This window comes from Nocardioides guangzhouensis, from assembly GCF_004519545.1.
Classification (GTDB): Bacteria; Actinomycetota; Actinomycetes; order Propionibacteriales; family Nocardioidaceae; genus Nocardioides; species Nocardioides guangzhouensis.
Genome location: NZ_SDKM01000004.1, coordinates 1 through 114,178, shown reverse-complemented (window position 1 = coordinate 114,178; position 114,178 = coordinate 1). Strand labels below are relative to the sequence as shown.

The window sequence follows — 114,178 nt, the reverse complement described above, 5'->3', positions numbered from 1 at the left end:
TCAACGACGCCGACGAGGCTCTCACCAAGATCGCCGCCGGGAACCTCGACTTCGACCTGTACTTCCCGAGCTACGACTCGCTGGGCCGTCTGGTGCAGGCCGACCTGCTGCGGCCGCTCAACCACGACTACCTGACCAATGCCGGCAACCTCTGGCCCGGCTTCCGCGACCCGTGGTACGACCGCGGGTCGCGCTACACCGTGCCGTACACGATCTACAGCACCGGCATCGGCTGGCGGACCGACAAGATCTCCGACGACATCGCGGCGCTCGACAACCCCTACGACTGCTTCTGGGACACGCAGTACGCCGGCAACCTGGCCATCCTCGACGACTGGCACACCGCCATGGCCATGGTGCTGCTGCGCAACGGCCAGACGAACATCAACAGCACCGACCCCGACGACATCGCGATGGTCCGCAAGCAGATGCTCGAGCTGCAGGACACGATGAACCCGAAGGTCACCATCAGCATGTACACCGAGCTGCCCGCCGGGCAGTACGGCCTGTGCCAGATGTGGTCCGGGGACGCGATCAACACGCAGTACTACCTGCCGAAGAGCAAGTCGATCGACATCATGCGCTACTGGTTCCCCGAGGACGGGGTCGGAGAGGTCGACAACGACCTGGTCGTCTGCCTGGCCCAGGGGAAGAACCCGGTCGCCGCGCACTTCTTCATCAACGACCTCCTGGACGAAAAGATCGCCGAGACCAACTTCGGCTTCACCGGCTACCAGCCGCCGCTGACCGCTTTCACTCCCGAGACCCTGGTGTCGAAGGGCTACGTGCCGGAGAACCTCGCCAGCGCCGTGGTGACCGAGAAGGCCTTCGACGTCGGCGTGCCCCTCCTGCAGCTGCCGGCGGCGGCGGACGCGGCGTACCACCAGATCTGGCAGGAGTTCAAGGCAGGTGGCTGAGCGGGGCGCGCGCGGTGGGACCCGCCTCCTCTGGCCGGCTCTTGCGATCCCCGGCATCGTCTGGCTCGGCCTGCTCCTGGTCGCGCCGTTCTACGTGGTGCTGGCGATCCTGTTCGGCGGCGTCGACCCGATCCTGCGCCAGCCGGTCCCGGTCTGGAACCCCGTCTACTGGGACTTCACCCAGTTCGAGTACGTCTGGCAGCACATCGTCGGCCAGGACGCCTTCTTCCGACCCGCCCTGCTGCGCACGGTCGTGTACGTCGGTGTGGCCAGCCTGCTCTGCCTCGTGATCGCCTACCCGGTCGCCTACTACACGGCCCGGTTCGCCGGCCGATGGAAGGGCGCGCTGCTCGCCGCCCTGATCGCGCCGTTCTGGATCAGCTACATGATGCGGATGCTGGCCTGGGTGAACCTGCTGCAGACCGACGGGCTGTTCAACAAGGCGCTCAGCCTCGGCGGGCTGCTCGACGTGCACGTGAACTGGCTGGGCGGCCAGCCCGAGACCGTGGTGATGGGGCTGGTCTACGGCTACGTGCCGTACATGATCCTGCCGCTGTTCGCGGGCCTGGACCGGATGCCCGCCGCCACCCTCGAGGCCGCGCGCGACCTCGGCGCCAGCCGGTGGGAGACGTTCCGCCGGGTCACCTGGCCGCTGAGCCGGCAGGCGGTCGTCGCCAGTGTCCTGGTGACCAGCGTGCCGATGCTCGGCGACTACTTCACCACCGACCTGCTCTCGGGCTCGCCGGAGACCTCGATGATCGGCAACCTGATCAACAACTCGGTGCTCACCCCCGGCCAGACCGGGCAGGCCGGTGCCTTCGTGCTGCTGATCCTGCTGGTCTCGATCCTGCCGATGGTGCTCTACGTCCGCTACACCCGCACCGCCGAGGACACGGCGTCATGATCACCCCACGCACGTGCGCGCTTCGCACCGCTGTGCGCAGAGACCCCGAATGAGCAGCCTCCGCTGGTACCGCAACCCGTGGCGCAGGCCCTACGGGCTGATGCTGATCACCTTCCTCTACCTGGTGTGGTCGCTGGTCCCGGTGCTGGTGGCGGTCCTGTTCTCCTTCAACGACGGCCGCTCACGCACCAACTGGCAGGGCTTCTCGATGCGGTGGTACTACGGCGACCCGCTCCGATCGGTGTGGCACGACGCCAGCCTGCACACCGCGCTCACCCACACACTTCTGCTCGGCCTGCTGGCCACGGCGATCACCGTCCCCCTCGGCGTCGCGATGGCGCTGGGCCTGGACCGGTGGCGGGGGCGCGTCCCGTCCGGCGCCGACGTGGTCGTGCTGATCTCGTTCGTGCTGCCCGAGATCCTGATCGCGGTGTCGCTGCTGTTCGTGGTGACCGTGGTGTCGACCCCGGTCGGGCTCGGCACCAGCGGACAGGTGATCGGCCTGGTCACCTACCAGCTGGCCTACCCGGTGGTGATCGTGCGGGCGCGTCTGCTCACCATCGGCAGCGACTACGAAGAGGCCGCGGTCGACCTCGGCGCCTCGCCCGGTGGCGCCGTACGCCGGGTGCTGATGCGGATGCTGGTGCCCGCGATCTTCGCCAGCGCGGTGCTGGTGTTCGCCGACGTGATCGACGACTTCGTGATCGTCCGCTACCTGTCCGGCGACTCCTCGACCGAGCCGGTGTCGGTCAAGGTCTACAACACCGCACGCGCCGCGCCGACGCCCGCGCTCAACGCGCTCACCACCCTGCTCCTGCTGGCCTCGGTGCTCGCCGTGGTGGGCGGCTACCTGCTCTACCGCTGGTTCACCCGCGGCGAGAAGGAGGCGGGGAGGCTCGACGTGTTCACCGGCGAGGCCTAGGCTTGAATGGCCGTTCAATGACAGAGGGAGACGCACATGCTGGTCACCGGAACCGTTCCCCCCGCACCGGTCGACGTCGAGCAGGTCCACCGCGCCCTGGCGCCGTTCGGCTCCAGCCGAATGTTGCCGCGCGGGTCCTACCTCGACGACGCGGTGCTGGCGTGGGAGCGCGAGCACGTCTTCGGTGGCTGGCAGTGCCTCGGCCGCTCCAGCGACATCGCGGCCGGCGGCATGAGCGCCGAGTCCGTCGGTGAGTACGGCGTGCTGCTGACCCGCGACGGGGACGGCGTGCTCCGTGGCTTCGAGAACGCCTGCCGGCACCGCGGCCACGAGCTGATGCCCTGCGGCGGGTCCCAGCAGACCAAGGCGATCGTCTGCCCCTACCACGCCTGGAGCTACCGCCTCGACGGCAGCCTGATCGGCGCGCCCGGGCACCGTGGCGCCGAGCTCGACAAGCCGGCGCTCGGCCTCAAGCCGGTCGAGGTGCGCGAGTGGCACGGCTGGGTGTTCGTCGACCGGACCGGTCGCGGCATCCCGTTCGAGGAGCACATCGGCGAGCTCGAGGCCGTGGTGGCGCCGTACGGCGCGGCCGGCTTCGTCACCCCCGTCTCGCACGAGTACGACGTGGCGGCCAACTGGAAGGTGATCATCGAGAACTACCAGGAGTGCTACCACTGCTCGATGATCCACCCGGAGCTGTGCCGGGTGAGCCCGCCCGAGAGCGGCGAGAACATCGAGAAGGACGGCAACTGGGTCGGCGGCTGGATGGACCTCCGCGCCGACGCCCAGACGATGTCGCTGGACGGCCGCAGCGGCGGCGTCGCGATCCAGAAGCTCTCCGAGCACGAGCAGCGCACGGTGATGTACGTCGCGGTGCTGCCGAACCTGCTGATCAGCCTGCACCCCGACTACGTGATGACCCACCTGCTCACGCCGCTCACGCCCGACCGGACCCGGATCCGCTGCTCGTGGGCGTTCCCGTCCGACGTCGCGAACGCCGAGGGGTTCGACCCGACGTACGCCGTGGACTTCTGGGACCTCACCAACCGTCAGGACTGGGCCGCGTGCGAGTCGGTGCAGCGCGGGATGAAGGCACCGCACTTCGAGCCCGGCCCGCTGGCGCCCAGCGAGGACGGGGTCTACCACTTCGTGAGCTACCTCGCGAAGGCCTACCTCGGCACCTGACACCACCGCTGGTTGAGGAGGTGCGGGCCGCGGTGTCCTGCGCTGGTTGAGGAGGTGCGGGCCGGGGCGTCTTCCGGTGGTTGAGGAGGTCGTTCTGCGACCGTCTCGAAACCACCGGAGGATCTCTCGGGCTTGGTTTCGAGACGCTCGCTGCGCTCGCTCCTCAACCAGCGGCGCGAACATCGGCGGGCTGTCACAGATCCGCCCCGCCCGGTGTCTGGTGGGTGAACGGGCCCGCACCGGGCCCCGCACCGCGAGGAGCACCACCGTGCCCAGCACCTTCCGGATCCCCAAGGCCGAGCTGACCGGGCCCTACGGCCGCCTGCTGGTGGCGTTCACGAGGCGCACGTTCGGCGAGGTCCCCGACGTCGCCTACACGCTGTTCCACCACAAGCCGATCCTCAAGGCCACGCTGGCGTTCGAGCGCAAGGCCGCCACCTGGGACCGGCTCGACCCGCACCTCAAGGCGTACGCCGTGATGACCGCCGCCGCGACCGTGGGCTGCGGCTGGTGCCTGGACTTCGGGTACTTCATGGCCCACCACGACGGGCTCGACCTGGAGAAGGTGCGCCAGGTCCCGACGTGGCGCGATGCGGAGGTGTTCACCGACCTCGAGCGCGACGTCATGGAGTACGCCGAGGCGATGAGCACCACGCCGCTCGGGGTCACCGACTGGATGGTCGACAAGCTCACCGACCAGCTGGGCGTCGAGGCCGTGGTCGAGCTGACCAAGATGGTCGCCGTCGAGAACGAGCGGGCCCGGATGAACGCGGCGCTCGGCCTGGCCAGCCAGGGCTACGCCGACTCCTGCTCGCTGGCACCCTTGGGCGCATGAACACCCCACGAAACCCTTCGCCTCCCCCGCTGCGCTCCGCCGGCGAAGGCTTCCGCGGGGACCCCGCATGAGCACCCCCGATCCCTGGGAGCAGCACCGCGCGCTGCTGTTCACCGTCGCCTACGAGCTGCTCGGGTCGGTGGCCGACGCCGAGGACGTGGTGCAGGAGACCTGGCTGCGCTGGTCGGAGGTGGACCGGTCGACGGTGCGCGACGAGCGCGCGTACCTCGCACGGATCGCCACCCGGCAGGCGCTCAACCGGCTGCGCACGCTCCAGCGCCGGCGCGAGACGTACGTCGGCCCGTGGCTGCCGGAGCCGCTGCTCACCGCCCCCGACGTCGCCGAGGACGTGGAGCTGACCGAGGCGGTGTCGATGGCGATGCTGCGGGTGCTCGACAGCCTGACCCCGACCGAGCGCGCGGTGTTCGTGCTCCGCGAGGTCTTCGGGTTCGGGTACGCCGACATCGCGGCCGCGGTCGACAAGTCCGAGCCGGCGGTCCGGCAGGTCGCGAGCCGGGCCCGCAGCCACGTGCAGGCCCGGCGACCCGGGCTCACCGCCCCCGACGAGGTGGGGCAGGTCGTCGAGCGGTTCATGGCGGCCGCGGCCGGTGGGGACCTGCAGGCCCTGATGGACCTGCTCGCCCCGGACTGCGTGCTGCTCACCGACGGCGGGGGCAAGGCGCAGGCGGCGCTCCGGCCGATCCAGGGCCGGGACAAGGTGGCCCGCTTCATCGGCGCCACCTCCGCACAAGGGATGGCGGCGATGACGGCGGCGGACTCGACGTACCTCAACGGCCTGCCAGCGCTGCGGATCTGGCTCCACGGCGAGCTCGCGGTCACCGTGCAGCTGCGCATCGACCACGGCCTGGTCACCGAGCTGTACTTCGTGCGGAACCCCGACAAGCTGACCCGGCTCGAGGGCGAGGCGCTCCCGATCTCGCGGTAGCCCGAGGTGCCCGGTCTTGATGGTCGAGGTGCCCGGTCTTGATGGTCGAGGTGCCCGGCCTTGACTCGTGTCGCAAGAAAGGGCGCCTCGGCGCGCAAGAACTCACACCTCGGCCCGCAATTCGGGGCACCTCGGCGGGGTTGTAGGTTGGGCACACGAGAGACAGGGGAGCCCTCCCGCGGTGTGGAGCCGGGGAGAGCTGAGAGTGCGGATCCGCCGCAGACCCTCAGGACCTGATCCGGTTAGCACCGGCGAAGGGAGTCGGAATGTTCCGCCGTGCCACGGCCACCACCATCAGCACGCTCGCGGCGCTCGCACTGACGTCGTGCACGCTCGCAACCGAGTCGTCGGACGAGAAGGCCGAGCGCACCGGCAGCACCAGCGACCGGGTCGTGCTGGTGACGCACGAGTCGTTCGCGCTGCCGAAGAAGCTGGAGAAACAGTTCGAGCAGGACACCGGGCTGACCCTCGACGTCCGGCCGTCCGGGGACGCGGGCGCGCTCACCAACAAGCTCGTGCTCACCCAGGACAACCCGATCGGTGACGTCGCGTTCGGGGTCGACAACACCTTCGCCTCCCGGGCGCTCGACGCGGACGTGTTCGCGAAGTACGACGCGCGGCTGCCGGCCGGAGCCGACGCCTACGCACTCGACGAGGGCAGCGACCGGCTGGCGCCGGTCGACCAGGCGTCGGTCTGCGTCAACGTCGACACCGCCTGGTACCAGGAGCACGACCAGGCCCCGCCGAAGACGCTCGACGACCTCGCGGACCCCGCGTACAAGGACCAGCTCGTGGTGCCCGGCGCCCCCACCAGCTCGCCCGGCATGGCGTTCCTGCTCGCCACCATCGCCCAGTACGGCGAGGACGGCTGGCAGGACTACTGGTCGCGGCTCATGGCCAACGGGGCCAAGCTCACCAGCGGCTGGAACGACGCCTACTTCGTCGACTTCACCGGCGGCGCCGAGAAGGGCACCCGTCCGATCGTGGTCTCCTACGACACCTCGCCGGCGTTCACGGTCGACAAGAAGACCGGCCGGTCGACGACCGCCGCGCTGCTCGACACCTGCTTCCGCCAGGTGGAGTACGCCGGGGTGCTCGAGAACGCGAAGAACCCCGAGGGCGCGCAGAAGGTCGTGGACTTCCTGCTCAGCGACGAGGTGCAGGCGGCGCTGCCCGACAGCATGTACGTCTTCCCGGTCGCCGACGGGGTCGTCCTCCCGAAGGACTGGGAGCGGTTCGCGGTCACCCCCGACCAGCCGTACGCCGTCGACCCGGCCGCGATCGCCGAGCACCGGCAGGACTGGCTGACCGAGTGGACCGACGTCACCAGCCGGTGAGCCCCCGGTGACCGGCGCAGTTGCCCCGGTCACCGCCGGGCACCCCACCGCACGCCGGCTGCTGGCCCTGCTGGGGCTGGCGGCCGGCCCGGTCGCGGTGCTCTGCGTCTTCTTCGTGCTGCCGGTCGCGGGCATGCTCGCGGAGGGGTTCTGGCCGGACGGCACGTTCGACCCGCAGGGCGTGCTCGAGGTGCTCGCGCGGCCGCGGGTGCACCGGGTCCTGTGGTTCACGCTGTGGTCCGCCGCCGCGGGCACCGTGCTCACCGTGCTGCTCGGCGTCCCCGCCGCGCACGTTCTCTACCGCCTGCGGTTCCCGGGCAGCCGCGTGCTCCGCGCCATGCTGCTGATGCCGTTCGTGCTGCCGACCGTCGTGGTCGGCGTCGCGTTCCGCCAGGTGCTCGGCGCCGGGGGGCCGCTGGCGTCCCTGGGCCTCGACGGCACGCCGGCCGCGATCATCGCCGCGCTGGTCTTCTTCAACCTCGCCGTGGTGGTGCGCACGGTCGGCACCGCGTGGGAGGGCCTCGACCCGCGGCCGGCGCAGGCCGCCGCCGCGCTCGGGGCCTCGCCGCGGCAGGTCTTCCTGACCGCGACCCTGCCCGCCCTGCGCGGTGCGATCGTCTCCGCCGCCAGCGTGGTCTTCCTCTTCTGCGCCACCGCGTTCGGCGTCGTCCTCGTCCTCGGGGGACTGCGCTACGCGACCGTCGAGACCGAGATCTACCTCCTCACCACCCAGCTGCTCGACCTCCAGGCCGCGGCCGCGCTCTCGCTGCTGCAGCTGGTCGTCGTCACGGTGCTGCTGTACGGCGCGGCCCGCACCCGCGCCCGGACCGCGGCGGTCGCGCGGCGCCGTACCCGTGCCCGCCGGCCCGGCCGAACCGACGTGCCTGCCGTGCTCGTGACCCTGGTCGCGCTGCTCCTGGTGGCGGTCCCGATCGTCACGCTCGTGGTCGGCTCGCTGCAGGTCGGCGACGGATGGGGCCTCGACAACTACCGCGCGCTCGACACCACCGGCACCGACCAGGTGGTGCTGGTGCCGGTCACCGAGGCGCTGGGCAACTCGCTGCGGATCGCCGTCGACGCGACCTGGATGTCGGTCGGGCTCGGGCTGCTGGTCTCGGTCGTGGTCACCCGGCGGTCGCACTCGACCGCCGAGCGGCGGGTCCGGGGTGGGCTCGACGGCTTCTTCATGCTGCCGCTCGGCGTCTCCGCGGTGACGCTGGGCTTCGGCTTCCTGATCACGCTCGACCAGCCGCCCCTCGACTTCCGGGACTCCCCGCTGCTGGTGCCGGTGGCGCAGGCGCTGGTGGCCCTGCCGCTCGTCGTACGCACGCTGGCGCCGGTGCTGGCCGGCATCGACGACCGGCAGCGGCAGGCCGCGACCTCGCTGGGCGCCTCGCCGCTGCGGGCCCTGGTCACCGTCGACCTCGCGCTGCTGCGCACCCCGCTGCTGGCCGCGGCCGGGTTCGCGTTCGCGGTGTCGCTGGGGGAGTTCGGCGCGACGTCGTTCCTCGCCCGCGACGACCGGCCGACGGTGCCGGTGGTGATCTTCAAGCTGCTCGGCCACCCCGGCTCGCAGAACTACGCCATGGCTCTGGCCGCCTCCGTGGTGCTGGCGGCCGCGACCGCCACCGTGATGTTCGTCGTCGAGCGGCTCCGGGTCCCTGGCGTGGGAGGGTTCTGAGGTGCCGACCCCGTCCGAGCAGGTCTTCGAGCAGGGGCTCGACGTCCGCGACCTCACCGTCCGGTACGGCGCGCTGGTGGCGGTCGACGACGTCTCGCTGGCGCTGCCGCGCGGCGAGGTGATGGCGGTGCTCGGCCCGTCCGGGTGCGGCAAGTCCACGCTGCTGCGGGCGGTCGCCGGCCTCGAACCGCCGGCTTCCGGGCGGATCCGCTTCGACGGCGCCGACCTCGCCGGCGTGCCGACGCACAAGCGGGGCTTCGCGCTGATGTTCCAGGACGGCCAGCTCTTCGACCACCGCAGCGTCGCGGCGAACGTGGCCTACCCGCTGCGGATCCGGCGCCGGCCGCGGGGCGAGGTCGGCGCGCGGGTCGCGGAGCTGCTCGAGCTGGTCGGCCTCGAGGGGTACGGCGACCGCGGCCCGGCCACGCTGTCGGGCGGCGAGCGGCAGCGCGTCGCCCTGGCCCGGGCCCTGGCCGTCGAGCCGCGCCTGCTGCTGCTCGACGAGCCGCTCTCGGCCCTCGACGCGGCGCTGCGTGAGCGGCTCGGCCACGACCTCCGCGCGATCCTCGCCGCGAGCCGCACCACCGCCCTGCTGGTGACCCACGACCACGAGGAGGCGTTCGCCGTCGCCGACCGGATGGCGCTGATGCGCGCCGGGCGCCTGGTCCAGTCGGGCACCCCGGCCGAGGTCTGGGCCGCGCCGGCCGACGCCGACGCCGCCGGGTTCCTCGGCTACGCGGCCGTGCTCGACGGGGAACCCGCCGAGGTGGTGCTGCGGGCGGCCGGACTCTCGTCGGCCGGGCAGGTGGCGCTGCGCCGGTCCGCCCTGCGGGTCGACGACGGGGGACCGCTGACGGGCCGGGTGGTCTCGGCCCGGGCCACCCCCGAGGCGACGCGGCTCGTGGTGATGGTCACAGGCGTGGGGGAGCTGGCCGCCGTGGCCCACCCCGGGACCCCCGCTCCAGGACCCGGAGAGGACGTCAAGCTTGCCGTCGACGGGTCCAGAGTGGCCGTCATCCCGTTTGGCTGAGCGCTGGCCTCCTTGCCTAGACTGCACGCGTGTATCGCCGGGCCTACGTACTCCTGATCGGAGTCGCAACACTGATGGGCTCGCTTGCCGTGCTCACGGCGATCAGCCTGGACAAGAACCTGGTCGACCCCGAGGGCTTCCTCGGGCCGTCGTGGCTGCGGCTGCCGATGCTGGTCTTCGGCGCGCTGCTGCTCGACATGCTGCCTCGCATCATCTGGTACGCCCGGCTCAAGCCGAAGGCCTCCGTGCAGGTCTTCAAGGACCGGTGGCACTCCCACTGGAACCGTGAGCGCATCACGCTCGTGGTGATGGGCCTGGTCTGCTTCTACATCACCTACGTGAGCTACCGGAACCTCAAGTCGTTCCTGCCCGAGGCGATGGGGCTGAAGAAGTACGACCGCCAGCTGCACATCCTCGACCAGGCGCTGTTCTTCGGCCACGAGCCGGCGCTGGTGCTGCACGACCTGCTCGGCACCGGCATCGTCGCCCATGTCCTGTCGACGATCTACCTGTGGTTCCTGCCGATGGTGCCGCTGGTGCTCACCGCCTGGCTGATCTGGTCGCGCAACATCAGCTTCGGCTACTGGTTCGCCACCTCCCAGTGCCTGGCCTGGAGCCTGGGCACCGCGTCGTACTACGCGCTGCCGACGCTCGGCCCCGGCTTCGAGTACACCTGGCTCTACCAGGACCTCGACAACACCGGCACCACCCAGCTCATGGACGCGCTCAACACCGGACGCGAGAACGTCTACTGGGGCGGGATCGAGGGCGCCGTGCAATCGGTGGCCGGTTTCGCGAGCCTGCACACCGCGATCACGCTGCTGGTGGCGCTGATGGCGCAGTACACCATCCGCATCCGCTGGGTGCACTGGGCGCTGTGGACCAACTTCGGGCTCACCATCATCGCCACCCTCTACTTCGGCTGGCACTACGTCGCCGACGACATCGCCGGCATCGCGATCGCCCTGATCTCCTTCTACCTCGGCGGCCTGGCCTCCGGGCAGAAGTTCGAGCGGCACGGTCTCTCCAGTCATCCGACGACGACCACCTCCCGGGTCCCGGTCGAGGAGAACCGCCCCCGCCCCACCAAGAAGTCCGGCGCCCCGGCCGCCTGACGCGCGCACCGTCAGAGTGGTGGGCGGAGCCGTGCGACAGGGCGGGGCCTTGGTTCGAGACGGTCGCTGCGCAACCTCCTCAACCAGCGGCCGGCGGCCGCTCCTCAACCAGCGGCGCCGTGACCCCGGTGGTTGAGGAGCGAGCGCCAGCGAGCCTCTCGAAACCACGGCCCAGAATTACATGTTTGTCATTCGTCAAGCCGACGCGCCGTTAAAGTTGAGAAAATTCGAGAAAACTGTTCCGCGTGTGACTTCTGAGCACTAGCGTGCTTCCCGTGCCTCGGGCGATGGGGAAGTCGCCCGAGGCCCTTCCACGACGACGAGACGGCAGGGGTTCGACCAGTGCGACGGAGCAGCACCGGGCAGGCCGGCACGACCCGACCCCGTCGGCGATCGCCGGGCAGGGGGTCGGTGGTGGCCCTGGTCGGTGCGCTGACCGCCGGTCTCCTGGTCGCCGGCGGGCTCGCCCCCGCGACCGCGGACCCCGATGACGGGGGCACGCCCTCCCGGGCCGAGGTCGAGGCGGCCCGGCAGGCCGCCGTCGGCAAGAAGCGTGACGTCGCCGCGGTCCAGGCCGACCTCGCGGCGGCCAACCAGCGCGTGCAGTCGGCCAGCATCGCCGCCGCGCAGGCGTCGGAGGCCTACAACGCAGCGCGCTGGAAGCTCCAGCAGGCCCGCAAGTCTGCCGCCGCCGCGTCGAAGCGCGCGACCGCGGCCCAGGGCGAGCTGACCGTCCACCAGAAGCAGTACGGCGACGTGATTGCGGCGACGTACGAGATGTCGCCCGGGATCACCACCCTCTCCGCCGTGGTCGGCGAGGACGGCATCGACGGGGTGGTCGAGCAGGCCAACACCATGTTCGAGATGACCGACTCGATGGACGACATGCAGCTCGAGCTCGAGGCCACGCAGCAGGTCGCCGACCTCACCCGCAAGGACGCCGACCGGGCCGCGAAGGCTGCCGCGAAGCTCGAGACCGAGGCCGCGAGCGCCAAGCAGGCAGCGGAGACCCAGGAGTCCGCCGCGCTGACGGAGGCCGAGACCGTCGCCCGGGAGAAGGACCAGCTCATCCACGAGCTCGCCGACCTCCAGGACATCTCCGTCGACCTCGCCACCCGCCGCCAGGCCGCGCTCGAGGACGCCGCCCGGCAGCAGGCCCAGGACGCCGCACAGACCCCGCAGCCGACCGAGACCAGCACCCCGCCGACCGCCGGGAACGGCGACGGCTCCGGGGACGGCTCCAGTGGCAGCACCGCCGGCGGTGGCAACGGTGGGGGCAGCAACGGTGGTGGCAACACCCCCGACCCCACGCCGCAGCCCGACCCGACCCCGGACCCGGCTCCCGAGCCCGACCCCGCGCCGGCCCCCGACCCGGCACCGCAGCCCGACCCGACGCCGCCTCCGCCGTCCCCGTCCGGCGCGCAGCGCGCGATCTCGTTCGCCCGGGCCCAGATCGGCGAGCCGTACCGCTGGGCCGCGGCCGGCCCGAACGCCTGGGACTGCTCGGGGCTGACCATGAAGTCGTGGCAGGCCGGCGGGAAGTACCTCCCGCACTACTCGGTCGGCCAGTACCAGTCGTCCACGCCGATCAGGTCCTCCCAGCTGCAGGCCGGCGACCTGGTCTTCTGGGGCTCGTCGTCGAGCCCGTCGTCGATCTACCACGTCGCGCTCTACATCGGCGGTGGCCAGATGATCCACGCGCCGCGCACCGGGCGGCCGGTGACCCAGGAGTCGATGTACTACTGGACGGCGCCGAACTTCTTCGCCCGCCCCTGACGCCGCGCCTCTGGCTCCGCCCCGACCCTCCCTCCGGTCTGGTCCGGGGTGGCAGAGTCTGGGCATGGCCTACGAGCAGCCCCACGTCGACGTCGCCGCGCTGACCGCGCTCCTGGACGGCAGGTACGCCGACGTGCGCGAGCTCGTCCGCACCAACTTGGTTAAGTACGCCGGCGTGCTGGAGGAGCAGGAGACCCTCTCCACCGACGAGTTCCGGGACCGGGTGCGGGACCTCGTCGTCGAGCTGGCGGCCACCGGGCAGACCGGGATGGGTTTCCCCGAGGAGTACGGCGGCGGTGGTGACATCGGCGCCTCGATCGCGGCGTTCGAGACGCTCGCGTTCGGCGACCTGTCGGTGCTGGTGAAAGTCGGCGTCCAGTTCGGGCTGTTCGGCGGCGCGATCCTCCAGCTCGGCACGAAGCGGCACCACGACGCGTACCTCGCCGACCTGGTCACCGGCCGGCTCATGGGCTGCTTCGCGATGACCGAGACCGGGCACGGCTCGAACGTGCAGGCCCTCGGCACCACCGCGACGTACGACGCGGGGGCCGGCGAGTTCGTGATCCACACGCCCGACGACAGCGCCCGCAAGGACTACATCGGCAACGCGGGCCGGCACGCCGACGTGGCCGTGGTGTTCGCACAGCTCGAGATAGGGGGCGAGTCCGAGGGCGTGCACGCGTTCGTGGTGCCGCTGCGTCGCGACGGCGCGGTGTTGCCCGGCGTAGGCATCGAGGACGACGGGCCGAAGATGGGCCTCAACGGCGTCGACAACGGCCGCATCTGGTTCGACCACGTGCGGGTGCCCCGGGAGGCGCTGCTCGACCGGTTCGCGTCGGTGTCGGAGGGCGGGGAGTACTCCTCGCCGATCGAGAGCCGCAACCGGCGCTTCTTCACGATGCTCGGCACGCTCGTCCAGGGGCGGGTGTGCGTCGGCGGCGCGTCGATCAACGCGGCGAAGGTGGCCCTGACGATCGCGCTGCGGTACGCCGTACGCCGGCGCCAGTTCGAGGCGACCGGGCCGGACGAGGAGCAGCTCCTGCTCGACTACGGGATGCACCAGCGGCGGCTGCTGCCGCTGCTCGCGCGCACCTACGCGCTGCACTTCGCGCAGGAGGTGGTGGCCTCCGACCTGCACACCGTCTTCAGCGGCGACGTGGACGACGAGCGGGCCCGACGTGCGCTGGAGTCGCGGGCCGCCGGCACCAAGGCGCTCGGCACCTGGCACGGGACGCGGACCATCCAGGAGTGCCGCGAGGCGTGCGGCGGCGCCGGCTACCTCGCGGTGAACCGGTTCGCCGCGCTCAAGGCCGACACCGACGTGTTCACCACCTTCGAGGGCGACAACCACGTGCTGCTGCAGCTGGTGGCGAAGGGGCTGCTCACCGACTACGCCGGCGAGTTCGAGGACATGGACCAGCTCGGCATGGCCCGGTTCGTGGCCGGCCTCGCCGTCGAGACCGTGGTCGAGCGGACCAGCGTGCACAAGCTCCTCGAGCGGCTGCGCGACGTCCTGCCGGGCGGCGACGAGTGGGACCAGGAGGCCGGGCTGCTCGACCCGAACTACCAGCTCGCGATGTACCGCTTCCGCGAGGAGCACATGATCGCCGGGGTCGCCCGGCGGCTCAAGCGCGGGATCGACGACGGCATGAACCCCGGCGAGGTGTTCTCACGCGTGCAGGACCACGTGATCGGCGCCGCCCGGGCCCACGTCGAGCGGCTGGTGCTCGAGGCGTTCGTCGACAAGCTCGCCGGGCTCGAGGACGGCGACCAGAAGGTGGCCCTCGGCCTGCTCTGCGACCTGCACGCCCTGCACGGCCTCGAGCAGGACCGGGCCTGGTTCATGGAGCACGGCCGGATGCCCTCCGCGCGAGCCAAGGCGATCACCCGTGAGGTCGCCGACCTGTGCCGGAAGCTGCGCCCGTTCGCCGTCGACCTCGCCGACGCGTTCGGCGTACCGGACGAGATGCTGCGGTCGCCCGACCTGGTGGGGTGAGGGCCGGGAGATTCCCCGGACGTCCGGGGAAATACTGCGCTGTCAGGGAATGCTTTCCCTGACAGCGCAGCAATTTCCCTGACCGTCAGCGGAAGGTCGGCGAGGGCGGCCCGGTCTTCGTCCACAGACCGCCATCGCCCGAGTGATTTCCACAGGTGCCCAGCGCGCGACCCGGGTGGACGGACGTCCGGTCGCAACCTGTGGCCATGAACCCAGACCACGCTGCCCGGACCGACCTGACGATGGGACTGTTCACTCGAGCGGACGTGCTCAGCGCCGGGAACGACGACAACTACATCGCACGGATGGTCAAGAGTGGCGCATGGCACCGTGTGCGGAACGGCGCGTTCATGGCGGCCAGCCAGTGGGGTGAGCTCGACGAAGCGGCCCGACACAGGGTGCTCGCGCGCGCCGTTCTGTCCAAGACGAAGTCCCGGGCAGTTCTCTCGCACGGGTCTGCGCTTCTCGAGTACGGCGTGCCGGCCTGGGATCTCCCCCTGACGGACGTCCACCTGACCCGGCTGGATCAGCGGGGAGGTCGACGCGAGGCGCGTGTGTGCCAGCACCGTGGCCGCCTGTTCGTCGGCGACGTGACGTACCGCAACGGACTGATGGTGACCTCACCCGTGCGAACAGCGCTGGACGTCATGGCGACCACGGACTCAGAGCACGGACTGGTGGTCGGATGCGGCCTGGTACGCGCTGGCGAGTGCACTGTGCCGCAGCTGGTCGGGGCGTACGAAGCCGTGGAGTCCCGACCGCACTCGCTGGCCACGCGCGTGGTGCTCTCCCTCATCGACCCGCGGCTCGAGTCCCTCGGCGAGATGCGAACGTACTTCCACCTCCGCTCCCAGGGCCTACCTACTCCGATCCCCCAGTTCGAGGTTCGTGACCGGGGCCGGCTGGTGGCCCGCCTCGACTTCGCGTGGCCCGCACAGAAGGTCTGGCTGGAGTTCGACGGCAAGAGCAAGTACGTCGACTTCTTGCGTGAAGGAGAAACCCCGGCTGACGCGGTCATGCGGGAGAAGTTCCGGGAGGACGAAGTGCGCCGACTCACCGGCTGGATCTGCATTCGGGTCACGTGGGCGGACCTCTACGACCCCGTGCGACTCGCGCGCAAGGTGCGACGGGCGTTCGCAGACCAGGCTGCGGCCTGACTGGTCAGGGAAATTGATGCCCTGTCAGGGGAAGCATTCCCTGACAGGGCATGGATTCCCCGGACGTCCGGGGAAATTTTGCGGCCTCAGTGGTGGCCGCCGGACTCCTGGAAGCGGTCGAACGAGGCGCGGACCTCGGCCTCGGCCTCGTCGCGGCCGACCCAGTTGGCGCCTTCGACGGACTTGCCGGGCTCGAGGTCCTTGTAGACCTCGAAGAAGTGCTGGATCTCGAGGCGGTCGAACTTCGACACGTGGTTGATGTCTCGCAGGTGCTCGAGACGCGGGTCGTGCGATGGGACGCAGAGGACCTTGTCGTCGCCGCCGGCCTCGTCGGTCATGCGGAACATGCCGATCGCGCGGCAGGCGATGAGGCAGCCGGGGAAGGTCGGCGCCTGGAGGATCACCAGGGCGTCCAGGGGGTCGCCGTCCTGGCCCAGGGTGTTCTCGATGTAGCCGTAGTCGGCCGGGTACGCCGTCGACGTGAACAGCATCCGGTCCAGGCGGAGCCGGCCGCTGGTGTGGTCGACCTCGTACTTGTTGCGCTCACCCTTGGGGATCTCGACCAGGACGTCGAACTCCAGCACTTCATCCTCCACATCGTCAGGCACCGGTCGGGCGGACGGGGGCCGCGGCCGCGGGGGCCGGCCTCCCGGACGTCGGTGTGACCCGGGCGCCGGGCCGGGGCCATCCTCCCGCACAATGGTTGCAATCGCGTACTCGGAAGGGAGATTTCGTGGGTCGTAGTGACGCACGCCACGACGGCCGACGGTTCTCCCGGCCGCTCTACCGGTGGCTGCCGGTCGCCCTGGTGCTGGCAGTGCTGGCGGGTGCGTTCGTCTCCTTCGAGTACGACCTCGGCGACAAGCTGGGCCTGTCCCGGGACGAGGCCGGCCCGGCGGGCGTCGAGCCGCCCGAGGGGCTCGAGCTGCCCGAGCTCCCGACCCCGGCGCCGGTCGCCGGCGAGCTGCCGGGTGGCAGCGTGCGTACGACGAAGGTCCGCGCCGCCCTGGCGCCATACCTGAAGGACAAGGACCTCGGCCCGCACGTCGTCGTCGCGGTGGCCCAACCCGGGCAGGACCCGGTGTTCGAGCAGGGCCGTGGCCCGGCCACGCCCGCCTCGACGATGAAGCTGCTGACCACGGTCGCCGCGCTCGAGTCGCTCGGCCCGGGCGCCACGTTCACCACCCGGGTGGTCGACGGCGCGAAGCCACGCGACATCGTGCTGGTCGGCGGCGGCGACCCCTACCTCGCCCGCAAGCCGGGCCGCTCGTCGTACCCCAGGGTCGCGGACGTCACCACGCTGGCCGGCAAGACCGCCGCGGCGCTGAAGGCGGCAGGGCGTACGACTGTCCGCGTGCAGTACGACGACCACCTCTTCACCGGTCCGAAGGCGAGCCCGACCTGGCCGCCGACGTACGCCGACGTGGCCGCGCCGATCTCGGCGCTCTGGGTGGACCAGGGCACCACGCCGGGCCAGTACGGCTTCGACCAGGACCCGGCCGCGGTCGCCGCCGACGCGTTCGTCGCCGGGCTGGAGAAGGCCGGGATCACCGTGGCCGGGACCCCGAAGCGCGTGAAGTCAGGGGAGTCGGCCGACGTCGCGTCTGTGCAGAGCCCACCTCTGTGGCAGATCGTCGAGAAGGTGCTCGCGACCAGCGACAACGAGGGCGCCGACGTGCTCTCCCACCAGGTCGGCCTCGCCGAGGGGACCGGAGGGTCCTTCGTGGGCGGGGCGCGCGCCGTACGCCAGGTACTGACCGGGATCGGCGTCGACCTCGACGGTGCCGTGATCCACGACGGCAGCGGGCTCTCGCGGAGCGACCGGCTGCAGCCGGCCACCCTCCTCGACGTGCTCGCGCACGCGGCCGACGCGGAGCGCCCCGAGCTGCGGGCGGCGATCACCGGCCTCCCGGTCGCGGGGTTCACCGGCTCGCTCGCGTTCCGCTTCGACAAGGGTGCCCCGGCCGGCCGCGGGCGCGTGCGCGCGAAGACCGGCACCCTCACCGGCGTGCACGGGCTGGCCGGCGTGACCACCGACCGCCAGGGCAACCTCATGTCGTTCGTGCTGATCGCGGACAAGGTGCGGCTCGAGGACACCCTCGACGCGCGGGCCACCCTCGACCAGATGGCCGCTGCGCTCGGCGCGTGCCGCTGCGGCTGACGCAAGACGGGGCACCTCGGAGCGCAAGACGGGGTACCTCGGCGCAAGCCCGGCAGCTGGTTGAGGAGCGAGCCCCAGCGAGCGTCTCGAAACCAAAGCGCGCGCCTTGTTGCACGGTTGGGCTCGCCATTTCGGACGGTTGAGGCCGGCACTTCGGACAGTCGGGCCCGCCACTTCGGACGGTCGGGCCCGCCATTTCGCACGGGTCGGCTGGGGCGAGGGCCGTAGAGTTCCGGGCATGAGCGAGCAGCCCGGTCAGAGCGCGCAGGGCCCGAGCGACCCGACGCCCCTGGTCGACTGGGAGTTCGCGGTCAAGGTGGGGTCGCGGTTCGCCGGCGAGGGGCCGGAGATCAGCCGCGCCGAGGCGGACGCGGTCGTCGCCGAGCTGCGTCACGACGCGCACAGGTCGACCGGGCTGGTCCGGGAGTACACCCGGCTCAGTGCCGCCACGGACACCGCGCCGGTGCTGGTCGTGGACCGCCCGGGCTGGGTGCGGGCGAACGCCGACGGGTTCGCGACCGTGCTCACCCCGCTGGTCGACAAGATGTCGTCGAAGAAGGGGGCCCCGGGGCCGATCAGCCAGGCCGTCGGCTCCCGGGTCACGGGCGCCGAGGTCGGGATGCTGCTCGGGTTCCTCGGCTCCAAGGTGCTCGGTCAGTTCGACCCGTTCCACGAGCCCGCCGGCCGGCTGCTGCTGGTCGCTCCGAACATCGTCCACGTGGAGCGCGAGCTCGACGTCGACACCACCGACTTCCGGCTCTGGGTCTGCCTGCACGAGGAGACCCACCGGGTGCAGTTCACCGCGGTTCCCTGGATGCGCGACCACCTGCGCGCGGAGATCATGAACCTCGCCGACAGCGTCGAGCCGGCCCGGATGCTCGAGGACGGGCTCAAGCGCGTCGGTGACGTGATCCGGGGCGAGGGCGGCAGCCTGGTGGAGGCGATGAGCTCGCCGGAGCAGCGGGTCGTCATCGACCGGATCACCGGGGTGATGTCGCTGCTCGAGGGTCACGCCGACGTGGTCATGGACGGCGTCGGCCCCGAGGTCATCCCCACCGTCGACACCATCCGGCGTCGGTTCACCAAGCGCCGCAAGGGCGCCTCCTCGCTGGACCGGCTCGTGCGCCGGCTGCTCGGGATGGAGGCCAAGATGGCGCAGTACCGCGACGGCGCCGTGTTCGTACGGGCGGTGGTCGACAAGGTCGGCATGGAGGACTTCAACGCGGTGTGGGCCGGTCCGGAGAACCTCCCGAGCAAGGCCGAGATCGAGGACCCGGCCGCCTGGGTGGCCCGGGTGCACGGCTAGGCCGGTCCGGTGCCCCTCGACCCGGCGGTCGCGGCGGTGCGCCTCGCCGTACGCCGCGACCTGGCCGCCGTCGGCCCCGCCGACGGTCCGGTGCTGGTCGGCTGCTCCGGTGGCGCCGACTCCCTCGCCCTGCTCGCCGCCGCCGTCTTCGAGGCGAGGTCGGCCGGCTGGCGGGTGATCGGCGTGACCGTCGACCACGACCTCCAGGAGGGGTCGTCGGAGCGGGCCGGCGCGGTCGTCGACCAGATGGCGGCGCTCGGCGCGCACGAGACGATGGCGGTCCGCGTGCACGTCGAGGCGCCCGGGATGGGGCCGGAGGCTGCCGCCCGCGAGGCGCGGTACGCCGCGCTCGGCCAGGCCGCAGCCAGCCTCGGCGCCGCCGCGGTGCTGCTCGGCCACACCCTGGACGACCAGGCCGAGACCGTGCTGATGGGGCTGACCCGTGGCTCCGGCGGCCGTTCCATCGCCGGGATGCGACGCTCCTTCGAGGTCTACCGCCGCCCCCTGCTCGACCTCACCCGGGCGCAGACCGAGGCGGCCTGCCGGGCCGAGGGCATGTCCTGGTGGTCCGACCCGCACAACGACGACCCTCGGTTCCTGCGGTCGCGGGTCCGGCACACCGTGCTGCCGCTGCTTGAGCAGGAGCTCGGGCCGGGGGTCGCCACCACACTGGCCCGGACCGCCGACCAGCTCCGAGTCGACATGGAGGCTCTCGACGACCTCGCGGACGCCGCGTTCGGGCAGCTGGCCGAGGGGGAGGGGACCGGCACCGCCCTCTCCCTGGCCGGGCTCGCGGCGCACCCGGCCGCCGTCGTCGGACGCGTCGTACGACGGGCCGCGCTGGCCGCGGGAGCCCCCGCCTCCGAGCTGTTCGCGGTCCACGTCGAGGGGCTGCTCTCGCTCGTGATCGGCACCGTCCGCGGAGAGGTCCAGCTGCCCGGCCGGGTCACGGCGTACGTCGACGGGCGGCCGGGGGACGGCCACCTGCGCTTCCGCCCCACTCCTGTGGCAGGCTGAGTCCCATGGAGTCCGCCCACATCGAGAGCGACCTGGTCAACATCCTGTTCACCGAGGAGGAGATCCAGGCCAAGCTCGCGGAGATGGCCAAGCTCATCGAGGCGGACTACGACGGCAAGGACCTGCTCATGGTCGGCGTCCTGCGCGGCGCCGTGATGGTGATGGCCGACCTGGCCCGCTGCCTGGACCGCCACCTCGAGATGGACTGGATGGCGGTCAGCTCCTACGGCTCCGGCACCAAGTCCAGCGGCGTGGTGCGGATCCTCAAGGACCTCGACACGGACATCACCGGTCGCCACGTGCTGGTGGTCGACGAGATCATCGACACCGGCCTGACCCTGAGCTGGCTCATCTCGAACCTCTCCAGCCGCAACGCCGCCAGTGTCGAGATCGCCACGCTGCTGCGCAAGCCGGAGGCGCTGGCCATGCCGGTCGAGCCGAAGTACGTCGGCTGGGACATCCCCAACGAGTTCGTGGTCGGCTACGGCCTCGACTACCAGGAGCGCTACCGCAACCTCCGGTGCATCGGCACCCTCGCGCCGCACGTCTACTCCTGATCCCGCCCCGCGCGGTTGCCGTCACCCTGTACCGTCACTGTTCACATAGGTCACTGCTCAGCCCTGTCCTGAGCTGTCCCGAGAGAAGTCTGTGAAGCGCATATTCAAGGGTCCCTGGCTGTGGATCGTCGTCGGTGTGGTGGGCGTGCTGCTCGCCCTGCAGTTCCTCGCGCCCGACGGGGGGTACGACGAGATCCCGACCTCCCAGATGCGGGAGTACATCTCCAGCGGTCAGGTCAAGGAGATCACGTTCATCGACAACGACCAGGAGATCCGGGCCACGCTCGACTCCGACGTCAACCGCGACGGCGGTGACAAGGTCGTCACGCACTGGATCAAGGGCGAGCAGGTCGGCCTGGTGGACTCGGTCGAGAAGCAGGTCCGGGCGGGTGAGATCGAGAAGTACAACTCCGAGAACCCCCAGCCCAGCCTGATCGGCTCGCTGCTCGCGACCCTGCTGCCCTTCGCGCTGATCGTGCTGCTGTTCATCTTCCTGATGAACCAGGTGCAGGGCGGCGGCGGCCGGGTCATGCAGTTCGCGAAGTCCCGCGCCAAGCTGATCACCAAGGACATGCCGAAGACCACGTTCGCCGACGTGGCCGGCTGCGACGAGGCGATCGAGGAGCTCTCCGAGATCAAGGAGTTCCTCCAGGAGCCCGCGAAGTTCCAGGCGGTGGGCGCCAAGATCCCCAAGGGCGTGCTGCTCTACGGCCAGCCCGGCACCGGCAAGACCCTGCTCGCCCGAGCGGTCGCGGGTGAGGCGGGCGTGCCGTTCTACTCCATCTCCGGCTCCGACTTCGTCGAGATGTTCGTCGGCGTCGGCGCCTCCCGGGTCCGCGACCTGTTCGAGCAGGCCAAGGAGAACGCCCCGGCGATCGTGTTCATCGACGAGATCGACGCCGTCGGCCGCCACCGGGGCGCCGGCATGGGCGGCGGCCACGACGAGCGTGAGCAGACCCTCAACCAGCTTCTGGTGGAGATGGACGGGTTCGACGTCCGCGGCGGCGTGATCCTGATCGCCGCGACCAACCGGCCCGACGTGCTCGACCCGGCGCTGCTGCGCCCCGGCCGCTTCGACCGGCAGATCCAGGTCGACGCTCCCGACCTGTCCGGCCGCGAGCAGATCCTCAAGGTGCACGCGCGCGGCAAGCCGATGGCGGCCGACGTCAACCTGCTCAGCATCGCCCGGCGCACCCCCGGCTTCTCCGGTGCAGACCTGGCCAACGTGCTCAACGAGGCCGCGCTGCTGACCGCCCGCGCCAACAAGAAGCTGATCGACGACGAGTCCCTCGACGAGGCGATCGACCGGGTCATCGCCGGCCCGCAGCGCCGGACCCGGCTGATGAGCGAGAAGGAGAAGCTGGTCACCGCCTACCACGAGGGCGGCCACGCCCTGGTGGCCGCGGCGCTGCCCGGCAGCGACCCGGTGCACAAGGTGACGATCCTGCCGCGGGGCCGCGCGCTGGGCTACACGATGGTGCTCCCCGACACCGACAAGTACTCCCAGACCCGCGCCGAGCTGCTCGACAAGCTCGCCTACATGATGGGCGGCCGGGCTGCGGAGGAGATGGTCTTCCACGACCCGACCACCGGCGCCGGCAACGACATCGAGAAGGCCACCAACCTGGCCCGCGCGATGGTCACCCAGTACGGCATGACCGAGCGCCTCGGCGCGGTCAAGCTCGGCGACTCCAACTCCGAGCCCTTCCTCGGGCGCGACATCGGCCACAGCCGCGACTACAGCGAGGACGTGGCCGCGATCGTCGACGAGGAGGTCAAGAAGTTCATCGCGATCGCCCACCAGGAGGCCTTCGACATCCTCGAGGAGAACCGCGACGTGCTCGACTCGCTCGTGGTCGCCCTGATGGAGCGGGAGACGCTGGACAAGGAGGAGGTCGCCGAGGTCTTCGCGCCGCTGCGCCGCCGTCCGGCGCGTCCGGCGTGGACCGGATCGCCGGACCGCGTCCCGTCGACGATCCCGCCGGTCGAGTACCGCCCGTCCCGCGCCGAGCGCGAGGCCGGCATCGAGCGGCCGGCGGAGCCCGAGCACCCGGTGCTCGGTGACCCCGACTCCGACGCCCCGATCCGTCCCGAGGCGGAGCCGCCCGGCGTCCCGGTGCCGGGCAGCCAGGGTGCGCCCCCGCCGTACGACCTGCCGCCGGGGGACCGCCCCGGGGGCGGCGGGTCGCGTCCGTGACCGACCCGATCGACCGCACCGTTCGCGACCCCGCGGACGTGCCGCCGTTCGACTACGCGCGCGCCGAGGCAGCGGTCCGCGAGCTCCTCGCCGCGATCGGCGAGGACCCCGGGCGGGAGGGCCTGCGGGAGACCCCGGCCCGGGTGGCGCGGGCGTACGCCGAGCTGACCCAGGGTCTGCACCAGTCGCCGGAGGACGTGCTCACCACGACCTTCGACCTCGGCCACGACGAGATGGTGCTGGTCCGCGACATCGAGCTCTGGTCGATGTGCGAGCACCACCTGGTGCCGTTCACCGGCGTCGCGCACGTCGGCTACATCCCCGCCGAGACCGGCAAGATCACCGGACTGTCCAAGCTGGCCCGACTGGTCGACGTCTACGCCAAGCGCCCGCAGGTGCAGGAGCGGCTGACCACGCAGGTCGCCGACGCGCTCATGGAGCTGCTCGAGGCCCGGGGCGTGATCGTGGTGATCGAGGCCGAGCACCTCTGCATGACGATGCGCGGCGTCCGCAAGGCCGGCGCCCGCACCATCACCTCAGCCGTGCGCGGGATCATGCACAACGCCGCAACCCGCTCCGAGGCGATGGCGCTCATCCACCGCAACCGGTGACCGACCAGCACCACTCGGCGTCCGGTTAGTCTGCTCGCCATGCGATACACCACGTTCCTCGCGCAGCTGCACGCCCTCCTCGAGCCGCGCGCGTACCTGGAGATCGGCATCCGCAACGGGATGTCGCTGTCCCTGGCGCGCTGTCCCGCGGTCGGTGTCGACCCTGCATATCGGGTGACCGCCGAGCTGTCCGGCGAGGTGCACCTGCATCGCACGACCAGCGACGAGTTCTTCGCGCGCGAGAAGCCGCTCGCGGCGCTGCGCGACCCGGTCGACCTCGCCTTCATCGACGGGCTCCACCTGTTCGAGTTCGCCCTGCGCGACCTCATCAACACCGAGCGTCACTGCAGCCCGGCCTCGGTGATCGTCTTCGACGACGTGCTGCCCCGCACCGTCGACGAGGCCGCACGCCAGCGTCACACCAGCGCATGGACCGGCGACGTCTACTCCGTCATCCCCACCCTGCAGCGCCACCGTCCGGACGTGACGACGGTCCTGGTCGACACCCAGCCGACGGGCCTCATGCTGGTGCTCGGCCTGGACCCCGCCGACTCCACGCTGGTGGACGAGTACGACGCGATCATGGCCGAGTTCCGCCGCCCCGACCCGCAGCCCGTCCCGAGGCAGATCCTCGAGCGGAGCGCCGTGCACGCTCCCGAGCGCATCCTCGAGGCGGGCTTCTGGTCGGTGCTGCGCGAGCAGCGGAACGCGCCCGCCCCGGACTTCCACCGCCGGCTGCGCGAGCAGCTGGCCGCCGACCTCGGCGAGGCCTATGCCCCGATGGACAACTGACGGCAGGTCACCTGTCGGGAACGGCCCGGCTAGCGACGCGTGACCTTCTTCAGCCGGCGCAGCACCGGGGCAAGACGCTGCCGCGACCAGCGCACCGGGTCGGTGCGGCCCGGAGCAGCCGGGGCAGCCGGGGCAGCCTGCTCGCCGCCTCCGCCCTTCCGTCGTACCGGCCGGACCCGCATCCCGCCCGTGCCGTCGATGACCAGCCGGGCGCCGGTCGGCGAGTAGCCGGACGACGAGAACTTGGTGAACAGCCGGGAGGAGCCCGGCAGCCCGCTGACCCAGGCGGTCAGGTCCGCGCCACCCCCGGCGGCTCCCTCCAGGTCGGCCAGCGCCTCGAAACGGCCGAGGCGCACGTGCCCACGGAGCCGGGCGCCCGGCTCCAGGTCCAGCTCGGGGACGTGGCAGGTCATCAGGCTGCCCCGCGCGCTCTCCTCGACCCGGCACTGGCCGGCGCGGATCCGGGGGACCAGGGGGTGGTCGCTCGCGCCGACATCGAGGCCGAGGCGTCCCCGCTCCGCGAACGTGACGACGGGGATTCCGTGATGGGTGCCGCCAGCGGCGCGGCGGCGACCGACCCGGACGAGCGAGACGCTCGCCGGTCGGCCCTCGTGGTGGACCCGGACCACCGGCCACCAGGTACCGGTGGGCAGGGGCTGACCCGCGGCCAGCGTGGCCGGGTCGACCGCGACCAGGAGGGACCGGACGTCGGTCCCGGACGTCGGCCCTGCCTCCACGGCCCGCTCGTCGACGGGCCAGTCGATGCCGACGACCGGCGAGAAGAGGGAGACCGTGACCCGGGCGTCGGCCCCGGTTGACGGCGGGAGCTCGAGGGCCAGGTGGAGGACACCGCCGGTCCACCGCACGTCCGTCGCACGGGGCGCCGTGTCCACGTCGGGCTCGTCACCCGGAACGGCCGACGAACCGTTCGGGCCGTCGAACAGCACGACGTCCGGCACCGTCTCCTCGACCTCGACCGGGTCGCCGCCTTCGAGCGTGCTGCGTCGCAGCAGCCGCCCCCAGGTGGCCGGTGCGCCGTCCGGGACGAGAGCGAGCCCTCGCGACGGACGCCCCACCTGTCCGGTGCAGGCGTCGGCGTTGCTGCGGTCAGCGGCGCGGACCAGGCAGTCCAGACCCGACCGGGTGACCCGGGACCCGGCCGGCAGCTCGAGCACGTAGTCGGCCGACGTCAGTTTCGCGAGGTGTTGTGCCGAGGGGGTGTCGCCGGCCGGTCCGGCCTGCGTCAGCCGGACGTTGGTGCGGTGGTGCACCGCGTCCACCAGTCGCCGGGTCAGGTCAGGATCGTCGCCGGAGTCGAGGAGCAGGACCTCGACGTCGCGGGGGGGCAACGACTGGCGGTCGAGTGAGGCGAGGCTGTCGACCCACCCCGGACCCGTGGACAGACCGACGGCAACTCGTGGCAACATGCGGCCATTCAACATGAGACGATGGGGGACAGCGACCTCCTCGACGCAACGTGGGAGAACCGTGCGATTTCGGGAAAGCAAACGGTCGAAGCAGCGTGCCGCTCGTCTCGAGGCACTCCAAAAGGCGGCGGACCGGCTCGGGTGGTCGACCGGACCGGACCGGAAGGGCCTGATCGGAGTCGTCGCCCGTCGGCTGCCAGAGAGGCGTGACCCGGTCGTCGCGGTCGTCTCGGACGACGCGGAGCCGGGCTTCGCCGAGGTCCTGCGGGTGGCCCTGCCGCGGGCTCGTGTCACGGTCCTGCTCCGTCGCGACGGGATCCGGGAGCTGCACCTGGCGCTGGCGGCGACCGGCCCTCAGGACCTCGTCGTCGACCTGTCGCGCCGTGGCGCCCACGACCGGCGCTTCTCCGTCCTGCTGCTCCACCTGTGTCGGGGCGGCACGCTCGTGTCCCGCCTCCCGCAGCGGCGCGGGCCGTTCCATGCGCTGCTCGGTGAGCTCCAGCGCCTGCGGCAGGACGGGCCGCCGCCTCCTCCACGCACCCCCCGGGAAGGGCGCGACGACCGCCCGTGGGCCGAACGCGACCTGGCGGCCCTCGTGAACTCGATCGACGAGCTCGTGGTGCGCCGCCGATGGGTGGTCGCGGTGATGGGTGTCACCACCTCGGCGGTGGTGCGCGAGGAGGAGATGGAGCGGTACCTCGAGCTGCGCGGTGGACCGGACCGGGTCCTCGCCACCATCCCCGGCAGGCCGTGGACCTCCCGGGCCCGCCTCCGCGCCAGCAGCAAGGAGGTCCTGGACGCGTTCTCGACGATGCACGACCCCGTCGACGTCTCCCTTCGCGTCCACCACGACGTTGTGTGCGGCCCGGAGCAGACCGCGGTCCGCGAGGACATCGTGCTGCCGGCCAGCTATCGGCACTTCCGCAAGCCCCGGCTCGCGAACCGGAGCCTGGTCGGATGGACCGCAGACTTCGTGCGGACGCCGTCCCTCGATGCGCCGAGGCTCCGTGGCCGGTGGTTCTACCTCGACAACCAGCACCGCGGGCACTTCGGTCACGCGATGACCGAGCAGATCTCCCTGCTGTGGGCGTGGCGCGAGGCGAAGGAGCGCCATCCGGACCTGCGCGCGCTGGTGTTCCTGAACCGCGGGCGCAGGTTGGCTGAGTGGGAGTACGAGCTGCTGGCAGCCGGCGGTGTCCCACGGGAGGACATCGTCATGGCCGAGCATCCCGTGCGCGTGGAGTCGCTGTTCACGGCAACCCCGATGTTCAGCATGTCCGCGCAGCTGCACCCCGAGATCGCGGCGACCTGGGCGACGATCGGCGAGACCCTGGCCGCGCGCGCCTCGGACCGCAGCTATCCCGACCGGGTCTTCTGCACGCGCCGCGTGGCCAAGCGGGCGTGCCACAACCTCGACGACGTGGAGGAGTTCTTCCGGGCCCGAGGCTTCGAGGTCGTCGTGCCGGAGGAGAACCCGCTCGCCGACCAGGTGCAGCTCTTCCGCCAGGCCTCCGTGATCGCCGGTTTCGCCGGCAGCGGGATGTTCCAGCTCGCCCTGACCGGTGGCCCACGGCACGCCATCCTGGTGAGCAGCGAGTCCTACACGGCCCGCAACGAGTACATGATCTCGTCCGTGCTCGGCCACCGCCACGACATCGCGGTCTGTCGGGCCGACACGCCGCACCCGCCCGGCCAGTGGTCCGCGGCCGCCTACACCTCCGACTTCACCTTCGACCCCGAGCGGGAGGGTCGGTTCGTCGACGAGGTCCTCGCCGGGCCTGCATGACGCGACCGACGGGTCCGCGCGCACGCGGCGCGGCGCCATCGGCGAGAATGACCAGGCGTCGCGACGAGTTGTCCTGAGAGGCCCGGTGAGTCCCGTGAATCCCCTCACTGTCCCGTGGACGCGCCCGCGGTTGATGGGCATCGTCAACGTCACGCCCGACTCGTTCTCGGACGGCGGCCGGTGGGCGACCACGGACGCCGCCATCGCGCACGGCCGCGAGCTGCTCGCCGACGGCGCCGACTTGGTCGACATCGGCGGCGAGTCGACCCGGCCCGGCGCCACGCGACCGCTGCTGGCCGAGGAGCTGGACCGGGTGGTCCCGGTGATCGCCGCCCTGGCCGCCGACGGTGCGTGCGTGTCGGTCGACACGATGCGCGCCGAGGTCGCCGACGCCGCGTGCCGGGCCGGGGCTCAGGTCGTCAACGACGTCTCCGGCGGCCTCGCCGACCCCGGGATCCTGGCCGTCGCGGCGTCGTACGGCGTCACGTACGTCGCGATGCACTGGCGCGCGCACAGCGACCGGATGCAGCAGCACGCCGTGTACGACGGACCCGGCGGCGTCGTGGGCGCCGTACGCTCCGAGCTGGCCGACCGGATGGCGGACGCCGCCGACGCCGGGATCGCCCCGGAGCGCCTCGTGCTGGACCCCGGGCTGGGCTTTGCCAAGACCGCGGCACAGAACTGGGAGCTGCTGCGCGGGCTGGACGAGATCGCCGGCCTGGGCCTGCCGCTGCTGGTCGGCGCCAGCCGCAAGTCGTTCCTGGGCAGCCTGCTGGCGGACGGGTCGGGTCCGCGGCCCGTCGACGGTCGCGAGCACGCCAACGTGGCGGTCACCACCTTGCTCGCCGAGTCCGGGGTGTGGGGTCTCCGGGTGCACGACGTGCGTGCCAGCATGGACGCGCTGCGGGTGGTGGCCCGCCTGCGGCCCGGACAGGAGTGAGATGACCGACCAGAGCCTCGACCCGACCCCGGACGAGATGGCCGTGACCGGCATCGTCTGCCACGGACACCACGGGGTCTTCGACTTCGAACGACGCGAGGGGCAGCCCTTCGTGGTGGACCTCGTGCTCGGCCTCGACACCCGTCCGGCGGCGTTGTCCGACGACTTGCGCGACACTGTCGACTACGGAAGTGTCGTCACTTCGGTGAAAGCCGCCGTGGAGACCGACCCGGTCGACCTGATCGAGACCCTGGCCCAGCGCATCGCGGACGTCTGCCTCTTGGACGGTCGTGTTGAATGGGCGCGGGTGACCGTTCACAAGCCGGATGCCCCCATCGACGCGACGTTCTCGGACGTTGCGCTGACGATCACCCGAAGAAGGACGTGAGGGCCGTGACCGAGACCCCCAATCCGCACATCATCGACGCCGACACGCTGACCGGAGAGATGCACCCGATCCGGCGGGCCGTGCTGGCGCTGGGATCCAACCTCGGGGAGCGGATGGCGAGCTTGCAGGGGGCGGTGGACGCGCTGGCCGACACTCCCGACGTCTGGGTGACGGCGGTGTCCTCGGTCTACGAGACCGACCCGGTGGACATGCCGGAGGACGCCAAGCAGTTCCTCAACGCTGTCGTGCTGATCGACACCACGCTGCCGGCCGCCACCCTGATGGACCGCGCGCTGGCCATCGAGGACGCCTTCCACCGCGAGCGCAACGGTGAGCGCAACGCGCCGCGCACGCTCGACGTGGACCTGATCGTGGTCGGCGACCGACGGTCCGACGAGGACTTCCTCAGGCTCCCGCACCCCCGTGCGGCCGAGCGTGCCTTCGTGCTCAAGCCGTGGCACGACCTCGAGCCCGACGCCGTGCTGCCGGACGCCGGTCCTGTCGCCGACCTCCTGGAGAGCGCCGACCAGAGCGGCATGAAGAAGCGCGAGGACCTCTCGCTCGACGTCCAGTGACAGCGCGGTGACCGAGGGGCCCCCGGAGGGCAGGCCCGAGCGCCGGCCGCCGCACGGCAGGGTCCGGCCCACGACGCCGGGCCTGCTGATCGGATGGGGGCTGGTGGGCCTGGTCGGAGGCTGGTTGCTGCGGCCGCTGACCGCCTGGCGCAACACCACCGCACCCGTGGTCACCTGGGGCCAGGTCCTGGCCCTGTTCCTGGTCGCCGGGATCCTCGGCCTGACCGCCTGGGCGACCTGGCGGACCCTGCACGTGCACGGCCACCGGCTCGAGCCGCACCGTGCGGTGAACCGCCTCGTGCTGGCCAAGGCCTGCGCCCTGGTCGGCGCCATCGCCGCCGGCGGGTACGCCGGCTACGCGCTGTCGTGGGTCGGCATGAGCGCCGAGCTGGCCGACCAGCGGATGGTACGGTCCGGAGTCGCGGCCCTGGCCGGCCTGCTGACCTGCGCGATGGCGCTGCTGCTCGAACGGGCCTGTCGGGTCCGCTCCGACGACGAGGACTCGAACGGCGACCGGCGACCTCGCTGAGGTCCCGGCACCCGGGCCGAGGGTTGTGACGGGAGTGACCGAGGTCGACTCGTGTGACGTGCGCGTGTCGTGGGGGTGACGGGGTGGTCGGGGACCTACCCTGACCGCATGGCTTCCCCCAACGCCCGCCGCCGGCAGCGCAGCATGCGCGTGACGGTCGCAGTTGCCCTCATCATGGTCGCCGCCCTGCTGGTCGCAGGCGCGGTGATCGGACAGTCCTTCCTGCTGACCGCCGTCGCTGCCGCCGGTGCCGTGCTGTTCGGTGCCGCCGCCACCAAGATCACCCACTCCGAGCTCATGCAGACCCGGGTCGATGCTGCCCGTGACCGCGCCGAGCAGGCGCAGGCCTACAAGAAGATGACCGCGGAGCGGACGCGTGAGAACGAGGCGTTCGCCCAGACCATGACCGAGCGCATCGCCGAGCGCCAGAAGCTCATCCACGAGCTCGAGGGCCAGCTCGCGCTGCAGCACCGCAAGGTCGCCGAGATCACCCTCAAGGTCGGCTCCGAGGCGCGCCGCGCCGACCACGCCGAGGCCCGGCTGGTCGAGCAGGGCTCGGTGCTCGAGGACGCCGAGCAGCGCGCCGCCGAGGCGATCGTCCTCGCGGCCGAGCTCGAGCAGGAGGTCGCCGACCTCAAGTCCGAGCTGGCCGCCTGGCAGGACGCGGCGAACATGCCGATGCGCAAGCACGCGTAACCACCTCGCACCTCCGCTCCGACCCGTCGTACCTTGGTCGCCTGTCGCGACGTACGACGGGTCGCGGCACGTCCGGCCCGAGGAGCACTCGTGTACGTCCCCCGCTTCAACGCCATGACCGACCGCGGGGAGGCGCTGGCCCTGGTCGCGGCCGTGGGTGCCGGCGAGCTCGTCACCACCGGCGCCGACGGCTACCCGTGGGCCACCCGCCTGCCGGTGGTGTGGGACGACGAGGGCAGCCGGCTCGTGCTGCACGCGGCTCGCGCGAACCCGCACTGGAAGGCCATCGAGGAGGTCGCGGGCGACGACGGTGCCCCCGCGCTCGTGGTGGTCACGGGGCCGGAGGCCTACGTGTCGCCGCGGTGGTACGCCACGAAGACCGAGCACGGCCGGGTGGTCCCGACCTGGAACTACTCCGCGGTGCACCTGCGCGGCCGGGTGCACGTGCACCACGAGTCCGCGTGGCTGCGGGACGCCGTGACGAGGCTCGCGGACCTCAACGAGCGCGGCGCGGTGCAGTGGGGCGAGCAGCCGTGGGCGGTCACCGATGCCCCCGAGACGTACGTCGCCGGGCAGCTGCGGGCGATCGTCGGGATCGAGGTCGTGGTCGAGGAGGTCGAGGGCAAGGCCAAGCTCAGCCAGAACCGCTCCGGGGCCGACCGGACCGGGGTGGTCGACGGGCTGCGGCACGAGGGCGGGGTCCGGGAGGGCCTGGTCGCGGACGCGATGGAGGCGCTGCCCGCCCACCCGGCCCGCTGACCCGGCACAGGATGTGCCGACTCGGCGGGGTTCGGGTCAGGAGGGCTGGGCGGCGACGGAGGCGCGCAGCGCCTTGTGCACGCCGTTGGGGGTGAGCACGCCGAGGAACTCGGCGCCCTGCCTGACCCCGACCATCGGCCGGTCTTCGCGCATCATCAGCGCCAGCGCGTCCTCGAGGGTGGCGTCCGCGTCGACCACGCCGCCGAGCTCGCCGGCGGTGACGCCGTTCATCGGCTCGAGGTGCTCGCGCCGGATCGGGGTGACCGCGAGCCGGCGCAGACCGCGCGAGGCACCGACGAACGACGCCACGAAGTCGTCGGCGGGGGCGCCCAGCACGGCCGCCGGCACGTCGTACTGCGCGAGCCGGCCGCCCTCGGCGAACACCGCCACCCGGTCGCCCATGCGGACCGCCTCGTCGATGTCGTGGGTGACCAGGATGACGGTCTTCTCGAGCTCGCGCTGCAGGCGCAGGAACTCCTCCTGGAGCCGGCCGCGGATCACCGGGTCGACCGCGCCGAACGGCTCGTCCATCAGCAGCACCGGCGGGTTGGCGGCCAGTGCCCGGGCCACGCCGACCCGCTGGCGCTGGCCGCCCGAGAGCTGGTGCGGGTAGCGGCCGGCGTACGTCGCGGGGTCGAGGCCGACGAGGTGCATCAGCTCGTGCGCCCGGTCCCGCGCGTGCTTCCTCGACTCGCCGTAGAGCAGCGGCACCGTCATCACGTTGGTCTCGATCTTCTGGTGCGGGAAGAGGCCGACCTGCTGGATGACGTAGCCGATGCCGCGCCGGAGCGTCACCGGGTTCTCGTCGGTCACGTCCTTGCCGTCGATGAGGATCCGGCCGGTGGTCGGCTCGATCAGCCGGTTGACCATCTTGAGCGTGGTCGACTTGCCGCACCCCGAGGGGCCGACCAGGCACACCATCTCGCCCCGGGCCACGTCGAGGTCGAGCTCGCGGACCGCGACCGTCCCGTCGGCGTACGTCTTGCCCACGCCGTCGAGCCTGATCATGGGATCTTCGGTACGGTCCATGGATGTGACCCTACTTGGCGCCGTGTCCGTGGCCAGCGCGTCGTCAGGCTCGTCGGCCAGCGCGGAACAGCCCACGTGCTACAGCGCCCTGGTCAACGACTGGTTCTGCAAGGACTACTACATCGACCGCCAGGACGAGCTGATCGCGGCGACCAGGGAGCACCTGTTCATCACCGTGTGCGCCGTCGTCCTCGGCTTCCTGGTCGCGATGCCGCTGGCGCTGCTGGCGCGGCGCTCCGCGCGGGTCGAGGCGGTGGTGCTGGCGCTGAGCACCAGCGTCTACACGATCCCGTCGCTGGCGCTCTTCCCGCTGATCGTGCCGTTCACCGGGCTCAGCCGGACCACGGTGATCATCGGGCTCGCGCTGTACTCGCTGACGATCCTCGTCCGCAACACCACCGAGGGGCTGCGCGGGGTGCCGGACGACGTGGTCGAGTCGGCCACCGGCCTCGGCTACTCCCCGCGCCGGCTCCTGTGGCGGATCGAGCTGCCGCTGGCGCTGCCGGTGATCATGGCCGGGCTGCGGATCGCGACGGTGTCCACGGTCGCCCTGACCACCGTCGGTGCCCTGGTGGCGTACGGCGGTCTCGGCAACCTCCTCTACAACGGCGTCCGCACCGAGTTCCGGGCGCAGGTGATGGCGGCCAGCCTGATCTGCGTGGCGATCGCGGTCCTCCTCGACCTGCTGCTGCTCGGTGTCCAGAAGGGCCTGACGCCCTGGACCTGGGGCGTCAGGAGCCGCGGATGAACCTCTTCGCCGACACCTGGGCCTACCTCACCGACTCCGGCAACTGGACCGGTGACGGCGGGCTGGTCGACCTCGCCGTCGAGCAGCTGCTGCTCACCACGACCGCTCTCCTGATCGCCATGGTGATCGGCCTGCCGATCGCGCTCTGGCTCGGGCACCTCGGCCGCGGCGGTTTCCTGGCCATCAACATCTCCGGCGTCGGCCGCGCGATCCCGACGTTCGCGGTGCTCGCGCTGCTGGTGCTCTGGGAGCCGGTCGGCACCGACACGTTCGGTCCGTTCGGCCGGGCCGGGTTGGCCACCCTGATCGCGCTGGCGCTGTTCGCGCTGCCGCCGATCGTCACCAACGCCTACGTCGGCGTCGACCAGACGCCCCGCGACGTGCGCGAGGCCGCCGACGGCATGGGGATGCGCGGCAGCCAGAAGTTCTTCCGGGTCGAGCTGCCGCTCGCGTCGCCGCTGGTGGTGGCCGGGCTGCGGCTGGCCCTGGTGCAGGTCTGGGCGACCGCCACCATCGCGGCGCTGGTCGCCGGACCGGGGTTGGGCAACGTGATCACGGCCGGTTTCTTCAACGGCGACTACCCGAGGGGTCTGGCGGGCGCCGTTATTGTTGCGGCGATCGCGTTGATCCTTGAACTACTCTCGGCGTTGGCGCAGCGCGCCGTGCAGACAAGGGCACGACCGGACACGCGTGGTCTTCGGCCACGGGACACAGAAGGTGATGCAGATGAAGGCTCGACGGATCCTGGCAGCGGCCCTGGTCTCGGTGCTGGCGATGGGCGCCGCGTCCTGCGCCAGTGACGACCTCGGAGACGACGGCAACGGCAGCAGCGGAGGCGGCGACAAGGGCAAGGTCGTCCTCTCCGGGCAGGCCTTCGACGAGGCGGCGCTGGTCGCCAGCATGTACCAGCTGCTCCTCGAGAAGGAGGGGTACTCCGTGGAGCAGAAGCTCGTCGAGAGCCGCGACCAGTACCTCGGCGAGCTCGAGAAGGGCAACGTGCAGATCGCGCCGGAGTACACCGGTGGCATCCTGGACCTGCTGAACACCAACGCCAACGGCGCAAACGCCGAGCCGATCACCACCTCCGACGCGGCGGAGTCCATCAGCGCCGGCAAGCAGCTGCTCGACGACGCGGGCATCACCCTGCTCGACCCGTCCGCGGCGACCGACACCAACGCGTTCTTCGTCACCCAGAAGTACGCCGACGACAACGGGGTCACCAAGCTCTCCGACCTCGAGGGCAAGTCCGTGGTGCTGGCCGCCGCTCCCGACTGCAAGGGACGACCCGACTGCGAGGGAGGCCTGACCACGGTCTACGGCATCAAGGTCACCAAGATCCTGCCACTCGGCTTCGGGGGCGCCCAGACCAAGAACTCGGTGAAGGACGGCGAGTCCCAGCTCGGTCTCACCGCCACCACCGACGGCACCCTGGCCGCGGACGGCCTGGTGCTGCTCGAGGACGACAAGGCGATCCAGCCGGCCCAGAACCTCGTGCCCGCGGTGAACACCGCCTGGCTGAAGGACCACCGGGACGTGCGCGAGGTGCTCAACGAGCTGATGGCGACCCTGGACACCCGCACCCTGGCCGAGCTGAACACCCGGGTCACCGTGGACCGCGAGAAGCCCGAGGACGTCGCCCGCGACTACCTGGAGCAGAACGCCCTGCTGTGACCGGCCCCACGTCACGGGGTGTCAGGTGCCTGTGCACTAAGGTGAGCCGACCGAAAGGCGGCCGGTGCGCGTGCAGACGGCCCCGAGCGCGAGGAATGTGGCTGTGAAGGCGAGTCTTGAGAGGGTCGTGCGCGCCGTGCGCAGCAGGGTGGCCGGTGACCGCGGCCGCCCGTCGGGCGCCGGCACCTCCGGCGCTGGAGCCCGGGTGCCGGGCGTGGTCGAGACGGTCACCCGGCAGCACGTGGTCGGGTGGGTGTCCGTCCCCGCCGAGGCGCCCCCGCTCCGCGTCCACCTGCACGTCGGCCGCCTGAGGGTCGCCTCGACGTACGCCACGCCGGACGACAGCATGTCGGGCGTCAAGGCGGGACGCGGGCGTCGGGACGCCCCGCCGTCCGCCGCTCCGGCGGCTGCGCGCCCCACCCAGCGCAAGCGCAAGGACCCGGCGATCCCCCGTCCGCGCGGTGACCGCCGCAACTCCCTGCGACAGGTGCGGACGTTCTCGTTCCGGGTGCACGGGCTCTGGGCCTACGTCCGACCCGGCACAAGGATCACCGTGCGCGTCCAGGGCAACCCCCTGCCGATCAACGGGCACGGCATGTACCTCACTCCGCGACAGAAGGGCAAGCACACCGTGGCTGAGCTGCGGGAGAAGCTGGACCAGGGACACGTGCTGACCCAGTTCGGCACCATCGAGCTGTCCAAGAAGCTCGACACCGCCTGGCAGCAGGCGGTCCTCCGTCTCTACCACCAGACCGCGAAGGTGCTCCAGGAGGAGTTCGACGTCGAGCTGTTCTTCGTCTACGGGACGTTGCTGGGCGCGGTGCGCGAGGGCGGCTGGATCGGTCACGACGTCGACTTCGACGCGGCGTACGTCTCCCGGCACGACACCGGCGAGGCCGCCGCGGACGAGCTGCAGCGGATCGCCCTGGCCCTCATCGAGCACGGGTTCGACGTGGTCGCCCACCCGTTCGCGCTGCACGTCCACGACGCCGAGGACCCGTCGCGACGCATCGACATCTTCCACACCTGGTTCGACCGGTCCGGAGCCCTGCGGTTCCCGTTCGGCGTGGCCGGCACCGGGACGGTCACCCGCGACGACTGGAAGGGCACCAAGCCGGTCACCCTGCCCGGTGGCGATGGCCTGGTGCCCGCCAACGACGTGCAGATGGTCGCGCACCTCTACGGAGACGACTGGCGCAACCCCAAGCCCGGGTTCACCTGGGACCTCGAGCGCACCGACTCCGCTCCCGACGGCCTGCTGACCACCGCCCAGAGGACGAAGGTCTACTGGGCGAACTTCTACAGCCACAACCGGTACACGTCGGGCTCGACGTTCTTCGAGTTCGTCAACGCCTGGCCCGAGATGGCGCAGAACGTGCTGGACATCGGCTGCGGAGACGGGCGCGACTCCTGCGCCTTCGGCGGCGCGGGTCGCCGGGTCCTCGGCGTCGACCAGTCGCCGGTCGGCATCGAGCACGCGTCCTCGCAGGCAGCCGAGCGAGGGATCGACGACCGGGTCCGGTTCCGGACCTGCGACGTCACGGACATCGACGACCTCGGCCGCGCGCTCGACGAGTTCACCGCCACCGGCTCGGAGCCGGTCGCCTTCTACATGCGCTTCTTCCTGCACGCGATCCCCGAGGTCGCGCAGGCCGGCCTGATGGCGGCGATCGACGCCCACGCCCGCCCGGGGGACTGGTTGGTGGCGGAGTTCCGCACCGACAAGGACGAGAACCAGGCGAAGGTCCACTCACGGCACTACCGGCGCTTCCAGAACGCCGAGACGTTCCGCCTGTCCCTGGTCGACCTGGGATTCGAGGTGCTCCACTTCGAGGAGTCGCGGGGGCTCTCCCCGTACAAGGGGGAGGATCCCGTGCTCTGCCGGGTCGTCGCCCGGCGCTGACTCCTACCATGTGAGCCCGGGACACCGGGACGAGAGGACGAGCGTGCTGGGCAGGGCGAGGCGACGCGTGCGGGCGCGACTCCCGCGGCGGCGGCGACCCTCGCTGAGCGTCGTCGTCGTGGTCGGGCCACGCCAGGCCGGCCGGCTGGCCGACTGCCTGGACTCCCTGCCGTCCGGTGCCGAGGTGCTGGTCGCACCGTGGGGCGACGATCCGCCGCCGGTCCTCGACGGCCGTGGGGCGCGCGTGCTCCGGCCTGCATCCACCGGGAACGACGCCCGCAACGCCGGCGTGACCGGGGCGCACCGCGACCTGGTCCTCCTCGTCGACGCGACGCAACGCGTCGACGCCGGCGCGGTGGAGGATCTCGCGACCCGGCTGACCGCGTCCCCGGACCCGGTCGTGGCCGGGCGGGGGGCGGCCTCCGACGCGTCCCGGCTGCTCTGGCGGCGCGGCTCCGTGCCGACGTTCGACCCCGCCCACGGCCGGTTCCCGCACGCCGCGCTCCCGGACACTCCCCCTGCCGCGGACCTGACCGTGGTCGGGCACGACGCGGGGCCGTGGGCGACGCCGTTCGGCACCGTCCCGCCGGTCGCCGGCGAGGTCGCGGACCTGGCCCGGCTCGTCGCCGCCCGCCCCGACGCACCGTGGCTCGCCGATCTGCTGGACTCGGTCGGCGGCGCGTTCCTCGACGACCTCGAGCACGCGGACCCGACGGACGTCGCGGCCCTGGCCGACGCCCTGCGCAGGGTCCCGGTGGCGGTCCTCGCGGACCTCGGGGTCGAGGACCGGTTGCGCCTCTGGCTGGTCGCGCACGGCCACCACGAGGCGATGAGCCGGCTCACCGTCGACCGCTGGTTCACCCGCGGTCAGCTCCCGACGCGGGTGGAGGACGGCACGGTCCTGGCCGAGCTCCCGGTGCCGGGCGTCGACGTGCCCTCCGACGTGCTCGCGATGCCGGTGCGCCTAGAGGCGTCCCTGCGCCGGGCGGTGCCCGTGGCGGGTGGCTGGGGGCTGACCGTCTTCGCGAGCGTCCGGTGGGTCGACCTCGCCGAGCACGCTCCCACGGTGACCGCGCGCGCCGTGCACGCCTCCGGGCACGAGGTCGCGCTCCCGGTGACCCCAGCGCCCGACCCGGCCGCCACCCGTCACCTGGGGACCGCCTTCCAGAACCACGACTCCGGCGCGGTGCGGGTCGACCTGCCCGTCGCGGCGCTCGACCGGGCCGGTCGCTGGCGGGTCGAGGTGACGCTGGACGTCGCCGGCCTGATGCTGGCCGGGCCGCTCACCGACCGCGACGAGCGCGGCTCCGCAGGCGTCCTCGCCGACTCCCCGGACGCGCCGGCCCGCCTGTCCTGGGACCCGGCCGAGGGGCTGGTGGTCGAGGCCGGCGCCGGGCCGGGCGCCGCGTCACGCCCGGCCGCGCCGTACGCCGTGTCGGTCGAGGTCGGCGACGACCTGGTGGTCCGGGTCGCCGAGGGGCCGGTCGGCGAGCTCGACCTCTGCCTCGGCGCTCGGCGGGTGCCGGCCACCCTCGAGCGCGAGCCGGAGGGCACGGTCGCCGCCCGGTTCCCGCTGGTGGTCGACGACTGGGGCCTCGGGTCCCGCGCACTTCCGGCCGGCACCTGGCACGTGACGTGGCGGCCGCGCGGCCCGGTCGCCGGCCGCGGGGGAGAGCTGGCGCTGTCCCCGGGCCTGGTGGCCCGGACGCCGTACGACCTCGACGCCCCCGACCACCGGGCCCGGCTGCTGCGCGGGCTGCGTGGCCAGCTGCTGCTCCAGCTCCAGCCGCCGCTCGCCGACGACGAGCTGGGCCCCTGGGCGCAGCAGCGCCTGCGGTCCGCGTACGTCGTCACCGACCGGCCGGTGGACCCCGGCCTCGCCCTGTTCTCGTCGTACGCCGGCACCGGGGCCACCGACAGCCCGCGCGCGATCCTCGAGGAGCTGCGACACCGACACCCCGACGTGCGCACCCGCTGGGTGGTGGCCGACCGCTCCGTGCTGCCGCCGCCCGGGGTCGAGCCGGTGCTGCTGCGCAGCCGCGCGTGGTACGACGCGCTGGCCACCGCCGGGACCGTGGTCTCCAACGTGGAGACCGACCGGTTCTTCCGCACCCGCCCCGGGCAGCGGCTCGTGCAGACCTTCCACGGCTACCCGTCGAAGTCGATGGGGCTCGACCTGTGGCGCTCCAAGAACCACTCGCCGCTGCGGCTCGCCCTCCAGCTCGCCAACACCGCCGGCAACTGGACGGTCGCGCTGACGCCGACGCCGGCGATGGACGTGCACTACCGGGAGCAGTACGCCTACGAGGGCACGATCCTGAACCGGGGCTACCCCCGCGACGACGCGCTGGTCGGTCCGGGCGCCGCCGAGCGACGCGCGGCAGCGCGGGCCCGGCTCGGGCTGCACGACGACCAGGTGGCCGTGCTGCACGCGCCGACCTGGCGCGACGACGTGGCCACCAACTTCCGGGCCGCGCCGATGGTCACCCACCTCGACGTGCCGCGCGCGGCGCGGGCCCTCGGCGACGGTCACGTCCTGCTGCTGCGCGGGCACCGCTTCCACGAGCCCGGCCGCACCGGCGCCGGTGCCCGGGTCCTCGACGTGACCACCTACCCCGAGGTCAACGACCTGGTGCTGGCCGCCGACGCCGCCGTGCTCGACTACACATCGATGCGGTTCGACCTCGCGCTCACCGGCACCCCGATGGTCTTCCTGGTGCCCGACCTCGACCGGTACTCCGGCACCGGCCGCGGCTTCCTCTACCCGTTCACCGACTCCGCGCCCGGCCCGCTGGTGGCGACCACCGACGAGGCCGTCACGCTGCTCCGCGACCTGCCGGCCCTGCGCACCGCGTACGCCGACGACCTGGCCCGCTTCAACGCGACGTACAACGCGGACCAGGACGGGCACGCCGCCGCCCGGGTCGTCGAGCACCTCTGGGGCTGACGAAGAAGGTCCGCGGGCGGTGTCGATCTCGCGCCTCACCGTTCGACGTGAGTGTGTGCTCGAGTCCAAGCTCGCCGCGCTCGGCTGAGGGGGCCCGCTCAGGCCAGCGCGTCGTGCACGGTGATCACCGTGTCCAGGTGGGTGATCCGGATCGCCGCCCGGATCGGCGCGTCCGGCGGCACCACCAGGTGCAGCTCCTGCCGGCTCCAGCCCAGCCGCTCGGCCAGCCGGAACAGCATCGCGATCCCGGCACTGTCGAGGTACTGCGTGCCGCTCAGGTCGACCACCAGCACCGCCGCCTCGACCGGGAGAGCGGCGCCGATCGCGTCGCGCACCTGCTCGGCGTTGGACAGGTCGATCTCACCGGTGACGCTGAGCACCACCGTGTGGTCCGCCGACCCGTCCTGTGGGAGCGGCTCGACCCGGGCCAGCTCGCTCATGCCGTTCCTCCCCGCAGCCGGCGCCGCATCCGGACCACCGTGCCCCGCGCCGTACGGTCCACGTCCACGTCGTCCATCAGCCCCTGCATCAGCTGCAGACCCCAGCCGCCGCCGCGGTCCGCGGGCGCGCGCCACTGGCCGGTGTCGATCACCGTCACCTCGAGGTCGTCGCCGTGGAGGGTCGCGTGCAGCCGCATCTCGCCGGGCGCCGCCGCGTAGGCGTGGCGTACGACGTTCGCGCACGCCTCCCCGGACGCGAGCAGCACGTCGCCCTCGTCCTCGGCGGTGACCCCCGAGTCCCGAAGCCACTGGCGCAGCGCCCGGCGTGCCTGGACGAGCATCCGGGACTCGGCCGGCAGCACCAGCTCCAGCGGCCCGTCGACCGGGGCGGCCGGGCGCACCGCCACCAGGGCGATGTCGTCGGCGACGTTGTCGCGGTCGACCAGCGCGGTGAGCAGGTGGTCGCAGAGCACGTCGACGTCCGAGCCCTCGCGACCGGCGGACTCGACGACCAGTCGGTCGAGGCCCTCCTGGATGGAGACCCGGCGGCGCTCGACCAGCCCGTCGGTGTAGAGCACCAGCGTCGCCCCGGCGGGCACCTCGTGCGTCACCTCGGTGAACGTCGGGTCCGGGGTCACGCCGAGCGGCGGCGACAACCCGTCCTCGAGGTACGTGCTCTCCCCGCCGCCGAAGAGCAGCGGCGGGGGGTGCCCGGCGTTCGTGAACCGCAGGGTCCGGGTGCCCGGGTCGAGCACGAGGTACGTCACGGTGACCATCACCGAGGTCGGGAGGTTGGAGACGAGGTGGTGGACGCCGGTCATCACCGCGACCGGTGACGGGTCCTGGACGGCGTACGCGCGCAGCGCCATCCGCACCTGGCCCATGGTCGCGGCTGCGGAGAGCCCGTGCCCGGCCACGTCGCCGATGGCGAGGCCGACCGCGCCGTCGGGCAGCTGGATCACGTCGTACCAGTCGCCGCCGACCGACATGTCGCCCGTGGCCGGGACGTATCGTGCGGCCACCGCGACACCGGGGACCTGGGGGATCCGGTCCGGCAGCAGGCTGCGCTGGAGGGTGGCGGCGATCTCGTGCTCCCGGCGGGTCCGCGCCTCCTCCTGGCTCAGCTGCTCCTGCGCCTCGGACCGCTCGTGGATCTCCTGGAGCAGCCGCTGGTTGGCCGCGGACAGCTCAGCCGTCCGTCGCTGCACGCGGTCCTCGAGCTCGGACGCGGCACCGGCGAGCTCGGCCGCGGACCGGTTCCGCTCGCTGACCAGGGCAGCGAGGAAGAGGGAGGTGAGCGCGACGCACGCGTTGAAGCTCTGCAGCGTGAACATCTGCTCGAACAGGGTGCCGTGCGCGAACGGGCCGTGCTCGCGGGCCGCCGACCACGTGACCACCAGGGACACCACCAGCGCGGCCGGCGCCGCACCCCGCAGCTGCAGCCGCCACGCCGCCCATCCGAGCAGGGGGAGGACCAGGAACAGCATCTGCACGTCGGAGCTCGCCGCCCACGCGGTCGTGCCGGCGGCGAGCACCAGGATCGAGGCGCCCTCGAGCCAGCGTGCCGGTGACCAGTCCGGCAGCTCTCCGAACAGCGGCAGGCAGAGCAGGAACGGCGCGACCGCGAGCACGCCCATCGCGTCGCCGGTCCACCACACCGCCCAGGCGCTGGGCAGCTGGTCGGTGGTGATGGCGTCGGAGGCCGCCAGCGTGCCGGCGCCGACGGTGGCGCTGACGGTCATGCTCGCCAGCGCGCCGAGGAACACGATCGAGAGCGCGTCGCGGTGCCGGTCGAGCTGCCGCCGGAAGCCGACCCGGTCCAGCAGCACCACGGCGACCAGCGGGGCGAGGGTGTTGCCGACCGCGGTCACCGCCGCCGCGACGAGGGTCGCGCTGATCGGCAGGTTCACCGCGAACGCGGCCAGGGTCACCGCCGGCCACAGCCTCCGGCCGCCGAGCAGGAACGCCGCGACCGCGATGCCGGTCGGGGGCCAGAGCGGGGTCACGTTCTGCTCGACCAGCGACAGGGTCAGCCCGACCCGGGCGCCGATGTAGTAGGTCGCCGCCAGGACCAGCAGCGCGGCGGCGTACGCGACCGGCTCGCGGCGCGACAGCAGGGCGGCAGCACCCGAGCTGCTCCGTGATGCCGTCTGCCCTGTCTCCGGTGCCAAGCGAGCTCCTGCCAGCCCTGTGCCCCTCGGGAGAGCGTACGGCGGACCGGGCCGGCGTGGCGGCTATTGCGCGATCGCCGGCTCAGGGCGTGCGGGTGCGACGGGCAGCGACCTCGGCCGCCAGCGCCGCGTTCATCAGCGCGAATCCACGCTCGGCTCTCTCGGTCGCGACGTGGAGCGGCCGCACGAGGACGCCACGGAACCGCTCGCTCTGGACCATGAGGGTCCGCTCGCCCGACAGTCGCTCGAGCGTGAAGGCGTGTTCGCCGTCGAAGAGCCCGGGGACCAGGAGCCGGCCGAGCCACCGCAGCTCGCGTTCGGGGCGGACCGAGAGCACGGTGGGCCGCAGGGTCATCGCTCGTCCTGACGGAGGGGCGATCACCACCGACAGTCGGGCGCCCTCGCTCAGCTCGCCGGTCAGACGCGGGATGAACGGGTTCCAGCCGGGATAGCCGGCGGTGTCGGTGAGCACCTCCCAGACGGCCGTGGCCGGTGCGTCGATCTCGATCTCGTGGCGGATCTGGGTCTTCATGGTCCGTGTCCCTTCGGGGCTAACAGTGTTAGCCACCGTATGCTAACGGTGTTAGCCAGTCAACGGGAGCGTGGAGGTGGTCTGGTCATGGCCGAGGATCGGAGCGCGCGGGCACAGGAGATCGTCGCGGCGGCTCGGGTCCTGCTCGAGGAGGAGGGGGGCGACGGCCTCTCCATGCGTCGCCTCGCGGAGCGGCTGGGGATCCGGGCGCCCTCGATCTACAAGCACCTCCCGGACAAGCGCACCCTGGAGAACGCCCTCATCTCCGACGGGTTCGTGGAGCTGGCCGCCGCGTTCGAGCCCGCCGTTGGCGCCGGGGCGGGTGGCCGCGAGCAGGTCGTCGCGGCGCTAGGGGCGGCGTACCGCAACTTCGGGCGCAGACACCCTCACCTCTACCGTCTGATGACCGACCGCGAGCTCGACCGCGAGCACCTGACCCCGGGCGTGGAGGAGCTGGCCGCCCGCCCGCTGGTCGAGGCGATGGGAGGTGATGTCGACCTGGCGCGGGCGGCATTCGCCTTCGCGCACGGCATGACGGTCCTCGAGCTGAACGACCGCTTCCCGCCCGGCGCCGACGTCGACGCAGCCTGGGCGCGCGGCCTGCGGGCGCTGGCGCGAGCCGATGATCCGGGCTGAGGACCCTCAGACCTCCAGGTCGGGATCCGTCAGCGTCGACAGCGGGTCGGACTTGCGCACGTCGAGGATGTGGCCGGTCTGGTCCGACAGCAGCACGTCCAGCGACGCGCGGGCGACCGCTGTCGACTCCAGCAGGGAGTCGGGGTCCTCCTCGCCGAACGCCTTGGTCCGCATCGGGGTGCCCGTGCGCTCGGGGTTGATGCAGTTGACCCGGACCTCGTGCGCCCACTCGTCGGCCAGGGCCTGGGTGAGGTTGACCACGGCCGCCTTCGCCGAGGAGTAGAGCGAGTAGCCGCTGCGGCCGCGCGTGTAGGACGACGAGGTGAACAGCAGCAGCGATCCCTTGCTGGCCGCGAGGTGCGGCTGGAACTCCTGGGCGATCAGCACCGGGGCGAGGTAGTTGATCTCGGTCGCGGAGTAGATCGTCTCCTCCGAGGTCTCCGCCAGCGTGCCCCGCGGCAGCACGCCGGCGGTGTTGACCACGAAGTCCACGCGGCCCTCGGCCTCGAGGACCTGGCGGCACGCGGCCGCGACGTCGGAGCGGCGCTCGACGTGGGTACGGGTGCCGGACCGGCTGAACGCGTGCACCGTGCAGCCGTAGGAGCGGGCCAGCTCGACGATGTCGAGGCCGATCCCGTAGGAGCCGCCGAAGACCACCATCACCTTGTCGGCCAGGGCGAGGCGGTACTCCTCGTCGGTGCGCGGGGCAGGCAGGTCGGAGGAGGTCAGCTGGAACAGCTTGTCGGCGATGTAGACATCGATCGGCTCGGTGACCTTGAGGTTGCGGTCGTCGCCCATGACACAGCCGATGGGTACGTCGGGCGCGTAGCGCAGCACGACGGTGCAGTCGTCGGTGGCCTCGAAGTTCGGGTCCTGCCCGGCGACGGCGTAGGCGCGACGGATCACGGAGGCCTTGAACGCCTGCGGGGTCTGGCCGCGGCGCAGCCGGGCCCGCGGCGGGATGTTCGCGATGGTGCCGTCGTCGCCGAGCTCGACGATCGTGTCCGCCGACGGGATCACCGTGTCCACGGCGGCGTAGGTGTCCAGCGCCTCGAAGCACTCGGCGATGATCCGGTCGGTGACCAGCGGGCGCACCGAGTCGTGGAAGAGGAGGTTGGCCTCCTCGTCGGCGACGGCCTCGATCGCGCGGAGCGTGGTGTCGTTGCGGGTCTCGGCGCCCTCGAGGATCTTCGAGACCTTGGTGTAGCCGCCGTTGCGGATCATGGCGTGCACCGCGTCGAGGTGGCCGGGGGCCATCATCACGATGATCTCGTCGACCAGCGGGTGCGCGTCGAGCACGGCGAGCGTGTGCTCCATGATCGGCCGCCCCGCGATCTTGATGAGCTGCTTGGGGATGTCGAGACCCACGCGGGTGCCGACGCCTCCCGCGAGCAGGATGGCGATGTTCCTCATGGTGTCCTTCGCTCGGGCTCGATCGTGCGTCTGGGCTGCACGATCGTATCGGCCGGATGGGGCGTCGGCGGAGGTGGGCGGCGGGGGTTGACCTTGCTCGACCCGCATGTGCAATATATTGCATGCCCATCCCGACCGACTCCGACTGCCGGATCCCCCGCATCCTGCTGCGCGACGGCGTCTACCTGCGGCTGCGCGACGCGATCGTGGACGGCACCCTGGCGCCGGGCGAGCAGCTCCGCGACGCCGAGCTGGCGGTGTGGCTGGGCGTGAGCCGGACGCCGGTCCGCGAGGCGCTGCTCCGGCTCGGGCAGGTGGGCCTCGTCCACGCCCGCCCCGGCCGCTCCACCACCGTCGCTCCACTGGACCCGGTCGCGGTGCGCGACGCCGGCGCCGTGGTCGCGGCCATGCACCGGCTGGCCGTGGCCGACGCGGTGGGCCGGCTCACCGACGACGACCTGGCCGCGATGCGGGAGGCCAACCGGCGCTTCGCCGCGGCGCTCGACGCCGGAGACGCCGACGCCGCCCTGGCCGCCGACGACGACTTCCACGCCGTACCTGTGCGGGTCGCCGGGAACGAGGCAGCCGCGATGGTGCTCGAGCAGTACTCCCCGGTGCTGCGCCGGCTGGAGCGGCTCCGCTTCTCGTCGTCGAGCGCGAGCACCTCGGTCGCGCGGCACACGAGGCTCGTCGACCTCTGCGCGGACGGCGACGCCGACCGGGCGGCCGAGGTCGTCCACGAGATCTGGGAGTCGCTGGGACCCCTGGTCGAGACCCTCACCACCGAGACCGCCGTACCACCGCTGGAGGAAGAGGCCCGATGAAGCTGCACGAGTTCCCCCGCCACCCGCTGACCTTCGGCCCGAGCCCGGTCCACCGGCTGGCCCGCCTCACCGCGCACCTCGGCGGGGCGGAGGTGTGGGCCAAGCGCGAAGACGTGAGCAGCGGCCTGGCGTACGGCGGCAACAAGGTGCGCAAGCTGGAGTACATCGTCCCCGACGTGCTCGCCAGCGGCGCGGACACGCTGGTCTCGATCGGCGGCGTCCAGTCCAACCACACCCGCCAGGTGGCCGCGGTCGCCGCCCACCTCGGGCTGAAGGCCCGGCTGGTCCAGGAGAAGTGGGTGCCGTGGGACGACCCGGTCAACGACAAGGTCGGCAACATCCTGCTCTCCCGGATGATGGGTGCCGACGTGCGCCTCGACCCGTCCGGCTTCGACATCGGCATCCGCCGGTCCTGGGAGGACGCCATCCGCGAGGTCGAGGAGGCCGGCGGCACGCCGTACCCGATCCCGGCCGGCGCCAGCGAGCACCCGCTCGGCGGCCTGGGCTTCGCCAACTGGGCGTTCGAGGTCGCCGAGCAGGAGCAGGCCCTGGGCGTGCGCTTCGACACCGTCGTGGTCTGCACCGTCACGGGCTCCACCCATGCCGGGATGATCGCGGGCTTCGCCGCGCTCGAGGAGCTGACCGGCGTGCGCCGCCGGGTCCTCGGCATCGACGCCTCCGCGACGTTGGCGAAGACCACCGACCAGGTGGCCCGGATCGCCCGGCACACGGCCGAGCTGATCGAGCTCGGCCGCGACCTCCGCGACGACGAGATCTCGGTGCTCGAGGGCTGGGCCGGCGACCTCTACGGCATCCCCGTCGACTCCACCATGGAGGCGATCCGGCTCGGCGCCGAGCTCGAGGCGATGATCACCGACCCGGTCTACGAGGGGAAGTCGCTGGCCGGCCTGATCGACCTGGTCGGCAGCGGCGGGATCCCGCGCGACTCGACCGTCCTCTACGCCCACCTCGGCGGCCAGCCGGCCCTGAACGCCTACCACTCGCTCTGGGCCTGACGCCGGGCCGCGGCCGGCGACCCCGGCGTCGGGAACCAGCGCCAGACGACCGCGGAGTGGCCGAGCGTCCAGACCTGGCTGCACACCCAGTAGACGAGCAGCGCCACCGGGACGACGCCGCCGGCCGCGACCAGGCCGGCCGCGGACAGGACCGGCAGCAGCTGCTGCGCCCGGACCATCGCCTCGGGCGCGCCGTCGAGCACGCTGTTCGGGGCGACCAGGTAGCGCTGGGTGAGGAACGAGAGCAGGGCGGCGGTGCCGGCCAGGCCCGCGACCACGGCGAGGTGGGCGGGCCCGGCGCCGAGGTAGCCGCGCTCGGCCAGCGGTACGCCGAGCAGGCCGGCCGTGCCGAGCGAGGCCACCAGCGGGGAGTCCATCGCCCCGACCGGTGAGCCGGCGGCCACGTCGCCGACGAGCTGGTAGAGCGCGAACCAGATCGGCATCTGGAGCAGCAGCGGCAGACAGCCCAGGCGGGACATCCGGTGCTCGTCGGCGATCCGGCGCCGCTCGGCCATGAGCTCGCGGACGCTGTCCGGGTCACGACGTTCGCGGTAGCGGTCGGTCAGCTCGCGCAGGTGCGGCCGGGCCCGGGCGGTCGCATGGGCCAGCCGGACGCCGCGGACGGCCAGCGGCAGCATCGCGAGGCGGACCACGACGACGACCGCGGCAATGCAGAGCGCCCAGGTGGCGCCCGAGTCCGGGTCGGCGCCGAGGGCGGTGGAGGTGTGGTGGGCGGCCGCCATGACGGCAGCGAGGGCGTGCGACAACGGGTCGAGAGGGGACATGCGGGTGCTCCTGACAGGGAGAAGGGACGTCGGCCGTGCCTCGCGCGGGGCGAGGGTCAGGCGCGTCCGGGAGCACGCGGGCGGAGGGGGTGGCGCTGGGGGTCGGTCGCCCGGCCGGGCCGGACCGGTGCCGCCTCGGCCCGCAGGACCGGGCCGGCGCCCGACGTACGCGCGGTGACCAGGACCCGCTGCGGGCCCGGTCGGACCAGCGCGGCGAGGGCGAGCGCGACGGCCGCGACGGCCGCGACGGTCACCGCGGCCGAGGTGTCGGACGTCAGCAGCGACGGGAGCACCACCACGAGAGCGGCACCGACGAAGGACGCGAGCAGGGCACCGACCCGTGGCGTCGTGTCCCCGGGTGCCCGCAGCATGACCTCATCGTACGGACTCCCGCCCTACGCGCGTGCTGGCCGGCCGCCGGGTGATCCCCGCCAGGGGCCTGAGCGGCGCGCCGATGCTGCTGTCGGCGCCGATCGCCACCGCGTCCGGCCACAACGAGCAGCTGTCCCTCTGGTCGGGCATCGCCACCCGGCCGATCGCCACCCGGCCGATCGCCACCCGGCCGATCGCCGCCCTCCCGAAGGCCTGACCACCCGATACTCCCAACCGTTCGAGGGCTCCAGACCTCCCGAGGGACCCTCGAACGGTTGGGAGTATCCGGGTGTGGTGGCGGTGGCCCGTGACGGTGCCCTGTGACGGAGGCCACCGCCCCGGCGGGTTCCCGGCCGGGAAGGCGCGCGCGTACCCTCGGCGTTGGAACCAACTGTCAAGCACGAACGTCTGGTACCCACACCGGCCCTCTCGGGGGGTGGTCGGAGGGACTGGAACGAAAGGCTGAGCAGCATGACGCAGTCCCCCTCGGGCGTGCCCGCCCACGGCACCGCGAAGCACCGCATCGGCGTCGTCGGCGCCGGTCGTGTCGGTGCCGTGCTGGCCGCCGCCCTCCGTGCCGCGGGCCACGAGATCGTGGCCGCCGCCGGCGAGTCCGGGGCTTCCCGCACCCGCATCGCGACGCTGCTGCCCGGCATCACGCCGGCCAAGCCCAGCGCGGTGGCCCGGGCCTGCGACCTGCTCCTGCTGACGGTCCCCGACGACATGCTCCGCAACGTCGTCGAGATGCTCACCGCCAGCGGCGCCATCCGCCCCGGCCAGTACGTCGTGCACACCTCCGGCCGGCACGGACTCGGCGTGCTCGAGGCCGCCACCGCGGTCGGCGCCCGCCCGGTCGCGCTGCACCCGGCGATGACCTTCACCGGCACCGACCTCGACCTCGACCGGCTGCCCGGGTGCGTCTTCGGCGTCACCGCCGGCGGCGCCGAGCGGGCCGTCACCGAGGACCTGGTCGCGGACCTCGGCGGCCGGCCGATGTGGGTGCCCGAGGACCGCCGCACGCTCTACCACGCCGGGCTCGCGCACGGCGCCAACCACCTGGTCACCCTGGTCACCGAGGCCATGGAGATGCTGGCCGCAGCCGGTGCCGAGCACCCCGCCGACACCCTCCGCCCGCTGCTCGAGGCAGCGCTCGGCAACGCCCTCGCGTACGGCGACGCGGCGCTCACCGGCCCGATCGTGCGCGGCGACGTCAACACCGTCCGCGCGCACCTCGCCGACATCGCCGCGTCCGCCCCGCACACCCTCCCGTCGTACGTCGCGATGGCCCGCGCCACCCTCGACCGCGCCGTCGCCGACGGCCGCCTACTGCCGATCCGAGCCGCCAAGATCTCGGGACTGCTCGACGCCGCCCTGCCCACGTCCGGGCCGGCCCACCGCAGTACGTTGCGATGACCGCACCCGTCGTCGCGCGCACCCGCGCCGAGCTCGCCGGCGCCCTCGCGGCGCGCCGGGCCGCCGGCCACCGGGTCGCCTTCGTGCCGACCATGGGCGCGCTGCACGCCGGCCACGCCTCCCTCCTCGACGTCGCTCGGGCGTCCGTCGGCGACGGCCCGGTCGTGGCGTCCGTCTTCGTCAACCCGATGCAGTTCGGGCCGGGGGAGGACCTCGACCGCTACCCCCGCACCCTCGATGCCGACCTCGAGATGTGCGCGGCGCACGGGGTGGACGTGGTGTTCGTGCCCGGCGTCGACGAGGTCTACCCCGGCGGCGAGCCGCAGGTGACCGTCGAGCCCGGGCCGCTGGCCGCCGTCCTCGAGGGCCGCACCCGCCCGACCCACTTCCGCGGCGTGCTCACCGTGGTGGCCAAGCTGTTCGGCCTGGTCCGTCCGGACGTCGCGGTGTTCGGGGAGAAGGACTACCAGCAGCTCGCACTGATCCGGCGCATGGTCGCCGACCTCTGCCTCGGCGTCGACGTGGTCGGTGCCCCCACGGTCCGGGAGCCCGACGGACTCGCGCTCAGCTCCCGCAACCGCTACCTCGACCCCGAGCAGCGGCGGAAGGCCGCGGCGCTCTCCCGCACGCTGCAGGCCGGCGCCCAGGCCGCGCCGTACGGCGTCGACGCGGTGATCGGCTCCGCCCGCGTCGAGCTGCGCCGGGCGCACGGGGTCGACCTCGACTACCTCGAGGTGCGCGCGCCCGACCTCGGTCCGACGCCCGCCGAGGGCGAGGCCCGGCTGCTGATCGCCGCCCGGGTCGGGGCCACGCGCCTCATCGACAACATGGCGATCACGCTCGGGCAGCCTCCCGCCGCCCGGACCGGCACCGACGGCACCCATCCCGACAGCGCCGACCGCGAGGCGGCGACCACCACCCAGGGAGACAGCTGATGCTGCGCACGATGATGAAGAGCAAGATCCACCGCGCGACGGTGACCCAGGCCGACCTGCACTACGTGGGATCGGTGACGGTCGACGAGGACCTCCTCGACGCCGCCGACCTGCTGCCCGGCGAGCTGGTGCACATCGTCGACATCACCAACGGGGCCAGGCTCGAGACCTACACGATCGCGGGCGAGCGCGGCAGTGGCGTGATCGGCATCAACGGCGCCGCCGCCCGTCTGGTGCACCCCGGCGACCTGGTGATCCTCATCGGCTACGGCCAGATGGAGACCGCCGAGGCGAGGGAGCACCAGCCGTACGTGGTGTTCGTCGACGCCGACAACCGGATCCTGGCCACGGGCTTCGACCCGGCGGAGGCGGTGGCCGGCTCCGGCCTCACCCGCGGCGACGTCGTGGCCAATCAGCGCTTCACGCAGACGTACTCGTAGGTGTCGGGCGCGCGGACCGGCAGCACCATCCGGTTGAGGACGTGGATGCGCTTGAAGAACGCGTCCCGGACCCCGTGCGACACGTGGGAGAGCAGCACGAACAGCAGCCGCTCGATGCTGGCGTAAGGCCGGTCGCGGGTCCTCGCGACGACGTCGAAGCCGGCCTCGTCGAGCAGCCGCAGCAGCGTCTCGTCGTCGTGGATCTGGCTGGTGTTGGCGACCAGGATGTACCACCGGCGACCGAACAGCCGGCCCCACAGGCTGTTGCGGGAGTAGGTGTTGAACGCCCAGACCCCACCGGGCTTGAGGGCCGCGTGGAACTTCGCCATCACCGCCTTCGGGTCGCGCAGGATCGTCATCACGCCCCACGACGCGATCACGTCGTACGTCGCGGGGTCGAGGTCGACCTCCTCGATCGACCCGGCCGTCACCGGGACCCCCCAGCGGTCGGCGGCGTAACGGGCCATCGGGTTGGAGAACTCCACGCCCTCGGCGTCGAACCCGGCCGCCTTCGCCTCGGCCAGGAAGAAGCCCGCAGCCGACGCCACCTCGAGCAGCCGGTTGCCGGGGACCCACGGCCGGAACCGCTCGATCCTTCCGCGGGCTGTGCGTCGCAGGTAGGTCTCGCCGCTGAGGAACGAGTAGTAGTTGACGTTCTTCTCGCGGCCCTCGAAGAACTCCTCGGAGTCGTAGATCGTGCGCAGCGAGTCCACCGTCATCCGCGGGTTCTGGTAGAGCGTCCCGCAGGACGTGCAGGTCGCGAACCGGAGCCGGTGCCCCTGGAAGTCCTTCTCGAACGGCTTCGTCACGCCGGTCGCGCCGCACACCGGGCACGACGTCGGCTCGAACTCGAGCTCGGTGAGCGGCCGGAACTCCGGCCGGTCGGGGGTGGGCTGCGGATCCACGGGGGCGTCCTCCCGATGCAGGTCTCGTGGTCAGGGCCGCCACGTTACCGGCCGCTGCCGGTCGGGCAGCGGCGGACGGCCTGCGGCGCGCTGCTAGGTTCGGCCTGTGTCCGAGCCCGCGTACGCCGGAGTGCCCCGGCGGCTCCGCGCCCCCGCGCCCGGCTGGACGACGCGCTCCGACGTGGTCGTCGTCGGGTCCGGCATCGGCGGCCTGACCGCCGCGCTGCGGATCCGGGCGGCCCTGCGTCGACGAGGGGGCGAAGCCGGCGGCACCGTCCTCGTCGTCACCAAGGACGTCCTTCACGCCGGCTCGACCCAGTGGGCCCAGGGCGGCATCGCGGCGGCCCTCGGCCCCGGCGACAGCCCCGACCAGCACGAGCGGGACACGCTGGTGGCGGGAGCCGGCGCCTGCGACCTCGACGCCGTACGCGTGCTGGTGACCGAGGGCCCCGACGCGGTCCGCGAGCTGATCGCGCTGGGCACGAACTTCGACCACACTCCGGCCGGCGAGCTGTCCCTGACCCGCGAGGGGGGCCACCATCGCGACCGGATCGCGCACGCGGGCGGCGACGCCACCGGTGCCGAGATCCAGCGGGCGCTGATCGCCGCCGTCGAGGCCGAGCCCGGCATCGAGGTGATCCAGCACGCGCTCGCGATCGACCTGCTGCGCGACGACCACGGCGGGGTCGCCGGGATCACCCTGCACGTGATCGGCGAGGGCCAGCGCGACGGGGTCGGGGCCGTGCTCTGCCGCGCCGTGGTGCTCGCCAGCGGCGGCCTCGGCCAGGTGTTCTCCCAGTCCACCAACCCGGCGGTCTCCACCGGCGACGGCATGGCCCTGGCGCTCCGGGCGGGCGCCACGCTGCGCGACCTGGAGTTCGTCCAGTTCCACCCCACCGTGATGTGGCTCGGCCCGGACTCCCGCGGCCAGCAGCCGCTGATCTCCGAGGCGGTGCGCGGCGAGGGCGCGTTCCTCGTCGACTTCGAGGGACACCGCTTCATGCAGGGCGTGCACGAGCTGGCCGACCTCGCGCCGCGTGACGTGGTGGCCAAGGCGATCACCCGCCGCATGATCGAGACCGGTCACCCGCACATGTGGCTCGACGCCCGGCACCTCGGCGCGGAGTTCTGGGAGCGCCGGTTCCCCACGATCCTGGCCACCGCCCGCAGCCACGGGGTCGATCCGGTGACCGAGCTGATCCCGGTCGCACCGGCGCAGCACTACGCCTCGGGCGGCGTGGCCACCGACCTGCACGGGCGTTCGTCGGTGCCCGGCCTCTACGCGACCGGCGAGGTGGCCTGCAGCGGCGTGCACGGCGCCAACCGGCTGGCCTCCAACTCGCTCCTCGAGGGGCTGGTGTTCTCCCGCCGGATCGCCGACGTGCTCCCGGGCGAGCTCCGCTCGTGGGCCGACCCCGCCCCCGACCGTCGCGCGGCCGCGCTGGTCGCGGCCGACCGGCGCCCGGAGATCCAGGCGGCCATGACCGGCCAGGTCGGCGTCCTGCGCAGCGCCGACGGGATGGCCGAGGCGACCGCGACGCTGGCCAAGGTGGTCGAGGCCGGGTCCGCGCCCGACGCGACCCCCGACACCGGCGCCTGGGAGACCAGCAACGTCGCCACCGTCGCCCTCGCCCTGACCGCGGCCGCGGCCCTGCGCGAGGAGACCCGCGGGTCCCACTGGCGCGAGGACTTCCCGGTCCGCGACGACGCCCGCTGGGCCGGGCACGTCGACGTGCGCCTGGCCGACGACGGCCTCGCGCTCGGGTTCACCGCCGCCCCGCCCACCGACAGGAGTGACGCGTGAGCACCCCGCCCGGCATCGCCGCCACGCCGTACGACGCCCTGCCGGCCGCGCTGGTCGACGAGCTGTCCTCCGCCGGCCTCGACCCGCGCCGGGTGCTCGGCCAGATCGCCGACGCGCTGGCCGAGGACCTCCCCGGCGACCGGGGCGACGTGAGCAGCCGGGCCACGATCGGCGGGACCGTCATGGGCGAGGCGGTCATGGCCGCCCGCGAGCCCGGTGTGGTGGCGGGCCTCGGTGTCGCCGCCCTCGTGTTCGCCTACGTCCTCGGCGACGACGTCGAGGTCGGCGGCCGGGTCCCCGACGGCACGAAGGTCGCCGCCGGCGACGTCGTGATGGTGGTCCGCGGCCCGATCCGCGGGTTGCTGGTCGCCGAGCGGACCGCACTGAACTTCGCCTCCCACCTCTCCGGCGTCGCCACCGCGACCGCACACTGGGTGGCCGCGCTCGACGGCACCGGTGCGCAGGTTCTCGACACCCGCAAGACCCTGCCCGGCTGGCGGGCCCTGCAGAAGTACGCCGTCCGGTGCGGGGGCGGCGTGAACCACCGGTTCAGCCTCTCCGACATGGCGATGGTGAAGGACAACCACGTGGTCGCCGCCGGCGGCGTGGTGCCGGCGTACACCGCGGTCCGGGAGCTGTACCCCGACCTCCCGGTCGAGGTGGAGGTCACCGACCTCGACCAGCTGCGCGCGCTGCTCGACGCCGGCTGCAACCGCATCCTGCTCGACAACATGGACACCGCGACCATGGCCGAGGCGGTGCGGATCACCGCCGGCCGCGCCACCCTCGAGGCCTCGGGCGGCCTCACCCTCGACCGGGCCCGCGAGGTGGGGGAGACCGGCGTCGACTTCGTGTCGGTCGGCGCCCTCACCCACTCGGTCCGCGTCCTCGACCTCGGGCTGGACCTCCAGGAGTCCCGATGACGCTGCTCGCCGCCGACATCGGCAACAGCCACACGGTGCTCGGCCTCCTCGACGACGGTGAGGTGCGCGCGCACTGGCGGGTGGCGACCGACGAGCGTCGTACCGCCGACGAGTGGGCGGTGCTGGTCCGCGGCCTGCTCCGCGACGCCGGGGCCGGCGCGGACGTCGACGGGATCGCGGTCTGCTCGACGGTCCCCGCGGTGCTGCACGAGTGGCGCGAGATGCTCGCCACCCACTTCGGTGACGTCCACGCGGTGGTGGTGGAGCCCGGCATCCGCACCGGCGTCCCGGTCCTCATGGACAACCCCCGCGAGGTCGGTGCCGACCGGATCGTCAACGCCCTCGCGGCCGCCACGCTCTTCGACGGGCCGACCATCGTGGTCGACTTCGGCACGGCCACGACGTTCGACGTGGTCAGCGCCGCGGGCCAGTACGTCGGGGGGGCGATCGCCCCGGGCATCGAGATCTCGCTCGAAGCGCTCGGGCGCCGGGGTGCCCAGCTCCGCAAGGTGGAGCTGCTCCGGCCGCGCACCGTGATCGCCAAGAACACCGTCGAGGCGGTCCAGTCGGGGATGCTCTTCGGGTTCGCCAGCCAGGTCGACGGCCTGGTCCGTCGGATGGTCGCCGAGCTCGGCACGGACCTCGCCTCGGTGACGGTCGTGGCCACCGGCCACCTCGCCCCGCTGGTGTACGACGAGTGCGCGGTCTTCACCCACCACGCGCCGTGGCTGACCCTCCTGGGACTGGAGCAGGTCTACCGCCGCAACACGTGACGGGAAGGGTGTGACCACGGGGCCCCCACAACCCGGTAACACCCGGCGGGTCGCCCCGTCGACCCCTCCTACGGTGCTGAGCACCGGTGGCCGGCGGGGGGTCGGCCACCCTGGTGGGAAGGCTCCCTGTGTCCACTCAGGCACCCTCGCGCTCCGTCGGCTTCGCGGCCCGGCTGCTGGTCGTGCTCGCGCTCGTCGTCGTCTCCGCACCCCTGCTGGGAGCGTCTCCGGCGTCGGCCGCGGTCGACGGCGGCTTCGAGATCGACGGCGACCTGACGGCCTCGGGGGCCCTCGACTGGTCGAACGTGCCCGGGCAGCCGGCGATGCGCGACGTCGTGTCGGTCGCCAGCGACGACGGCTTCAAGTCCGGCTCGACGTCGAAGGAGGAGGATCCCGACAACTGGGACCTCGTGACGGGTCAGGTGACCCCGAGCGCCAACGACCTCGGCGACATCTACGGCTACGGCCGCGTCGTCGGCGGGCACCAGTGGGCGTTCGTCGGGTTCGAACGGGCCGACGCGGGCGGCACGACGGCCTTCAACATCGAGTTCAACGCCCGCCCCAACAAGGTCAACCGCAACGGGGTCTCCGTCCCCGACCGGCAGGTCGGCGACATCCTGATCGACGTCCAGCAGAACGGGGGGACGTTCGTCAGCGTCGGAGGTGTCTACCAGTGGAGCGGCTCGGCATGGGCGCTGTCGCCGTCCGCCGCCGCGGTGGTCACGCGTGCCGCGAACTCCGGCGCCGTCACCGACGTCGACGGCAACGCGCTCGAGCCGGGCCGCTTCGCCGAGATCTCCATCGACATCACCAGCGCCCTGGGCCAGGCCTCTGGGTGCCCGGGGCTCCCGGTCACCTCGCTGAACATCCGGTCACGTTCGAGTGCCTCGATCACCTCGACGCTCAAGGACTACATCAAGCCGGCCAGCCTCGGCATCCCCACCAGCTGCGGCAGCCTGAGCATCCAGAAGAAGGACGGTTCCGGAGCCGCGCTACCCGGCGCCGCGTTCTCGATCAGCCCGAACCCGGTGGCGGCGACGCCGGTGACGCTGACCGTCACCGACGGCGGCGCCAACGACCCCGACGGCAGCGCCGACGGCACCATCGCCTTCACCAGCGCGAAGCCCGGCAGCTACACCGTCACCGAGACCGCCCCGCCGACCGGCTACCTCTACTCCTCGGCCCCGATCGCGGCCACCGTCACCGCCGGCAGCACCACCACGGTCCCGGTGGTGAACACGCTGGGCTCCGCGAGCTGGACCAAGGTCGATGACACCAACCAGGACAAGGTGGGCGGCGCCACGTTCAGCGTGACCGGCACCGGCGGCGCCGCGCAGACCATGGTGGCCACGCCGATCACGGTCGTCGACAACGGAAGTCGCGACACCGACCCGGCCGCCGGTGCGGTCACCGTCACCGGCCTGCCCACCGGCACGTACGCCGTCCGGGAGACCGTCCCGCCGACCGGCTACGACCTGCCCGCCTCGGGCAACCCCAAGACGTTCAGCGTCACCCAGGCCGCCCCGAACCCGACCGTGGCCGCGTTCTCCGACCCGCGGAAGAAGGGCTCGGTCGTCGTCACCAAGACCGACGCGGTCAGCGGCGACCCTCTCGCCGCGACCTTCCGGCTGTGGCGCGACAACGGTGACGGCGCGCTCTCCGGGGCGGACACCCCGATCGGCTCGCCGGCCGTGAGCACCGGCGGCGCCCTGACGTTCGGCAACCTGACCTGGGGGACGTACTGGGTCGAGGAGACCGTGCCGCCGACCGGCTACCTGGTCGACCCGGACCTGCCGCGCCTGGTCACCGTCGACGCGGCGTCCCTGAACCCGACGGTCGCCGTCGCCGACCCGCGCCGGCCCAGCCGCCTGTCGGTCACCAAGGTCGACGACGCCGACGGGCGCCCGCTCGCCGACGCCCGCATGCGCCTGTGGCGCGACTCCGACGGCGTGGCCGGCCCGTCCGCCGGCGACAGCGCGGCCGGCAGCTGCGAGACCGCCGCCGACGGCACCTGCTCGGTCGACTCGCTCGGCTTCGGCACGTTCTACTGGGAGGAGGTCACGCCGCCGCCGAACTACCTGCTCCCGGCCGCGCCGTACTCCTCACCGGTCACGGTCAACGCCGGGAACGCCGGCACCGTGCTGCCGACCCGCACCTTCCGCGACGTCGAGATCGCGCTCGCCTCGCACCTGACCAAGGCCGGCACCCTGGCCGACCGCGACGGCGACACCCTCGCGGACGTCGGCGAGGTGATCACCTACACCTTCACGCTGCGCAACGACGGCAACGCTCCCCTGAGCGGCCTCGACGTCATCGACCCCAAGGTGGGAGCCGTCTCCTGCCCGGCCACCCCGGTCCCGGTCGGCGGCTCCGCGCAGTGCACCGCGACGTACGCCGTCACCCAGGCCGACGTCGACCACGGCTCGGTCGACAACGCCGCCACCGCGACCGCGGAGGGCCCGAACGGCGTGACCGCCGGCTCCAACGAGGCCACCCACTCGCTGCCCGCCGACGACGCCTCCGCCGTCGGGCTCGACAAGCGGGCCGAGCTCGAGGACACCGACGGCGACGGGTTCGCCGACGAGGGCGAGACCATCCGCTTCGTCTTCACGGTCACCAACACCGGCCACGACTCGCTGCACGGCGCGACTGTCGACGACCCGACCCTTGGCGCGGTCACCTGTCCGGCCGGCACCTTCGCGCCCGGCGACCACGTGACCTGCACGAAGGACTACGTCGTCAACGCCGACGACGTCGACAACGGCTCGGTCACCAACGTGGCCACCGCCGCCGCGCTGGACCCCGACGGCAGCACGGTGACCTCGGCCCCCGACGACACCGTCACCCCGACGGACACCCCGACCGCGATCCGGCTCGTGAAGACCGGCACCCTCGTGGACGACGCGGTCAACGGCGGCGACGGCGACGGCAAGGCCGACGTCGGCGAGACCGTCACCTGGACCTTCCAGGTCGTCAACGACGGCAAGGCGACCCTGCACGACGTCTCCATCGACGACCCGTCCCTCGGCCCGGTCATCTGCCTCGTCACGACCGTCGCGCCCGGCGCCTCGGTCACCTGCGTGAGGTCCGCGCTGGTCACCCAGGCCGACGTCGACCGCGGAGCCGTCGTCAACGTGGCCACCGCCAGCGGCACACCGACCGGCCGGCCGACGATCACCTCGGAGGAGTCCGGCGACCGCGTCGACGCGGACGCCCGCGCCGCGGTCTCCGTGGTGAAGTCCGGCGACCTCCGCGACAGCGCTGCCGACGGGGGAGACGGCGACGGCCTTGCCGACGCCGGCGAGACCGTCGACTACACCTTCACCGTCACCAACGACGGCACCACGACCCTGCACGGCGTCTCCGTGGACGACCCGCGGATCGCGTCGGTGGACTGCCCCGCCGGCGACGTCCTGCCCGGGGCGAGCGTCACCTGCACGGCGTCGTACCTCGTGACCCAGGCCGACGTCGACCACGGCTCGGTCGACAACACCGCGACCGCCGGCGCGCTGGACCCGCAGGACCACCCGGTGGTCTCCGAGGAGAGCACCGACAGCATCGACGCCGACGACCGCACCGTGGTGTCGCTCGAGAAGGCCGCGACCCTCCTGGACTCCGACGGGGACGACCTGGCCGACGCCGGCGAGACCGTGGCCTACGCCTTCGCGGCCACCAACGACGGCACCACCACCGTCCACGACGTCACCGTCGACGACCCGAAGCTGGCCGCGGTCCCGGTCGCTGTCACCTGCCCGACCGGCGACGTGCTGCCGGGGAAGAGCGTCACCTGCACGGCGTCGTACGTCGTGACGCAGGCGGACGTCGACGCGGGCAGCGTGCACAACGCCGCGACCGCGTCGGCGACCGACCCGGACGGCGCCGAGGTCACCTCCGGCGGCGACGAGGCCGACGTCGACACCGACAGCCGGGCCGCGCTCTCGCTGGTCAAGCAGGGCGACCTCGTTGACAGCGCTGCCGACGGGGGAGACGGCGACGGCCTGGCCGACGCCGGCGAGACCGTCGGCTACACGTTCACGGTCACCAACGACGGCACCACCACGGTGCACGGCGTCTCCGTCGACGACCCGCGGCTGGCGTCGGTGGACTGCCCCGCCGGCGACCTCCGCCCCGGGAAGAGCCTCACCTGCACGGCGTCGTACGTCGTGACGGGGGGCGACGTCGACCACGGTTCCGTCGACAACACCGCCACGGCCTCGGCGATCCCGGCCACCGGCCCGGCGACCGTCGAGTCCGACGAGGCCACCGACACGCTGCCCACCGACACCCGCTCCGCGGTGTCCGTCGCCAAGACCGGCACCCTGCTCGACGACGTCGCTGCCGGCGGAGACGGCGACGGGCTGGCCGACGCGGGCGAGACCGTGACCTACAGGTTCGTCGTGACCAACGGCGGCACCACCACGCTCCACGCCGTCGCCGTCGACGACCCGAAGCTGGCCGCCGTGCCGGCGACCGTCTCGTGCCCGGCCGGCGACGTGCTGCCAGCGAAGAGTGTCACCTGCACGGCGTCGTACGTCGTGACCCAGGCCGACGTCGACGCCGGCGCGGTCCGCAACGTGGCCACCGCGACCGCGGCGCCGCCGACCGGCCCGCGCGTCGGGAGCGTGCCGTCCGACGACGAGGTCCTCGCCGACGCCACCTCCGGCCTCGCCGTGCTGAAGACCGGCACCGTGGCCGACGCCGCGCCCGCCGGTGACGGCGACGGCCTGGCCGACGTGGACGAGACCGTCGACTACCAGCTCGCGGTCACCAACACCGGCACGGTCACGCTCACCGACGTCCACGTCGACGACCCGCGCATCGCCTCCGTGGCCTGCCCGACCGGTGACCTGGAGCCCGGCGCCACCGTCACCTGCACCGGCTCCCTGGCCGTGACCCGGGCTGACGTCGACTCCGGCTCCGTGGTCAACACCGCGACCGCCACGGCCACCGGACCCGGCGACACCGAGGTGACCTCGGGCGAGTCCACCGAGACGCTGCCCGCGGACGACGCCGCGGCGGTGGACCTGGCGAAGCTCGCCGACCTGCGCGACGGCGACGGCGACGGCAAGGCCGACGTCGGCGAGACCGTCGACTACCGCTTCGTGGTCACCAACGACGGCAACGTCACCCTGCACGGTGTCGTCGTCGACGACCCGATGCTGGCCGGGGTCCCGGTGGCTGTGTCCTGCCCGGCCGACCCCGTGCTCCCCGGAGAAAGCGTGACCTGCACGGCGTCGTACGTCGTGACCCAGGCCGACGTCGACCACGGCTCGATCGTCAACACCGCGACGGCGTCCGCGGTGACGCCGCACGCCGGCCGGGTCGGCTCCACCGAGTCCGCCACCGACGTGTCCGCCGACACCCACGCGGCGCTGTCGATCGACAAGCGGGCGACGCTCGCGGACTCCGTCGCCGACGGGGGAGACGGTGACGGCCTGGCCGACGCCGGCGAGCGGATCGACTACACCTTCGTGGTGACCAACGACGGCGCCGTGTCCGTGTCCGGCGTGACCGTCGACGACCCGATGCTGGCCGGGCTGCCCGTGCCGGTCGTGGTCTCCTGCCCGGACGTCGTGCTGGCGCCCGGACGTTCTCTCGAGTGCTCGGCCGCCTACACGGTGAGGCAGGCCGACGTGGACCGGGGTGAGGTGGCCAATGCCGCCTCCGCCTCGGGGGTGCCGGCTGCGGGCTCGCCGGGGGTCGACTCGCAGCCGGACACCACCCACACGTCCACCGACACCCGGTCCGCGGTGTCGCTGGTGAAGAGCGGCGAGCTCGCCGACTCGGCCGCCTCCGGCGGTGACGGGGACGGCCTCGCCGACGCCGGCGAACGCGTCGACTACGCGTTCGCCGTGCGCAACGACGGCACCACCACCCTGCACGGTGTCGTCGTCGACGACCCGATGCTGGCCGCGGTCCCGGTGGCCGTGAGCTGCCCGGTCGGTGACCTGCTGCCGGGTGGCACGGTGACCTGCGCCGCGTCGTACGCCGTCACCCAGGCCGACGTCGACGCGGGCGTCGTCCGGAACGTCGCGACCGCCTCCGCGGTGGCTCCCGGCGACGAGTCCGCGACCAGCGGTCCGTCCGACGCCGAGGTGGCGGCGGACGCCGCCGACGGCCTCGCCCTGCTGAAGACGGGTGTCCTGGTCGACTCCGCGGACATGGGGGGAGACGGCGACGGCCGGGCGGACGCGGGCGAGACCGTCGACTACTCCTTCGAGGTCCGCAACACCGGCACGGTCACGCTGACCGGCGTCGCGGTCGACGACCCGCGGGTCCCGTCCGTGGACTGCCCGGCCGGCTCGCTGCCCCCGGGGGCCGCGGTCACCTGCACCGGCTCCTCCGTCGTCACCCAGGCCGACGTGGACGCCGGTGAGGTGGTCAACACGGCGGTCGCCACGGCGGCGCGCGCCGGCGCCAACGGCACGGCCTCGCCGCGGGTGACCTCGAACGAGTCGACCGAGACGCTGCCCGCCGATGCAACGGCCGGCCTGGCCATCGACAAGTCGGCGACCCTGCGCGACCGCGACGGCGACGACCGGGCGGACGCCGGCGAGCGGATCGACTACGCGTTCGAGGTGACCAACACCGGAACCGTCACGATGGCCGGGGTGGCCGTCGACGACCCGATGCTCGGCGCCGGCGCGGTCGCCTGCCCGGCCACCACGCTGGCACCCGGCGAGTCGATGTCCTGCACCGCCGACCACCTGGTGACCGACGCCGACCTCGGCACCGGCACGATCACCAACGTCGCCTGGGCGGTCGGTACGCCGACCGGTGCCGGCGGCTGCGGGCCGGACGGATGCACCAGCGAGCCCGACAGCGTGAGAGTCCCGGCGGAGAAGACCACCATCGTGACCGAGCCCGGCGAGACGCCGGAGGAGCCGAACGAGGACCAGCCGGACCACGACAAGCCGCACGGCACCACCGTGAGCTCGCCCGAGGCCGGGAACACACCGCAGGGCGGCTCGACCCCGAAGGGCGGGCTGCTGCCGAACACCGGTGGGCCGACGGCCGGCCTGGCCGGGCTCGGGCTGCTGGCGGTGCTCGTCGGAGCCGTGGCACTGGTCCGCGGCCGGCGCCGGGACGAGGACCCGGCATGAGGCGCGCTCCGGTGCGGCGGCCCGGAGGGGTCGTCGCCAGCGGGGTCGCGGCGGGCGTGGTGGTCGCCGGTCTCACCGGCACCGTGGCCCTGGCCGCGCTGGTCGGGAGTCCCGGCACCGTGGACGCGACGACCGCACCGGCCGCGGCAGCCCCGGTGCTGCAGGGTGCCGGCGCCGACATCGCGAACGACGTGGCCGCCCGGCCGGACGTCGAGACCCTGGCCTGCCGCCGGGACGGCGGCCAGCACTGGCGGGTCCGGGCCCGCGCGACGAACCCGACGGGCCACCCGGTGAGCTACCGCCTCGCGCTGCGCATCGCCGGCACCGACGGCGACGTCGTGGGTCGGGCGGCGGTCGAGACCGCCGTGGTGCCGGCGCGTGGCGCGACCGAGCTCCGGACCCGGGTCCCGGTGTCGCGGGTCGTCGAAAAGGCGAGCTGCATATTCGTGGCGATCGACCGGGTGAATACCACGGGCTGACGTTCTGGACCATTTTCGGCAGCGGATATCCGGAATTGTCGGCACCGTCTAGCATTCCGGGCGAGAAGCAATTCCACCATTGACAGGAGATTCCTCCATGGCCCAGCGGGTGCACGTCGTCCTGGTGGACGACATCGACGGCTCGGATGCCACCGAGACGGTCAGCTTCGGCCTCGACGGGGCGACGTACGACATCGACCTGAACGACAAGAACGCTGCCGCCCTCCGGGACGCGCTGGCGCCGTACGTCGGTCACGCGCGGCGCAGCGGCGGCACCCGCCGTGCCCGCAAGGCGGCGGCCTCGTCCGGCCCGACGGCTGCCGAGATCCGCGAGTGGGCTCGTGCCAACGGGCACGACGTGCCGGACCGGGGCCGGGTCTCCGCCGAGGTGCGCCAGGCCTACGACGCCGCGCACTGATTCGGGGCATTGTCCTTTTCCGGACGGTGCTCCGAATTTCGTGTCGAGCTTCTCCCGGGCCACCGGGAAATCCCGGGTCGGTCATTAGCGGGCGAGCGCTATTGGGGGCGCCGCCGCATTTTCGTCACCAGGCCAGCTCGAGCCAGCGCCGCCCGGCGTCCTGCTCCACGCTGACCAGGATCTTCCCGCCGTGCGCCACCGCCTCCTCGACGATGGATGTGTCGTCAGCCGGGACGTCGAGGAACATCCGGCCGCCTCGACGGAGCGCCGTGCGCGTCTGCATCCACACGGCATCCCGGGCCGCCGGGTCGAGGCGCTCGAGGAGGCGGCGGCAGTAGGCGACCCGCCCCCCGGAGTCGCGGGCCCGCCGGGCCAGGTCGGCCCCGAGCGAGACCAGGTGGCGCCGGTCGCGGAACGACGCGGGGACGAACTCGGCGGGTGCGCCGACGTCCGCCGCCCGGGCCCGGGCGTACGCCACGTGGTCGAGCAGCTGGTCGTAGCCGAGCAGCGAGCCGCAGCGTCCGGCGAGATGGACACCGTCCACGCCCGAGCGGCACCCCATCTCGAGCACGTGGTCGTCGGGTCGGAGACGGTCCGTGCACCAGACCGCGAACGCGGTCGGCTCTTCGGGCGACGAAGCGGGCACGGGCGGCTCGTCGTCCCACGCGCGCGTCCCCGGTCCCCACTGCCGGATGCCCATCCACGTCCGCGACCTGTCCAGCGTCGACCGCGGGGTGCGGTAGCGGAAGGAGGGGTCCGGCACGCGCCACTGCGGCCCGTAGGTGAGGGCCAGCACCGTCTCGGGATCCGCCGGCGCGGGATAGGTCCGTCCCTCGAGGCTGATCGTCCCGAACGGGACGAGCGTCTCCGGGCCACCCGGGCCACGGACCCAGCGATCGACCAGCACCCAGCCGTCGACGCAGTACGCCGTGAACACGTCGAAGCAATCGTCGTACGTGCGACCCGGGGCCCAGATGTTGAGGAAACCGGCGCTCTGGCGGCGTACGCCCCAACCGCGTCGACGCAGCTCCCGCTGCAGGCGGTGGGAGTCGGCCGCGGCGGCGGCGGGGGAGGTCCCGTGGCTCACGAGCAGCACGTCGGCGTCGTTGTCGTGCCCGATGAACCGACCGGTGCGGACGGCGCCCAGGAGGGTGCCGTAGCCGAGGCAGGAGTCGACCCCCAGCTCCGCGCAGACGGCGAAGTAGCGGTCGAGGTCGTCGAGGGTCCGGGTCCCCAGGTCGGAGCCGTCGGAGAAGGTGCGGGTGAGGCGTCCCCACTTCGTCATCGCGAGCGGTCGGCCGTCGTCGTCGACCACCGTGGTGCGACCGGGGGACGAGTCGAAGGCCACCTCGGTCCTGCCGAGCTCCGCCCCCGTGGCGTGGTCGCGGAACGTGACCTCGGTGCGCCCCGTGAGGTGGGGACGAAGGGACGCCGGCCACTCCGACCGCCGGTCGCCTCCCTCGTCGGTGCCGGGCGACCTGGAGGCGTCGAAGGACAGGACCCGGATCCCGTCGAACTCGACGTCCACCGGTCCGGACCAGTCCGCGGGGACCAGGAATCCGTGACGATCCGCCGGGTCGGTCACTCCAGCTCGTCCCGGTAGCGGGAGAGCGCCGCGTCGAACTCCTCCGGACCACGCGCCGCCGCACCGATCAGCTCGGTGACGAGGTCGGACATCTCGGCGACCTTGAGCCCGAGGCTGCGCTGCTCCTGGAGGTCGGCCCGGAGCTGCTCGACCTCACGCTCGAGCCGGTTGAGCCGGCGGCGAGCCGCTGGAGGCAGGGGTGCCGGCGCCTCGTGCTGCTGGGGTCGGCCGGAGAAGGGTAAGCGCACGCGGTCACCATACTCACGAGACCGGGCCGGCCCGGCGGGCCGTAGCCTGTTCGCTGAGGGCGGACGGGGTTTGCCCGGTGCGGGGAACACGTAGGCTGTGGGGCAAGTTGACACCGTGTACGCGCCGTACGAACTGACGGCGCTGCCCATGGATCTTTGCAAGTAGTTCGAGGAACGAGGCGAACATGTTCGAGCGGTTCACGGATCGTGCCCGCCGGGTGGTCGTGCTGGCCCAGGAAGAGGCCCGCATGCTCTCCCACAACTACATCGGGACCGAGCACATCCTGCTCGGCCTCATCCACGAGGGCGAGGGTGTCGCGGCCAAGGCGCTGGAGAGCCTCGACATCTCGCTCGAGGCGGTGCGCGCCCAGGTCGAGGAGATCATCGGCCAGGGCCAGCAGGCGCCCAGCGGCCACATCCCGTTCACCCCGCGCGCCAAGAAGGTGCTCGAGCTGTCCCTGCGCGAGGCGCTGCAGCTCGGCCACTCCTACATCGGCACCGAGCACATCCTGCTCGGGCTGATCCGCGAGGGCGAGGGCGTCGCCGCCCAGGTCCTGCAGAAGCTCGGCGCCGACCTCAACCGCGTGCGCCAGCAGGTCATCCAGCTGCTGTCGGGCTTCCAGGGCAAGGAGAGCGCCGCCGCCGGCGCCCCGAGCCAGGGCGACGCCCCGTCGTCCTCGCTGGTGCTCGACCAGTTCGGCCGCAACCTGACCCAGGCCGCACGCGAGGGCAAGCTCGACCCGGTCATCGGGCGTGAGCAGGAGATCGAGCGGGTCATGCAGATCCTGTCCCGCCGTACCAAGAACAACCCGGTCCTCATCGGCGAGCCGGGCGTCGGCAAGACGACGATCGTCGAGGGCCTGGCCCAGGACATCGTCAAGGGCAACGTCCCCGAGACGCTGAAGGACAAGCACATCTACACGCTCGACCTCGGCGCCCTGGTGGCGGGCTCCCGCTACCGTGGTGACTTCGAGGAGCGTCTCAAGAAGGTGCTCAAGGAGATCCGCACCCGCGGCGACATCGTGCTGTTCATCGACGAGATCCACACCCTCGTCGGCGCCGGCGCTGCGGAGGGCGCGATCGACGCGGCTTCGATCCTCAAGCCGATGCTGGCCCGCGGCGAGCTGCAGACGATCGGCGCGACCACGCTCGACGAGTACCGCAAGTACCTCGAGAAGGATGCCGCGCTCGAGCGCCGCTTCCAGCCGATCCAGGTGGCCGAGCCGTCGATCGCGCACACGATCGAGATGCTCAAGGGCCTGCGCGACCGCTACGAGGCGCACCACCGCGTGACCATCACCGACGAGGCCCTGGTCTCGGCCGCCACGCTGGCCGACCGCTACATCTCCGACCGGTTCCTGCCGGACAAGGCGATCGACCTCATCGACGAGGCGGGGTCGCGGCTGCGCATCCGCCGGATGACGGCGCCGCCGGACCTGCGCGAGTTCGACGAGAAGATCGCGGAGGTGCGCCACCGCAAGGAGGCCGCCATCGACGGCCAGGACTTCGAGGCCGCTGCCTCCCTCCGTGACGAGGAGAAGCAGCTCATGCTCAAGAAGGCCGAGCGCGAGAAGCAGTGGCGCGCAGGTGACATGGACGTCGTCGCCGAGGTCGACGAGGAGCTGATCGCCGAGGTCCTCGCGGTCGCGACCGGTATCCCGATCGTGAAGCTCTCCGAGGAGGAGTCGACCCGGCTGCTCAAGATGGAGGACGAGCTGCACAAGCGGGTCATCGGCCAGGAGGAGGCCGTCAAGGCGCTCAGCCGGGCCATCCGCCGTACCCGTGCCGGCCTGAAGGACCCGAAGCGTCCCGGCGGCTCGTTCATCTTCGCCGGCCCGTCCGGCGTCGGAAAGACCTGGCTGTCCAAGACGCTCGCGGAGTTCCTCTTCGGCGACGAGGACGCGCTGATCCAGCTCGACATGTCGGAGTTCTCCGAGAAGCACACCGTGTCGCGGCTGTTCGGCTCGCCCCCCGGCTACGTCGGCTACGAGGAGGGCGGCCAGCTCACCGAGAAGGTGCGCCGCAAGCCGTTCTCCGTCGTGCTCTTCGACGAGGTGGAGAAGGCCCACCCGGACATCTTCAACTCGCTCCTCCAGATCCTGGAGGAGGGTCGCCTCACCGACTCGCAGGGTCGCGTCGTCGACTTCAAGAACACCGTGATCATCATGACCACGAACCTCGGCACCCGGGACATCGCCAAGGGCGTCAACCTCGGCTTCAACCAGACCGGTGACGCCGCGGGTTCCTACGACCGGATGAAGAACAAGGTGTCGGAGGAGCTCAAGCAGCACTTCCGTCCCGAGTTCCTCAACCGTGTCGACGAGATCATCGTGTTCCCGCCGCTGTCGCAGGAGCAGATCGTCTCGATGGTCGACAACATGATCGCCGCCGTCGAGCTGCGCCTGAAGGACCGCGACATGTCCCTGGAGTTGACGCAGAACGCCAAGGACCTGCTCGCCAAGCGCGGCTTCGACCCGGTGCTGGGCGCCCGCCCGCTGCGCCGGACCGTGCAGCGCGAGGTGGAGGACGTCCTCGCCGAGAAGATGCTGTACGGCGAGGTCGGCCCGGGCCAGATCGTGCTCGTCGACGTCGAGGGCGAGGGCCCGAGCGCGACGTTCACCTTCAAGGGCCAGAAGGTCGGCGCGCTGCCGGACCTGCCGCCGCTCGAGGCCGCGGACGTGCTCGGCTCGACCGAGGGCCACGCGCCCGCGGACGGCGAGGAGCCCGGCCCGACGGACGTCCCGAAGTCCCCCGGCACCGACGAGTGACCTGACGGTCACCTGACGCACCAGCACCCCGACCCGGCACAGGATGTGCCGGGTCGGCGTGCGTTTCTGGTGGTGAGTCGGCACATGTTGTGCCGGGTCGGCGTCAGGGGAGGGCGTAGCGGGGCTCCGCCTCGCCGGTCTCGACCCGGACCAGCAGGCCGTCGGCGAGGAGGCTGGCCAGCGCCCGCTCGCGCTGCGCGGTCTCCGACCAGGCCGCGTGCAGCCGGGTCCCCGGGACCGCACCCTCGCTGTCCCGGACCACGCCGAGCAGCCGGCCGCGGCACTGCCGGTCGGTGCCGGCGTACGTCTGCACCTTCCGCGCCGGCCCGTCGTACGCCGGGTGGCCGGCCGCCCGCCAGGCGCACCGGTCCGCGACCGGGCAGCGGTGGCAGGACGGGGAGGTGGCGGTGCACACCAGCGCGCCCAGCTCCATCACGGCCACCGCCCAGGTGGCCGCGGTGGCCTCGTCGTCGGGCAGCAGCGACGTGGCGAGGTCGCGCTCGGCGCGGGTCACCGAGCTGCCCGGGAGCTCGACGCCGGTGACGGTACGGGCCAGCACCCGGCGCACGTTGGTGTCGAGCACGACGTGCCGCCGCCCGAACGCGAAGGACGCGACCGCGGCGGCGGTGTAGTCGCCGACGCCCGGCAGCGCCAGCAGCGCCTCCTTGTCGGCGGGCACCTCGCCGCCGTGCTCGGCGACGATCGCCGACGCTGCCGCATGCAGGCGCAGCGCCCGGCGCGGATAGCCCAGCCGGCCCCAGGCGCGCACCGCCTCGCCGGGCTCGTCGGCAGCCAGCGCGGCCGGCGTCGGCCAGCGCTCCAGCCAGGCCTCGTGCACCGGCAGCACGCGGTTCACCGGGGTCTGCTGGAGCATGAACTCGGAGACCATCACCGACCACGCGCTCGCCGAGGTACGGCGCCAGGGCAGGTCGCGGGCGTGCTCGTCGTACCACCCGAGGACCGGCGCGTGGAGCTCGCTCATGCGCTGGATCGTAGGCGAGCACAGGGAATCCGCCGCCGTCCGGTGTCGCTCCCCGATCCGGGGGTCGGCGCTGGCTACGGTGTGCGCATGAGCGCCGTCACCCGTCCGCGCGGCCCGCTCCCCGCCCGGGTGTACTGGATCCGCCGCCTCATCGTGGTCGGCGTGGCGTGCCTGCTCGTGGTCGGCCTTGCCCGCCTCCTCGGGGGCGGCAGCGACGGCAGCTCGACCGACGCGGCGCGGCTCTCCGCGGACCACGGCGCGAGCACGCCCACCTCCCGGGCGTCGGTGCCGCCAACCGCCACCGCGCCGGTCACGCCACGCACGACGAAGAAGGCCAGGCCCACCAGGCCACCGCTGGCCCAGCCGAGCGGGCCCTGCACCACCGAGGGCCTGACCGTCGAGCCGGTCGTCGACCGGGTGACCGGCGGGAGCGCGATCCGGATCCCGTTCCGGATCCTCACCGACGAGGCGGCCTGCACCTTCTCGTTCTCCCCGAGCACCGTCGCGGTGAGGATCAACTCCGGGAAGGACCTGATCTGGACGAGCCAGCAGTGCCGGTCGCTGCCGACGACCGACCTCGTCGTACGCGCCGCGAAGCCGGCGAAGGTCTCGATGCGCTGGACCGCCCGGCGCTCCAACGAGGGGTGCAAGGTCGCGGAGGCCAGGTGGGCCGAGGCCGGCTGGTACCACGTGGTTGCCGCCGCCCTCGGTGGCGAACCGACCGACCAGCAGTTCCGGATCGTCAACCCCACGTCGCGGACGATCACGAAGGCCCCGAAGCCCGACCAGAAGGACCAGGACGGGTCGACGCCGACCGACGAGCCGGCCGACGGCCCGCGCAGCGGGGCCACCGAACCCTCCTGACGGGCAGTTCTGTGGGCGATATTTGACAAGTTTCGCCACGTCTTCCCGGTCGTGCTCCACAATGACCCCATGGACGCCCGCCAGATCGATGTGCTCAACCGATGCGACCCCGCCGAGCTGGGTCGCCGCCTGCGGGCGGTTCGCCTGTCCCGGGGGATGACCCAGTCGGACGTCGCCGGTAGCGGCATGTCCATCGCCTACGTGTCCCGCATGGAGTCCGGGCAGCGCCGCCCGACGGTCAAGGTGCTCGACGAGATCGCCCACCGGCTCGAGGTGTCCGTCGAGGAGCTCCTCGGCCAGCCGGCGCCGCGTGAGGTCGACGAGATCCGCCTGACCCTGGACTACGCCGAGCTCTCCCTCGAGTCCGGTGAGCCGCTCGAGGCAGCGACCCGCGTCGGGGAGGCCCTCGGGCGCCTGGAGTCCGCACCGGTCGACGGCCTGGACGTGCGCGCCCGGTTCCTGAACGCCCGGGCGCACGAGGCGCTGGGGCACACCGACGACGCCATCGAGGAGCTCGAGAGCCTCGTGGCCGGCGGCGCCGTCTCCGGGCTGATGCGGGTCAAGGCGGGCATTGCCCTCAGCCGCGTCTACCGGGAGTCCGGTGACCTGGGTCGCGCGATCGACACCGGCGAGCACGTCCTCGCCGAGCTCACGGAGTCCGGCCTCGACAGCAGCGACGAGGCGGTGCAGCTCGCGGTGACCATCGCCGCCGCCTACTTCGAGCGTGGCGACTCCGGGCACGCGGTGCGGATCTGCCGTGCCGCCATCGCCAAGGCCGAGGAGCTCGGGTCCCCGACGGCGCGCGCCTCGGCGTACTGGAACGCCAGCGCCATGCAGGCCCGCCGCGGGGACATCGGCAATGCCGCCCCCCTTGCGGAGCGCGCGCTCGCGCTGCTCAGCGAGGGACAGGACAGCCGGAACCTCGCCCGGCTCCGCACGGAGCTCGGCCGCCTCCAGCTGGCACTGGACCCGCCGGCCGTGGAGCAGGCGCGCGAGAACCTCGAGAAGGCGGCCGAGGAGCTCGCCTGGAGCAGTGCGGCGCCCGTCGACCGTGCCTGGACCCAGCTGGGCCTGGCCCGGGCAGGCTTCCTCGCCGGCGACCTCGTCGGCGGCCGGGAGCTGGCCAACGAGGTGCACGCGATCTCCGACGGCCACGCTCCGCTGGCCGAGGCCGAGGCGCGCGCGCTCGAGGGGCAGACCTACGCCGCCGAGGGCGACATGGCACAGGCCGCGCGCGCCTACCAGCAGGCCGTCCTCGTGCTGTCGGCGATCGGCGCCGACCGTGGGGCGGCCCAGCTCTGGTTCGACCTGGCCGACCTGCTCGACCAGGTCGGGCTCGCCGATGAGGCGCGCGCCGCCTACCGGCGTGCGGCCGCGTCGACCGGACTGCGGGCGCGCACGAGGACGCCCACGCGTTCACTGGTCTAGCGGTCTCTCCTGCCTGCCCCGCCGCGTCGTCAGCGGCGGGCGTCGGCGATCAGCAGCACCAGACGGTCTTCTGCTCCTGCTTGGCGGCCTCGGCGGGCGCCGCGAAACCGAGCACGACGAGCGTGGCGACGGCGACTGCAGCGGCGAACTTCTTGGCGGTGGTGTTCATGTCTATCTCCTGGTGCGCGATCAGCTGGGGACGTTGGGCCGCAGCACCCGAGCGCTGCTTCGAGATGAATCTTGCCAAAGGGAAGACGGAAGTGGCGCGATTGGTGTAAAACTAAGTCAAGGTCAGTTGTCAAACCCCCCATGATCAGCTGGCACGAGAACCTCGCGGCTCTCCCCCGTGCCGCGAGACCCGCGCACCCACGACGATGCGCGCCGAGACCCCCCGGACTTCGGGCCGGGGGGTCTCCGCTTCTCTGACGGAGCCTGGTCCTTCGCGGCCGCCCGACGCCCGGTCGGACCGGACCGGTATGGACCGGCGGGGGCGTGTTCCGGAACCGCGTCTCCGGGTCCGTCGAGCGGCCCGGCGGCAGGCGGAGACGCGGCCGCGCCGCCTGCTCGTGCCGCCGCCACCGTCGTCCCTCTCAGCCGGCTGCCGAGTCCACGACGACGCGCCACGCCCGGACCTGCGCCGGGTCGACCGGGGCGGCCCACGAGCCCTCGGGCCGGACCCGGCTGCCGACGTGGAGCTGCAGGACACCGGCCGCGACCAGCGACGGGACCTGGTCGGGCCGCAGCCCGCCCCCGGCCAGGATCAGCCCGGCGTCCGCGGGGTCGCATGCCTGCCGCACCAGCCACGGCAGCCCCTCGCCGACGCCTCGCGGCGACCCGGCGGTGAGGACCGTGTCGAGCCCGGGCAGCCCCCGCACCTGCCGCCACGCGGCCTCCCGGTCGCGGGCGTGGTCGATGGCGCGGTGGCAGGTCCAGGGCAGGTCGGTCGCGGTCGACACCGCGGCCATCGCGGGCAGGTCCGGGTCGCCGTCCGGGTCGAGGAACCCGAGCACGAACGCGTCCGCGCCGGCAGCGGCGAGCTCGACGGCGGCTGCCCGCAGGTTCGCCACCTCGGCCCGGTCGGTGCGGAATCCCTCGCCGCCACGCAGCATCACCCGCAGCGGCAGCCGGGTGGCCGCGCGGATCGCGGCCACGGTCGCGGCGCTGGGGGTGAGCCCGTCCCGGTCCATGCCGGTGACCACCTCGAGCCGGTCGGCGCCGCCCGCCTCCGCAGCCGCCGCGTCGGCGGCGTCCAGCGCGATCACCTCGAGCAGGGGCGAGCGCACGGCGGTCAGACGTAGCGCTCGAGGATGCTCGACTCGGCGAGTCGGGAGAGCCCCTCGCGCACCGAGCGGGCGCGGAGCTCGCCGACGCCGTCGACGGTCTGGAGGTCCTCCACCCCGGCGGACAGCAGCTTCTGCAGCGTCCCGAAGTGCTCGACCAGGCGGTCCACCACCGAGCTCGGGAGCCGCGGCACCTTGGCCAGCAGGCGGTAGCCGCGAGGCGCGACAGCGCCGTCGAGGTGCTCGCTGGTGCCGAGGCCCAGGGCCCGCGCGACCGAGGCCGGGTCGACCAGGTCGGTGGGGGAGAGCGCCTCGAGCCGGGCCAGCAGGTCGCCCGGGCTCTTGGCCCGCCGGCCACCGGGCAGGTAGTCGCGGATCACCAGCTCACGCTCGGCGTCCACGCCGGTCACCAGCTCCTCGAGCTGGAGGGACAGCAGCCGGCCGTCGGTGCCGAGCTCGAGCACGTAGTCCTCGATCTCGCGCGCGATCCGGGTGACCATCTCGAGACGCTGGGCGACCACGGCGACGTCGCGCACGGTGACCAGGTCCTCGATCTCCAGCGCGGACAGGGTGCTCGACACCTCGTCGAGGCGGAGCTTGTAGCGCTCCAGCGTGGCCAGCGCCTGGTTGGCCCGGGACAGGATCTGCCCGGAGTCCTCGAGCACGTGCCGGGTCTCGCCGACGTACGCCGCGATGATCTGCATCGACTGCGACACCGAGATCACCGGGAACCCGGTCTGGCGGGCGACGCGATCGGCGGTGCGGTGCCGGGTGCCGGTCTCGTCGGAGTGGATGGTGTGGTCGGGCATCAGGTGCACGGCGGCGCGGTGGATCCGGGTGACGTCGCCGTCGAGGATGATGGCGCCGTCCATCTTCGCCAGCTCCCGCAGGCCGGTCGCGCTGAACGGGACGTCGAGGGTGAAGCCGCCGGTCGAGATCGACTCGACGACCTTGTCCGTGCCGAGCACGATGAGCGCGCCGGTGCGACCGCGCAGGATCCGCTCGAGGCCGTCGCGCAGTGCGGTGCCGGGTGCGATCGAGGCGAGTGTCGCCCGCAGCCGGAGGGCCTCCTCCGAGCGCTCGGTGCTGACCACGTCGTCCCCCTCTCGCGGTGCCCGTGGATGAGCGCGGTCAGTCTAGGGGATCGGGAACGGCCGCACCCGATCGTCGGCCGACTCCGCAGATCACGGTCGGGTCACTCATCCGACCCCGAGCTCGCGGGCCGGGTTGACCGGTGCCTCGAACCCCAGCCTGTGCAGGGCGGAGGCCACGTCGGGCACGTCGAGGACGCGCAGCCCGTTGACGTCCCGCTCGCGACCGGAGGGCCCGGACCGCTCGGAGGGGACGACCGCGCAGGAGAACCCGAGCCGGGCCGCCTCGGCCAGTCGTTGCGGCAGGTCCCGCACCCGGCGCAGCTCGCCGGCCAGCCCGATCTCGCCGATGGCGACGATGCCCTGCGGCGCCGGCCGGGCGTACGTCGCGGAGGCCAGGCTGACCGCGATGGCCAGGTCGGTGGCGGGCTCGTGCAGCCGGGCGCCGCCGACCGTGGAGGCGAAGACGTCCTGGTTGTGCAGCCGGAGCCGGGCGTGCTGCTGGAGCACCGCGATCACCATCGCCACCCGCGAGGAGTCGAGCCCCGAGGTGGTGCGGCGCGGCTTGTCGATCGGCGAGGCGGTGACCAGCGCCTGCACCTCGGCCAGCAAGGGTCGCCGTCCCTCCATGCTCACGGCGACGCAGGTGCCGGGCACCTGCTGGTGGTGGTGCTCGACGAACAGCCCGGTCGGGTCGACCACCGTGGTGATGCCGTCGCCGGACAGGTCGAAGCAGCCGACCTCGTCGACCGGGCCGAAGCGGTTCTTCATGGCCCGCAGCATCCGGAACCGCGAGTTGCGGTCGCCCTCGAAGTGCAGCACCACGTCGACCACGTGCTCGAGCACCCGCGGCCCGGCGATCGAGCCGTCCTTGGTGACGTGGCCGACCAGCACCGTCGTGATGTTGCGGGTCTTGGCCACCCGCACCAGCGCGGCGGCCACCTCCTTGACCTGCGTGACCCCGCCCGGGACGCCGTCCACCTCGGAGGCGCCGATCGTCTGCACGGAGTCGACGACGATCAGGTCGGGCCGCACCTCCTCGACGTGGCTCAGCACCGCCCCGAGGTCGGTCTCGGCGGCGAGGTAGAGCTCGTCGTGCACGCCACCGGTGCGGTCGGCCCGCAGCCGCACCTGCGACGCGGACTCCTCCCCGGTGACGTAGAGGACCCGCCGTCGGGTGCGCGCGGTCTGGGCGGCGACCTCGAGCAGCAGCGTGCTCTTGCCGACCCCGGGCTCGCCGGCCAGCAGGATCGCGGCGCCGGGCACCAGCCCGCCGCCGAGCACCCGGTCGAGCTCGGGCACCCCGCTGTCGCGGAACGCGGACGCCTCGACCGGGACCTGCCCGATCGGCACGGCGGGCGAGCTCACCGGCCCGGCGTGGGCGCGCACCGCGGTGACCACGCCGACCTCGGCGACCGAGCCCCAGGCCTGGCACTCGGCGCAGCGGCCGACCCACTTGCCGGTCTCCCAGCCGCACTCGCCGCAGCGGTACGCCGATCGTGCCTTCGCCCGTCCGTTCGCCATGCGCAGGAACCTAGGCGAGCCCACCGACAGCGTGCGGACGCGCGCCGTGGCATGCTGTCCACACGCGGTTGGAACGATCAAGAGGGGGTGGCGCGTGGCCGCAACCCAGCGCCGGGGACCCGTCGTGCCCCCGACCCTCGCCGACGTGGCCGAGCTGGCCGGCGTCTCCCGGCAGACCGTCTCCAACGCGCTGAACAACCCCGCACTGCTCCGCACCGACACGCTGGAGCGGGTCCAGGAGGCGGTCGCCGAGCTCGGCTACCAGCCCAACCGGGCCGCCCGGAACCTCCGCACGCGCGCCTCCCACCTCGTCGGCATGCGGTTCGCGCCGGCCCAGGAAGGCACCGCCAACGCGCTCATGGAGCGGTTCGTGCACTCGCTGGTCGAGGAGTGCCGGGCGGCCGGCTACCACGTCCTGCTGTTCGCGGCCGACCACGACGACATCACCTCCGGGTACGACGAGCTGGTGCGCTCCACCGCCGTCGACGCGTTCGTGGTGACCGACACCTACCTCGGCAACCCGCAGGCCGCCTGGCTGGAGCAGAACCGCGTCCCGTTCGTCGCGTTCGGTCGTCCGTGGGACGACCCCGACGCGGGGCACCCGTGGGCCGACGTCGACGGCGCCGCCGGCGTCGCGATGGCCACCCGGCACGTCATCGGCCGCGGCCACACCCGGGTCGCCTGGGTGGGGTGGCGCAAGGACTCGCGGATCGGCGAGGACCGCCGGTCCGGCTGGTCGGCCACGATGCGTGAGCGCGGGCTTCCCACCACCGGCCTGGCTGCGCGGGTCGAGGACACCATCGCCTCCGGCAAGGAGGCGGCGGCGATGCTGCTCGACGAGGCGCACCCGAGCGCGTTCGTCTGCGCCTCCGACACCCTCGCGATGGGGGTGCTGCACACCCTGCACGACAGGGGTCTGGTGCCCGGGCGCGACGTCGCGGTGGTCGGCTTCGACGACTCGCAGGCGGCGCAGGTCGTGCCCGGCGGGCTGACCTCGGTGCGGCAGCCGCTGGAGGAGGTGGCGGTCGAGGTGGTCGCCGCGCTGCAGGGCATGCTCGCGCGACCACGCCTGGTGCACCCGCCGCGGCTGCTCACGCCGTCGCTGGTGGTCCGCGGCTCCGCGCCGTAGACGCGCACCCGCCCGCCCCTCAGAAGTCCTTGCTCCAGAGGTTGACCGCGTAGTCCACCTCGGTGCCCTCGTGCTCGGCGAGCACGGCGTCCGCCGTGGGCTGGTCGAACTCGATCCGTACCACCGCCTCGAGGTCGGCGCGGTGGGCGAAGGACCAGCGGATGTCGACCGGCTGCCGCCGCCAGCCGTGCCGCGACCAGAACCGCTCCACCTCGTCCGGGTCGACGGTCGGGTAGCCGCGGCGGAACCACCCGCCGAACGTCGACCGTCGCCCGTCGTTGTCGACGACGAACGCGGTGCCCCCGCGCCGTACGACGCGGTCGAGCTCGGCGAGCCCGGGTTCGCAGCCGGGCCCGAAGAAGTACGCCCACCGCGCCTGCACGACGTCGACGGACGCGTCGGGGAGCGGGATCGCCTGGGCGGTGCCCTGGTGGACGGTGACGTTCCCAAGCCGGCGGGTACGCCGCGCGGCGAGGGCCGCGAGGTCCGGGTGCGGCTCGACGCCGACCACCGAGTCGGCCTCGCCGGCCCACCGGGGCAGGTGGAACCCGGTGCCGCAGCCGAGGTCCAGGAACGTGCGTCCTGTCCAGGTGGCGAGCCCGCGCATGGCGGACTCGATACGGCCCTCCGGGTCGGCGGCCTTGTTCTCCAGCTCGTACGTCGCGGTGTGGTGCCAGATGTTCGGGCTCGGCACCGCGCCGTCGGGCAGGTTCATGCCCGCAGGCTCAGAGCCGGACCAGCCCGTTCGGCGTCTGGAACTGCGCCGCGATGATGCCGGGGGTGCCGTGCGGGGCCACCCACTCGACCTTCACGTCCTCCAGGGGCGCCTCGACGGTCTGGCCGAGCCACTCGCTGACCCGCTGCGGGTCGCCCGCGATCTCCAGGCAGGCCAGGGAGAAGTCGCCGGTGCCGCCGGCGCTCGGGTGGTCGCCCCGGGGGGACTTCCACTCGACGAAGAACGGCAGCTGCGGGTCCGCGATGAGGCCGTTGACCCCGATCTGCTTCCACTGCAGGTTGGTGCCGTCGGGACGGTGCCGGTTGCCGTCGACCGCCTCGCGGCCGAGGCGCTGCTCGACCTCGGTGATGTCGTCGACCGCGACCACCCAGCCGAGCCAGCCTCCGCCGAGCGCCGAGCGCGCGCGGACGGCCTGCCCGAAGGGGGCCTTGTCCGAGGCCGGGTGGTCGAGCACCTCGACGATCTCGAGGTAGGTCGAGTCGGCCAGCGGGAGGATCATGTTCCGGGTCCCGAACCGGGGGTGGACTCCGCCGTCGGCGAACTCCTTGCCCAGCAGGTGGCCGATCCGCCGGGCGGTGGCACGGAGGCCGTCAGGTGCCGCGGCGTACGAGAGATGGTCCAGACGCATGTCAAGCATTGTGGACGCTGCGTGTCCCGGACGCCGCATCGGGGGTCCGGTCTCTTGATGTCGAGAATCCTCAGCGGGGGTCGGCCGGGTGCAGCGCGAGCGCGGATCGCGAGCGCACGTGGGCCTCCGCGTGCTTCGCCAGCTCGTCGTACGCCGCGGGCCCCATGAGCTCGACGAGCTCGGCCTTGCTGGTGAGGTAGAGCGGCTCCACCGCGACGTGCGCCTCGGTGTTGCCCGAGCAGTACCAGTCGAGGTCGTGGCCGCCCGGCCCCCAGCCGCGGCGGTCGTACTCCGCGATCGACACCTCGGTGTACGACGTGCCGTCCGGCCGCTCGACGTCGCGGAACGAGCGTCGGATCGGGAGCTGCCAGCACACGTCCGGCTTCGTCTCCAGCGGGTGCCGTCCCTGCTGGAGCGCCAGTGCGTGCAGGGCACAGCCGGCGCCGGAGTGGAAGTCCTTGCGGTTGTGGAAGATGCAGGCCTGCTCGCCGTCGACCTCGACGGTGAGGGTCTTGCGGGCGCCCTCGTCGTCGGTCTCGATCCAGTCGTCCTTGCGCACCCGGCCCTCGGGACGGAACTGCCACAGGTCGGCGTCGAGCTGCGCGACGTACCCCGCGACCCGTTTCTCGTCGTCCTTGTCGGAGAAGTGGGCGCCGAGCGTGCAGCAGCCGGCGTCCGGGGAGCTGGCGTAGATGCCGCGGCAGCCCTGGCCGAAGATGCAGGTGTAGGCCGACGTCAGCCAGGTGAGGTCGCAGCGGAAGACCTGGTCGGGGTCGGCAGGGTCGGGGAACTCCACCCACGCTCGGGGGAAGTCGAGGTCCACTTCGGGCACCCGACCACCCTACGTCGCGGGGAGGACTACCGTGTGTCCCATGAGCGAGGCAGGTCGCACGAGCAAGGCGAGGCAGGTCCCATGAGGCTCGGGGTGCTCGACATCGGGTCGAACACCGGCCACCTCCTCGTCGTCGACGCGCACGGTGGTGCGGCCCCGCTGCCCGCCTTCTCCTACAAGGAGCCGTTGCGGCTCGCCGAGCACCTCGACGAGCAGGGCGCGGTCCACCGGGCCGGCATCGACGCGCTGACCGCGTTCGTGGCCGAGGCGGTCGTGGTGGCCGAGGACAAGGGCTGCGAGGAGATGCTCGGGTTCGCCACCTCCGCGGTCCGCGACGCCGTCAACTGCGACGACGTGCTCGAGCATGTGCACGGCGAGACCGACGTGACCATCGAGGTCCTCGCGGGCGAGGACGAGGCGCGGCTGACCTTCCTCGCCGTACGTCGCTGGTTCGGCTGGTCGGCCGGCCGCCTGGCGGTCTTCGACATCGGCGGCGGCTCGCTGGAGATCGCGGGCGGCCAGAACGAGTCGCCCGACGTGGCCTGGTCGGTGCCGCTCGGCGCGGCCCGGCTGGCGCGGGAGTTCTTCGCCGGGGGTGCCCCCAGCGACGACGACGTACGCCAGCTGCGGCGGCGGATCCGCGCCGAGATCGCCCGCGACGCCGGCAACCTGCTGCGCGGCGGCCGCCCGGACCGCGCGGCCGCGACCTCCAAGACGTTCCGCTCCCTGGCCCGGATCTGCGGGGCGGCGCCGTCCCAGGACGGGCCGCTGGTGCCGCGGACGCTGCCGCGGGACGAGCTGTCCAAGCGGATCCCCGAGCTGATCCGGATGAGCCGCGACGAGCTGGTGGAGCTGCCCGGCGTCTCGGTGGACCGTGCCCACCAGATCGTGCCCGGCGCCCTGGTCGCCGAGGCGTGCATGGACATCTTCGACCTCGACGAGCTGGAGATCTGCCCGTGGGCGCTGCGCGAGGGCGTGATCCTCGAGCGCTTCGACCACCTCGGCTTCCTCGGCGGTTGATGCGCGGCCGATGCGACCCCTGACCGGACTCTCCACCGCCTCGGTGTACCCCGAGTCCACCGCCCATGCCTTCGCGTACGCCGCGACGCTGGGCTACGACGCCGTCGAGGTGATGGTCGGCATCGACGGGCTCAGCCAGCAGGTCGCCGCGATCCAGCAGCTCTCCGACCACCACGAGATCCCGGTCTGCGCGGTGCACGCGCCCTGCCTGCTGATCACCCAACGGGTCTGGGGCACCGACCCGTGGGGCAAGCTCGAGCGGTCCGCGGAGATGGCGCACTCGCTCGGCGCGGACGTGGTCGTCGTGCACCCGCCGTTCCGGTGGCAGCGGGACTACGCCCGCGAGTTCGTGCAGGGCATCGCCGGCCTCGAGGAGTCGACCGGGCTCGCGTTCGCGGTCGAGAACATGTACCCGTGGCGCGCCTCGGCGAAGCGTGGCATGGAGGTCTACCTCCCGGGCTGGGACCCGTCCGAGGAGGACTACGCCAACACCACCATCGACCTGTCGCACGCGGCGACCGCGCACTCCGACCCGGTCGAGATGGCCAAGCGGCTCGGCAGCCGGCTGCGCCACATCCACCTGACCGACGGCACCGGGTCCGCGAAGGACGAGCATCTGGTGCCGGGCCGGGGCACCCAGCCGGCGGCGGAGCTGCTCAACCACCTCGCCGACACCGGCTTCACCGGGCACATCGTGGTCGAGATCAACACCCGCAAGTCCGGGTCCCCGGAGGGCCGCCGCGAGGACCTCGCCGAGTCGCTGGCGTTCGTCCGCGAGCACTTCGTGGCCCGGCGGGCGGTCTCGGGTGGCTGACGGGACGAGGGCATGAGCACCGGGGCCACCGTCTCCGCCCGCGGCCCGGGGCGGCGCCCTGGGTCCCCGGACACCCGGGCCGCGATCCTGGCCGCCGCCCGCGAGCTGTTCGCGCACCGGGGCTTCAGCGGTACGACGGTCCGCGCGATCGCGGGACAGGCCGGGGTCGACCCGGCGCTGGTGCACCACTACTTCGGCACCAAGAACGACCTCTTCGTCGCCGCGCTGGAGCTGCCGGTCGACCCGCGCCAGGTGCTCGCGCCGATCCTCGCCCAGGGGGCGGACGGTGCGGGGGAGCGGCTGCTGCGTGCGTTCCTCTCGGTCTGGGAGGATCCCGACGCCCGCCTCGCCCTGCTCGGCGTGGTGCGGGGGTTCCTCGAGCCCGACGGGCACCGGCTGCTGACCGAGGGTTTCCTGCCGACCGTGTTGGTCCCGGCAGGCGTGGCGCTGGGCATCGACGAGCCCGAGCGCCGGATGCCGCTGGTGGCCAGCCAGATCATCGGCCTGATCATGACCCGCTACGTCGTCGAGGTCCCCGCGATCGTCGCGATGTCCGCCGACGACGTGGTCGCGACGTACGCCCCGCTGGTCCAGCACTTCCTCACCGACCCCCTTCCGTGACCCCGACGTGCCCCCTGTGGTCCGCCGAAGTGCCCTCTCTTGCGCTGCGAGGTGCCCCGTCTTGCGGGGCCGCCGCAACCCGGGGCACCTCGGCCATCGAAAGGGGGCACCTCGGCCGTCGATTCCGGGCACGTGGGCGGGTTGCGGGGGACGGGATCGAGGAGGACAATTCAACGTATGGTGAATAACGCGGTGGAGGTCAGGGACCTCGTCGTCGAGCGCGGGGGTAAGCGCGTGCTGCCGGGGATCTCGTTCGCGATCCCGGAGGGCCAGGTCACCGGCCTGCTCGGGCCGTCCGGGTGCGGCAAGACCACGCTGATGCGGGCGATCGTCGGCGTGCAGAAGCTGCGGTCCGGCACCGTCGAGGTGCTCGGCGAGCCCGCCGGCTCGCGGCCGCTGCGCGACCGGGTCGGCTACGTCACCCAGGAGGCCAGCGTCTACGACGACCTCAGCGTCACCGAGAACCTCCGCTTCTTCGCCCGGGTCCTCGGCGTCTCCGACGACGGCGTCCAGCGCAGCATCGACGCGGTCGACCTGGGGGCCAACGCGGCACAGGTGGTGGGGAACCTCAGTGGCGGTCAGCGCTCGCGGGTCAGCCTCGCGGTCGCGCTGCTCGACCAGCCCGAGGTGCTGGTCCTCGACGAGCCCACCGTGGGTCTCGACCCGGTGCTGCGGCGCGACCTCTGGGCGATGTTCCACCGGCTGGCCGACAGCGGCGTCGCGGTCCTGGTCTCGAGCCACGTGATGGACGAGGCACAGCGCTGCGACCGGCTGCTGCTCATGCGAGAGGGCCGGATCATCGCCGACGACACGCCCCGGCGGATCCTCGACGCGGCCGGGGTCGCCGAGATCGAGGATGCGTTCCTTGCCCTGGTCGAATCCGGGGCCGCGGACGGTCCGAAGGAGGGAGTGGCATGACCCCGCGGATCACGTTCGCCGTCGCCGCCCGGGTGCTCACCCAGATCCGGCGCGACCACCGCACCCTGGCGATGCTGCTGCTGCTCCCGTGCCTGCTGATGTCCCTGCTGTGGTGGATGTTCGACGAGCTGCCCGGCAACACCTTCGACTCGATCGGGCCGGCGCTGCTGGCGATGTTCCCGTTCATCATCATGTTCCTGGTGACCAGCGTGACCACGCTGCGCGAGCGCAGCAGCGGCACCCTCGAGCGGCTGCTGTCGATGCCGATGGGTAAGGGCGACTTCCTCGGGGGGTACGCCCTGGCGTTCGGCGTGATCGCCGCCGTGCAGTCGGTGCTCGCGGTGACCCTCAGCGTCACGCTGCTCGGCCTCGAGGTGCAGGGACCGGTCTGGCTGCTCACGGTGGTCGCGGTCGCCGACGCAGTGCTCGGTACGGCGCTCGGCCTGTTCGTCAGCGCGTTCGCGCAGACCGAGTTCCAGGCCGTGCAGTTCATGCCGCTGATCGTGATCCCGCAGATCCTGCTCTGCGGGCTCTTCGTGGCCCGCGACGCGTTGCCGCCGGTGCTCGAGGCGATCAGCAACGTGCTCCCGCTGTCCTACGCCACCGACGCGATGACCCATCTGGTGACCAGCGCCGACACCGCCGAGGTCTGGCAGGACCTGGCGGTCGTTGTCGGGTTCGCGGTCGCGGCGCTGTCGCTGGGCGCGGCGACCCTGCGGCGGCGTACCGCCTGATCCCCGTACGCCGCGCTGCGGCGCGACGGGCCGGATCGTCGCCGCTTCGTCCGATCGGAGGGTCCCGGCGTAGCCTGTCCTCGGCCCCGCCGAGCGGACGCGGGCCGCCGGAAAGCGCACAGGGAGAACCATGTCTTTGCTCCGCCAGCCGATCCTTCTCCTCGCCCGCAGCGAGGCGGTCAAGAAGCTCGTCAGCACCATGCCCGTCTCGTCGGGGATCGTGACGAGCTACGTCCCCGGTGAGGGCACCGAGGCGGCTGTCGAGGCCACCGCCCGCCTCGTCGACGACGGGCTGACGGTCACCCTCGACTACCTCGGTGAGGACACCCTCGACGCGGCGCAGGCCGACGCCACGGTGGCCGCGTACCTCGACGTGCTGCAGGCGCTCTCGAGCCGTGGCCTGGCCCGCAACGCGGAGGTCTCGGTCAAGCTGAGCGCGATCGGCCAGGCGCTCCCGGACGGCGGGCACAAGATCGCCCTCGACAACGCCCGCACCATCTGCCGGGCCGCGCGCAACGCCGGCACCACGGTGACCCTCGACATGGAGGACCACACCACCACCGACTCGACGCTGCAGATCCTGGCCGAGCTCCGCAGGGACTTCCCCGAGACCGGTGCCGTGCTGCAGGCCTACCTCCACCGCACCGAGGACGACTGCCGTCGGCTGGCCCACGAGGGCTCCCGGGTCCGGCTGTGCAAGGGCGCCTACAACGAGCCCGAGTCGGTCGCCTTCCAGGACAAGCTCGACGTCGACAAGTCCTACGTCCGCTGCATGAAGGTCCTCCTCCAGGGCGACGGCTACCCGATGCTGGCCACCCACGACCCGCGGATGATCGCCATCGGCCGCTCGATCGCCAGCGACACCGGCCGGGCCAGGGGCTCCTACGAGTTCCAGATGCTCTACGGCATCCGGCCCGAGGAGCAGAAGCGGCTGGCCGGCGAGGGCGAGTCGATGCGGGTCTACATCCCCTACGGCCTCGAGTGGTACGGCTACCTCATGAGACGTCTCGCCGAGCGTCCGCAGAACCTGTCATTCTTCGTGAAGTCCCTGATCTCGAAGAAGTAGGGAGCGATCCCATGGCCAGCGGGCAGACCGCGATCCTCGGCGCCGGCGTCATGGGCGAGACGCTGCTCTCCGGCCTGGTGCGCGCCGGCCGCCGCGTCGACAACCTCCTGGTCGGTGAGAAGCGCGAGGGTCGCGCCCACGAGCTCGAGGAGCGGTACGGCGTCGCGGTGGTCTCCAACATCGAGGCCACGCAGAAGGCCGACACCATCGCGCTGGTCGTGAAGCCCCAGGACATGGGCGACCTGCTCGAGGAGATCGCCCCGCACCTGCGCCCTGGCCAGCTCGTGGTCAGCCTGGCCGCCGGGATCACCACCGCGTTCATCGAGGCGCGGGCGCCGGAGGGCGTCGCGGTGGTGCGGGTCATGCCGAACACCCCGGCACTGGTCGACGAGGGCATGGCCGCGATCGCGCCCGGCTCGCACTGCGACGACCAGCACCTCGCCGAGGCGGAGGCACTGATGGCCTCGGTCGGCAAGGTGCTCCGGATCCCCGAGCGGCAGATGGACGCGGTCACCGCGATCTCCGGTTCCGGGCCGGCGTACATCTTCTTCGTCGTGGAGTCGATGATCGAGGCCGGCGTGCACCTCGGACTGCCCCGCGGCACCGCGACCGACCTGGTCGTGCAGACCCTGGTCGGGTCGGCCAAGATGCTCCGCGAGACCGGCACCCACCCGACCGTGCTCCGCGAGCAGGTCACCTCGCCGGCCGGCACCACCGCGGCCGCGGTCCGCGAGCTCGAGGTGCACAAGGTCCGGGCCGCGTTCCTGTCGGCCCTCGAGGCCGCGCGCGACCGCTCCCGGGCGCTCGCCGAGGGCGACTGAGTCACCGCTCGTCGCGCTGGTTGAAGTCCGGCGGCTCCGTGCCCTCGAGCCCACCGTCGTTGCCGACGATCGCCGCGGCCGGCGGGATCAGCGCGGCGACCACGCTCATCACCACCGCGTCCGGCACCGACACGAACCGGACCACGCCCCGGGCGAGCACGAACAAGGTCAGGCAGGTGCCCATCATCACGACGTAGGCGGTCTTGCGGTCCACCGCCGGCCTGGCCGGCCCATGCCCTCGACGGTACGTCGGGTGCCGGCGCGGGTCACCCGCGCAGCGTGCGCAGCAGGTCGAGCAGGTCGTCGACCACGCCCTTGACCACCGGCAGCCGGGTCATCCGCACCAGCCGGTCCACCAGCGGCACGGCCTTGTCGACCAGCAGCCGGGTGCGGCGCTGCCCGGGCGACCCGTCGTACACCCAGAACAGGACGACGCCCATCTGCAGCAGCCACAGCAGCTCCGGCAGCTCCTCGCGGAGCACCTTGGCGACCTTGACGTCGGAGCCGTCGACGACCCGGCGGTAGAGCCCGATCGCGTCCTCCCGCGCCGCGGTCGACTCGGTGCTGAACGGCGACAGCGGGCTGGTCGGCTCGGCGGCGTTCTTGAAGAACTTGCCCGCGAACTCGTGGTACGGCTCGGCCACGTCCACCCAGGAGGTGAGCACGCCGCGCAGCCGGCCGGCGAACGTCGCGTCGCCGTCGAGCACCGCCTCGGCGGCCGCCGCGTGCTCCTCCTGCACCCGCAGGTAGTACGCCTGGACGAGGTGCTCCTTGGAGGAGAAGTAGTAGTAGGCGTTGCCGAGCGAGACCCCGGCCTCGTCCGCGATCGCCCGCATCGTGGTGCGGTCGTAGCCGCCCTCCCGGAAGAGCCGCATCGCGGCGTCCACGATGGTCTGCCGGGTCTGCTCAGCCTTGGGGGTTCGGGTCGCAGGTTCCGGCACGAGGGTCACAGTAGCCCCCCTCCCCGGGCGCTCCGGTGGGGTCCGTCGGGTCGCGGGTGAGGGTGCGCAGCCCGGCTGCGGAGTACGCAGCGGCCCGCGCCGCCGGCCTCCACCGCGGCCGGGCCAGCCGCTCCGCGAGGCTGCGGTGCGATGCGGTCGCCCACAGGCACATCACCCATGCGTGCTCCTGCGTCCACACCGCCCCGTCGTCGCCGACCACCGTCACCTCGGCCAGCGTGCGCCGGTGGTCGAGCCGCGGGAACCGGCGCCGGGCCTCGGCGGAGGCGGCCGGCACCAGCTCGACCGGGACCAGGAGCGGCTGCGTGGACAGCCACTCCTTGAACCGGCGGCACAGCCCGCAGTCCTCGTCGTACAGGACGGTGAGCCGCATCAGGGGGCCGCCGGGTACGCCGCGGGCCGGGTCCAGGACTGCGGGGGCACCGGCGGGGTGCGCAGCGCCTCGTGCCGGCTGCGGCGCCGGATCGCGTTGAACACGTAGACGTTGAAGAAGTGCACGACGCCGAGCACCAGCATCACGATCCCGATCTTCACGCTGAGCGCCTCGAACAGCCCGGTGAGGTCCTCGACGGCCTCGCCCGAGCGCAGGTAGAGCATCACGAACCCGAGGTTCAGCAGGTAGAAGCCGACCACGAGCAGCTTGTTCACCGCGTCGGCCAGGTCCTCCTTGTCCTCGAAGACGTCGACCAGGAACACCCGCCCGTTGCGGGAGAGGGTGCTGGCCACCCAGATCGTGAGCGGTACGGCGACCAGCAGGTAGGCGAGGTAGGTGCCGGCGGTCCAGGTCATGGGGTTCTCCGTTTCTTGAACATGTTCACTTCTTGGTCCGGACCGTAGCACGAGATTTTGAACGTGTTCAAGAGTTCGTCAGGTGAGCCCGATCGCCGCCCGCGCGGCAGCCAGCACCGGAGCCGTGACCTGCCGCGCGGTCGCGGCCCCGTCGGCGTACACGTCGTGCACGTGGGCGGGGTCGGCGGCCAGGTCGCGATACCGCTTCTGGAGCGGCTCGAGGGTGGCCACCACCGCGTCGGTCACCGCCGCCTTCAGTGCGCCGTACGTCGTCAGCCCGGCCGGGTCGCCGCCGCAGGCGACCAGCACCTCCAGCAGGTTGGTGACTCCGGGCTTCGCTTCCCTGTCCGGGCGTACGGCGTCGGGGCCGGTGTCGGAGTCCGTCACCGCCCGCGCCACCGCCCGGCGTACGACGTCCGGCCGGTCCAGCAGCCGGATGACGCCCGGCCCCTCCGCGCTGGACTTGCCCATCTTCGCCGTGGGGTCGGCCAGGTCCATCACCCGCGCGGCCACCGGCGGCGTGACGATCTCCGGCACCGCGAACACCGCACCGTAGGCGTTGTTGAACCGCAGCGCGAGGTCGCGGGTGAGCTCGACGTGCTGGCGCTGGTCGTCCCCGACCGGCACCTGCTCGGGCCGGTAGAGCAGGATGTCGGCCGCCATCAGCGTGGGGTAGGTGAACAGCGAGGCCCGGGTCGCGGGACGGCCGTGGCCCTTCTCCTTGAACTGGATCATCCGGTTCAGCTCGCCCACGTGCGCGGTCGACTCGAGCAGGTAGGCGAGCTCGCTGTGCGCCGGGACGTGGCTCTGCACGAACAGCGTGCTCCGGTCGAGGCCGGCCGCGAGCAGCAGCGTGGCCGTCTCGGTGGTGAGCGCGCGCAGCCGGCCGGGATCGTGCGGGACGGTGAGCGCGTGCAGGTCCGCGACGCCGTAGAAGCAGCGGGCGGAGTCCTGCTGCCGGCCCATCGGCAGCAGCGCGCCGAGCAGGTTGCCGAGCGTCAGGCTGCCGCTGGGCTTGATGAGGGACAGGACGGTGTGCGAGGTGGTCATGGCTTCTCTCCCGGGTCGTGCGCCCGGAGGGCCACCTCGCCCGGGCCCGGTGCCCGGAAATGCGCGACGGCCGCCCTCGGGCGGCCGTGTCGATGTGCGTGCGTTCGATCGTGGTCCGCCGGTCAGGCGGGCCACCACGCGGAGGTGTTCGTCGTCAGCACGCTGCCATCGTACTAGCGTCGGGATCATGGGAGAGGGCAACGGACCAGCGTGCGGACCGACCTCGGTGGTCTTCGACCGGACCCTCGCCGACTACGACTTCGGGCCCAACCACCCCATGTCGCCGTTGCGGGTCGACCTCACGATGCGGCTGGCCACGGACCTCGGCGTCGTCGCCGACGGCGGCGCCGGTGCGCTGCGCGTGGTCCCCGCGCCGGTCGCGCCCGACGACCTGATCGCCACCGTCCACACGCCGGCGTTCATCGAGGCCGTGCAGAAGGCCGGACGCACCCCGGGCGCGTACGACGCGACGTACGGGCTCGGCTCGGACGACAACCCCGTCTTCCCCGACATGCACCGCGCCGCCGCTCACGTCACCGGGGCCACGGTCGAGGCGGTGCGCCAGGTGTGGAGCGGCGAGTCCGTGCACGCCGCGAACATCACCGGCGGGCTGCACCACGCGATGCCCGGCAACGCCAGCGGGTTCTGCGTCTACAACGACGTCGCGGTCGGCATCCGGTGGCTGCTCGACCACGGCGCGGAACGGGTGGCGTACGTCGACGTCGACGTGCACCACGGCGACGGCGTCGAGCGGATCTTCTGGGACGACCCGCGGGTGCTCACGATCTCCCTGCACGAGACCGGGCAGATGCTGTTCCCCGGTACCGGGTTCCCGCAGGACCTCGGTGGCCCCGAGGCGCGGGGGTCGGCGGTCAACGTCGCGCTGCCGCCGGGCACCGCCGACGCCGGCTGGCTGCGTGCCTTCCACGCGGTCGTGCCGCCGCTGCTGCGCGACTTCGGGCCGCAGGTGCTGGTGACCCAGCACGGCTGCGACTCGCACATCAACGACCCGCTCGCCCACCTGATGCTGACCGTGGACGGCCAGCGGGCGGCGTACCTCGCGCTGCACGACCTCGCCCACGAGCTGACCGACGGTCGCTGGGTGGCGACCGGAGGGGGCGGCTACGCGCTGGTCGACGTGGTGCCGCGCGCGTGGACGCACCTGCTGGCGATCGTGTCCGGCAGGCCGCTGGACCCGCGCACCGAGACGCCGGGGGACTGGCGCGAGCACGTGCGGACGGCGCTGCAGCGCACCCCGCCGTACCGGCTCACCGACGGGCGCAACCCCGCCTGGCGGCCGTGGGAGGAGGGGATGAATCCCGACGTGTGGCTGGACCGGGCGATCCACGCGACCCGGACCGAGGTGTTCCCCCTGCATGGTCTGGACCCTTGGCCCTGACCGGAACCCCCGCTAGCCTCTGCAAAACGGGATAGATAGGACAATCACGTCCGTGCAATGCGACACGCCGAGCAACAGTGATGACTTTTTTCAAACTCTTCCCCATGAGTCACATCAGGCTCTATTCTCACGTCAGCGAGGCACGTGGGTCATCGGTGGGGAAGCTGGTGGCGTGCCGCAAGAAAGTTGTGGTGTGCCATGACCAACCAGTCCGGTGACATCTCCGAGGTGAAGTTCCTGACGATCGCCGAGGTCGCCTCGATGATGCGCGTCTCCAAGATGACCGTCTACCGACTCGTCCACAACGGCGAGCTGCCCGCCGTCCGAGTCGGCCGCTCCTTCCGCGTGACCGAGCAGGACGCCAACGAGTACCTCCAGCGCAGCTACTTCGACGCCGGCTGATCCGCCGTCCGCCGCCACAGATCAGGACTTCCCGGGGCGTACCCGCACGTGTCGGGTGCGCAATGCCCCGGGAAGTGCCGTTTTCCCCGGGTATCCGGGGAATCCCGCGCCCGACGGCTGGTTTAGGTCGACCCCCGCCGGCCCGATAGGCTGTGCCGGTCGCCCGGTCCCGACGTCCGGGCGGCGCACAGCTCTGGAAAGGTAGACCGTGGGTTCCGTCATCAAGAAGCGCCGCAAGCGCATGGCCAAGAAGAAGCACCGCAAGCTGCTGAAGAAGACGCGCGTGCAGCGTCGCAAGCTCGGCAAGTAGCCCCGGGAGAGACATCTTGGGCAGGGTCGTTCTCGTCACCGGGGTCTCTCGTGACCTCGGACGGCGTTTCGCGCGGATAGCGGCGAGCGACCCTGCGGTGGACCGCGTGATCGGCGTGGACGTCGTCCCGCCCCGCGGCGACATCGGCGAGATGACGTTCGTCCGCGCCGACATCCGCAACCCCGTCATCGCGAAGATCATCGTCAAGTCGGACGTCGACACCGTCGTCCACATGAGCGTGGTCGCGACCCCCGGCAGCGCCGGTGGCCGCACGTCGATGAAGGAGTTCAACGTCATCGGCACCATGCAGCTGCTCGCGGCCTGCCAGAAGGCGCCGACGCTGCGGCACATGGTCGTCAAGTCGACGACGACGGTGTACGGCGCGAGCTCACGCGACCCGGCCATGTTCACCGAGGACATGAACCCCAAGCGCCAGCCGCGCTCGGGCTACGCCAAGGACGCGTTCGAGGTCGAGTCCTACGTGCGTGGCTTCGCCCGCCGGCGGCCGGACGTGCGGGTGACGATGCTCCGCGCCGCCAACGTGATCGGGCCGCTCACGCAGAGCCCGATCGTGCAGTACTTCAACCTGCCGGTGATCCCGACCGTGCTCGGGTTCGACCCGCGGATGCAGTTCCTCCACGAGTCCGACCTGCTCGACGTGCTGCGGCACGCGGCGATGGGCGATTCCTACGGCACCTTCAACGTCGCCGGCGACGGCGTGATCATGCTGTCGCAGGCGATCCGGCGGCTCGGGCGCACCGCCCTCCCGCTGCCGCCGTTCGCGGTCTCCAGCCTGGGCGGCATGCTCCGCAAGGCCGGGTTGGCCGACTTCTCCCCGGAGCAGGTCGAGTTCCTGACCTACGGCCGGGGGGTCGACACCACACGGATGCGCGACGAGCTCGCCTTCGAGCCGCGCTACACCTCCGCGGAGGCGTTCGCCGACTTCGGCAGCGCCCTCGGCCCGGGCGTCCACTCGCCGGGCCGGATCGGCTCGCCCGACCGGGTCCTGGCCGGGCTCGAAGGCTCGTTGGGAGGGGAGCAGCATGGGTGACGCCGAGGTGATCCCGATCGGCACCCGCGGCCGACCGGGTCGCGGCACGGGGCAGGACAAGCCGTCGTCCGCGGCCCGCAGCCTGGCCGGGCCGACCGCGCGCAACGGCAGCGCCAAGAGCGCGCCGCGGAAGGTCGCACCCCCGAGCGCCCCGCAGGACCCGCCGGCCACCGAGGTCGAGCCGACCTCCGCGGGGGCACCCGCCTCCGGCGGCACGTCGTCGACGACGGCGACGGACCGCACGCCCGGGATCCCGGTCACCGACTGGCTGTCCGCGTTCGCCCACGGCGCCCGTGAGGTCTTCGGCGAGGCCTGGGAGCCGCGACTGGCCGAGTTCCTCGCCTTCCTGCGCCGACGGCTGACCGGCGACTACGTCGTCGACGAGTACGGCTTCGACCCCGAGGTCACCGAACGCTTCCTGATCGCCTCGCTGCGACCGATCGCGGAGAAGTGGTTCCGCATCGAGGTCCGGGGCATCGAGAACATCCCGACCGAGGGTGGCGCCCTGGTGGTCTCCAACCACTCCGGCACGATCCCGGTCGACGGCCTGATGACCATGGCCAGCATCCACGACCAGACCGGCCGGTTCCTGCGTCCGCTCGGCGCCGACCTCGTCTTCAAGCTGCCGCTGGTGAGCGAGATGGCCCGGAAGGCCGGCGCAACGCTGGCCTGCAACGAGGACGCCGAACGGATGCTGCGCGGCGGTGAGCTGGTCGGCGTGTGGCCCGAGGGGTTCAAGGGCATCGGAAAGCCGTACGCCGACCGCTACAAGCTGCAGCGGTTCGGCCGCGGCGGGTTCGTCGGCGCCGCGCTCCGCACCGGCGTACCCATCGTGCCGCTGTCGGTGGTCGGCGCCGAGGAGATCTACCCGCTGGTCGGCAACGTCCCGTCGCTGGCCCGGCTGCTCGGCGTGCCGTACATCCCGATCACGCCGTTCTTCCCCCTGCTCGGTCCGCTCGGCCTGGTGCCGCTGCCGTCGAAGTGGATCCTCGAGTTCGGCGAGCCGATCCGCACCGACGAGTACGACGAGCACGCGGCCGAGGACCCGATGCTGGTCTTCAACGTGACCGACCAGGTCCGCGAGACCATCCAGCAGACGCTCTACCAGCTGCTGATGCAGCGCACCTCGGTCTTCCGCTGACCGACGAGGGCCTCAGCGGGTCAGGGGAGCAGGCCGCCGAGCAGCGGGTCGACCACGCCGTCCTGGAGCGTGTCGGTGACGTCCTTGACGGGCTTGTCCGGGAGCGAGGCCTTCTTCTTGTCAGGCGAGAGCAGCTTGTCGGTGACGTCGCCGAGCGTGTCTCCCGCACCGTCCCCGCCGTCGGTCGGCAGCAGCGACGTGGGGGAGTCCTCGTCGTCGCCGGAGGTGTCGGTGGTGGTGGAGCCCTGTGAGCTCCTCTCGCCGGTGCGGTCGCGCGGCACGATCACCACGGGAGGGCCGACCTCGGTCGCCGTCGGCGTGGCCAGGTCGGAGAAGCTGCGCAGGAACATCGGGGGGACCTCGTCGATGCCGCCGGCGCAGTCGGGGCACGCGGTCGCGGCCCGGTCGTCGATCTGGGCGATCACCTGGGCCGCGTGCTCGAGGTTGCCGCGGGCCGACGACGGGAGGTCGTCGCTGAGCTCGACCAGGCGGTCCATGCTCTCGGCGGCGAAGGCGCGGAGGTCCTCGACCGGGGCGCGGTCGCCCGTGCGCTCGAAGTCGTCGAGGACGAGGTCGGCAGCCGACTGCGACTGGGAGGAGAAGTCGTCGAGGGCGTCGGGGAGCGCGGAGTCGCCCGAGTCGCCGCGCGCCTTGAGTGCCGAGGCCTCGTCGAGTCGGCCGCTGGCGCTGGCCAGCAGCACCCTGGCCTTGGAGACCTCGTCGACCTGGAGCGCGGAGTGAGCACCCTCGATGATCCGCTTGACCGGGTAGAGCGCGTCGCCGGGGAGCGCGTCCTGGGCGGCGACGGCCATCGACGTGCCGGTGCCGAGCAGCACCGCGGTGCCGGCCGCGATCGCGAACCGGCGGTCGCGGCGGGTGCGGGTGTGGGTGCGCATCGCCAGCTTCGTGTCGACCGGCGCCAGCGCGACGTCTGCCTCGGCGAGGAGGGCCTCACGGAGCCCGGTGACGAACCCCGCACGCGGTTCCACCAGCGGGGTGCCGCGCAGCAGCGTCACCAGCTCGACCAGGTCCTCGTGGCGGGTGCCGGCGGCATTTCCCACGCCGTCCACCAGGGCGGCGAACTCCTCGGCGCGCCGTCGCGCCGGGATCACCGAGCTCATCGCAGTCGTCCGTTCGTGTCGTCGTACCCGCAGCACACGCGCTGCCCCGTCCACCCGCTCAACGACGGGGCAGCCGGGGAGGTTACGGGGCGGATGCTCATCGGTCCCTCAGCCCTTCGGGGAGCAGCTTGGCGAGGTTCCGCACCCCGCGCAGCTGGAGCTGCTTGACCGCCCCGTCGGACCGGCCGAGGACCTGTGCGGTCTCGGCGATGCTCAGGCCCTGGAGGAAGCGCATGATCAGGCACTCCTGCTGCTCCTTGGGCAGCTCCTTCAACGCGGTGAGCAGCGCCTCGTTGGTGAGGGCGTCCAGGACCATGCTCTCCGGCCCCTCGGCCGGGGCGTCGTGGACCGCCATGTCGTCGGTGGCCAGCTCGAGCCGGGTGCGACCGGCCTTGAAGTGGTCGGTGGCCAGGTTGCGGGCGATGGTCATCAGCCAGGCGCCGAAGTCCTTGCCCTGCCAGCGGAACGAGTTCATCGAGCGCAGCGCCCGGAAGAACGTCTCCGAGGCGAGGTCCTCGGCCAGCGTCTGCGAGCGGGTGCGGTAGAAGAGGAAGCGGTAGACCGACCCGTGGTAGTGGTCGAAGAGGAGGCCGAACGCCTCCTTGTCGCCGCCGCGAGCCAGCTCGACCAGCGCGATCAGCCGCTCCCGCTCGGCCTCGTCATCCTCGGAGGAGGCGGCCAGGTCGGCGTCGCCGTACCCGCCGGCGAGCATCCCGGCGTCCGCGGTGGCCTCGCTCAGCAGCAGGCCGGCGCCGAGGCGGGGGCCGCGCCGGACGGCGGAGGTGTCGGGGCGCACGAACCCGGTGTGGGCGAGCGCAGGCTGCGGGGGACCGGCGAGCGCGGCCAGCACGGCGGCACGCAGTGCCGCCAGACCGCGCGTCAGGTCGCGCTCTCCCCATGCCATGCTCGAGCCTCCCGATATGACCCCTCTGGACTAGTGTGACCTAGCCCCTACGGACCGGTAACCACAGTAGGCAGTAATCCCCGTTCTGTGAACGGTCGTTCTCCCATTGTGACCCAGGCCACCCTCGCCCGTGCAAACCCTGGGGCGTGAGTCAACGGACGCGACTGCGGCGCACTGCCGTGGCAGCGGCCACCGCGCCGCCGATCGCCCCGGCGACGGCGCCGGTGACCAGGCCGGCCCGGGCGGCCTTCCGGCCGGTGCGGTAGTCGCGGACCCGCCACCCGTTGGCCCGGGCGTGCGCCCGGAGCCTGGCGTCGGGGTTGATCGCGCACGGGTCCCCGACCAGCGACAGCAACGGGAGGTCGTTGTAGGAGTCGGAGTACGCCGAGCAGCGGCTCAGGTCGAGGTTCTCCCGCGCCGCCAGCGCCTTGACCGCCTCGCCCTTGGCGGGCCCGTGCAGCATGTCGCCGACCAGCCGGCCGGTGTAGACGCCGTCGACGTGCTCGGCGACGGTGCCCATGGCGCCGGTGAGCCCGAGCCGGCGGGCGATGATCTGGGCGATCTCGATGGGTGCGGCGGTGACCAGCCAGACCCGCTGGCCCTGGTCGAGGTGGAGCTGGGCGAGGGCGCGGGTGCCCGGCCAGATGCGGTGCGCCATCGCCTCGTCGAAGATCTCCTCGCCGAGGTCCTCGAGCTCGGCGACGGTGTGCCCGGCGATGAACGCCAGCGCGGAGGCCCGGGTCTCGGCGACGTGCTCGGGGTCCTCGACGCCGACGAACCGGAAGTAGGCCTGCTTGTACGCCGCCCCGAGGATGTCGCGCGTCGTGAAGAACTTGCGCCGGTACAACCCCCGCGCGAGGTGGAAGATGCTGGCGCCCTGCATGACCGTGTTGTCCACGTCGAAGAAGGCCGCGCTGGTCGGGTCGGAGGGAACGTCGAGCGCGGTCTCGACCTCGGCGGCTGCGGCGGCCGCCTCCCCGGCGAGGGTCGAGCGCACCTTCAGATCGATGTGGCGGGGCGGGGTGCGCCGCTTCTCCGGGGTCACCGGGCCAGCGTATCGGTGTGGAAGTATCGGCCCATGACGAACTCCGTGGCCGACCTGCTGACCGCGGCAGCGCAGGACCGGCCGGACGGGGTCGCGGTCGTGGAGGCCTCCGGCGGTCGCCGGCTCACCTGGTCCCAGCTCGACGACGAGACCAGCCGCGTCGCGGCCGGCCTCGGTGCCGCCGGCCTGGTCGGGGGGTCCCGGGTGACCATCGCGCTGGGCAACCGGATCGAGTTCGTCACCACCTACCTCGGGGCGCTCCGGGCCCGGTTCGTCGCGGTCCCGGTCAACCCGCGCTCGACCGCCGGGGAGCTGGCCCGGACGGTCGCGCACTCCGGCTCGCGGATGGTGGTCGGCGACTCCGACACCGTCGCGGGCGTGCGCGAGGCCATGACCCTGCTGGTCCGGGCCCGCGACGGCGAGGTCGAGGACACCGAGGGCATCTGGTCCCCGGACTCGGCGCTGCCCCAGGTCGTGGTGGTCGGCGCCCCCACCGGCGACGGCGAGCGCACGTACGCCGACCTGCTGGCCGACCCGGGCCGCCCGCTGCCGCCGCAGCAGGACGCCGAGGTGCTGGCCGCGCTCCTCTACACCAGCGGCACCTCGGGCCGGCCACGCGGCGCGATGCTCAGCCACCGGGCGCTGCTGGCCAACATCGAGCAGGTGGCCTCGGTCGAGCCGCCGATGATCACCGCCGACGACGTGGTCCTGGGGGTGCTGCCGCTGTTCCACGTCTACGGGCTCAACGCCGTGCTCGGCGGCACCCTGCGACAGCGGGCCCGGCTGGTCCTCGCAGAGCGGTTCGAGCCCTCGGGCACCCTCGACCTGATCGAGGACGAGGCGGTCAGCGTGGTCCCGGTCGCGCCGCCGGTCTTCGCGCAGTGGCTGGCGATCGACGACCTCCGTGAGCGGCTCGGCCCGGTCCGCACGGTGCTGTCCGGCTCCGCGCCGCTGTCCGCCGAGGTCATCGACGCGTTCGAGGCCGCGACCGGCGTCCCCGTCCACCAGGGCTACGGCCTGACCGAGGCGTCCCCGGTGGTCACCTCCACCCTCTGCTCCCCGCACGCGCAAGCCGGGTCGGTGGGCGCGGCCCTGCCCGGCATCGACATCCGCCTGGTCGACGACCAGGGCCACGCCCCCGAGCCCGGTGACCCCGGTGAGATCGAGATCCGGGGCGCGAACCTCTTCTCCGGCTACTGGCCGGACGGCGCCGACGGCCCGGACGGCGAGGGCTGGTGGCTCACCGGCGACGTCGGCTTCCTCGACCCCGACGGCGACCTGGTCCTGGTCGACCGCCGCAAGGAGCTGGTGATCGTGTCCGGCTTCAACGTCTTCCCGGTCGAGGTGGAGGACGTCATCACCGAGGTCGACGGGGTCTCGGCTGCCGCGGTGATCGGGGTCGCAGACGAGCGCACCGGCGAGGCGGTGGTCGCGTACGTCGTCGCCGACGGCCCCGAGGACCGGGTGCGCGACGCGGTGCTCGCCCACTGCGCCACCCGGCTGGCCCGGTTCAAGCAGCCGACGACCGTGCACGTGGTCGACGAGCTGCCCTACACCGTCACCGGCAAGGTGCAGAAGGGCCGGCTCCGCGCGGCCGAGCGGCGCCGTACGGTCGCGCTGCTCGAGGACGGTCAGTGACCGCCCGGGTCACCCTGGTCTCGCGGCAGGGCTGCCACCTCTGCGACACCGCGCGCGCCGTGGTCGAGCGGGTGTGCACCGACCTCGGTGAGGAGTACGTCGAGGTCGATGTGGACGAGACCGACGGGCTGCCTCCGCAGTGGTCGGACGAGGTGCCGGTGACCCTGGTGGACGGTCGCCAGCACGACTTCTGGCGGGTCGACGAGGACCGGCTCAGGACCGCCCTCGCGACCCCTCCCTCGGGCTGACCCGCACCCCGCGCGGCGTGAGCCATCCCACATGTGCTAGCGCCCGGCACTTCTCAGTTTGTTCTCCAGTTCACAAACTCCTACAGTGATCGAGCCGCCACGGCCGACGCCCCGGGACCCGTCCGGGGTCGGACCGGTGCCGGGTGGCTCCTGGAGACGAGACAGTTGACTGCGCGGACGCCCGGAGAGACAGGCCCTGACCAGGTCGCGGCTGTCTCGGGTGTCCCGTCGAACCTCCCCGCGGGCGTGCCCTCCGAGGTGCCCGCGGAGGCACCCTCGCGCGGCCCCGGACGGGACATCCCCGAGGCCACCGTCGCCCGGCTGCCGGTCTACCTGCGGGCGCTCACCGCTCTCGAGGAGCGCGGCATCGGGACCTGCTCCAGCGAGGACCTGGCCGCGGCCACCGGGGTCAACAGCGCCAAGCTGCGCAAGGACCTCTCCTACCTCGGCTCCTACGGCACCCGCGGCGTCGGGTACGACGTCGACTACCTGCGCTACCAGATCGCCCGCGAGATCGGGGTCACCCAGGACTGGCCGGTCATCATCGTCGGCATCGGAAACCTGGGCCACGCGCTGGCGAACTACTCCGGCTTCCGGTCCCGCGGCTTCCGGGTCGTGGCGCTGCTCGACGCGGCGCCGGAGCGGCACCGCGAGCAGGTCGCCGGCCTCCCGGTCCGCCCGTTCGACGAGCTCGAGGACATCGTCGACCAGCAGCAGGTCGCGATCGGCGTGATCGCCACCCCCGCCGTGGCCGCCCAGGACGTCGCCGACCGCATGGTCGCCTCCGGCATCACCAGCATCCTCAACTTCGCGCCCACCGTGCTGTCGGTCCCGGACGGCGTCGACGTGCGCAAGGTCGACCTTTCGATCGAGCTCCAGATCCTCGCCTACCACGAACAGCGCAAGGGCGCTCCCGAGGAGGGCGGGCAGCGCCCGTCCCGACGGGCCGGCACGGCTGCGGGGGTGACGGCATGAGCGTCCTCGTGGTCGGGGTGTCCCACAAGACCGCCCCAGTCGACGTCCTGGAGCGCCTCGCGCTCGACCCCGACGGGGTCGCGAAGCTGGTCGGCGACGTCTCCGCTGGCGAGCACGTCACCGAGGCGACCGTGCTGGCCACCTGCAACCGGATCGAGGTCTACTCCGACGTCGACCGCTTCCACGGCAGCGTCGAGGAGATCTCCCGCCTGCTCTGCGAGCGGGCCGGCCAGGCGACCGCGGAGGTGTTGCCGCACCTCTACGTCCACTACGACGACGGCGCGGTCTCCCACCTCTTCCACGTCGCCGCCGGCCTCGACTCGATGGTGGTCGGCGAGGGCCAGATCCTCGGCCAGGCCCGCGAGGCGCTGCGCCTCGGGCAGGAGCTCGGCACCGTCGGCCCGGCGCTCAACGTCCTGTTCCAGCAGGCGCTGCGGGTCGGCAAGCGCTCCCGTGCCGAGACCGACATCGACCGGGCGGCGCCCTCGATGGTGACCGCGGCGCTCGACCAGGCCGTCCCCGGCGGCACCCTCGCCGGCCGGCGGGTGCTGGTCGTCGGCGCCGGTGCGATGGCCTCGCTCGCGGTCTCCACCGCCGCCCGCCTCGGCGCGGTCGACATCGCGGTGGTCAACCGCACCGACAGCAACGCCCAGCGGCTCGCCGCCGAGTACGCCGCCCGCTCGCTGCCGATGGACGGGCTCCCGGCGGCCCTGGCCGAGACCGACGTCCTCATCTCGAGCACCGGCGCCACCGGAGTCGTCGTGCCCCTCGCCATGGTGCAGGCGGCCCGTGCCGGCGCGCCCCATCCGCTGGCGATCATCGACCTCGCGCTCCCGCACGACGTCGACCCGGCCGTCGCCGACCTCCCCGGGGTCTCGCTGATCGGACTGCGCCAGCTCGCCGACGACTTCCGCGACTCCGACGCCAGCCGCGAGGTCTCCGGCGTCCGTGCGATCGTCGGCCAGGAGATCGGCGCGTTCCTCGCCGCCCGCAAGCAGGCCAGCGTCACGCCGACCGTGGTCGCGCTGCGCTCGATGGCCACCTCCGTCGTCGACGCCGAGATCGAGCGGCTGCTCACCCGGCTCCCCGACCTCGACCCCGCCGCGCGCGCCGAGGTCGAGCAGGCCGTACGCCGGGTTGCCGACAAGCTGCTCCACCAGCCGACCACCCGGGTCAAGGAGCTGGTCAACGAGGCCGGCGCCGTCTCCTACGCGGACGCGCTGCGCGAGCTGTTCGCGCTCGACCCCGACGCGGTCGACGCGGTGACCAGGCCGGGGGCTCCCTCATGAATCTCCCGATCAGGGTCGGCACCCGTGCCTCGCTGCTGGCCCGCACCCAGTCCACGCTGGTCGCCGATCGGATCGCCGAGCGGCTCGGCGTCGAGGTCGAGCTGGTCGAGGTGACCACCGAGGGTGACGTCAACCGCGCCCCGCTGGCCACCCTCGGCGGTGCCGGCGTCTTCGTGAGCGCGCTCCGCGACGCCCTGCTCGACGGCAAGGTCGACGTGGCGGTGCACTCCCTCAAGGACCTCCCCACCGGTCCGGCCGCCGGCATCGCGCTGGCCGCCGTACCTCTCCGCGAGGACCCGCGCGACGTCCTCGTCGCCCGTGACGGCCTCACCCTGGGCGAGCTGCCGGTCGGCAGCGTCGTCGGCACCGGGTCGCCGCGCCGGGTCGCCCAGCTGCACGCCCTCGGCCTCGGCTTGGAGATCACGGGGATTCGCGGGAACATCGACACCCGGGTCGGCAAGGTGACCGGGGGAGAGCTCGACGCTGTGGTCCTCGCCCGCGCCGGGCTGGCCCGGATCGACCGGCTCGACGTCGTCACCGAGGTGATCGACCCGATCCAGATGCTCCCCGCCCCCGGGCAGGGTGCGCTGGCGGTCGAGTGCCGCAGCGACGACACGGACCTCGTGGAACGCCTCCGGGAGCACCTGGAGGACCCGTTCACGCGGGCCGCGGTCGACGCGGAGCGGGCGGTGCTCGCCACGCTCGAGGCGGGGTGCTCGGCGCCGGTCGGCTCGCTCGCGGAGGTCGCCGAGGGGGACGACGGCCCGGAGGTCTGGGTGCGGGCGGTGACGCTCGCACCGGACGGGGGAGTGGAGATCCGACGCTCGGCGAGCGGCCCGCTCGCGGACGCGGCAGGGGTCGGGCAACGGCTGGCCGCCGGGATGCTCGACGAGGGCGCAGCAGCACTGATCGAACCACCAGCTAGAAGGCAGCAGGCATGACTGGACGCAAGACCATCGCCAAGACCCCCGTGACCCCGGTGACCACGCCGGGTCAGGCCAAGGGGTGGGTGTCGTTCGTGGGCGCCGGCCCCGGTGACCCCGACCTGCTCACCGTGCGCGCCGCGGATCTCCTCCGCGGCGCCGAGGTCGTGGTGACCGAGCTCCCCGAGCACGCCGACCTGGTCCGCTCGGTGCTGGGCCTCCCGGCCCCCACGGTCGTCGTCGACGACGAGGGCAACGAGACCGTCGAGCCCGGACCCGGGCCGGAGCTGGTCGACGGCGGCTTCGGCGAGGACGGCCAGCCGCTGACCCACGCCGCCCGCGCCAAGGTCGTCGTCAAGCACGCCAGACGGGGCCTCCGCGTGGTCCGCCTCATGGGCGGCGACCCGTTCCTCTACGCCTCCGGCCCCGAGGAGGCGCAGGCCTGCGCCAAGGCCGGCATCGGCTTCGAGATCGTCCCGGGCGTCTCCTCGGTCACCTCGGTCCCGGCGTACGCCGGCATCCCGCTGACCACCAAGAGCAACCGCGAGGTCGCGGTCGTGACCTGCGGCGAGCGCGTCGACTGGTCGCGGTACGCCGACGACCGCACCTTGGTGCTGCTCTCCGCCGTCGGCGCGATCGCCGAGATCGCCGACGCACTGGTCGCCGCCGGGCGCTCGCCCGAGACCCCGGTGGCGATGACCCAGGTCGGCACCACGACGAAGCAGCGCACCGTCACCTCGACGCTCGCCCGGATCGCTGCCGACGCCCGCGCCAGCAAGATCGCGCCGCCCGCGATCACCGTCGTCGGCGACGTGGTCGACCTGCGTGAGGCGCTGTCCTGGTTCGAGACCAAGCCGCTGTTCGGCTGGCGCGTCCTGGTGCCGCGCACCAAGGAGCAGGCCGGCTCGCTGTCCCAGCGCCTGCGCGGGTACGGCGCGGTGCCCGAGGAGGTCCCCACGATCTCCGTCGAGCCGCCGCGCAACCCGCTCCAGATGGACAAGGCCGTCCGCGGCCTGGTCGAGGGCCGCTACGAGTGGATCGCGTTCACCTCGGTCAACGCGGTGAAGGCGGTCCGCGAGAAGTTCGAGGAGTACGGCCTGGACGCGCGGGCCTTCTCCGGCCTCAAGATCGCCGCGGTCGGCGACAAGACCGCCGCCGCGATCGCGGCCTGGGGCCTGCGAGCCGACCTGGTGCCGTCGGGTGAGCAGTCCGCGGCCGGGCTGCTGGCCGACTGGCCGCCGTACGACGAGGTGCTGGACCCGATCAACCGGGTCTTCCTCCCGCGCGCCGACATCGCCACCGAGAACCTCGTGGCCGGCCTGATCGACCTCGGTTGGGAGTGCGACGACGTCACGGCGTACCGCACCGTCCGCGCCACCCCGCCGCCGGCGCCGACCCGCGACGCGATCAAGACCGGCAAGTTCGACGCGGTGGTCTTCACCTCCTCGTCCACGGTCCGCAACCTGGTCGGCATCGCCGGCAAGCCGCACCCGTCCACGGTGATCGCCGTGATCGGACCGGCCACCGCGAAGACCGCCGAGGAGCACGGCCTGCGGGTCGACGTCCTCGCGTCGTCGCCGTCGGTGGAGGTGCTGGTCGACGCGCTCGCCGACTTCGGCGCCGCCCGCCGGGCGTCGCTGATCGAGGCCGGCCAGCCGGTGACCCGTCCGTCGGAGCGCAAGCCCGCCGCGCGCCGCAAGGCCACCAGCAGCTGACCGCACCCGCCGCTGATCGGCCGCGGCAGGGCGGTGCGAGGATGGAGCACATGGACGTCCCCTCGATCCGGCCGCGCCGGCTGCGGCGCACCCCTGCGCTGCGACGCCTGGTCCGCGAGACCTCGCTCGAGCCCGGGCAGCTGCTGCTGCCCCTGTTCGTCCGCGAGGGCGCCACGGAGCCGCTCCCCATCTCGTCGATGCCGGGCGTCGTCCAGCACACCCGGGAGTCGCTGCGGAAGGCCGCGGCCGAGGCAGCCTCGGCCGGGCTCGGCGGCGTCGTGCTGTTCGGTGTGCCCGAGCGCAAGGACGCGTTCGGCTCCGGTGCGCTGGACCCCGACGGGATCCTCAACGTCGCCATTGCCGACGTGAAGGACGAGGTCGGCGACGCGCTCACGGTGGTCAGCGACCTCTGCCTCGACGAGTTCACCGACCACGGCCACTGCGGGGTGCTCGACGACGCCGGGCAGGTCGACAACGACGCCACCCTCGCGGTGTACGGCGACATGGCCCGCGCACACGTGGCCGCCGGCGTCGACATGGTCGGCCCCAGCGGGATGATGGACGGGCAGGTCCGGGTGATCCGGTCCGCGCTCGATGAGGCCGGCGCCTCCGACGTGGCGATCCTGGCCTACTCCGCGAAGTACGCCTCCGCCTTCTACGGCCCGTTCCGCGAGGCCGTGGACTCCTCCCTCCAGGGCGACCGCCGCACCTACCAGCAGGACGGCGCGAACGCCGTGGAGGGCGTGCGCGAGGCGCTGCTCGACGTCGCCGAGGGCGCCGACATCGTGATGGTCAAGCCGGCGCTGGCCTATCTCGACGTGATCCGCCGGGTGCGCGACGCGGTCGACGTCCCCGTCGCGGCCTACAACATCTCCGGCGAGTACGCCATGGTCGAGGCCGCCGCCGCCCAGGGCTGGATCGACCGGGAGCCCGCGATCCTCGAGACGCTGACCTCGATCCGCCGCGCCGGCGCCGACATCGTGCTCACCTACTGGGCCCTGGAGGCCACCCGCCTCCTCGGCTGAGCTGCCGCCGCCGCGCGGTGGTTTCGAGACGGGCGCGCAGCCCGCCCTCCTCAACCACCGCCCTCCGCTGGTCGAGGAGCGAGCGCCAGCGAGCGTCTCGAAACCGTCGGGCGAGAGCCGGGTCAGCCGAGGCCGAGCCAGGCGAGGGCGGCGGCGAGCGTGTTCGGGATGATGCTTCGCGCCTCCGCCTCGGTCTTGCCCTGCACCTTGTCCGCGCAGATCGCGTCGCCGCCGACCAGCTGGTTGAGCGGGTCGCTGATCGCACCGAGCTCCTCGCGACAGACCACCAGCGCCTCGGCGTGGTCGAGCACGTCGGGCACCACCGGGACGTCGTCGACGGTGTTCCCCACGGTGTCGCCCGGCCCTTGGGTCGGCACGTCGCCGGGTGGAGTCGTGGTGCCGCCTCCACCGTTGCTGCCGCCGCCGTTGCCGCCCTCGCCGGTCGTGCCACCGCCTGAGGTGGAGCCGCCGCCGCCCGGGCCGGTCGACGAGGACTTGGGCTCGAGCACGGGGCGGGTGGTGCCGCTGTACTGCGGGAAGAACGTGACCGCGGCGGTGGTGTTGTTGGGCAATGAGGTGTAGTCGCCGTCCAGGTAGGCCTGCATCACGCGCAGCACCAGGTCGACGTACGCGTCGGAGTGGTTGTAGCGGTGCACCGCCGCGCGCCGGCCGGCGTCGGAGTCGAGGGACTCGTCGCCGGAGCAGAGGTAGACCGCGGTCGCGAGCGCCGCGTCGTCGATGTCCTGGGGGTTGCGCCTGGTGTCGCCGTCCGCGTCCACGCCGACCACCGACCAGGTGGTCGGGATGAACTGCATCGGGCCGACCGCGCGGTCCCACGTCGCGTCGGAGTCGTAGAGGCCGCCGTCGCTGTCGGCGATCTTCTGCGTGTCGTTGGTGCCGTCGAGCGCGATGCCGAAGATGCCCGGCCGGGAGACCCCGTCCTCGCCGAGCGTGTTGCCGCCGTAGCGACCGTGGTCGGACTCGACCCGGCCGATCGCCGCGACCAGCTGCCAGGGCAGGTTGCACCGGCGGTCGGCGGCGTTGATGACGGTCTCGGCGCGCTGGTACGCCGCGAGGGCGGCCGACGGGATGCCGCTGACCGAGGCGGTGCGGACGATGCTCGCGGTCGACCCGCCGGTGAGGCCGAGGTCGGCCGGGTCGGAGTAGTTGGCGGGGTCCTGCACCGCGTCCGTCGGGATGCTGGTGCCGTCGGGCAGCACACCGGGCTCGCCGGCTGCCGTCGCGGTGCTGCCGCCGACCAGGCTGGCGGTCCAGGCGGCCGACAGCAGGGCCAGCGGGACCAGCGTGATCGCCTTCTGGCCCCGACCGAATCGCTGAGCGGTCATCGAATCGTCACTCCCCATCGCTTCGTCCTGCACGCTCCCTCACGCGCGGGTACATCGGACAAACGACGCAATCGCCCCGGAGTTACGCCCCGGTAACGTGCCGCGGTCCGGCGCCCCGCCCTCCCGAGATGTGGGGGACCGGGATGATCGTGCCCCGAAGTCGTCCGGGTCACACCTCGAACCGTCCCGGATCCGCCGATGTGCAGTGCCTTGGGCCGGTCGGGGAGAATGCAGCGGTGACCTCCCCCGAGCCGACCACGCAGACCGCCGCGCCCGCCGGCACGCAGCGGTCCGCCCATCTCTTCGCGCGAGCCCGCGCGGTCACCCCCGGTGGCGTCAACTCCCCGGTCCGCGCCTTCGACGCGGTCGGCGGTACGCCCCGGTTCATCGCCTCGGCCCGCGGCGCGTGGCTCACCGACGTCGACGGCACGGCGTACGTCGACCTGATCGGCTCGTGGGGGCCGATGCTGCTGGGCCACGCCCATCCCGAGGTGCAGGCGGCGGTCGCCGAGGCGGTCGCCCGCGGCACGTCGTACGGCACGCCCACGGTGCCCGAGGTCGAGCTGGCCGAGGAGATCGTGTCGCGCGCGCCGATCGAGGCGATCCGCTTCGTCTCCTCCGGCACCGAGGCCACCATGTCGGCGATCCGGCTGGCCCGCGGGTTCACCGGCCGCGACCTGGTCGTGAAGTTCGCCGGCTGCTACCACGGGCACGTCGACGCCCTGCTGGCCAGCGCCGGGTCCGGCCTCGCGACGTTCGCCGAGCCCGGCAACGCCTCGCCGAGCACCCCCGGCGTGCCCGCGTCGGCCACCGAGCTCACCCTGGTGCTGCCCTACAACGACCGGACCGCGGTCGAGGCGGCGTTCGCCGAGCACGGCGACCGGATCGCGTGCCTGATCACGGAGGCGGCCCCCGGCAACATGGGCGTCGTCCCGCCGGCGCCCGGCTTCAACGCGTTCCTCGCCGAGACCTGCGCCCGGCACGGCGCCCTGTTCGTCTCCGACGAGGTGATGACCGGCTTCCGCGCCAGCCGGCTCGGGCAGTGGGGGCTCGACGGCGCCGTGGAGGGCTGGCGGCCCGACCTGATGACGTTCGGCAAGGTCATGGGCGGCGGCTTCCCGGCCGCCGCGTTCGGGGGCCGGGCGGACGTGATGGCGGCGCTGTCGCCGCAGGGCCCCGTCTACCAGGCCGGCACCCTCTCCGGGAACCCGGTCGCGACCACCGCCGGGCTCACCACGCTGCGGCTCGCGACCGAGGAGGTCTACACCTACCTCCACCAGGTCGGCGACGTCGTGAAGGCCGGCGCCGCCGAGGCGCTGGCCGCGGCCGGCGTCCCGCACACGATCCAGTCCACCGGCACGATGTTCTCGGTCTTCTTCACCGGCGAGGCCGTCACCGACTTCGCGGGCGCCCAGCGCCAGGACCTCCCGGCGTACGCCGCGTTCTTCCATGCGATGCTCGACCGAGGGATCCACCTGCCTCCGTCGGCGTACGAGGCGTGGTTCCTGTCGGCGGCCCACGACGACCGGGCCGTGCAGACGATCCTGGACGCGCTGCCGGCGGCCGCCGAGGCCGCCGCCCGAGCCGGAGGGAAGGCATGACCGAGGCCACCCCGACCACGCCCGTGAAGACCACCGTGCACCTGCTCCGGCACGGTGAGGTCCACAACCCGGAGGGCGTGCTCTACGGACGGCGCGACGGCTACCACCTCTCGGAGCGCGGGAGCGAGATGGCGCGCGTGGTCGCCGAGGCGATCAAGGACCGCGACATCACCCACCTGTTCTCCTCGCCGCTCGAGCGCGCGCAGGAGACCGCGCGGCCGCTGGCCGAGGCCCGGGGTCTCGCCATCTCGACCGACGAGCGGGTCATCGAGTCCACGAACATCTTCGAGGGGTCCCGGTTCGCCGGCGGGCAGAACGCGCTCCGCAGCCCGTCCACCTGGCGGCACCTGTGGAACCCGTGGAAGCCGTCGTGGGGCGAGCCCTACAAGGAGGTCGTGGCCCGGATGAAGGCCGCGGTCGACGACGCCCGGGACGCGGCCCGCGGTCACGAGGCGGTGGTGGTCTCCCACCAGCTGCCGATCTGGATCACCAGGCTGGCCGCGGAGAAGCGCTCCTTCCTGCACGACCCGCGCAAGCGCCAGTGCACGCTGTGCTCGCTCACCTCGTTCAACTTCACCGGCGACACGCTCACCTCGATCGCCTACTCCGAGCCGGCCGGGCACCTGATTCCGCAGCGCGACAAGGCCGCCCCCTTCTCCGCCGGAGACGCCCCCGAGGAGCGCCGGCCCTGACGTTCCCGCCCCGCCCCCGCAGCCGTCGTACCACCGCGTCGGTGGTGCCTGCCTGCCTGCTCGCCGCGCTGCTCCTGCTCACGGGCTGCTCGAGCCTGCAGGGGACCGGGGAGAAGGGCTACGTGTCCGGCAACGGGCAGATCACCGAGCTCGACCCCGGTGATCGCGCCAAGCCCATCGTGCTGGCCGGCGAGGACCTCGACGGCAAGGACGTCGACGTCGCGGACCTCCGCGGCAAGGTCGTCGTGGTCAACGTGTGGGGCGCCTGGTGCACCGACTGCCGCAAGGAGGCTCCCGACCTGGTCGAGGCCGCCGAGAAGACCACCGGCAACGACGTCGCGTTCCTCGGCATCGACGCGCGCGACCCCTCGAAGGAGAACGCGCGCGGCTACGTGCGCACCTTCGGGATCCCGTTCCCGTCGATCTACGACCCCAAGGGCGAGACCCTGCTCCGCTTCCACGGCACGCTGACCCCGAACTCGGTCCCGAGCACCGTCGTGCTCGACCGGCAGGGTCGGGTCGCGGCGAGCATCCTCGGCACCCTGCCGAGCAGCACCACGCTCACCTCGATCATCCAGAAGGTCGTCGACGAGGATGGGTGACTTCTTCCGTGAGTCCGCGACCTCCGGGTCGCTGGCGCTGGCGATCCCGGTGGCCCTGGTCGCCGGACTCGTGTCGTTCTTCTCGCCCTGCGTGATCCCGCTGCTGCCGGGCTACCTCTCCTACGCCACCGGCCTGTCCGGCGCCGACCTCGAGGACGCCCGCCGCGGCCGGATGCTCGCCGGGTCGCTGCTGTTCGTGCTCGGCTTCACGGTCGTGTTCGTCGCGCTGGGGGCGCTGTCGGGTGTGTTCGGCTCCTGGCTGGTGACCTACCGCCGCGAGATCACGGTCGTCATGGGCTGCCTCGTCATCGTGCTCGGCCTGGCGTTCATCGGCTTCGTGCCCTGGCTGCAGCGCGACGTCCGCGTGCACCAGGTGCCCGCGGTCGGGCTGGCCGCCGCTCCGCTGCTCGGCTTCCTGTTCGGGCTGGGCTGGACTCCCTGCATCGGGCCCACCCTCGGCGCGATCCTGACGCTCTCGATCAACGAGGCCACCGCCGCCCGCGGTGCGGTGCTGTCCGGCGTCTACGCGCTCGGGCTGGGCATCCCGTTCGTGCTGGCGGGGCTGGCCTACCGGCGGGCGCTGGGCGCGTTCGGGTTCCTGCGCCGCCACCAGGTGTGGATCACCCGGATCGGCGGCGCCATGCTCGTGCTGGTCGGGCTGCTGCTGGTCACGGGCTGGTGGGACTGGCTCGTGAACTGGGTGCAGGTGCACCTCATCGTCGGCTTCGAGACGAGTGTGTGATGGCCACGACCACCGCCCCCAAGCCGCCCACCAGCACGCCGTCCGAGATGACGGCGAAGGAGCTGCTGCGCTGGAGCTGGCGCCAGCTCACGTCGATGCGCACCGCGCTGGTCCTGCTGTTCCTGCTCGCCCTCGCCGCGATCCCCGGCTCGGTGATCCCGCAGTCCGACGTCGACGCGTTCGCGGTGTCCCGGTGGCAGGAGCGGCACCCGAAGCTGACCCCGGTCTACGAGAAGCTCCAGCTGTTCTCGGTCTTCGACTCGGCCTGGTTCTCCGCGATCTACCTGCTGCTGGTCGTCTCGCTGGTCGGCTGCATCCTGCCCCGCACCCGCGTCTACTGGCGCGGCCTGCGCGCCAAGCCGCCCACCGCGCCGCGCAACCTGACCCGGCTGCCGGACCACGCGACGTACACCACCGACGAGGCGCCCGACGAGGTGCTCGCGCGTGCCGCCCGGGTGCTGCAGGGACGCCGCTACCGGATCGAGACCCGCGGTGACGCGGTCAGCGCCGAGCGCGGCTACCTGCGCGAGGCCGGCAACCTGCTGTTCCACCTCGCCGTGCTCGTGGTCCTGGCGGGGTTCGCGATCGGCTCGCTGTGGGGCTACAAGGGCGGCGTGATCGTGGTGGAGGGCAACGGCTTCTCCAACAACCTCACGCAGTACGACGACTTCGTGCCCGGCAGCCTGATGCGGGCCTCGGCGATGGAGCCGTTCAGCTTCGACGTCGACAAGTTCGACATCACGTGGCTGATGAGCGGGCCGCGCAAGGGCATGGCCCAGAAGTTCGTCGCCGACCTTACCTACCGCGAGACCCCGGACGGCGAGGAGAAGAAGTACCCGCTCCGGGTCAACCACCCGCTGTCGATCGGCGGCACCGACATCTTCCTGATCGGGCACGGCTACGCGCCGCGGATCACCGTGCGCGACGGCAACGGGGACGTCGCCTACTCCGGTCCGGTGATCTTCCTGCCCGAGGACCAGGCCACGTTCACGTCGTTCGGGGTGGTCAAGGCGCCGGACGCCCGCCCGAAGCAGATCGGTCTCGAGGGGCTGCTCTACCCGACCTTCCTCATGGTGAACGGGAACCCCACGTCCGTGCTCGGCGACGACCGCAACCCGCGGCTGTCGATGCTCGCCTACGCCGGGAACCTCGGCATGGACTCCGGCGACCCGCAGTCGGTCTACGTGCTCGACAAGGACCGGATGAAGCAGCTGACCAAGGACGACGGCAGCATGTTCCGGGTCGACCTGTTCCAGGGCCAGACCGTCGACCTGCCCGACGGCGCCGGGTCGGTGACCTTCGACGGGATGGACCCGTGGGTCCGGGTCCAGATCAGCCGTACGCCGGGGCAGGGCGTCGCGCTCGCCGGCGTCGTCCTGGCGCTGATCGGCCTGCTCGGGTCGCTGTTCATCCGGCCACGCCGGGTGTGGGTCCGGGTCCGCCGCCGGGAGGGGGACTCCTCCGGTGACGACGGGGACGGCACACTGGTGGAGGTCGCCGGGCTCGACCGTTCCGGCGGGGGCGACGTACCCGCCGAGCTGGAGCAGATCGTGGCCGCGCTGCAGGGCCGGCCGCAGGAGGAGAAGTCGTGACGAACACCCAGTGGGAGCAGCTCAGCGTCCAGGCGATCGCGGTCGTCGCGGTCGTCTACTTCCTCGCGTTCCTCGCGCACCTGGTCGAGTGGGCCGCGCTGCGCCGTACCGAGGCCAGGGTGCCGGTCGCGGCCGGGGGCGCCGACCTGGGCGACGTCGAGGCCGACGGCGACGACGACGAGCAGCGGCTCCAGCGGGCCGCGGTGTTCGGGCGCTTCGGGGTGCTGCTGACGGTCATCGGCGCGGTCGTGCAGTTCGTCGGCCTGCTGGGGCGGGGCATGGCCGCCGACCCGAACCGGGTGCCCTGGGGCAACATGTACGAGTTCGTCCTGACCGGCACCTGGGTCGTCGTGGTCCTCTACCTGCTGCTGTTCCGCAAGTACCACCTGGCCTGGCTTGCGCCGGTCGTCACCGGCTTCACGATCAGCGTGCTGATGCTGGCCCAGCTCTCGCTCTACGAGGAGGTCGCCCCGCTCACCGAGGCGCTCTCCTCGCCGTGGCTGGTGATCCACGTGGTCGCCGCGATCATCGCCACCGGCGCGTTCACGCTCGGCGGCATGGCCTCGATCCTCTACCTGGTCAAGGAGCGCGCCGGCGAGCAGACCGGCAACGGCTTCATCGCCCGGATGCCGTCGCCCCAGGCCCTCGACCGGCTGTCCTACCGCCTGCACGCGTTCGGCTTCCCGGTGTGGACGTTCGCGGTGCTGATCGCCGGCCCGATCTGGGCGCACTACGCCTGGTCGCGCTACTGGGGCTGGGACGCCAAGGAGGTCTGGGCGTTCATCACCTGGGTCGTCTACGCGGCGTACCTCCACGCCCGCGCCACCGCCGGCTGGAAGGGCCGCAACGCCGCGCTGATCGCGATCGTGGGAATGGCGACGCTGTGGTTCAACTTCATCGGCATCAACTTCTTCTTCGGCGGGAGCTCGCAGCACTCCTACGCCGCGCCGGCATCACCGGCGGCCGTGGTCGAGCGGGTGACCGCTCAGGCTTCGTCCTCGTGACGCTTTCGACGGCGGTTGAGGTCGCGCAGGAAGTCCGGGTCGTCGTCGGGCCCGATCGGGCGGCCCGGGTTGCGCGGCGGCAGCAGCGGCCGGCGCGACGGGGTGCTGCGGAACAGCCGACCACGCGTCTCGATGAGACGGGTGACGACGTAGATGATCACGGCGATGACCGCGACCGCGAGGAAGAACTTGCCCACACCCTCATGGTAGGACCCCGATGGGCGGGACCTAAGGTGGTCTCGTGAAGGAGTTCCTCGTCTACACGGCCCTGCGGATCGCGCTGTTCGCGGGAGCCTTCGGCATCGTCGTCGGAGTCTGGGGGCTCTTCACCGACAGCGTCCCCGTGCTCTGGGCGGTCGTGCTCGCCTTCATCGTGTCCGGCATCGCGTCGTACTTCCTCCTCAACGGGGCCCGCGAGCGGTTCGCCCGCAAGGTGCAGACCCGGGCTGCGCGCGCCTCGGCGAAGTTCGAGGAGCGCAAGGCCCGCGAGGACGTCGACGAGCCCGCCGACGGCACCGTCGACCGCACGGGGGAATCGCCGTCGTGACCCGCCCGCCCGCGGTGTCCCCGTCGGTGACGGGGGCGGTCCGTGAGGCGCGCAGCGACGGGTGCTGCACGGTCGGGCGTCCGGCCGGCGGACCGGACCCGGACCGGGCCTGGCTGAACGAAGCGGTACGCCGGGTCGAGGCCGACGCGAACCGCTCCGCCGACACCCACCTGCACGTGTTCCCGCTGCCGGCGGACTGGGGGATCGACCTCTACCTCAAGGACGAGTCGGTGCACCCGACCGGCTCGCTCAAGCACCGGCTGGCGCGGTCGCTGTTCCTCTACGCACTGTGCAACGGGTGGATCGGGCCGGGCACCACCATCATCGAGGCGTCGTCCGGGTCGACCGCGGTCTCCGAGGCGTACTTCGCGCGGCTGCTCGGGCTGCCGTTCGTGGCGGTCATGCCGCGGTCGACGTCGCCGGAGAAGATCGCGCTGATCGAGTTCCAGGGCGGCCGCTGCCACCTCGTCGACGACCCGGGCGCGATCTACGACGAGTCGCGGCGGCTCGCGGCCGAGACCGGCGGCCACTACCTGGACCAGTTCACCTACGCCGAGCGGGCGACGGACTGGCGCGGCAACAACAACATCGCCGAGTCGATCTTCGCCCAGCTCGCCGAGGAACGGTTCCCGGTGCCGGCCTGGGTGGTCGTCGGTGCCGGCACCGGCGGCACCTCCGCGACGATCGGGCGCTACATCCGCTACCGCCGCTTCGACACCCGGCTGTGCGTGGTCGACCCCGAGAACTCCGCGTTCTTCCGCGGCTGGCTCGACGACGACCCGTCGGCCGTCGGGGCGGGCTCCCGGATCGAGGGGATCGGCCGGCCGCGCGTCGAGCCGTCGTTCCTGCCCAGCGTGGTCGACTGCATGATCTCGGTCCCCGACGCCGCCTCGATCGCGGCCGCGCGCTGGTGCACCGAGATCACCGGGCGACCCGTGGGTGGCTCGACCGGCACCGCGCTGTGGGGGGCGCTGCACCAGATCGCCGGGATGCGGGAGGCGGGGCTGAGCGGGTCGGTCGTCACGCTGCTGTGCGACGGCGGCGAGCGGTACGCCGCGACGTACTACGACGACGACTGGCTGGCGGCGCAGGGCATCGACATCGCGCCGTACCTCGAGACGCTGGAGGCGTTCGGCCGGACCGGGGTCTGGGCCGAGCCCCGCTGACCGTCACGGATCATGCGGTTCGGTCCCCACCGCAGGGATTTCGGGCAGCAGCAAGCGGCTCGTGACCCATTGGTGCGGTCGGACGGTCAGTCCTTGCGGCGCTCGAGGCGGCGGCGTACCCGGCTCTCGTCCTGGCCGAGGACCTTCGCCAGGATCTGCACGCGGTAGACGTAGGCCGCGACCAGCGCGCCGACGATGACCAGGAAGATCAGGATCCCCATGCGTCGAGCGTACGTCGGTCCTGGTCGCCGTCGGACGTCATGCGAGCTGGCTGCCCGGGCGACCCTGCCCGGGCGACCGATCCGGATGACGTCCGGCGCGTCGTGACGACTCAGGCGACGAACAGCGGGACCGCGACCGCGACCGACCAGATCAGCTCGGCGGCACCGGTGGCGCCGAGGACCGGGACCAGGGCCGGGCCGACCGCGCCGCCGAGGACGGCGCGGGCCGGGGCGACGCAGCGGGCCAGGAAGACCAGGCCGAGCAGCGCCCACCAGGTCGTGGCCGAGGCGACGCCGACCACCGCGGCCGCGGCCGCGCCGACCAGCAGGGCGTAGAGGCCGCGGGTGCGCTCGTCGCCGAGCAGCACCGCCAGCGTGCGCTTGCCGACCTCGCGGTCGGTGGGGATGTCACGGAGGTTGTTGACCACGAGGATCGCGCACGCCAGCGCACCGATGCCGATGCCGGCCCAGAGGGCGGCGGGCTCCCACGACTCGGTCTGGACGTACGTCGTGCCGACCACGGCGACCAGCCCGAAGAACACGAACACCATGACCTCGCCCAGCGCCATGTAGCCGTACGGCCGCGACCCGCCGGTGTAGAACCAGGCGGCCACCACGCAGGCGGCGCCGACCGCGACCAGCCACCAGGCGGTGGTCGCGGCGAGCACCGTCCCGGCGACCGCGGCGACGCCGAACGCCAGGAACGCGGCCCGCTTCACCGCCGTCGGGCTGGCCGCGCCGGAGCCGACCAGCCGCATCGGGCCGACCCGGTCGGCGTCGGTGCCGCGGATGCCGTCGGAGTAGTCGTTGGCGTAGTTCACGCCCACCTGCAGCGCCAGCGACACCACCAGCGCGAGCAGCGCCTTCCACCACACCAGCCCGTCGGCGTACGCCGCGACGCCGGTGCCGGCGAGCACGGGAGCGACCGCGGCAGGCAGGGTCCGGGGCCGGGCGCCGGCCACCCACTGGGCCGGCGTGGTGGGGGCGGAGGTCGTCACGAGGGACGATTCAAGCAGTCACGGCCGCCGGTTCGGCAGCGAGGTACCGCTGCGCCGCCCGGGCCGCCGGGTGAGCGGCCGCCGCGGCGCCGACCGCGATGGCCGCGATCAGCACCCAGCCCGTCGTACCCCACTCGAGCGCGAGGAACGTGAACGCGGCCGGGCCGACGATGCTCTCGAACTGCATGCCGAGGCGCCAGACGCCTTGGTACTCCCCGCGGCGGTGCGGGTCGGAGAGCTCCGAGACCAGCCCCCACGACGCGGCGGACTGGAACAGCTCGGCGCCGGTGATGGTGACGTGGCCGAGCCAGATCAGCACGATCGACACCCAGCCGACGGTGTCGTGCGTGACCAGCAGCAGTGCGCAGGAGAGCACGAACGACGCCGCGCACAGGCGGACGGCGCGCAGCGCGCCCGGCACCGTGTCCGAGCCCCGGGCGGCCGGCACCTGGAGCAGCACCGCCATCACCGTGTTGGTGCCGAACAGCCAGGCCAGCAGCGTGTGCGGGGCGTCCGTCTCCTGCACCAGCCACAGCGGCACGACGACGTTGAGCAGGATCTGGTTGCTCTGGAGGACGCCGTTGCAGATGCCGAGCACCACGAAGCCGCGGTTGCGCAGCGCGGCGGGGGTGACCTTGCGCTCGGGGGCGACCACGCCCTTCTCGTGGTGCGTGGCCCGAGGGAGCCGGGCGATCAGGACTGCGTTGAGGCCGAGGATCGCGGCGGTGAGCAGGGGTACGGCGGTGATCACGGTGCGACTGCCGGTCGCCAGCGCGATGCCGCCGAGCAGGGCGCCGAGCGTGAAGCCGATGTTGAGGGCGCTGCGCATGAACGCCATCGACCGGACCCGCTCGGCGGGTGGGAAGACGTCGATCGTGTACGCCCCGCGGCCGGCGCTGCCCGCCGACTCGATGGTGGCCTGGATCGCGATGATCACGGCGAACGCCGCGAACCCGTGGATCAGCGGGTAGGCGAGGTAGCTCACGCCGCCCAGTGCCGCCGCGACCGCCCACATCTGCTTGGGCCCGACCCGGTCCGCGAGCTTGCCCATCGGCACCGAGAGCGCGAACGCGACGACGCCGCTGATCGAGAGGCCGAGGCCGACCTGGAACGCGGTGAGCCCGACGATCTGGGTGAAGAACACCGCGCTGCCGGTGAGGAAGGTGCCCTCGCCGATCGCGAACAGGATCGACTGCATCGACAGGCGTCGGGCGAGCGGCGTGGGTGGCAGGAAGCGGTCTAGAGCGGGCACCCGGCCGATTCAACCAGCGGGGCCCGACACCCGTCGCACCAATATCCCCGCCGAGGTGCCCGGTCTTGATGGCCGAGGTGCCCGGTCTTGATGGCCGAGGTGCCCGGTCTTGATGGCCGA

General features: G+C 72.6%; 108 protein-coding genes and 1 riboswitch (1 of these 109 cut by a window edge). Of the genes, 76 read left to right on the top strand and 32 right to left on the bottom strand.

Annotated elements, in window-relative coordinates; genetic code table 11:
- From EKO23_RS04205 to EKO23_RS04145, 13 genes are all read left to right on the top strand, one after another.
- Positions 1-917, top strand: the 3' portion of a protein-coding gene (locus tag EKO23_RS04205; protein WP_134714403.1) for a polyamine ABC transporter substrate-binding protein. It extends 334 nt beyond the left edge of the window; the window shows 917 of its 1,251 coding nt (coding positions 335-1,251); the start codon falls outside the window, past its left edge; it ends in the stop codon at positions 915-917.
- Positions 910-1,821 (top strand): ABC transporter permease, encoded by a 912-nt coding sequence (locus tag EKO23_RS04200; protein ID WP_134714401.1) that lies wholly within the window; start codon positions 910-912, stop codon positions 1,819-1,821. Before EKO23_RS04205 ends, EKO23_RS04200 begins: the two co-directional genes overlap by 8 nt.
- Before the next feature lie 49 nt (positions 1,822-1,870).
- Positions 1,871-2,743 carry an ABC transporter permease gene (locus EKO23_RS04195; protein ID WP_217702449.1) on the top strand — a complete coding sequence of 291 codons (873 nt, stop codon included), beginning with the start codon at positions 1,871-1,873 and terminating at the stop codon, positions 2,741-2,743.
- A 36-nt stretch (positions 2,744-2,779) separates the two neighbouring features.
- Positions 2,780-3,928 (top strand): aromatic ring-hydroxylating oxygenase subunit alpha, encoded by a 1,149-nt coding sequence (locus EKO23_RS04190; RefSeq protein ID WP_134714399.1) that lies wholly within the window; start codon positions 2,780-2,782, stop codon positions 3,926-3,928.
- A 268-nt stretch (positions 3,929-4,196) separates the two neighbouring features.
- Positions 4,197-4,763, top strand: coding sequence for a carboxymuconolactone decarboxylase family protein (locus tag EKO23_RS04185; RefSeq protein WP_134714397.1), 567 nt, complete (start codon positions 4,197-4,199; stop codon positions 4,761-4,763).
- Positions 4,764-4,830: 67 nt separating this feature from the next.
- The gene (locus tag EKO23_RS04180) at positions 4,831-5,709 is read left to right on the top strand and encodes an RNA polymerase sigma-70 factor (RefSeq protein WP_134714395.1); all 879 of its coding nucleotides are present in this window, start codon (positions 4,831-4,833) and stop codon (positions 5,707-5,709) included.
- Positions 5,710-5,863: 154 nt separating this feature from the next.
- Positions 5,864-5,986: riboswitch (TPP riboswitch) on the top strand.
- Positions 5,976-7,046, top strand: a complete 1,071-nt coding sequence (locus EKO23_RS04175; protein ID WP_134714393.1) for a thiamine ABC transporter substrate-binding protein — start codon at positions 5,976-5,978, stop codon at positions 7,044-7,046. Its footprint overlaps the riboswitch before it by 11 nt.
- A gap of 7 nt (positions 7,047-7,053) precedes the next feature.
- On the top strand, positions 7,054-8,727 hold the full coding sequence (locus EKO23_RS04170; protein ID WP_246050890.1) for an ABC transporter permease: 1,674 nt from the start codon (positions 7,054-7,056) through the stop codon (positions 8,725-8,727).
- A 1-nt stretch (position 8,728) separates the two neighbouring features.
- Positions 8,729-9,757, top strand: a complete 1,029-nt coding sequence (locus EKO23_RS04165) for an ABC transporter ATP-binding protein (protein ID WP_134714391.1) — start codon at positions 8,729-8,731, stop codon at positions 9,755-9,757.
- A 29-nt stretch (positions 9,758-9,786) separates the two neighbouring features.
- Positions 9,787-10,872: a phosphatase PAP2 family protein gene (locus EKO23_RS04160; protein ID WP_246050889.1), complete on the top strand. Its 1,086-nt coding sequence runs from the start codon at positions 9,787-9,789 to the stop codon at positions 10,870-10,872.
- Positions 10,873-11,286: 414 nt separating this feature from the next.
- Positions 11,287-12,648, top strand: coding sequence for a C40 family peptidase (locus tag EKO23_RS04155; RefSeq protein ID WP_134714389.1), 1,362 nt, complete (start codon positions 11,287-11,289; stop codon positions 12,646-12,648).
- Positions 12,649-12,712: 64 nt separating this feature from the next.
- Positions 12,713-14,644 (top strand): acyl-CoA dehydrogenase family protein, encoded by a 1,932-nt coding sequence (locus EKO23_RS04150; RefSeq protein WP_134714387.1) that lies wholly within the window; start codon positions 12,713-12,715, stop codon positions 14,642-14,644.
- A gap of 206 nt (positions 14,645-14,850) precedes the next feature.
- Positions 14,851-15,801 (top strand): type IV toxin-antitoxin system AbiEi family antitoxin domain-containing protein, encoded by a 951-nt coding sequence (locus EKO23_RS04145; protein WP_134714385.1) that lies wholly within the window; start codon positions 14,851-14,853, stop codon positions 15,799-15,801.
- A gap of 86 nt (positions 15,802-15,887) precedes the next feature.
- Here EKO23_RS04145 and EKO23_RS04140 read toward each other — a convergent pair whose 3' ends face one another.
- Positions 15,888-16,409, bottom strand: coding sequence for an inorganic diphosphatase (locus EKO23_RS04140; RefSeq protein ID WP_425464381.1), 522 nt, complete (start codon positions 16,407-16,409; stop codon positions 15,888-15,890).
- 125 nt (positions 16,410-16,534) lie between these two features.
- Between EKO23_RS04140 and dacB the strand changes: the two genes are divergently transcribed.
- The 7 genes from dacB to EKO23_RS04105 all read left to right on the top strand — a co-directional run bounded on the left by dacB (position 16,535) and on the right by EKO23_RS04105 (position 24,442).
- Entirely contained in the window at positions 16,535-17,962 is a 1,428-nt protein-coding gene (gene dacB / locus EKO23_RS04135) for a D-alanyl-D-alanine carboxypeptidase/D-alanyl-D-alanine endopeptidase (RefSeq protein WP_167880318.1), read from the top strand.
- A gap of 238 nt (positions 17,963-18,200) precedes the next feature.
- A complete protein-coding gene (locus EKO23_RS04130; protein ID WP_134714381.1) occupies positions 18,201-19,268 on the top strand; it encodes a zinc-dependent metalloprotease in 1,068 nt (355 codons plus the stop codon).
- 9 nt (positions 19,269-19,277) lie between these two features.
- Entirely contained in the window at positions 19,278-20,285 is a 1,008-nt protein-coding gene (tilS, locus tag EKO23_RS04125) for a tRNA lysidine(34) synthetase TilS (RefSeq protein ID WP_134714379.1), read from the top strand.
- A gap of 5 nt (positions 20,286-20,290) precedes the next feature.
- Positions 20,291-20,842 carry a hypoxanthine phosphoribosyltransferase gene (gene hpt, locus EKO23_RS04120; protein WP_134714377.1) on the top strand — a complete coding sequence of 184 codons (552 nt, stop codon included), beginning with the start codon at positions 20,291-20,293 and terminating at the stop codon, positions 20,840-20,842.
- Positions 20,843-20,933: 91 nt separating this feature from the next.
- Positions 20,934-23,039, top strand: coding sequence for an ATP-dependent zinc metalloprotease FtsH (gene ftsH / locus EKO23_RS04115; protein ID WP_281280852.1), 2,106 nt, complete (start codon positions 20,934-20,936; stop codon positions 23,037-23,039).
- Between the two features lie 38 nt (positions 23,040-23,077).
- On the top strand, positions 23,078-23,650 hold the full coding sequence (folE, locus tag EKO23_RS04110; RefSeq protein WP_246050901.1) for a GTP cyclohydrolase I FolE: 573 nt from the start codon (positions 23,078-23,080) through the stop codon (positions 23,648-23,650).
- A 39-nt stretch (positions 23,651-23,689) separates the two neighbouring features.
- Positions 23,690-24,442 carry a class I SAM-dependent methyltransferase gene (locus tag EKO23_RS04105; protein WP_134714373.1) on the top strand — a complete coding sequence of 251 codons (753 nt, stop codon included), beginning with the start codon at positions 23,690-23,692 and terminating at the stop codon, positions 24,440-24,442.
- Between the two features lie 29 nt (positions 24,443-24,471).
- On the opposite strand, the gene EKO23_RS04100 is transcribed toward EKO23_RS04105, so the two are convergent.
- Entirely contained in the window at positions 24,472-25,869 is a 1,398-nt protein-coding gene (locus tag EKO23_RS04100; protein ID WP_134714371.1) for a glycosyltransferase family 2 protein, read from the bottom strand.
- Positions 25,870-25,930: 61 nt separating this feature from the next.
- Here EKO23_RS04100 and EKO23_RS04090 point away from each other — a divergent pair, with 61 nt between their 5' ends.
- The 7 genes from EKO23_RS04090 to EKO23_RS04060 all read left to right on the top strand — a co-directional run bounded on the left by EKO23_RS04090 (position 25,931) and on the right by EKO23_RS04060 (position 31,542).
- Positions 25,931-27,655 carry a glycosyltransferase family 61 protein gene (locus EKO23_RS04090; protein WP_167880317.1) on the top strand — a complete coding sequence of 575 codons (1,725 nt, stop codon included), beginning with the start codon at positions 25,931-25,933 and terminating at the stop codon, positions 27,653-27,655.
- A 133-nt stretch (positions 27,656-27,788) separates the two neighbouring features.
- Complete coding sequence (gene folP / locus EKO23_RS04085; RefSeq protein WP_134714544.1) at positions 27,789-28,595, top strand: dihydropteroate synthase; 807 nt, start codon at positions 27,789-27,791, stop codon at positions 28,593-28,595.
- 1 nt (position 28,596) lies between these two features.
- Positions 28,597-28,983 (top strand): dihydroneopterin aldolase, encoded by a 387-nt coding sequence (gene folB, locus EKO23_RS04080; protein ID WP_134714365.1) that lies wholly within the window; start codon positions 28,597-28,599, stop codon positions 28,981-28,983.
- A gap of 5 nt (positions 28,984-28,988) precedes the next feature.
- Entirely contained in the window at positions 28,989-29,558 is a 570-nt protein-coding gene (gene folK, locus EKO23_RS04075) for a 2-amino-4-hydroxy-6-hydroxymethyldihydropteridine diphosphokinase (RefSeq protein WP_134714362.1), read from the top strand.
- A gap of 7 nt (positions 29,559-29,565) precedes the next feature.
- A complete protein-coding gene (locus EKO23_RS04070) occupies positions 29,566-30,087 on the top strand; it encodes a DUF3180 domain-containing protein (protein ID WP_134714360.1) in 522 nt (173 codons plus the stop codon).
- Positions 30,088-30,195: 108 nt separating this feature from the next.
- Complete coding sequence (locus EKO23_RS04065) at positions 30,196-30,783, top strand: hypothetical protein (RefSeq protein ID WP_134714358.1); 588 nt, start codon at positions 30,196-30,198, stop codon at positions 30,781-30,783.
- 90 nt (positions 30,784-30,873) lie between these two features.
- Positions 30,874-31,542 (top strand): FMN-binding negative transcriptional regulator, encoded by a 669-nt coding sequence (locus EKO23_RS04060; RefSeq protein WP_134714356.1) that lies wholly within the window; start codon positions 30,874-30,876, stop codon positions 31,540-31,542.
- A 36-nt stretch (positions 31,543-31,578) separates the two neighbouring features.
- On the opposite strand, the gene EKO23_RS04055 is transcribed toward EKO23_RS04060, so the two are convergent.
- Positions 31,579-32,571, bottom strand: a complete 993-nt coding sequence (locus EKO23_RS04055) for an ABC transporter ATP-binding protein (protein ID WP_246050888.1) — start codon at positions 32,569-32,571, stop codon at positions 31,579-31,581.
- Between the two features lie 22 nt (positions 32,572-32,593).
- On the opposite strand from EKO23_RS04055, the gene EKO23_RS04050 reads away from it, so the two are divergent.
- From EKO23_RS04050 to EKO23_RS04030, 5 genes are all read left to right on the top strand, one after another.
- Positions 32,594-33,319 (top strand): ABC transporter permease, encoded by a 726-nt coding sequence (locus EKO23_RS04050; RefSeq protein WP_246050887.1) that lies wholly within the window; start codon positions 32,594-32,596, stop codon positions 33,317-33,319.
- Positions 33,316-34,119: an ABC transporter permease gene (locus EKO23_RS04045; protein WP_134714350.1), complete on the top strand. Its 804-nt coding sequence runs from the start codon at positions 33,316-33,318 to the stop codon at positions 34,117-34,119. The genes EKO23_RS04050 and EKO23_RS04045 overlap by 4 nt, the downstream gene beginning before the upstream one ends.
- A complete protein-coding gene (locus EKO23_RS04040; protein ID WP_167880316.1) occupies positions 34,046-34,990 on the top strand; it encodes an ABC transporter substrate-binding protein in 945 nt (314 codons plus the stop codon). Before EKO23_RS04045 ends, EKO23_RS04040 begins: the two co-directional genes overlap by 74 nt.
- A 136-nt stretch (positions 34,991-35,126) precedes the next feature.
- The gene (locus EKO23_RS04035; protein WP_134714346.1) at positions 35,127-36,893 is read left to right on the top strand and encodes a class I SAM-dependent methyltransferase; all 1,767 of its coding nucleotides are present in this window, start codon (positions 35,127-35,129) and stop codon (positions 36,891-36,893) included.
- A 118-nt stretch (positions 36,894-37,011) separates the two neighbouring features.
- Positions 37,012-39,840 carry a CDP-glycerol glycerophosphotransferase family protein gene (locus EKO23_RS04030; RefSeq protein ID WP_134714344.1) on the top strand — a complete coding sequence of 943 codons (2,829 nt, stop codon included), beginning with the start codon at positions 37,012-37,014 and terminating at the stop codon, positions 39,838-39,840.
- Between the two features lie 98 nt (positions 39,841-39,938).
- Here EKO23_RS04030 and EKO23_RS04025 read toward each other — a convergent pair whose 3' ends face one another.
- From EKO23_RS04025 to EKO23_RS04015, 3 genes are all read right to left on the bottom strand, one after another.
- Positions 39,939-40,280 carry an STAS domain-containing protein gene (locus tag EKO23_RS04025; RefSeq protein WP_134714342.1) on the bottom strand — a complete coding sequence of 114 codons (342 nt, stop codon included), beginning with the start codon at positions 40,278-40,280 and terminating at the stop codon, positions 39,939-39,941.
- The gene (locus tag EKO23_RS04020; RefSeq protein WP_217702448.1) at positions 40,277-42,451 is read right to left on the bottom strand and encodes a SpoIIE family protein phosphatase; all 2,175 of its coding nucleotides are present in this window, start codon (positions 42,449-42,451) and stop codon (positions 40,277-40,279) included. The genes EKO23_RS04025 and EKO23_RS04020 overlap by 4 nt, the downstream gene beginning before the upstream one ends.
- A gap of 82 nt (positions 42,452-42,533) precedes the next feature.
- Positions 42,534-42,983, bottom strand: coding sequence for an SRPBCC domain-containing protein (locus EKO23_RS04015; protein WP_134714340.1), 450 nt, complete (start codon positions 42,981-42,983; stop codon positions 42,534-42,536).
- A gap of 87 nt (positions 42,984-43,070) precedes the next feature.
- Here EKO23_RS04015 and EKO23_RS04010 point away from each other — a divergent pair, with 87 nt between their 5' ends.
- Positions 43,071-43,619, top strand: coding sequence for a TetR/AcrR family transcriptional regulator (locus EKO23_RS04010; protein ID WP_134714338.1), 549 nt, complete (start codon positions 43,071-43,073; stop codon positions 43,617-43,619).
- 6 nt (positions 43,620-43,625) lie between these two features.
- Here the strand turns inward: EKO23_RS04010 and EKO23_RS04005 are convergent, their stop codons facing one another.
- On the bottom strand, positions 43,626-45,032 hold the full coding sequence (locus EKO23_RS04005; protein ID WP_134714336.1) for a bifunctional cytidylyltransferase/SDR family oxidoreductase: 1,407 nt from the start codon (positions 45,030-45,032) through the stop codon (positions 43,626-43,628).
- Between the two features lie 122 nt (positions 45,033-45,154).
- Between EKO23_RS04005 and EKO23_RS04000 the strand changes: the two genes are divergently transcribed.
- Both EKO23_RS04000 and EKO23_RS03995 read left to right on the top strand, forming a co-directional pair.
- Entirely contained in the window at positions 45,155-45,856 is a 702-nt protein-coding gene (locus EKO23_RS04000) for a GntR family transcriptional regulator (protein ID WP_134714334.1), read from the top strand.
- The gene (locus EKO23_RS03995; protein ID WP_134714332.1) at positions 45,853-46,872 is read left to right on the top strand and encodes a 1-aminocyclopropane-1-carboxylate deaminase; all 1,020 of its coding nucleotides are present in this window, start codon (positions 45,853-45,855) and stop codon (positions 46,870-46,872) included. Before EKO23_RS04000 ends, EKO23_RS03995 begins: the two co-directional genes overlap by 4 nt.
- On the opposite strand, the gene yidC is transcribed toward EKO23_RS03995, so the two are convergent.
- The gene (gene yidC, locus EKO23_RS03990; protein ID WP_134714330.1) at positions 46,851-47,657 is read right to left on the bottom strand and encodes a membrane protein insertase YidC; all 807 of its coding nucleotides are present in this window, start codon (positions 47,655-47,657) and stop codon (positions 46,851-46,853) included. The genes EKO23_RS03995 and yidC overlap by 22 nt on opposite strands.
- 56 nt (positions 47,658-47,713) lie before the next feature.
- Positions 47,714-48,028 carry a hypothetical protein gene (locus EKO23_RS03985; protein WP_167880315.1) on the bottom strand — a complete coding sequence of 105 codons (315 nt, stop codon included), beginning with the start codon at positions 48,026-48,028 and terminating at the stop codon, positions 47,714-47,716.
- 32 nt (positions 48,029-48,060) lie between these two features.
- On the opposite strand from EKO23_RS03985, the gene EKO23_RS25040 reads away from it, so the two are divergent.
- From EKO23_RS25040 to panD, 4 genes are all read left to right on the top strand, one after another.
- Positions 48,061-48,246, top strand: coding sequence for a hypothetical protein (locus EKO23_RS25040; protein ID WP_167880314.1), 186 nt, complete (start codon positions 48,061-48,063; stop codon positions 48,244-48,246).
- Positions 48,247-48,500: 254 nt separating this feature from the next.
- On the top strand, positions 48,501-49,442 hold the full coding sequence (locus tag EKO23_RS03975; protein ID WP_134714324.1) for a Rossmann-like and DUF2520 domain-containing protein: 942 nt from the start codon (positions 48,501-48,503) through the stop codon (positions 49,440-49,442).
- Positions 49,439-50,377 (top strand): pantoate--beta-alanine ligase, encoded by a 939-nt coding sequence (gene panC, locus EKO23_RS03970; protein WP_134714322.1) that lies wholly within the window; start codon positions 49,439-49,441, stop codon positions 50,375-50,377. Before EKO23_RS03975 ends, panC begins: the two co-directional genes overlap by 4 nt.
- A complete protein-coding gene (gene panD, locus EKO23_RS03965; RefSeq protein ID WP_134714320.1) occupies positions 50,377-50,817 on the top strand; it encodes an aspartate 1-decarboxylase in 441 nt (146 codons plus the stop codon). Before panC ends, panD begins: the two co-directional genes overlap by 1 nt.
- On the opposite strand, the gene EKO23_RS03960 is transcribed toward panD, so the two are convergent.
- Positions 50,790-51,722 (bottom strand): class I SAM-dependent methyltransferase, encoded by a 933-nt coding sequence (locus EKO23_RS03960; protein WP_134714318.1) that lies wholly within the window; start codon positions 51,720-51,722, stop codon positions 50,790-50,792. The genes panD and EKO23_RS03960 overlap by 28 nt on opposite strands.
- 106 nt (positions 51,723-51,828) lie before the next feature.
- Between EKO23_RS03960 and EKO23_RS03955 the strand changes: the two genes are divergently transcribed.
- The 6 genes from EKO23_RS03955 to EKO23_RS03930 all read left to right on the top strand — a co-directional run bounded on the left by EKO23_RS03955 (position 51,829) and on the right by EKO23_RS03930 (position 63,222).
- Entirely contained in the window at positions 51,829-53,526 is a 1,698-nt protein-coding gene (locus EKO23_RS03955) for an L-aspartate oxidase (RefSeq protein WP_246050886.1), read from the top strand.
- The gene (gene nadC / locus EKO23_RS03950; RefSeq protein WP_246050885.1) at positions 53,523-54,449 is read left to right on the top strand and encodes a carboxylating nicotinate-nucleotide diphosphorylase; all 927 of its coding nucleotides are present in this window, start codon (positions 53,523-53,525) and stop codon (positions 54,447-54,449) included. Before EKO23_RS03955 ends, nadC begins: the two co-directional genes overlap by 4 nt.
- Positions 54,446-55,222, top strand: a complete 777-nt coding sequence (locus EKO23_RS03945; RefSeq protein ID WP_134714316.1) for a type III pantothenate kinase — start codon at positions 54,446-54,448, stop codon at positions 55,220-55,222. The genes nadC and EKO23_RS03945 overlap by 4 nt, the downstream gene beginning before the upstream one ends.
- Before the next feature lie 128 nt (positions 55,223-55,350).
- Entirely contained in the window at positions 55,351-62,325 is a 6,975-nt protein-coding gene (locus EKO23_RS03940) for a DUF7507 domain-containing protein (RefSeq protein WP_134714314.1), read from the top strand.
- A complete protein-coding gene (locus EKO23_RS03935) occupies positions 62,322-62,804 on the top strand; it encodes a hypothetical protein (protein WP_134714312.1) in 483 nt (160 codons plus the stop codon). Before EKO23_RS03940 ends, EKO23_RS03935 begins: the two co-directional genes overlap by 4 nt.
- Before the next feature lie 97 nt (positions 62,805-62,901).
- Positions 62,902-63,222 carry a histone-like nucleoid-structuring protein Lsr2 gene (locus EKO23_RS03930; protein ID WP_134714310.1) on the top strand — a complete coding sequence of 107 codons (321 nt, stop codon included), beginning with the start codon at positions 62,902-62,904 and terminating at the stop codon, positions 63,220-63,222.
- A 124-nt stretch (positions 63,223-63,346) separates the two neighbouring features.
- Here the strand turns inward: EKO23_RS03930 and EKO23_RS03925 are convergent, their stop codons facing one another.
- A complete protein-coding gene (locus tag EKO23_RS03925) occupies positions 63,347-64,807 on the bottom strand; it encodes a class I SAM-dependent methyltransferase (protein WP_134714308.1) in 1,461 nt (486 codons plus the stop codon).
- Positions 64,804-65,055: a DUF6752 domain-containing protein gene (locus EKO23_RS03920; RefSeq protein WP_134714306.1), complete on the bottom strand. Its 252-nt coding sequence runs from the start codon at positions 65,053-65,055 to the stop codon at positions 64,804-64,806. The genes EKO23_RS03925 and EKO23_RS03920 overlap by 4 nt, the downstream gene beginning before the upstream one ends.
- 185 nt (positions 65,056-65,240) lie before the next feature.
- On the opposite strand from EKO23_RS03920, the gene EKO23_RS03915 reads away from it, so the two are divergent.
- Positions 65,241-67,823, top strand: a complete 2,583-nt coding sequence (locus EKO23_RS03915) for an ATP-dependent Clp protease ATP-binding subunit (protein WP_134714304.1) — start codon at positions 65,241-65,243, stop codon at positions 67,821-67,823.
- A 103-nt stretch (positions 67,824-67,926) separates the two neighbouring features.
- On the opposite strand, the gene EKO23_RS03910 is transcribed toward EKO23_RS03915, so the two are convergent.
- Entirely contained in the window at positions 67,927-68,805 is an 879-nt protein-coding gene (locus EKO23_RS03910) for an HhH-GPD family protein (protein WP_134714302.1), read from the bottom strand.
- Between the two features lie 87 nt (positions 68,806-68,892).
- Between EKO23_RS03910 and EKO23_RS03905 the strand changes: the two genes are divergently transcribed.
- Positions 68,893-69,669: a hypothetical protein gene (locus EKO23_RS03905; protein ID WP_134714300.1), complete on the top strand. Its 777-nt coding sequence runs from the start codon at positions 68,893-68,895 to the stop codon at positions 69,667-69,669.
- A 69-nt stretch (positions 69,670-69,738) separates the two neighbouring features.
- Entirely contained in the window at positions 69,739-71,097 is a 1,359-nt protein-coding gene (locus EKO23_RS03900) for a helix-turn-helix domain-containing protein (RefSeq protein WP_134714298.1), read from the top strand.
- A 590-nt stretch (positions 71,098-71,687) separates the two neighbouring features.
- Here the strand turns inward: EKO23_RS03900 and EKO23_RS03895 are convergent.
- The 3 genes from EKO23_RS03895 to radA all read right to left on the bottom strand — a co-directional run bounded on the left by EKO23_RS03895 (position 71,688) and on the right by radA (position 74,992).
- Positions 71,688-72,380, bottom strand: a complete 693-nt coding sequence (locus tag EKO23_RS03895) for a copper homeostasis protein CutC (RefSeq protein ID WP_134714296.1) — start codon at positions 72,378-72,380, stop codon at positions 71,688-71,690.
- Positions 72,381-72,385: 5 nt separating this feature from the next.
- Positions 72,386-73,471, bottom strand: a complete 1,086-nt coding sequence (disA, locus tag EKO23_RS03890) for a DNA integrity scanning diadenylate cyclase DisA (RefSeq protein ID WP_134714294.1) — start codon at positions 73,469-73,471, stop codon at positions 72,386-72,388.
- Between the two features lie 105 nt (positions 73,472-73,576).
- Entirely contained in the window at positions 73,577-74,992 is a 1,416-nt protein-coding gene (radA, locus tag EKO23_RS03885) for a DNA repair protein RadA (RefSeq protein WP_134714292.1), read from the bottom strand.
- A 94-nt stretch (positions 74,993-75,086) separates the two neighbouring features.
- Between radA and EKO23_RS03880 the strand changes: the two genes are divergently transcribed.
- Positions 75,087-76,121 carry a LacI family DNA-binding transcriptional regulator gene (locus tag EKO23_RS03880; protein ID WP_246050884.1) on the top strand — a complete coding sequence of 345 codons (1,035 nt, stop codon included), beginning with the start codon at positions 75,087-75,089 and terminating at the stop codon, positions 76,119-76,121.
- A gap of 19 nt (positions 76,122-76,140) precedes the next feature.
- Here EKO23_RS03880 and EKO23_RS03875 read toward each other — a convergent pair whose 3' ends face one another.
- The 3 genes from EKO23_RS03875 to EKO23_RS03865 form a co-directional block, all read right to left on the bottom strand.
- The gene (locus EKO23_RS03875) at positions 76,141-76,836 is read right to left on the bottom strand and encodes a class I SAM-dependent methyltransferase (RefSeq protein WP_134714288.1); all 696 of its coding nucleotides are present in this window, start codon (positions 76,834-76,836) and stop codon (positions 76,141-76,143) included.
- Between the two features lie 10 nt (positions 76,837-76,846).
- A complete protein-coding gene (locus tag EKO23_RS03870; protein WP_134714286.1) occupies positions 76,847-77,485 on the bottom strand; it encodes a VOC family protein in 639 nt (212 codons plus the stop codon).
- A gap of 70 nt (positions 77,486-77,555) precedes the next feature.
- The gene (locus tag EKO23_RS03865) at positions 77,556-78,317 is read right to left on the bottom strand and encodes a DUF3109 family protein (RefSeq protein WP_134714284.1); all 762 of its coding nucleotides are present in this window, start codon (positions 78,315-78,317) and stop codon (positions 77,556-77,558) included.
- 81 nt (positions 78,318-78,398) lie between these two features.
- On the opposite strand from EKO23_RS03865, the gene EKO23_RS03860 reads away from it, so the two are divergent.
- The 7 genes from EKO23_RS03860 (at position 78,399) to proC (ending at position 84,311) form a co-directional block, all read left to right on the top strand.
- Positions 78,399-79,337: a Ppx/GppA family phosphatase gene (locus EKO23_RS03860; RefSeq protein WP_134714282.1), complete on the top strand. Its 939-nt coding sequence runs from the start codon at positions 78,399-78,401 to the stop codon at positions 79,335-79,337.
- A gap of 10 nt (positions 79,338-79,347) precedes the next feature.
- Positions 79,348-80,151: a sugar phosphate isomerase/epimerase family protein gene (locus EKO23_RS03855; protein ID WP_134714280.1), complete on the top strand. Its 804-nt coding sequence runs from the start codon at positions 79,348-79,350 to the stop codon at positions 80,149-80,151.
- 12 nt (positions 80,152-80,163) lie between these two features.
- Positions 80,164-80,772, top strand: a complete 609-nt coding sequence (locus EKO23_RS03850) for a TetR/AcrR family transcriptional regulator (RefSeq protein WP_134714278.1) — start codon at positions 80,164-80,166, stop codon at positions 80,770-80,772.
- Between the two features lie 177 nt (positions 80,773-80,949).
- Positions 80,950-81,690 (top strand): ABC transporter ATP-binding protein, encoded by a 741-nt coding sequence (locus EKO23_RS03845; RefSeq protein WP_134714276.1) that lies wholly within the window; start codon positions 80,950-80,952, stop codon positions 81,688-81,690.
- Positions 81,687-82,424, top strand: a complete 738-nt coding sequence (locus EKO23_RS03840) for an ABC transporter permease (protein WP_134714274.1) — start codon at positions 81,687-81,689, stop codon at positions 82,422-82,424. Before EKO23_RS03845 ends, EKO23_RS03840 begins: the two co-directional genes overlap by 4 nt.
- Positions 82,425-82,554: 130 nt before the next feature.
- Positions 82,555-83,490 (top strand): proline dehydrogenase family protein, encoded by a 936-nt coding sequence (locus EKO23_RS03835; protein ID WP_217702447.1) that lies wholly within the window; start codon positions 82,555-82,557, stop codon positions 83,488-83,490.
- An 11-nt stretch (positions 83,491-83,501) separates the two neighbouring features.
- Positions 83,502-84,311, top strand: a complete 810-nt coding sequence (gene proC / locus EKO23_RS03830) for a pyrroline-5-carboxylate reductase (RefSeq protein ID WP_134714272.1) — start codon at positions 83,502-83,504, stop codon at positions 84,309-84,311.
- Position 84,312: 1 nt separating this feature from the next.
- On the opposite strand, the gene EKO23_RS03825 is transcribed toward proC, so the two are convergent.
- The 5 genes from EKO23_RS03825 to trpS all read right to left on the bottom strand — a co-directional run bounded on the left by EKO23_RS03825 (position 84,313) and on the right by trpS (position 87,109).
- The gene (locus EKO23_RS03825; protein WP_217702446.1) at positions 84,313-84,525 is read right to left on the bottom strand and encodes a DUF3099 domain-containing protein; all 213 of its coding nucleotides are present in this window, start codon (positions 84,523-84,525) and stop codon (positions 84,313-84,315) included.
- A gap of 52 nt (positions 84,526-84,577) precedes the next feature.
- Positions 84,578-85,252, bottom strand: coding sequence for a TetR/AcrR family transcriptional regulator (locus EKO23_RS03820; RefSeq protein WP_246050883.1), 675 nt, complete (start codon positions 85,250-85,252; stop codon positions 84,578-84,580).
- Complete coding sequence (locus EKO23_RS03815; RefSeq protein ID WP_134714270.1) at positions 85,218-85,643, bottom strand: thiol-disulfide oxidoreductase DCC family protein; 426 nt, start codon at positions 85,641-85,643, stop codon at positions 85,218-85,220. The genes EKO23_RS03820 and EKO23_RS03815 overlap by 35 nt, the downstream gene beginning before the upstream one ends.
- On the bottom strand, positions 85,643-86,059 hold the full coding sequence (locus EKO23_RS03810; RefSeq protein WP_134714268.1) for a hypothetical protein: 417 nt from the start codon (positions 86,057-86,059) through the stop codon (positions 85,643-85,645). The genes EKO23_RS03815 and EKO23_RS03810 overlap by 1 nt, the downstream gene beginning before the upstream one ends.
- A gap of 78 nt (positions 86,060-86,137) precedes the next feature.
- On the bottom strand, positions 86,138-87,109 hold the full coding sequence (trpS, locus tag EKO23_RS03805; RefSeq protein ID WP_134714266.1) for a tryptophan--tRNA ligase: 972 nt from the start codon (positions 87,107-87,109) through the stop codon (positions 86,138-86,140).
- Between the two features lie 187 nt (positions 87,110-87,296).
- On the opposite strand from trpS, the gene EKO23_RS03800 reads away from it, so the two are divergent.
- From EKO23_RS03800 to EKO23_RS03780, 5 genes are all read left to right on the top strand, one after another.
- Entirely contained in the window at positions 87,297-88,508 is a 1,212-nt protein-coding gene (locus EKO23_RS03800) for an acetoin utilization protein AcuC (RefSeq protein WP_134714264.1), read from the top strand.
- A gap of 198 nt (positions 88,509-88,706) precedes the next feature.
- Complete coding sequence (locus EKO23_RS03795; RefSeq protein WP_134714262.1) at positions 88,707-88,910, top strand: helix-turn-helix domain-containing protein; 204 nt, start codon at positions 88,707-88,709, stop codon at positions 88,908-88,910.
- 208 nt (positions 88,911-89,118) lie between these two features.
- On the top strand, positions 89,119-89,220 hold the full coding sequence (locus EKO23_RS03790; RefSeq protein WP_008356322.1) for a 30S ribosomal protein bS22: 102 nt from the start codon (positions 89,119-89,121) through the stop codon (positions 89,218-89,220).
- A gap of 16 nt (positions 89,221-89,236) precedes the next feature.
- Positions 89,237-90,271, top strand: a complete 1,035-nt coding sequence (locus tag EKO23_RS03785) for an NAD-dependent epimerase/dehydratase family protein (protein ID WP_134714260.1) — start codon at positions 89,237-89,239, stop codon at positions 90,269-90,271.
- Positions 90,264-91,412 (top strand): lysophospholipid acyltransferase family protein, encoded by a 1,149-nt coding sequence (locus tag EKO23_RS03780; protein ID WP_134714258.1) that lies wholly within the window; start codon positions 90,264-90,266, stop codon positions 91,410-91,412. The genes EKO23_RS03785 and EKO23_RS03780 overlap by 8 nt, the downstream gene beginning before the upstream one ends.
- Positions 91,413-91,432: 20 nt before the next feature.
- Here EKO23_RS03780 and EKO23_RS03775 read toward each other — a convergent pair whose 3' ends face one another.
- The 3 genes from EKO23_RS03775 to EKO23_RS03765 all read right to left on the bottom strand — a co-directional run bounded on the left by EKO23_RS03775 (position 91,433) and on the right by EKO23_RS03765 (position 94,482).
- Positions 91,433-92,533 (bottom strand): DUF5667 domain-containing protein, encoded by a 1,101-nt coding sequence (locus EKO23_RS03775; RefSeq protein ID WP_134714256.1) that lies wholly within the window; start codon positions 92,531-92,533, stop codon positions 91,433-91,435.
- A gap of 97 nt (positions 92,534-92,630) precedes the next feature.
- Positions 92,631-93,437 carry a sigma-70 family RNA polymerase sigma factor gene (locus tag EKO23_RS03770; RefSeq protein ID WP_134714254.1) on the bottom strand — a complete coding sequence of 269 codons (807 nt, stop codon included), beginning with the start codon at positions 93,435-93,437 and terminating at the stop codon, positions 92,631-92,633.
- Between the two features lie 151 nt (positions 93,438-93,588).
- Complete coding sequence (locus tag EKO23_RS03765) at positions 93,589-94,482, bottom strand: HAD family hydrolase (RefSeq protein ID WP_134714252.1); 894 nt, start codon at positions 94,480-94,482, stop codon at positions 93,589-93,591.
- Between the two features lie 33 nt (positions 94,483-94,515).
- Here EKO23_RS03765 and EKO23_RS03760 point away from each other — a divergent pair, with 33 nt between their 5' ends.
- From EKO23_RS03760 to hemB, 7 genes are all read left to right on the top strand, one after another.
- Complete coding sequence (locus EKO23_RS03760; RefSeq protein ID WP_134714250.1) at positions 94,516-96,120, top strand: class I adenylate-forming enzyme family protein; 1,605 nt, start codon at positions 94,516-94,518, stop codon at positions 96,118-96,120.
- Positions 96,117-96,368: a glutaredoxin family protein gene (locus tag EKO23_RS03755; RefSeq protein WP_134714248.1), complete on the top strand. Its 252-nt coding sequence runs from the start codon at positions 96,117-96,119 to the stop codon at positions 96,366-96,368. The genes EKO23_RS03760 and EKO23_RS03755 overlap by 4 nt, the downstream gene beginning before the upstream one ends.
- A 246-nt stretch (positions 96,369-96,614) precedes the next feature.
- Entirely contained in the window at positions 96,615-97,343 is a 729-nt protein-coding gene (locus EKO23_RS03750) for a redox-sensing transcriptional repressor Rex (protein WP_217702445.1), read from the top strand.
- Entirely contained in the window at positions 97,340-98,632 is a 1,293-nt protein-coding gene (locus EKO23_RS03745) for a glutamyl-tRNA reductase (RefSeq protein ID WP_134714246.1), read from the top strand. Before EKO23_RS03750 ends, EKO23_RS03745 begins: the two co-directional genes overlap by 4 nt.
- Positions 98,629-99,573 carry a hydroxymethylbilane synthase gene (hemC, locus tag EKO23_RS03740; RefSeq protein ID WP_134714244.1) on the top strand — a complete coding sequence of 315 codons (945 nt, stop codon included), beginning with the start codon at positions 98,629-98,631 and terminating at the stop codon, positions 99,571-99,573. Before EKO23_RS03745 ends, hemC begins: the two co-directional genes overlap by 4 nt.
- Complete coding sequence (locus tag EKO23_RS03735; protein ID WP_134714241.1) at positions 99,570-101,270, top strand: bifunctional uroporphyrinogen-III C-methyltransferase/uroporphyrinogen-III synthase; 1,701 nt, start codon at positions 99,570-99,572, stop codon at positions 101,268-101,270. The genes hemC and EKO23_RS03735 overlap by 4 nt, the downstream gene beginning before the upstream one ends.
- Before the next feature lie 50 nt (positions 101,271-101,320).
- Positions 101,321-102,295 carry a porphobilinogen synthase gene (gene hemB, locus EKO23_RS03730; protein WP_246050882.1) on the top strand — a complete coding sequence of 325 codons (975 nt, stop codon included), beginning with the start codon at positions 101,321-101,323 and terminating at the stop codon, positions 102,293-102,295.
- 122 nt (positions 102,296-102,417) lie between these two features.
- Here hemB and EKO23_RS25765 read toward each other — a convergent pair whose 3' ends face one another.
- Complete coding sequence (locus EKO23_RS25765; protein ID WP_217702444.1) at positions 102,418-103,641, bottom strand: lytic transglycosylase domain-containing protein; 1,224 nt, start codon at positions 103,639-103,641, stop codon at positions 102,418-102,420.
- Positions 103,642-103,877: 236 nt separating this feature from the next.
- Between EKO23_RS25765 and hemL the strand changes: the two genes are divergently transcribed.
- From hemL to ccsB, 6 genes are read left to right on the top strand one after another with little or no spacing between them, the layout of a single operon-like run.
- Entirely contained in the window at positions 103,878-105,242 is a 1,365-nt protein-coding gene (hemL, locus tag EKO23_RS03720) for a glutamate-1-semialdehyde 2,1-aminomutase (RefSeq protein WP_246050881.1), read from the top strand.
- Positions 105,239-105,934 (top strand): histidine phosphatase family protein, encoded by a 696-nt coding sequence (locus tag EKO23_RS03715; RefSeq protein ID WP_134714235.1) that lies wholly within the window; start codon positions 105,239-105,241, stop codon positions 105,932-105,934. Before hemL ends, EKO23_RS03715 begins: the two co-directional genes overlap by 4 nt.
- A 41-nt stretch (positions 105,935-105,975) precedes the next feature.
- Positions 105,976-106,536: a TlpA disulfide reductase family protein gene (locus EKO23_RS03710; protein WP_167880313.1), complete on the top strand. Its 561-nt coding sequence runs from the start codon at positions 105,976-105,978 to the stop codon at positions 106,534-106,536.
- Positions 106,529-107,278 (top strand): cytochrome c biogenesis CcdA family protein, encoded by a 750-nt coding sequence (locus EKO23_RS03705; RefSeq protein WP_134714230.1) that lies wholly within the window; start codon positions 106,529-106,531, stop codon positions 107,276-107,278. Before EKO23_RS03710 ends, EKO23_RS03705 begins: the two co-directional genes overlap by 8 nt.
- Positions 107,278-108,870, top strand: coding sequence for a cytochrome c biogenesis protein ResB (gene resB, locus EKO23_RS03700; protein WP_134714228.1), 1,593 nt, complete (start codon positions 107,278-107,280; stop codon positions 108,868-108,870). Before EKO23_RS03705 ends, resB begins: the two co-directional genes overlap by 1 nt.
- Positions 108,867-109,874 (top strand): c-type cytochrome biogenesis protein CcsB, encoded by a 1,008-nt coding sequence (gene ccsB / locus EKO23_RS03695; RefSeq protein WP_134714226.1) that lies wholly within the window; start codon positions 108,867-108,869, stop codon positions 109,872-109,874. The genes resB and ccsB overlap by 4 nt, the downstream gene beginning before the upstream one ends.
- On the opposite strand, the gene EKO23_RS03690 is transcribed toward ccsB, so the two are convergent.
- Positions 109,856-110,071 carry a hypothetical protein gene (locus EKO23_RS03690; protein ID WP_134714224.1) on the bottom strand — a complete coding sequence of 72 codons (216 nt, stop codon included), beginning with the start codon at positions 110,069-110,071 and terminating at the stop codon, positions 109,856-109,858. The two genes, ccsB and EKO23_RS03690, sit on opposite strands and share 19 nt — an antisense overlap.
- A gap of 44 nt (positions 110,072-110,115) precedes the next feature.
- On the opposite strand from EKO23_RS03690, the gene EKO23_RS03685 reads away from it, so the two are divergent.
- On the top strand, positions 110,116-110,421 hold the full coding sequence (locus EKO23_RS03685) for a DUF4229 domain-containing protein (protein ID WP_134714222.1): 306 nt from the start codon (positions 110,116-110,118) through the stop codon (positions 110,419-110,421).
- Positions 110,422-110,534: 113 nt separating this feature from the next.
- Complete coding sequence (gene cds1, locus EKO23_RS03680) at positions 110,535-111,587, top strand: L-cysteine desulfhydrase Cds1 (protein WP_134714528.1); 1,053 nt, start codon at positions 110,535-110,537, stop codon at positions 111,585-111,587.
- Between the two features lie 86 nt (positions 111,588-111,673).
- Here the strand turns inward: cds1 and EKO23_RS26395 are convergent, their stop codons facing one another.
- The 3 genes from EKO23_RS26395 to EKO23_RS03670 all read right to left on the bottom strand — a co-directional run bounded on the left by EKO23_RS26395 (position 111,674) and on the right by EKO23_RS03670 (position 114,058).
- The gene (locus tag EKO23_RS26395) at positions 111,674-111,808 is read right to left on the bottom strand and encodes a hypothetical protein (RefSeq protein WP_281280847.1); all 135 of its coding nucleotides are present in this window, start codon (positions 111,806-111,808) and stop codon (positions 111,674-111,676) included.
- Positions 111,809-111,918: 110 nt separating this feature from the next.
- Positions 111,919-112,806, bottom strand: coding sequence for a 1,4-dihydroxy-2-naphthoate polyprenyltransferase (locus EKO23_RS03675; protein WP_134714220.1), 888 nt, complete (start codon positions 112,804-112,806; stop codon positions 111,919-111,921).
- Positions 112,807-112,816: 10 nt separating this feature from the next.
- Entirely contained in the window at positions 112,817-114,058 is a 1,242-nt protein-coding gene (locus tag EKO23_RS03670; RefSeq protein WP_246050880.1) for an MFS transporter, read from the bottom strand.
- Between the last annotated feature and the right edge of the window lie 120 nt (positions 114,059-114,178).

Coding starts and splice junctions, on each gene's coding strand:
- EKO23_RS04195 (WP_217702449.1), top strand. CDS start 1,871: ATGAGCAGCCTCCGCTGGTACCGCAACCCGTGGCGCAGGCCCTACGGG.
- EKO23_RS04190 (WP_134714399.1), top strand. CDS start 2,780: ATGCTGGTCACCGGAACCGTTCCCCCCGCACCGGTCGACGTCGAGCAG.
- EKO23_RS04180 (WP_134714395.1), top strand. CDS start 4,831: ATGAGCACCCCCGATCCCTGGGAGCAGCACCGCGCGCTGCTGTTCACC.
- EKO23_RS04175 (WP_134714393.1), top strand. CDS start 5,976: ATGTTCCGCCGTGCCACGGCCACCACCATCAGCACGCTCGCGGCGCTC.
- EKO23_RS04150 (WP_134714387.1), top strand. CDS start 12,713: ATGGCCTACGAGCAGCCCCACGTCGACGTCGCCGCGCTGACCGCGCTC.
- EKO23_RS04145 (WP_134714385.1), top strand. CDS start 14,851: ATGAACCCAGACCACGCTGCCCGGACCGACCTGACGATGGGACTGTTC.
- EKO23_RS04130 (WP_134714381.1), top strand. CDS start 18,201: ATGAGCGAGCAGCCCGGTCAGAGCGCGCAGGGCCCGAGCGACCCGACG.
- hpt (WP_134714377.1), top strand. CDS start 20,291: ATGGAGTCCGCCCACATCGAGAGCGACCTGGTCAACATCCTGTTCACC.
- EKO23_RS04105 (WP_134714373.1), top strand. CDS start 23,690: ATGCGATACACCACGTTCCTCGCGCAGCTGCACGCCCTCCTCGAGCCG.
- EKO23_RS04100 (WP_134714371.1), bottom strand. CDS start 25,869: ATGTTGCCACGAGTTGCCGTCGGTCTGTCCACGGGTCCGGGGTGGGTC.
- folP (WP_134714544.1), top strand. CDS start 27,789: ATGGGCATCGTCAACGTCACGCCCGACTCGTTCTCGGACGGCGGCCGG.
- folB (WP_134714365.1), top strand. CDS start 28,597: ATGACCGACCAGAGCCTCGACCCGACCCCGGACGAGATGGCCGTGACC.
- EKO23_RS04065 (WP_134714358.1), top strand. CDS start 30,196: ATGGCTTCCCCCAACGCCCGCCGCCGGCAGCGCAGCATGCGCGTGACG.
- EKO23_RS04055 (WP_246050888.1), bottom strand. CDS start 32,571: ATGGACCGTACCGAAGATCCCATGATCAGGCTCGACGGCGTGGGCAAG.
- EKO23_RS04045 (WP_134714350.1), top strand. CDS start 33,316: ATGAACCTCTTCGCCGACACCTGGGCCTACCTCACCGACTCCGGCAAC.
- EKO23_RS04040 (WP_167880316.1), top strand. CDS start 34,046: ATGAAGGCTCGACGGATCCTGGCAGCGGCCCTGGTCTCGGTGCTGGCG.
- EKO23_RS04025 (WP_134714342.1), bottom strand. CDS start 40,280: ATGAGCGAGCTGGCCCGGGTCGAGCCGCTCCCACAGGACGGGTCGGCG.
- EKO23_RS04015 (WP_134714340.1), bottom strand. CDS start 42,983: ATGAAGACCCAGATCCGCCACGAGATCGAGATCGACGCACCGGCCACG.
- EKO23_RS04010 (WP_134714338.1), top strand. CDS start 43,071: ATGGCCGAGGATCGGAGCGCGCGGGCACAGGAGATCGTCGCGGCGGCT.
- EKO23_RS04005 (WP_134714336.1), bottom strand. CDS start 45,032: ATGAGGAACATCGCCATCCTGCTCGCGGGAGGCGTCGGCACCCGCGTG.
- EKO23_RS04000 (WP_134714334.1), top strand. CDS start 45,155: ATGCCCATCCCGACCGACTCCGACTGCCGGATCCCCCGCATCCTGCTG.
- EKO23_RS03995 (WP_134714332.1), top strand. CDS start 45,853: ATGAAGCTGCACGAGTTCCCCCGCCACCCGCTGACCTTCGGCCCGAGC.
- yidC (WP_134714330.1), bottom strand. CDS start 47,657: ATGTCCCCTCTCGACCCGTTGTCGCACGCCCTCGCTGCCGTCATGGCG.
- EKO23_RS03985 (WP_167880315.1), bottom strand. CDS start 48,028: ATGCTGCGGGCACCCGGGGACACGACGCCACGGGTCGGTGCCCTGCTC.
- EKO23_RS03975 (WP_134714324.1), top strand. CDS start 48,501: ATGACGCAGTCCCCCTCGGGCGTGCCCGCCCACGGCACCGCGAAGCAC.
- panC (WP_134714322.1), top strand. CDS start 49,439: ATGACCGCACCCGTCGTCGCGCGCACCCGCGCCGAGCTCGCCGGCGCC.
- panD (WP_134714320.1), top strand. CDS start 50,377: ATGCTGCGCACGATGATGAAGAGCAAGATCCACCGCGCGACGGTGACC.
- EKO23_RS03945 (WP_134714316.1), top strand. CDS start 54,446: ATGACGCTGCTCGCCGCCGACATCGGCAACAGCCACACGGTGCTCGGC.
- EKO23_RS03935 (WP_134714312.1), top strand. CDS start 62,322: ATGAGGCGCGCTCCGGTGCGGCGGCCCGGAGGGGTCGTCGCCAGCGGG.
- EKO23_RS03930 (WP_134714310.1), top strand. CDS start 62,902: ATGGCCCAGCGGGTGCACGTCGTCCTGGTGGACGACATCGACGGCTCG.
- EKO23_RS03915 (WP_134714304.1), top strand. CDS start 65,241: ATGTTCGAGCGGTTCACGGATCGTGCCCGCCGGGTGGTCGTGCTGGCC.
- EKO23_RS03910 (WP_134714302.1), bottom strand. CDS start 68,805: ATGAGCGAGCTCCACGCGCCGGTCCTCGGGTGGTACGACGAGCACGCC.
- EKO23_RS03905 (WP_134714300.1), top strand. CDS start 68,893: ATGAGCGCCGTCACCCGTCCGCGCGGCCCGCTCCCCGCCCGGGTGTAC.
- EKO23_RS03900 (WP_134714298.1), top strand. CDS start 69,739: ATGGACGCCCGCCAGATCGATGTGCTCAACCGATGCGACCCCGCCGAG.
- radA (WP_134714292.1), bottom strand. CDS start 74,992: ATGGCGAACGGACGGGCGAAGGCACGATCGGCGTACCGCTGCGGCGAG.
- EKO23_RS03875 (WP_134714288.1), bottom strand. CDS start 76,836: ATGAACCTGCCCGACGGCGCGGTGCCGAGCCCGAACATCTGGCACCAC.
- EKO23_RS03870 (WP_134714286.1), bottom strand. CDS start 77,485: ATGCGTCTGGACCATCTCTCGTACGCCGCGGCACCTGACGGCCTCCGT.
- EKO23_RS03860 (WP_134714282.1), top strand. CDS start 78,399: ATGAGGCTCGGGGTGCTCGACATCGGGTCGAACACCGGCCACCTCCTC.
- EKO23_RS03855 (WP_134714280.1), top strand. CDS start 79,348: ATGCGACCCCTGACCGGACTCTCCACCGCCTCGGTGTACCCCGAGTCC.
- EKO23_RS03850 (WP_134714278.1), top strand. CDS start 80,164: ATGAGCACCGGGGCCACCGTCTCCGCCCGCGGCCCGGGGCGGCGCCCT.
- EKO23_RS03845 (WP_134714276.1), top strand. CDS start 80,950: ATGGTGAATAACGCGGTGGAGGTCAGGGACCTCGTCGTCGAGCGCGGG.
- EKO23_RS03840 (WP_134714274.1), top strand. CDS start 81,687: ATGACCCCGCGGATCACGTTCGCCGTCGCCGCCCGGGTGCTCACCCAG.
- EKO23_RS03835 (WP_217702447.1), top strand. CDS start 82,555: ATGTCTTTGCTCCGCCAGCCGATCCTTCTCCTCGCCCGCAGCGAGGCG.
- proC (WP_134714272.1), top strand. CDS start 83,502: ATGGCCAGCGGGCAGACCGCGATCCTCGGCGCCGGCGTCATGGGCGAG.
- EKO23_RS03815 (WP_134714270.1), bottom strand. CDS start 85,643: ATGCGGCTCACCGTCCTGTACGACGAGGACTGCGGGCTGTGCCGCCGG.
- EKO23_RS03810 (WP_134714268.1), bottom strand. CDS start 86,059: ATGACCTGGACCGCCGGCACCTACCTCGCCTACCTGCTGGTCGCCGTA.
- trpS (WP_134714266.1), bottom strand. CDS start 87,109: ATGACCACCTCGCACACCGTCCTGTCCCTCATCAAGCCCAGCGGCAGC.
- EKO23_RS03800 (WP_134714264.1), top strand. CDS start 87,297: ATGGGAGAGGGCAACGGACCAGCGTGCGGACCGACCTCGGTGGTCTTC.
- EKO23_RS03795 (WP_134714262.1), top strand. CDS start 88,707: ATGACCAACCAGTCCGGTGACATCTCCGAGGTGAAGTTCCTGACGATC.
- EKO23_RS03780 (WP_134714258.1), top strand. CDS start 90,264: ATGGGTGACGCCGAGGTGATCCCGATCGGCACCCGCGGCCGACCGGGT.
- EKO23_RS03775 (WP_134714256.1), bottom strand. CDS start 92,533: ATGAGCTCGGTGATCCCGGCGCGACGGCGCGCCGAGGAGTTCGCCGCC.
- EKO23_RS03770 (WP_134714254.1), bottom strand. CDS start 93,437: ATGGCATGGGGAGAGCGCGACCTGACGCGCGGTCTGGCGGCACTGCGT.
- EKO23_RS03760 (WP_134714250.1), top strand. CDS start 94,516: ATGACGAACTCCGTGGCCGACCTGCTGACCGCGGCAGCGCAGGACCGG.
- EKO23_RS03745 (WP_134714246.1), top strand. CDS start 97,340: ATGAGCGTCCTCGTGGTCGGGGTGTCCCACAAGACCGCCCCAGTCGAC.
- hemC (WP_134714244.1), top strand. CDS start 98,629: ATGAATCTCCCGATCAGGGTCGGCACCCGTGCCTCGCTGCTGGCCCGC.
- EKO23_RS03735 (WP_134714241.1), top strand. CDS start 99,570: ATGACTGGACGCAAGACCATCGCCAAGACCCCCGTGACCCCGGTGACC.
- hemB (WP_246050882.1), top strand. CDS start 101,321: ATGGACGTCCCCTCGATCCGGCCGCGCCGGCTGCGGCGCACCCCTGCG.
- EKO23_RS25765 (WP_217702444.1), bottom strand. CDS start 103,641: ATGACCGCTCAGCGATTCGGTCGGGGCCAGAAGGCGATCACGCTGGTC.
- EKO23_RS03715 (WP_134714235.1), top strand. CDS start 105,239: ATGACCGAGGCCACCCCGACCACGCCCGTGAAGACCACCGTGCACCTG.
- EKO23_RS03705 (WP_134714230.1), top strand. CDS start 106,529: ATGGGTGACTTCTTCCGTGAGTCCGCGACCTCCGGGTCGCTGGCGCTG.
- resB (WP_134714228.1), top strand. CDS start 107,278: ATGGCCACGACCACCGCCCCCAAGCCGCCCACCAGCACGCCGTCCGAG.
- EKO23_RS26395 (WP_281280847.1), bottom strand. CDS start 111,808: ATGGGGATCCTGATCTTCCTGGTCATCGTCGGCGCGCTGGTCGCGGCC.